Source organism: Mycobacteriales bacterium (genome assembly GCA_035995165.1).
Classification (GTDB): domain Bacteria; phylum Actinomycetota; class Actinomycetes; order Mycobacteriales; family CADCTP01; genus CADCTP01.
The window spans coordinates 1-85,947 of sequence record DASYKU010000050.1; the positions used below are offsets into that span (position 1 = coordinate 1).

An 85,947-nucleotide genomic window follows, 5' to 3' on the forward strand; every position below is an offset into this window, starting at 1 on the left:
GGCATCGAGGGCCTGGTGCACATCTCCGAGCTGGCCGAGCGGCACGTGGAGATCCCGGAGCAGGTCGTGCAGGTCGGCCAGGAGATCCTGGTCAAGGTCATCGACATCGACCTGGACCGGCGCCGGATCAGCCTCTCGCTCAAGCAGGCCAACGAGGGTGCCGGCACCGGCGGCGAGCCCGGCGAGTTCGACCCGGCGCAGTACGGGATGGACGCGCAGTACGACACCGAGGGCAACTACATCTACCCGGAGGGCTTCGACTCGGAGTCCGGGGAGTGGCTCGAGGGGTACGAGTCGCAGCGCGAGACCTGGGAGAAGCAGTACGCGGAGGCCCAGACGCGCTACGAGGCCCACGTCAAGCAGGTCCAGCAGGCCCAGGCCGCGGAGGCCGAGGCGACCGGCGAGACCTCGTACACGTCCGACACCGTGGACTCCGGGGGCACGCTGGCCTCGGACGAGGCGCTCGCGGCGCTGCGTGAGAAGCTGGCCGGCGGTCGCGCCTAGTCAGTAGTACGTCAGAGCCCCGCCCGGTTCGCCGGGCGGGGCTCTGCTTGTCCTCGCTCCGCGAGGGCGCTGAAAGGCGGCGTCCTCCCTCCGCGCCGCGCGGCGACTTCGTCGGCGCGTCGCTGCGGTCCGGACGCCGCCGCGCCCTCCTCCGCTACGGGGGTGCAGAGCGCTAGCGTGCTCGCATGACGATGCGCTGGGTCGTCCCGCGGGTCCTGCTCGGGACGCTGGCCGGTCTGGTGGTGGCCGGCTGCACGTCCGGCGGCGACCAGCCGCAGGCCGCGGCGACCACGACCGCCGCCCCGACGTCCGCCGCCGACTCGTCCTCGGCACCGACGCCCACGCCGACCCCGGACCTGCCGATCGGCTGCGACGAGATCCTCCCGTTCACCGACCTGGACCAGGCCCTGGGCCGCCCGCTGTTCGGCGAGACCCGGTACGTGGTGGGCGTGGCCCAGCCCTCCATCGGCCGGACCGGCCGGATCACCTGCCAGTGGGGCCTGGCCAAGGGCGGCCGCGGACCCGTCCCGGTCGAGGTCGGCGCCTCCACCTACACCGACGCCAAGGCGGCCACCGACCGCGTCGCGGCGACCGTCGCCGACCTGCGGTCGGGCGCGACCTCACAGTCGGAGGCCACCGTCGCCGGCCGGGCCACCACGGTGATCGGCAATCGCACCGGCTTCACCGCGGTCGTCGCGCAGGGGAACCGTACGGTCGCGGTGACCGTGCTCCGGTCCACCCGCGGGCAGCCCGACCGCGCGGTCGTGAGCATCGCGACCAAGGTGCTGGCCAACTGGGGCCAGTGAGCCGGCTAGAGCGAGGCGATCAGCGCGAAGGCCGGACGCGGGCGGGCGCCGCTGCGGGTCAGCGCGATCTCGGTGTGACGGCCACGCCAGCGCAGCGCCGACCAGAGCGGCGGCCGGGTCTCACGGATCCGCAACATGACGGATTCGTGGCTGCGGCAGTGCAGCAGCCCGGGGGTGCCGAACCGGTGGCGTCCCACGGTAGGTGGGCGCCGGTGCTTGGCCATGATGCGACCACCTTTCGGGCTGGGGAAGCCGTCGCGGCGCGGAGCCTACGGGCTCCGCGGTGCCGATCTTGTGCGGCGCGCCGCAGCGTCATCGGCCTGTCTCGGTGGATGTCCGGCCAGGTCGTAGGGTCGGCGCCGTGCAGATCGGGTTGACCGGCGGGATCGGGTCCGGGAAGTCGTCCGCGGCGCGCCGGTTCGGCGAGCTCGGCGCGTTGGTGATCGACGCCGACCTGGTCGCCCGCGAGGTCGTCGAGCCGGGTACGGACGGGCTGCGGGCGGTCGCGGCCGAGTTCGGCGACCGGGTGCTGGACGGCGAGGGCCGGCTCGACCGGCCCGCGCTGGCCGCGGTCGTGTTCGCCGACGAGGGCGCCCGGGCGCGGCTGAACGGGGTCCTGCACCCGCGGATCCGGGCCCGGGTGGCGGAGCGGATCGCCGCCGCGCCGGCCGGCACGGTCGTCGTGCAGGACATCCCGCTGCTGACCGAGACCGGGCAGGCGGGCTCGTTCGACCTGGTCGTGGTGGTGGAGGCGCCGCCGGCGCTGCGGGTGGAGCGGTTGACCCGCGACCGCGGCATGCCGGCCGAGCAGGCCCGGGCCCGGATGGCGAGCCAGGCCACCGACGAGCAGCGCCGGGCGATCGCCGACGTGGTGCTCGTCAACGACGGCAGCGTCGAGGACCTGCGGGCCCAGGTCGACCGGGTCTGGGCCGAGCGCGTCGCATCCCAGCCCTGATCGTTCGCCGACGGCGGGTCAGCCGGTCCCGGCGTCGTCCTCGTCCGTGTCCAGCAGCCGTACGGCGAGGATGAGGTGGCCGTCGCCGAGCAGGGCGCCGACCTCGAGCTCGGGGTGCACGCGGGCCTCGGCCGCGGCCAGCGTGGCCAGCTCGGCCCGGACGGTCGGGTGGTCGGCGTAGAGGGAGTAGCTGGCGTCGTCGCCCGGGTGCACCGAGAGCAGGGCGCGCTGGTTCAGCGCGGACCACCGGGCCTCGCGCTCGGCCTCGTCCGGGTGCGGCCCGGCGTCCGGCGGCAGCGACAGCTCCGGCAGCAGGTCCTCGGCCTCGGTCACGGCCGGGATCGTAACGTCGGGCGGTGCGCCGCGAACCAGGCCCGGCGCCGCTCGATCGTCTCGCCCGCGCCCTCGTCCCACATCCGGGCCCAGCCGCCGCCGAGCGTCCGGGCGTTGTGCCGCATCGACAGCCAGCTGCGCCGCCACATCGGGTCGGCCAGCTCCAGCAGCTCCGCCCGCTCCGCCGCCGGCAGCCCGTATGCGTCGAGGAAGGCGGCCAGCCGGGCCGGGACGTCCACGTCCACCTGCGCCGGCGCGCGGTCGATCGGGTCCTGCAGCGGCACCCACCACATCGCCGTGTTGAGCACGTCGGCGACCCGCCGCGTCGGCCGGGCCAGGTCGAAGTCGACGAGCGCGACCGGCCGCCCGTTCCGGAAGACGACGTTCTGCGGGGTCACGTCGCAGTGCGCGACCAGCTCGGGCGGCCCGGGCAGCGCGGCCAGCTCCGGCGAGACGCCCGCGACCACCCGGTCCCGCCCGAACCAGCGCAGCTCCGGCGCCGGCGTCCAGCCCGCGGACGCCTCGTGCAGCTCACGCAGCAGCGTGCCGACGCCGGTGACGACCTCGTCGGTGCAGGCCCACGGCTCCGGCGGCGCGCCCGGCACGTCCCCCGGCACGAAGTCGAGCACGTCGCGGCCGCGGTGGTCGACACCGCGGAAGCGGGGTGCGCCGGCGAACCCGACCGCGGCCAGGTGGTCCAGGTAGCCGGCGACGAACGGGGACTGCTCCTGGCGCGGCCGCCGGACCGTGTCGCCGATGCGGACCACGCCCTCGGTCACGTCGCCCTTCGGCAGCGCGATCTCCGGCCCGTCCCCGAACTCGTCCATACCTGGATACCTTGCCAGGCCGGGATAGGGTCCGGCCGTGCATGTCCGGCCGGAGCCCCGGCGCGGCGGCCGCCTGCGGACGGGCCTCACCGCCGCCCTCGCGGTCGTCCTCGTCGTGACCGGGCTGGTGCTGGCCGCCCACGGGGTCCGATCGGCGGCCCGCCCGACCGCCGGACCGGCGGCCGGGCCGACTCCGGTCTCGGCCCCGGCGACCCAGCCGGCCGCGACCCTGCCGGCCGCGACCCTGCCGGCCGCGACCGAGACGCCGGCGGCCCGGATCACGCTCGCCTTCGCCGGCGACGTGCACTTCGCCGGACGGACGGCGACCCGGCTGGACGCCGATCCCGCGACCACGTTCGCCGAGGCCGCGTCGGCGTTGCGCGGCGCCGACCTGACCATGGTCAACCTGGAGACCGCGATCACGTCGCGCGGGGCGGCGGAGCCGAAGGAGTTCCACTTCCGGGCGCCGGCGACCGCGTTCACCGCGCTGCGGGCGGCCGGGGTGGACCTGGTCACGCTGGCCAACAACCACGCCGCCGACTACGGCGCGACCGGCCTGGCCGACACGCTGGCCGCGATCCGCACCTTCCCCTCGATCGGGATCGGGCCGACGGCGACCCAGGCGTACGCGCCGTACTACACCGAGATCAAGGGCCACCGGGTCGCGCTGCTCGCGGCCAGCCAGATCCGGGACCACACGCTCGCGGCCTGGTCGGCGGGGGAGAGCAGCCCCGGGATCGCCTCCGCGTACGACGACCGGCTGGTCGCGTCCGTCCGGGCGGCCCGCAGCCGGGCCGAGGTCGTGGTCGTCTACCTGCACTGGGGCGTCGAGGGGCAGGGCTGCCCGAGCGCCGACCAGCGCGCGCTGGCGGCCCGGCTCGCGGCCGCCGGTGCGGACGCGGTCGTCGGCACGCACGCGCACCAGCTGCTCGGCGCCGGCTACCTCGGGACCACGTACGTCGCGTACGGGCTGGGCAACTACCTCTGGTGGCGGGACGCCGCCTTCTCCAACGACACCGGCGTGCTCCGGCTCGCGTTCGCCGGCCGGCGGGTGGTGCGGGCCGACTTCGAGCCGGCCCGCATCGACGGGCGCGGGGTGCCGGTGCCGGCGACCGGGCAGACCGCGGCCCGGATCATGCGCAAGTGGACCGGCCTCGTCGCCTGCACCGGCCTGTCCGGCGCGCCGGGCTGAGGAGTGGTGGGCCGGGGCAGGTGGCGGGCCGGGGCTAGGTGGTGGGCCGGGCCAGGCGCTCGGAGAGGAAGCGCATCGCCAGCGGGTACCGGTACTCGATCATCGGGTGACCGGCGTCGAAGAGCTCGAAGACGTCCGGCGTCACGCCGACCTTCGCCAGCTCGTCGACGAACGCCTGCGCGCCCAGGTCGAGGAAGTACTCGTCGTGGGTGCCGGCGTCGATCCAGATCGCCCGCAGCGATCGCAGCGCCTCGGCGTACTTCGGGACCATCCGGACCGGGTCCCAGTCCAGCCAGCGCTGCCAGACCTCCGGGATCAGCCGCCCGGTCCCGACCTCGAACGGCAGCTGCACGGTCCCGTCGTCGTTCGCCGAGAACGCCGCCGCCACCCCGTACACGCTGCAGAGGTTCCCGTCGCCCGGCTTCGTCATCGGAACCCGCGAGCGGAAGTCGGCCCAGAAGTTCTCGAACGACCCGTCGTACTGGTCCCGCAGCGTCCGGGCCGCCTCGCCGAAGTCCTTGATGTAGCAGAGCTCGTAGAGGGTGTCGCCGGCGTGGCTGGCGAACGCGCCGAACAGGTCCGGCCGCAGCATCGGCGTGATCAGCGAGCCGAACCCGCCGCTGGACTTGCCGGTGATCGCCCGCGACTCCCGGTCGGCGATCGTCCGCCAGCGCCCGTCCACGAACGGCACGACCTCGTCGCAGAGGTACGTGTGGTAGTTCCCGGTGCCGGGGGAGTCGACGAACTGGCTCCCGCCGTACGCGGTCCAGGCGTCGACGCCGACCACCAGCGCCGGCGGCGTGTCCGTCCTCGCGAACACGTCGTCGATCAGCTCCAGCACCGTCGGCCGGAACGGCGACCGGTTGCCCCACATGCCGATCGTGCCGGTGTAGCCCTGGATCAGGTAGATCACCGGGAAGCGGGCGGCCGGGTCCGCGTCGTACGCCGGGGGCAGGTAGACCCAGAGCGGGCGGCGCCACTCGTCGCCCAGCGGGTTGCCCTGCAGCGCCTCGGACTCGATCGTCCCGTGCTCGTACCGGCCGACGAAGTCGGACTGCCACGGCCTCATGCCGCCATCCTGCCCTGCGGCGCGCCCCGCCGCGGTACCGGTTTGAAGCCGTGTTCCACGATCGGATACAGTCTTGTACGCGCTGCGGACGTGGCTCAGTTGGTAGAGCATCACCTTGCCAAGGTGAGGGTCGCGGGTTCGAATCCCGTCGTCCGCTCGGAGATGCCTTCGGGCGTCCTGCCGTTCCGGGGAACCTTCCCGGCTTCGGCGGAGTGGCCGAGTGGCTTAGGCAAGGGCCTGCAAAGCCCTGTACGCGGGTTCGATTCCCGCCTCCGCCTCGGGCGCTTAGCTCAGCGGGAGAGCGCTTCCCTGACACGGAAGAGGTCACAGGTTCAATCCCTGTAGCGCCCACGTCGACCCGACCCCACCTGCTTCGCGGGTGGGGTCGTCGTCATTCATCCCGGGGGGCCGGACCCCCGGACCCCCGGGGGTTGGTCGGCTTCGCCATCCCGTCCCACGCCTGGGGCTTCGCCCCTTGCCCCCACTCCTGGGGCTTCGCCTGGGGCTTCGCCCCTTGGCCCCACGCCTGGGGCTTCGCCCCTTGCCCCCATTCCTGGGGCTTCGCCCCTTGCCCCCACGGCCACTCCTGGGGCTTTGCCCCTTCCCGGCCCCGGACGGCCGGGTGCCTCGCCGACTTCCCTTGTTGGTGACTGTGCGTTTCAAGTGTGGCGCTTGGTGACAGGTGTTGGGGCATGGCCAAACTTGCTTCATCAGCGTCCATGTCGTTGGACGGGTACATCGCCAAGGACGACAACTCGATCGGACGACTGTTCGACTGGCTCCAGAACGGGGAAGTGGAGATCGACACGGCGATTCCGTCGATGAAGGTCCACCTGAGCCCGCCGAGCGCCGAGCACTGGCGGCAGTGGGCGGGCGGCCTCGGTTCGCTGATCTGTGGACGGACGCTCTTCGACGTCGCCGGCGGGTGGGGCGGGACCCACAACATGGGCGTGCCGGTCGTCGTCATGACCCACGAGGTGCCCACCGACTGGGTCGAGGAGCATCCGGATGCGCCGTTCCACTTCGTCACGGACGGGGTCGAGGCGGCCGCCGCGAAAGCTCGGGAACTCGCCGGCGATCGCGTCGTCTGCGTCAGCGCCGGCACCGTGGCCCGGCAGTGCCTGGATGCCGGCGTACTCGATGAGGTGACCGTCGACCTTGTCCCCGTCGTGATGGGGAAGGGGCGCCCGTACTTCGGGAGCCTCGGCATGGAGGACGCCCCGCTCGGTGACCCGGACTATTGCGTCCAGGGAGACCGCGTCACCCATCTCAAGTTCCCGGTGATCCGGGGGTGAGGGCGTTTCGATCGGGCGGCGTAGTGGATACATGACCGGCATGGGAAAGGTCACCGCGTCGTCGTCGATGTCACTCGACGGCTGCATCGCCAAGGACGACAACACGATCGGCCGGCTCTTCGACTGGTACTTCAACGGGACCGTCGAGATCAAGACGGCGACGGACGGACTGGTGTTTCACCTGAGCCCGCAGAGCGCCGAGTACTGGCGGGAGCTGGTCGGCAGCTTCGGTGTGCTGATCTGCGGGCGGACGCTGTTCGACACCACCGACGGATGGGGCGGCATCCACACCCTGGACGTTCCGGTCGTCGTCCTTACCCACGAGGTGCCGACCGAGTGGGTCGAGCGGTACCCGGACGCGCCGTTCCATTTCGTCACGGACGGAATTGACGCGGCCGTGGCGAAGGGTCAGGAGATCGCCGGGGACAAGGTCGTGTCGGTCGCCGCCGGCACGATCACCCGGCAGTGCCTGGAGGCCGGGTTGCTCGACGAGGTCGTGGTCGACCTGGTTCCCGTCGTGATGGGGAAAGGACGTCCGTATTTTGGCGGCATGTCCCTGACGGACGTCCCGCTCGGCGACCCGACGCTCTGCATTCAGGGCGACCGGGTGACGCACCTGAGATTTCCGGTGACTAAGTGAGTTCCGGGCGTCCGTAGGCCGCCTGGAATGTGGTGAGGGCGGTATCCACGCGAGAGCGGACCTCGGTGGGGGAGAGCGGGTCCATCGCGACGAACATCGAGCGCAGCAGCGGGTCGGCGATCAGGAGCCACATCAGCTGCGACGCCGCCTCGTGGGGGTCGGGACAGTGCAGGCCGGGGGTGGCGGCCAGGCGGTCGGCGAGTTCGTCGATGGTCTTGTCGGGGCCTTGCGCGTGCCAGGCCGCGGCCAGTTCCGGGAAGCGGCTCGCCTCGGCCGCGATCATCCGGCGCAGCCGGACCACGTCCGGGGCGAGGACCTGCGTCACCAGCGCGGTCCCGTACGCGTGGAGATCCGTTCCGGCCTCGCTCGCCGCGGACCGCAGGGCGGCGTGCATGGGCTCGCTGGTGGCTCGCATGACCCTCTCGAAGAGGGTCTTCTTGTCGGCGAAGTGCTTGTAGACGGTCTGCTTCGAGACGGCGGCGGTGCGGGCGACCTCGTCCATGCTGGTGCCCGCGTATCCGTGCTCCAGGAAGACGCGGGTCGCCGCCGCCACGATCGCGCTGTTCTTGCGGTCCGAGCGGGTCTCGGTCACGCCGGCCGGTACCGGCTGATCAGCACGCCGGTGGTCGTCGGCACGCACTCGGTCAGCCGCAGCGGACCCTCCTGACTGCTGAACAGCCGCCGGCCCCGGCCGAGCAGCACCGGCGCGACCAGCAGCAGGTACTCGTCGACCAGGCCGGCCTCGCTCAGCGAGCGGGCCAGCTCGCCGCTGCCGAGCACGGTCAGGTCCGCGTCGATCTCCGGCAGCTCCTTCACCGGATCGCGCAGCAGCACCGAGTTCTGCCAGGGGAGCGGCTCGGTCAGCGTGGTCGAGGCGACGTACTTCAGGTTCGCGTCGAGCGCGGGTGTGAACGGGTTGTCCGGCTGCTTCGGCCAGTACCCGTGGAAGTCCTCGTACGTCCGCCGCCCCAGCAGCAGCCCACCGCGGCCGGGGCCGCCCGCGAGGCTGCCGAGATAGCGCCCCAGCACCCCGTCGTTGTACGGCTGGAACCAGCCGCCCCGATCGAACCCGTCCCGGGTGTCCTCGTCGGCCCGCCCCGGGCCCTGCATCACGCCGTCCAGGCTGAGGTTCTCCATCACCACGATCCGGGCCATCGGTCTCCTCCTCCGTACGGGAACTGGACTGTCCAGTACCATACGCAAACTAGACTGGACCGTCTAGTTCTGAGGCCAGACCAGCGTGTAGCGCCAGAACAGCCGCCGCCGGATCCGCGCGCCCGGCAGCACCGCCCGCGCCGCGGCCCGGATCTCGGCCAGTGGCTCGGCCGCCGCCGCGACCGGCGCCGACATGCCGGCCGGCGCCGTGCCGGTGGACGTGAGCAGCCCGACTATCAGGTTCGCCGGGATCGCGACCAGGTCCACGGCCCGGTCGGCCCGGGTCGCCGTGCGGTAGCAGCCGACGATCACCAGCCGTCCGCCCGGCCGGACCAGCGCCTTCAGCCGTTCCAGCGCCGGGACCAACGGCAGGTGGTGCACGACCGCGACGGCGGTGACCAGGTCGTACGCGGGCTCGGGCGGGAGGTCGAGCAGGTCGAGGATCCGGGCGTCGGCCAGCGCCGCGACGCGCGGGTCGCGGTCGATGCCCTCGGCCGCCGGGACCACGCGGGCCAGCGCCCGCAGCAGCGTCCCGGTGCCGCAACCGACGTCGAGGGCGCGCCGGGCGCCGGGCGGCACCTGCCGCAGCACCCAGGGCAGGTAGTGGGCGTTGTGACTCCACGGGTGTGCCCGGTTGACCGCGTCGATCCGGCGCCGCAGGCCGTTCACGGGCGGTGGGTCCGGAACCACCCGGCGGCGAAGTCGACGAGCGGGACGACCGGCAGCAGGAGGCTGTCGGCGAGGCCGACCCGGGCCGCGGTGACGGGGCCGGGGTACGCCGCGCCGACGGCCGGGAAGTCGGAGTCGTCCCAGTCCAGCGTCGGGAATCGAACCCACCCGCGCTGTCCGTCCACGAGCACCGGCGACCCACCGAGCATCTCCCGGCCCCGCCCGGACCGGTGCTCGGCCAGGTGCAGCGTGGTGTTGTTGCCGTGGCCGACACCGAGCAGCAGCACGTGGCCGCCCGCCTCGTACAGGCGGCTGAGCGGAGAGCCCTCGCCGACCCCGTACGGCAGCGGGTGCGGGTCCAGCAGCCACTGTGCCCGCGGCCCACGGGCGGCGAACGAGTCGGTCGGGTGCGCGCTGCGCAACACCCCGGCGCAGGACCGGAAGCACTCCGGTACGGCGCCCATCCCGCGGGTCGGCGTCGCCCGCGGGTCGTACGCGGGCATCCCGGCGCGGATCTCGTCCCACCACTCCGGCGGCACCGGTGGCCGCTGCCAGGTCGCCGGGTCGGTCAGCCCACCGGACTGCGTCGGCATCATCAGTGTCCCGTCCGGGCCGAGCGCGAGGGTCAGGGCCTCGACCACGGCCTGCGCCCCGCCGACCACGAACCCCAGCCGGGACATCGCCGAGTGCACGAGCACGATCCCGCCGGCCGGCGACTCGGCCGCCCGCAGCTGCGCGGCCAGCGTCACCGCGGTCAGCGGCCGGGACGAGCGCGCGATGACCTCCGCCTCCACCGTGCTGTTCTAGCACCAACTACGGTCCTGAGGATGCGGACGATTTCCGTCAATGGCGACGGGCTCGCACTCGACGACGTGGTGGACGTGGCCCGGCGGCGGGCCCGGGCCGAGCTCGGTCCCGAGGTCGCGGCCCGGATGGCGCCGAGCCGGGCCGTGGTCGCCGACGCGGTCGAGCGGGGCGCGGTCGTGTACGGCGTGAGCACCGGCTTCGGCGCGCTGGCCGACGTCTCGGTCGCCCGCGAGGACCTGGAGACCATGCAGCTGGCGCTGGTCCGCTCGCACGCGGCCGGCACCGGCGTCCCGCTGCCGCCCGAGGCGGTCCGGGCGCTGCTCCTGCTGCGGGCCCGCACGATCGCGGCCGGCGCGTCCGGCTGCCGGCCCGAGCTGCCGGCCCGGCTGCTGGACCTGCTGGAGCTGGACCTGCTGCCGGTGGTGCCGTCCAAGGGTTCGGTCGGCGCGTCCGGCGACCTGGCCCAGCTGGCCGCGGTCGCGCTGCCACTGGTCGGCGAGGGCCGGCTCAACGGCCGTCCCGCGGCCGAGGTGCTGGCCGAGGCCGGGCTGGAGCCGCTGATCCTGGCGGCCAAGGAGGGGCTGACCCTCATCAACGGCACCGAGCCGATGCAGGCGCTGCTCGCGCTGGCCGTCGCCGACGCCGAGGGGCTGAGCAGGGCCGCCGACGTGGCCTGCGCGCTGTCGGTCGAGGCGCTGCTCGGCACGGACCGCGCGTACGACGACCGGGTGATCCGGATCCGTCCGCATGCCGGGCAGCTGGCCAGCGCGGCCAACCTGCGGCGGCTGCTGGCCGGCAGCCCGTTGCTGGCGTCGCACCGGCACTCGAACCACGCCGTACAGGACCCGTACTCGTTGCGGTGTGCGCCGCAGGTGCACGGTGCCTCCCGGGACGCCCTGGCGTACTGCCGCGGGGTGGTGGAGGTGGAGCTCTCGTCGATCGTCGACAACCCGGTCGTGGTGCCGGAGGTCGACGGCGACGGGTACGAGGTCATGTCGACCGGCAACTTCCACGGGCAGCCGCTGGCGTTCGCGGGCGACATGCTCGCGATGGCCGCGGCCGAGCTCGGGAGCATCAGCGAGCGGCGGGTCTACCGGCTGCTGGATCCGGCGACGTCGCGCGGGCTGCCGCCGTTCCTGGCCGCGAACCCGGGCACGAACTCGGGCTTCATGCTGGCCCAGTACACCGCCGCGTCGCTGGTGGCCGAGGACAAGGTGCTGGCCCACCCGGCGAGCGTGGACAGCATCCCGACCAGCGGCAACCAGGAGGACCACGTCTCGATGGGCTGGCACGCCGCCCGCAAGGCCGGCGAGGTCATCGGCAACGTGGCCACGATCCTGGCCGTCGAGCTGCTTTGCGCGGCCCAGGCGATCGACTTGCGGTCGGCGACGGCCGCTCCCGGTCCGGCCGCCGCGGCGGTGCACGCGCTGATCCGCGAGCACGTCCCGCCGATGTACGTCGACCGCGAGGTCACGCCGCAGATCGAGGCCGTCCGCGACCTGCTGCCGGCCGTGGTGGCGGCCGCCGAAGCGGTCACCGGCGAGCTCCGGTAGAAGGGATACGGTCGGATCCATGCAGGGAGCGAGAGTGGTGCGGGCCCCCCGCGGCCCGGTCCGTACGGCCCGCAGCTGGGGCGCCGAGGCGGCGCTGCGGATGCTGCAGAACAACCTCGACCCGGAGGTGGCCGAGCGCCCGGACGACCTCGTCGTCTACGGCGGTTCCGGCCGCGCCGCCCGGGACTGGCGGTCGTTCGACGCGATCGTCGAGTCGCTGCGCACGATGGCGCCGGACGACACGCTGCTGGTTCAGTCGGGCAAGCCGGTCGGCATCGTGCGTACGACCGAGCAGGCGCCGCGCGTTCTCATCGCGAACTCGCTGATCGTCCCCAAGTGGGCCACCCCCGAGCACTTCCGCGAACTCGAGGACGCCGGCCTGACCATGTACGGGCAGATGACCGCGGGCTCGTGGATCTACATCGGCACCCAGGGCATCCTGCAGGGGACGTACGCGACCTTCGCCGAGGTGGCGGACCAGCACTTCGGCGGCACCCTGGCCGGCACCGCGACGCTGACCGCCGGACTCGGCGGCATGGGCGGCGCCCAGCCGCTCGCGGTGACCGGCAACGGCGGCGCGGTGCTCTGCATCGAGGTCGACCCGTCGCGGGCGCAGCGGCGGCTGGACGGCGGCTTCCTCGACGTGATCGCGGGCTCGCTGGAGGAGGGGCTGGCGCTGGTGCTGGCCGCCAGGCAGGAGCGCCGGGCGCTGTCGGTCGGCGTGATCGCGAACGCGGCCGAGGTCTTCCCGCAGCTGCAGGCGACCTGTCCGGACATCGACATCGTCACCGACCAGACCTCCGCCCACGACGCCCTGCACGGCTACGTCCCGGCCGGGATGCCGCTGGCCGACGCGCTGGAGCTGCGCCGGACCAAGCCCGAGGAGTACGTGCGCCGGGCTCAGCAGTCGATGCTCGAGCACTGCGCCGCGATGGTCGCGTTCGCCCGCGACGGGCGGGTCGTCTTCGACTATGGCAACGGGCTGCGCGGGCAGGCCCAGGACGCCGGGCTCGCGGACGCGTTCTCCTATCCCGGCTTCGTGCTCGCGTACGTCCGGCCGCTGTTCGCCCGCGGTTCCGGGCCGTTCCGCTGGGCCTGCCTGTCCGGCGACCCGGCCGACCTGGCCGCGACCGACAAGGCCGTGCTGGACGCGTTCCCGGACGACGACGGGTTGCAGCGCTGGGTCCGCTTCGCCCAGGCCCGCGTCAAGGGGCAGGGCCTGCCGTCCCGGATCTGCTGGATCGGGTACGGCGAGCGGCACGTCGCCGGGACCGCGTTCGACGACCTGGTCGCCCGCGGGGTGATCTCGGCGCCGGTGGTGATCGGGCGCGACCACCTCGACTCGGGCTCGGTCGCCTCGCCGGAGCGGGAGACCGAGGGGATGCGCGACGGGTCGGACGCGATCGCCGACTGGCCGATCCTCAACGCGCTGGTCAACACGGCGTCCGGGGCGTCCTGGGTGTCGGTGCACCACGGCGGCGGGGTCGGCATCGGCAAGTCGATCCACGCCGGGCTCGTGGTCGTGGCGGAGGGGACGCCGGCCTCGCGGGAGCGGGTCGAGCGGGTGCTCACCAACGACCCCGGCACCGGGGTGCTCCGGCACGCCGACGCCGGCTACGAGATCGCCGAGTCCACCGCCCGCGACGTCGGCATCCGCATCCCCCTCCAGCCGGGCACCCACGCCCCTTCCTGGCAGACCCCGGATCCGGCGGCCGGCGTACCGGACGCCGCGGGCGGCTCGGGTAGCGCCAGCTCACCGTCCGGCGGATCCGGCCGGGCGGCCGGCTCGGGTGCGGCGGCCGGGACGGGTGGGGCGGCCGGGACGGGTGCGGCCGCCGGGACGGGTGCGGCGGCCGGCTCGGGGGCCGGGGGACCGGGCGGCGACCGCCCGGGGGCGGAGTAGTGCCTCCGGCGGGCGACGTGCTGATCCGGCGGGCGGGCCGGGTGGTGACCAACAACGGTGACCCGCTCGACGGCCCGGCCGCCGTCTCCGTACGCAACGGCGTCGTCGCCTGGGTCGGTCCCGACGACCGCGTCCCCTGGACGATCACCGACGCCCCCGAGCTCGACGCCGGCGGCGCCTGCGTGCTGCCCGGCTTCGTCGACCCGCACACGCACGCCCTGTGGGCCGGCTCCCGCCGGGACGAGTACGCGGCCCGTCTGGCCGGCGAGCGCTACGACGGCGGCGGCATCGCCTCGACCGTCGCCGCCACCACCGCCGCCACCGACGACGAGCTGCTGGAGCTGGCCGCGGCCCGGCTCGCCCGGATGGCCGCGAACGGCACCACCACGGTCGAGGTGAAGACCGGCTACGGCCTGGACCCCGCGGCCGAGCTGCGCCTGCTCGGCCTGGTCCGGCGGCTGGCCGAGCGCACCCCGCTGCGGGTCGAGCCGACCCTGCTCGCGCACGTGGTCCCGCCGGGGGTCGACCGGGCCGCGCACGTCGCCGCCCTCGCGGCCGCCCTGCCGGCGGCGAAGGCAGCCGGCGCCCGCTGGATCGACGTGTTCTGCGACCGCGGCGCGTTCACCGTCGAGGAGGCCCGGACCCTGCTCGCGGCCGGGACGAGCGCCGGGCTCGGCGGCCGCCTGCACGCCGAGCAGCTCACCCGCACCGGCGCCGCCGCGCTGGCCGCCGAGTGCGGCTGCGCTTCCGCCGACCACCTGGAGCACGTCGACGAACCCGGCGCCAAGGCGATGGCGGCGGCCGGCGTGACCGGCGTCCTGCTGCCGACCGCGACCCTGTCCACCGGCGGGTCCTGGGACAACGCCCGGATCCTGCGCGACGCCGGCGTCACCCTCGCCCTCGGCACCGACTGCAACCCCGGTACGTCCTGGTGCGAGTCCGTTCCGTACGCGCTGCAGCTCGCCGCTCCGCTGCTCGGCCTTTCGGTGTCCGAGGCGATCCGGGCCGCGACCGTCGGGGGAGCGGCCGCGCTGCGACGGCCCGACCTCGGAGTGCTCAAGCTCAACGCCCCCGGTGACCTGGTCGTACTGGAGGCCGAGCACGAGGCTGACCTGCTCGCGCACCTCGGCGCGCCGGCTGTCCGGACCACGATCGTGGGCGGTGTCCCGGTCTCCGGAGCCCGGACCATCCACTGACGCACCCGGGCAGGCCTACTGTGGTCGGTCGGGGTCCGGGTCGGGTGGGAGGGAACGGGATGCGAACGCTGCCCGTGACGGGTATGGGGGACAAGCTGCGGTTGGCCGGGTTCTTCGGCCGGCTCGCGGTGAAGGAGCACCTGGCGCCACGGCTGCACGTCCGGCCGCTGGTCGCCGAGCTGTTCCTCACCGACAACTGCAATCTGAAGTGTGTGAGCTGCGCCTGCTGGCGGACCGTGACGCGCTCGGAGCTGGACGGCGCCGAGTGGCGGGACGCGATCGATCAGATCGCCGGACTCGGCATCGTGAAGGCGAACTTCACCGGCGGTGAGCCGTTGCTGCGGCGCGACGCCCCGGAGCTGATGGCGTACGCGCGGGATGCGGGGATCCGTTCCCTGCACCTGAACACCAACGCGATCCTGCTCGACGACCGCCGGCTCAACGCCGTGCTGGACGCCGGGATCCGCAGCGTCAACGTCTCCGTCGACGGCCCGGACGCCGCGCAGCACGACAAGATCCGCGGCAAGGAGGGGGCGTTCGACAAGACGATCGACGCGCTGGAGCGGCTGATCGCGCACCGGGACGAGCTGAACCTCCGGGTCCGGATGAACTACACAGTGATGCGATCGACCGTCGCCGCGTTGCCGGAGATCATGCGGCTCGCGCAGCGGCTGCGAGTGCAGCTGTATCTCAACCTCGCGACCGATCACACGTTCCTGTTCCGGGACGGGCAGGTCTCGATCGAGTCCCGGGTCGACCGGCAGGCGGTCGACACCGCGCTGGCCGAGGTCGAGGGGGTGCTGCGGGCCGACCACCGGTTCGTGCCGCGCTACTCGGAGCTGTCCTACATGCGCGGGCACTTCGACGACCTGCTGCAGCGGCCGCTGCCGTGCGCGGAATCGCAGCTCAAGCTGATGGTGCACTCGACCGGGCAGGTCGGCGGCTGCTGGGGCCACGACGCGAAGGACAACGTGCGGACGACGCCGCTGGCCGAGATCGTGGCGAGCACGCAGTACAGGGACGAGCACGAGCGGTTCTTCCGCAAGGAGTGCGTCGGCTGCGGCAGCAACTACGCGCTGAACCTGGCCTGGCGTCCTCGGACGTACGCGGCCGACGTGCTGTGGCGGGCCGGCCGCCGGTCGCTGGCGGCATGAGGCCGAGCGCGCCGCTCTACGACGCGCTGGCCGCGGACTACGACGCGCACTTCGCCGTGCCGCACCGGCGGGCGTACGACGACCTGGCCTGGGAGGCGTGCGCGGCGCTGGTCCCGCGGGCGGCGACCGTGGTCGACGTCGGCTGCGGGGTCGGCCGCTGGGCCGCCCGGCTGGTCGCGGCCGGCCACCGGGTGATCGGTGTGGAACCCGCGCCGGGCATGGCGGCGCACGCCCGGGCGCGGCTGGCCGGGACGGACTTCGCCCTGCTGGAGACGGGCGTCGAGCAGGCGCAGCTGCCGGCCGGCGGCGCCGACGTGGTCCTCGCGATGGGCTCCCTGCAGTACGCCGCGGATCCGGTCGCGGCGATCGCGCGGTGCGCGGAGTGGGTCCGGCCCGGCGGCGCGGTCTGTGTGCTGGTCGACTCCCGCCAGGCGCTCGTGCTGGAACTGCTTGCCGCCGGTCGGCCGGACGAGGCCCTGCAGCGACTGCACACCAGGCGCGGCCGCTGGCAGGTCGACGGGTACGCGGCCGACATGCACCTGCTCGACGCGGCCGAACTGGCCGCAGCCGCCCACGCCGCCGGCCTGATGGTCGACCGGGTCGCCGGCCTGCTCGTCGGCGCGTCCGTGCACGGTCGCCGCGACCTGCAGACCCGCCTCCAACGCGACTACGCCGCCCAGCTCACCCACGAGCGCCGCCTCGCCGCCGAACCGTCCCTCGCCGACCTCGGCAAGCAACTCCTCCTCACTGCCCACCGCCCCACCTGAGCGGACGGCCGCCCGTCCGTGGTCAGCGTCGGGCGGTGGCCAGGGCGGTGAGCACGGCGGTGGTGACGCGGTCGGCTTGCAGGGGTGAGATCTCCGAGGACATCGGCAGGGCGAGCGCCTCGCGACCGAGCTGGTCGGACACCGGCAGCGGCCCGGCCGTCTCCGCGTATCCGCGCCAGTCGTGCCAGTGCAGCGGGGGAGCGTAGTACGGCTTCGTGGCCACCCCGAGCCGCAGCAGTTCGGCCGCCAGCCGGTCCCGGTCGACGTCGCCGAACCGGGCCACCCAGTGCACCCAGGCGTGCTCGTCCCCGTCCGCGGCCCGGTGCGGCACGACCCCGAGAGCGGTGCCGATCTCCGCGTACCGAGCCGCCACGTCCCGGCGCCGCGCGACGAGCAGGTCGAGGTCGGCGAGCAGGTCCAGCGCCGCGATCGCCGCGGTCTCCACCATCGGCACCGAGCGGAGCCAGTCCATCGGCGTCCGCAGCCGCTCGACCGCCTCCCGCGGCAGCACCAGCGCACCGCCGCCCCCGCCGGCCGAGAGCACCTTGGCGAAACTCAACGAGTACGAATGCGCAGCGGCCTGCGTCGCGACCGGACGGCCCTGATGGCTGGCGCCGAGCGCCGCGGCGGAGTCCGCGACCAGCGGCACCCCGGCGTCGGCGCAGACCTTGGTCAGCGCGGCGTAGTCGGCCGGCGCGCCCAGCGTGTCCACCGCGACCACGACGCTCACGTCGCCGGGCTCCAGCGCGGTCGCGAGCGAGGCCGGGTCCATCGTCCAGGTGTCCGGCCGCACGTCGCAGAACCGCAGCGTGTAGCCGAGCTGCGCGAGCATCTCGCCGGTCGCCGCGAACGTGAACGACGGCAGCACGGCCACGTCCCCGAACCCGACCGGCCCGGCGATCGCCTGCACGGCCAGCCGCAGCGCGGCCGAGCCCGAGGCCGTGACCAGCAGCGCCGACTCGGGCGGCAGGTCCAGCGCCTCCCGCAGCCCCTCGGTCAGCGCCGACGCCCACGGGCCGCCCTTGACGCTGCCGGTCTCCAGACAGGCCTGGGTCCGGTACGCCACCTCGTCCGGCCGGCGCGGCCTCGGCGGCAGCACCACCGGCAGCGCCGGCGCGAACGCCGGCAGCTCCTCGTCGGCCAGCCGGCCCACGAACGACCGCAGCTCCCGCTCCAGCCGGGCCGCCCCGTCGCCGGCCCCGAGCCGCCGCACGAACTCCGCGGTGTCGATCCGCCCGCAGACGTCGACGGTCGGCGGCGGCGCGATCGCCACCGGCGCATCCAGCCCGAGCGTGTCCAGCACCAGGCCGGCCAGCTCCACCAGCGGCAGCACCGCGAGCCCGGCGTCGAGCGTCCCGGCGCCGCCGTCGAGCACCACTCGCGCCAGGTCGTCCACCGGCAGGAACGTCCGGACGGCGTCGGTGACGGCCAGCGGCAGCCCCGCCAGCGCGCGCCGGCTCAGCTGGGCCACGACCCGGTCCTGCCCCGGTCCGAACAGGTTCGCCGCCCGCAGCACGCTCAGCCGGTCGGGCGGGACCACCGTGCGGACGAGCAGCTCCTGGGCCCGTTTGGCCAACCCGTAGACCCAGCGGCCGGTCGGGTCGGCCGCGGCCAGCTCGCGGCAGAGCTCCGCCACCTGCCAGGGCGGACACGGCCGCCGGGCCAGCACGCGCAGCTCGTCGCACCAGGCCCCGATCGCGGCGTCGTCCAGCGGGAGCCCGTCCTGGGCCGCGCCGTACACCTCGACGGACGAGATGAGAACCACCTCGCGACCGGCCAGCGCCGGCAGCAGCCGGGCGGTGGTCACCACGTTGTCCAGCACGAGCCGCCACGGGTCGCCCGCGCGCGGATCGCTGCCTCCGGATGCCAGCACGACCAGGCCGTCAGGCAGCTCCATCGGATCGATGAGCAGATCGACACCACGCTGGTCCACCGTCGCCGGTAGGCGTGGCGACACCGCCCGGAGACGATCCATCGACGTCACCGGTCGTCCTGCGACCGCGGCCCGGCGCCCCACCGCCGAGCCCAGGAATCCGGCGCCGCCCACGACGGTCACCGCCCCGCACTCCATCCCCCGCACCTCCCCAGGTCCCGACCCCCGGGAGACAACCTAACCGGTGGCCAGGCGTACGGGACCTATTTGTTACATACCTGCACGCCCCGGCGGAGATCCACCTAGTGTGTCCCGGTGCGTCGCATCCTGCTGGTCTCCTCCAGTGGCGGGGTCCTGCCCGACCTGCTGGCCCTGGAGCCGTGGTGGGGCCGGTACGACGTGAGCTGGGTTGCCGTGGACGCGCCCGACACGCGCGAGCTGCTGGCCGGCTATCCGGTCCGCTGGCTCGACGAGCTGAGCCCGAGCCGCCCGGACCGTGTCCTGGCCGCCGTCCCGACCGCCCGGGCCCACCTCCGAGCCGGTCGCGTCGACGTGGTCGTCTCTGCAGGCAGCGGGATTGCGGTGCCCTGGTTCCTCGCCGCCCGCGCCACCGGCGTACGGGCCGTTTGGGTGGAGACGTTCAACATCGTTGATCGGGCCGGGCTGGCGGCGCGGCTCTGCGCCCGGCTCGCGGACCAGGTCGTCGTCCAGCGCGCGCAGCTGCTGACCCGGCACCGAGCCGCGGTCAACGTCGGGGAGCTGTGGTGAGCTCGGTCTTCGTCACCGTCGGCATGGGCCCGTGGCCGTTCGACCGGCTGGTCGCGGCGGTCGCCCCGCTCTGCGCCGAGCACGACGTCTTCGTGCAGACCGGTACGTCCTCCGTCATCCCGCCGTGCCCGCACCAGCCGTACCTCGGGCCGGCCGAGACACTGCGCCGGATCACCGAGGCCGATGTCGTGATCACGCACGGCGGAAACACCGTGCGGCTGGCCCAGCGCGCCGGAAAGGTTCCGATCGCGGTGGCACGGGAGGCCGCACGGGGGGAGATGCGCAACGACCACCAGGTCGCGTACCTCACCAGCGAGCGGTCCGGCGGCCGCGTCCGGGTCCGGGCCGGCGACGACCTGTCTCTCCCCGCGGCGGTCGCCGGCCACGCCGACACCGAGCGGCGGATGCTGGCCACGGCGCCGCCGCTGCCGGCCCGCACCGACCCGGGCAGGCTGGGCGAGCTGCTGGACAGCGCGGTCGCGCCGCCGGCCGGCCCGTTCGAGCGGCATCCGCTGGCCCGCTACCGCTGGGCCTGGGGGCAGCTCGCCGCCCGCACCGGCCGCCACCTGGACCTCGGCGTCGGCGACGGGGACTTCACCCGGGCGCTGCACCGCGAGACCAAGCTCGAGGTCGTCGCCGTCGACGCGCACCCCGACTACCTGCGCGTACTCCGCAGCTCCGACCCCGAGCTGGCACTGGCCCGGGTCGCGACCGCGCTGCCGTTCGCGGACGGCGCGTTCGGCTCGGTCAGCGCTCTGGACGTGCTGGAGCACGTCGCCGACGAGCCGGGCACGCTGGCCGAGCTGCACCGGGTGCTGCGGCCGGGCGGGTTGCTCGTGCTCACCGTCCCGGCCCGGCACGCGTTCTCGGTGCTGGACCCGGACGACGCCAAGCTGACCCGGCCACGCCTGCACCGCGCCGTCTACCAGCGCCGCTTCGGCCGGGCCGAGTACGAGCGCCGCTTCGTCGACGCTGCCGACGGGCTGCGCGGCGACATGGCCTGGACCCGGTCCGAGCACACCAACTACCGCGCCGAGGACCTGTTCGGCGCGCTCGCGACCGCCGGGTTCGTCCCGGCCGCGCGCGACGGCGCCGGGTTCTACTGGCGCTTGCTGCAGGTGCCCGCGCTGCTGCTGCCCGCGCGGCTGGCGAAGGTCCTGGATGCGCCCCAGCGCCTGGACGCCCGCCTGTTCCGCCGGGCCAACCTGTTCCTCACCGCGACCCGCCCCTGACCCCACCGTCAGGCGGGTCCGCGACTCAGCTCAGGTCGTCGTGCAGCAGCATGTCCAGCTCGGCGTCGAGATCCAGGTGCTCCGGCTCGGCCCCCGGCGGCACCAGCGCATGGCAGCGGGCGACGAAGTCGGCCAGCACCGGACGCGGCACCGCGAACAGCGCCCGGCCGGACGGTGAGCACAGCTCGACGTACACCGGCCCGGCCAGGTCCTCCGGCGACGGCCAGATGCGGACATCCCCGTCGCCCGCGGGCACGCTCAGGCCGTCGGACACGAGCGATCGTGCAAAGATCCACTCGATCGGGTCGCGCCCGGGAGAAGTAGGAAAGGAGAGGTGCACTGCGTACGGATCGTCCCGGTCGTACCGGAGGGACGCGTCCAGCAGGACGTCGGCTCTCGGAACTACGAGACGCAACGTCACCGCCGTACGGACTTCTGGCACTCGACCGGCCATTTCTGTTCCCCCCGTGTGCATGACTTCTTACCACGCGTGACTACCTTCGCAACGAGCGTCGCTCCGAATGGGTAATGTGTCGCTCGACGAAGACATCAAATAGGTGAACCGGATTCACCCGGCTCACGAAGACTCCCTGTGAGGACAGCCGTCATGGAGAGGCCGCCTGCACCCCGGCCCGAGGCAGATGCCTCGGACGGCGTGCTCGTGCAGCGCCTCGCCGACGGCGACAACAGCGCGCTCGAGGCCCTCTACGACAGATACGTGCGGCCCGCGTTCGCCCTGGCCCGCCGCATCACGGGTGATCAGGTCTTCGCCGAGGAGGTCGTGCAGGAGGTCTTCCTGGCCCTCTGGCGGGACCCGGCCAAGTACGACCCGCTGCGCGGCGGGTTCCCGAGCTGGCTGCTCGCGGCGACCCACCACAAGGCGGTCGACGCGGTCCGGCGGGAGCAGACGGTCCGGTCCCGGCGGGCGACGCTGGCCGAGGAGGCCGACTACTTCACCGCCGCCGGCGTGTCGGACTCACCGCCGGTGGAGGACGCCGCGTGGGCGGGCCTGCGCGGTGAACGCGTACGCAAAGCACTGTCCACATTGCCGCCGCCGCAGCGGGAAGCGCTCGTGCTGGCCTACTACGCCGGGTACACGCAGTCGGAGATCGCCGCGCGTACAGGCACTCCGCTCGGCACAGTCAAGACGCGCATGCTGGCTGGCATGCGCCGGCTCCGTCTGCTCCTCGACGAGGTCACCGACGGTTCGTTCCCGGACGAGGCCCCGGACGGGGGCCGGCCATGAGCGAGCCGATGGACCCCCGCGAGCAGTACGGGGAGCACGGTGAATGGGATGCGCTCGCCGTGGGCTGGGCGCTGTCCGCGCTCGACCCGGAGGACGAGGAGCGCTTCGCCGCGCACCTGCCTGGCTGCGACCGGTGCACCGAGAGCGTCAAGGATGCGCTGCACACGGTGGCGGACCTGGCGTACGCGCTGCCGGACGAGGCGCCGCCGCCGTCGCTGAAGACGCGGCTGATGGCGGCGGTCTCGGCCGAGCCGCGGGAGTCGGGCGCTGTCCCGCCGCTGCTCGCCGAGGGCGAGTGGCCGGCGCAGGAGGCTTTGTCCGGCCACGACTGGTTCATCCGGGAGGAGGCCGAGGAGGCGCCGAACGGGGTGGCCGGGGACTTCTACCAGGCTCCGGAGGCCACGCCGCCGTCGGTGGACCCGATCGTGCGGCGTCCCGACGACCGGGCGGACGAGCGCCGGGCCGACGGTCTGCCGCCGTCCGAGTTCGCCAGCGCACGGCCGCCGGTCCAGTGGAGTTCCGACGAGGGGCCGGTCCGGCCCGGCATCGGCGGCCGGCAGGCCTCCGATGCGGACGAGTCGGATGTCGTCGTGCCGTTCGAGCGGCCGCGGCGGCGTCGGCGCTTCGCGGTCAGCGCCGCGGCGGCCGCGGTGGTCGCACTGGTCGCCGGCCTCGCCGTCTGGAACGTGCAGCTGCGCTCCAGTCGAGATGACCTCCGCCAGGTCGTCGCGCAACGGGAGGCTGCCATCCAGCAGCTGACCGCGAACGGCCCGGCCCGCGTCGCGGCGATGACCTCTGACGGCAAGCCGTCCGAGAGTCGGCGGGCGACCCTGGTCGTCCGCGGGAACCAGGTCGAGATCATCGTCGAGACCCTGGGTCCCACCAGCGCCAACCAGACGTACTGGCTCTGGACGCTGAACTGCGACACCACGACACCGAGCAACTTGAAACCCATCCAGGGGTTCACCGTTACTCAGTCTGACTTCAGTGTTCGCGACATAGGATCCGAACCTGGCGTCTCCACCGCGACCTGCTTCGCGCTCAGCTCCGAGGTCGGGACGGCGACGCCGACGGCCCCTCGCCTAGTCGTAGCGGTGGGTCAGCCGAAGTAGCCGAGCCGCAACCCGGGAGGACACCCTGCCCACCGACCAGGACCGTCGCGAGGACGACGAGCCCGGCCTGCTGGACGAGGTGGCCGACCGGCTCGGCTTCCGCGCGCGGCTCAAGCGGAACCCCGCCCTCGCCCTGGCGTACCGGATCGGCGTCGGGGTCGTCGGCACCCTCATCGTCGTGCTCGGCCTGGCGCTGGTGCCGCTGCCCGGCCCCGGCTGGCTGATCGTGTTCGTCGGCCTCGGCATCCTCGCCACTGAGTTCGCGTGGGCCGAACGCGTGCTCGACTTCGCCCGCCGGACGCTCAAGTCATGGCTGCGCTGGCTCGGCCGGCAGCACCTCGCCGTCCGCGGCCTGATCTCGCTGGTCACCGTCTGCTTCGTGCTCGGGGTGGTCGCACTGACGCTGCATCTCTCGGTGGGGCTGCCGTTCGTCAGCAGCTGATCCGGTATGCTTTCCCGGGTTCCCGGGCGATTGGCTCAGCGGGAGAGCGCCTCGTTCACACCGAGGAGGTCACTGGTTCGATCCCAGTATCGCCCACGCACGTCCTAGGCCCCTGTCCGCGGAGAGCGCGGGCCAGGGGCCGCGCTTCTTGTTGGCCGCGGGGGCGACTCCGGCGGGCCCGCGTTCCGTTCGGTTCCGGTTCGGAAGGTGAACCCGGGTCGATGATCTCCGGTTGCGAGCAGTGGTTACGGGTTCGGCGGTATCTCGTGCGGGAGCGGTATTCGCTCGCTGTCCGGGCGTTCGGCGATGCTGCGTCGCTCGCTGGAGATGCGCCGCTGCTGATTCGGCCGGAGTGGCTTCCTACCGAGCCGATCCCGCTCGATTCTGTCCGGCTCGAATACGTCGCTGACGCACCGTACGGCGGTGTGAGCGGCGACCAGACCGTCCTGCCTCACCGGGCCGATGGCCAGCCCTACCGGCGGTACTCCGACGCGATCGTGGCGCTCTCTGCGTCGGCCCACCTCCGCGATCTCCCGACCTACCGGCTGCTGTCGGCATCGCTGCGCGATGGTCCGCGGCTGGTCTTCGGACCGGGCACGTACTTCGACGGCCTGGACACCGGGGAAGCCGCCGCGCACGAGTACGCCGGTGCTGTTCTGGGGGAGTTGGACACCCAGCCGCTGCGCGAGGCGATCGGGGATCCCACCGAGCTGCGCCGGCGGCCGGCCAACCTCGCCCTCAGCGCGCTGACGCTCCGGCACGACCGGGCCACCGGTGCGGTCACGATGCCGCTGCATCGGCGGGACCCGGCGAAGGTCGGGCACGCCGGCGGGATGATCCAGGTGATCCCGGTCGGCGTCTTCCAGCCGCTCGCGCCCGCCACGGTCGCCGCGGACCTCTCACTCTGGCGCAGCATGCTCCGCGAGTACGCCGAGGAGCTGCTGGGCGCGGCCGAGGACTACGCGGTCCCCTTCGACTACGACGCCTGGCCGTTCGGAGCACGGATGAACGCGGGCGTCCGCGCCGGGCACGTCCGCGCGCGGGTGCTCGGCCTGGGCGTGGACCCGCTCACGTTCGCCACCGACCTGCTGGTCACGGTCGTCTTCGACGCGCCGACGTACGACGACCTCTTCGCCGAGGCGGTCGCGGTGAACGCCGAAGGTTCCGTCCTGCCCGCCGTCCCCTTCACCGACTCTTCGGTCGACCACTACGCCGCCCACCAACCCACCCAAGCCGCCGGCGCCGCCCTCCTCCGTCTCGCCCACCACCACCGCGCCACGCTTCTAGCCTGATCGGGCAGGCGGGGTAGTCAGCCTGCCGCGCCGAAATGCTGAGCAAGTTCGGCGAAGCCTCCATCCCGGCGCCTGGAGCTACGTTCGAGCAGACTGGTCATCAACGACCTGCCGAGAGGTTGCCGCGCCGACCACAAAGGCGCTGTCTCGCGGGCTTTCGTCAGATGGGCAAGACCTTCGCGGTTGTGCCGCAACTCGATTGCCGCGCGAGCCAGGTGCAGATGATGTCCGGACTCCCAGAACCTCGGCACGGTGCGATCGGTCGCTGACAGGTGCTTCGCCAGTGCGAGAGCGGCTGCCGGCTCGCCCATGCGCACCGCCGCTTCGACCGTCTGGAGACCGACAACGCGAGGACCGAAGATGGCGGCCTCGTTCGCACGGCCGTGCTGGCCAAATCGCACAGCGGCAGCGCGGGCAACCCTGAGGTAGTCGCGCGCGCGGTCGCCGTGTCCAGAGGCGATCGCCGCTGACGCTGCATTGAAGAGGAGGTTGCCGAACACACCCGCTCGGTCCTCGTCCCTGTCCAGGATCCGCGGTTCGATCGCCTGCGCGGCGCGGATCGCGAGCTCCTCCGCCTCCAGCGTCCGGCCTTGACGTACGAGCACCCAGACGAGATATCTCAGCGAGACTGCCGTCTCCAACTCCGGCGCGCGCGAACGTCTGGACGCCGACAAGGCCCGCTCCGCGCTGATCCAGGCAAGGTCGTTCAACCCGACGCGGCCGGCGAGGCCGGCTCCGAGCCGATAGGCAAGCGTGAGAACACCGTGAGCGTCTGCATTCGCATCGCCGGTCGTCGTGTGGGCCAGCTTGCGGGCGTCTGACAGAAGAGGCGGCAGCTCGATCAGAAGGTCTTCCGTACGGCCTGCGACGTACGAGACCCAAGCTCGGCGGCCTGAGCTTGAGAGTTGGCCGATGGAGCGCAGGTCCTGGTCTTCGGCGGGGTCCAGGACATCATCGATGTCATCCAGAGCTGCGATCCCTCGGCGAAGGAGGCCGGCGTCAATAGCGCTCGCTGTCCTCGTGGCCGCGCCGAGCAGTTCCAACGGTGTCGTGCCGAGCGCCCGCGCCAGTCGAGCGAGCGTCTCCGGCCGGACGTTTCGACGAATCCCGCGTTCGATCCGTCCTATGGTGTCGACCCCGACCAGCGTCGCTTCGGCCAACTGCTCCTGGGAGAGATTTCGCGCCTTACGAAGCCGAGCCACGTTGTCCGGCAGTGCGAAACCGTCGACCACAACAACCATCCTATGCGGATGGTGTGTCAACATCGACTACTCGACCGGCTGACCTGCCTCGCACAGGGTGATGGTTCCGCGCTCGACGGAGAGCAGCGCCGCTGTGATCCTGCCCGCCAGGGTCGGCTTGACCAACCTGGCGATGTCCTCAGTCGTGCAGAACTTGATCGAGAGAATCTCCGGGTCGGTCAGCGAGATACCGTCGACTTCTTCGTCGGTGAGGATGCCCCCGTCCCAGAGGAACGCCATACCCTCGGGCATCGGGCTGTCCGTTGGAATGTAGTCGATTGCGAGCAGCCGTCCGAGCGGCCTGTCGAGCCCCAGCTCTTCCCGGACCTCACGGCGCGCTGTCCGCCAAGGCGCCTCGTCGGCTTCGACCGCTCCACCGGGTATGTCCCACTCGGCCTTATAGCTCGTCTCGACGAGTAGCACCCTTCGCCGATCGTCCCGGTAGACCACACCAGCGGCCACGCGCTTGCGGTTCAAGCTGCGGGCGTACTCGTCGAAGGGCAGCAGGTCCACGGCGACGAGGCTACCGAGCGGGCACGGTTCCTGCCTCGGAGGCCGGATCGGCTCGGCGGGGTCCGGCGAACCCTGCCTGCCAGGCCGTGTTCCATCCGATTCGACATCGCGACGCTCAGGACACCACCGCGAAAGCTCGCAGGACGACGTGGAATGAGCGAGGGAAGTCGACATGCCTACGCCTTCAGTTTCTCGGCTCCGCGAACTGCGGCTGGGCCGGGGTTGGACCCAGCAAGAGGTCGCCGATCGGATCTTGCAGCTTGCTTGGGACCGCAAGGACCGGCAGGTCGGCGTCACGGCGGACGCGATCGCGAAGTGGGAACGCGGCGCCAAGGGTGTCAGCGCACGGTATCGAGAGCTTCTCGCCAGCGTATTCGGTGTGCCGGTAGAGGAGCTCGGTCTGCCGGGACTGGCACGAGCTCGGGTCGTCCTCCGCTCGGAGTCACTGGAGATCGTCGAGCAGGTCAGGGTGACCACCGATCTCCTTGTCGGCGAGCCGTCGTCGATGGAGCGGAAGCGACTGCTCCGGCACCGCGCCGGCCTCGCGATCCTGGCGGGCCGGTTGCTTCAAGACCGCAGAGACACGATCGCCGCTCGCGGGTACTACGGCTTGGCCATCGACGATGCATACGAACTCGGCGACGAGCAGCTGGCGGCTCGAGCCCATGGCCTGGTTGCCCGGCTCGTTGCTGCGGAGGGCCGAAGGGCCGCTGCAGCACGACACCTGGGTGCCGTCGCACGCCTGATCTCTGCTGGCGTGCCCGCGGAGGATCGTCGCTGGCAGTGGCGGTGAGAGCGGAGCGCCGGTAGCTGGCGTGACTATTCGGCGATCAGAGTCAGGCCGTGGTGGTCGGCGGCTGGGCGGAAGTCCTTCACGTTGCGGGTCACAAGGGGGAGGCCTTGGCTCAGGCAGCAGGCAGCAGGCAGCAGGCCGCCGGGTGGCGGGACCGGTCGAGGTCGGCGAGGAACGCTTCGCTCTTCACTATCTCATCGTTCGTACGGTCCCGGCTCGTGAGTCAGCGCCGGCCGGGGGTGTGGGCGGTGAGGGCGTCGTCGGGGCCGGTGAGGAGCCAATCGAGGGTGCCGTTGAGGGCGTGGGCCAAAGACCAGAGGCGCCAGGCGTCCAGGCCCTGGGCGCCGCGTTCGATGGCGGAGACGAAGTTGCGGGAGATGCCGGCCTTGTCGGCGACCTCCTGCTGGCTCAGCCGGAGCCAGACCCGGCGCATGTACGCCCGCCGGCCGACCTGGGCCCGCAGCGCCGCCTCCGTCGGCGGCCGCAGGTCGGGTGTCATCGGCCCACCGCCCACGTCGGGATCGTGGCTCCGGCCTGACCAGCGACGGGCGCGTCGGCCGATCTGACGCCGCGAGCCGCGGTTGGGCCGTGGTCGACCAGGGCGTCAGCGGCCGGGCCGTGTGCAGGTCCGACGGGCTCGAGCGCGTCGTGCGCAGCCAGGAGGTGGGCCGGGTGAGTCGGGGGTTGGAGGGTGGGGTGGCCGGTGCGGGGGTGGCGGGACACGCGGGGGCCGGGGCGGCGGGGGTCGACGCGGTGGCGGCCGGCGGGGATCACCTCGGGGGTGAAGATGCGCAGGTCCGTGTCGCCGGGGATGCGGCGCTCCAACGGCGGATCGGGTTCGGGCAGCAGGGGGACCACCCACCTTTCTGAGGAAGCTGGACTCATCCGACCGGAATCGGTTTCCGGGCAGGAGGTCTCGGATCTAGTCCGCCGGGGGATCCCGACAACGGTGACACTGTCAGGCGCGATCAGGCCGGGTCCATGTGCTGACACCAATGGTGTCGCGCCAACTCGGGAGAAGCCGACCGGGGAGAAGCCGACCGGGGAGAATGGGCCCGGTGGTGGTCTGGATCGGGGGAGCGCCGGGCGCCGGCAAGTCGACCGTGGCGCGGGCGCTCGCGCGCCGGCACGGGCTGCGGCTCTACGGCTCGGACACGCGCACGTGGGTGCACCGCGATCGGGCGCTGCGGGCGGGCAACCTGCACGCGATCCGGTGGGAGGAGCTGACCCCGAAGGAGCGCTGGGCTCGTGCCACCGACGAGCTGCTGGCGATGTCGCTGCACGACGAACGCGGGCGGATGGTGCTCGACGATCTCGCCGCGCTCCCGGACACGCCGCTGGTCGTCGCCGAGGGCACCAGCCTGCCCGCGGCGGCGGCCGGCGTGGACAATGCGGTCTGGCTACTTCCGACCCGGGACTTCCAGCGGGACCAGCTCGACCGCCGGTCCACCGCTCCGGGTCAGGTCCGGCTCTACACCGCCCTGCGTGAGGTCATCGCCGACGAGGCCCGGAAGTACAGCCTGCCGACGCTCACCATCGACGACCACGCCGACACCCTCCGCGCCGTCGAGGCGATGCTGGACGTCCCGTTGCGCCAGGGTCCGCACGCGGGGGGCGAGCGGGAACGGCAGGAACTGCTGCGGGAGCAGAACCAGGCGCTCATCGAGCAGGTGCAGGGTTTCTACGCCCGGCCCTGGGCCGTCGGCGACCCGGAGGAGTCCACAGTGGACTTCGTCTGCGAGTGCGGGAATCCCTGGTGCGACAAGGAGATCCGGGCCCGCGTGCGGGACTACCGCTCACCGTGCCGCGCGGAACGGTGACGCCAGCAGCACCAGCCCCGCCAGCGCCACGCCGCCGGCGGAAACGCCGAGCGCGAGCCGGTAGCCGGCCGAGTCCGCGAGCAGCCCACCGAGCGGGGCGCCGACCACCACCGCGGCGCGGTTCAGCGAGCGCATCGTCGCGTTCATCCGTGCCTGCAGGCGATCGGGCGTGATGCCTTGCCGGTACGACAGCTCCAGGGGGCTCGACAGGCCCAGCCCGAACCCGTTCACGAGGTTGCCGGCGCCCGCGACGACGAGGCCGCCGACCGGAGTCACCGCGAGGATGGCGATTCCGGCGGCCTGCAGCAGCCAGGCGAGCGGGATCGTCAGCCCGGGCCGGCCGAACCGTTCGGACAGACCGGAGCCGACCAGGCCGCCGATCCCGGCGAAGGCGAGCGTGACGCCGACGCCGAGTGAGCTGAAACCCAGCCGCAGCAGGCCGTACGGGACGTAGACAGCGCCGAGCACCGCGTAGAACACGAACCAGCCGTGCGAGCAGAGCGAGAGTGGGCGCAGCATCCGGTTCCCGTAGACCCAGCGCAGGCCCTCCTTGATCTCCGTCCATAGTGGACCTCGTTGCGGGGCAGCCGGTTCCGGCACGGCGAGCCGGGCGGTGAGCAGCGCCGAGACCAGGTACGACACCGCGTCCACGAGCACCGCGGCCGGCGCGCCGAGCCCGGCGATCAGGCCGCCGGCCACGGCCGGGCCGGACGTGTCAGCGGCGGCCGAGCTCTGCAGCAGGCGCGCGTTGGCCCGGGTGAGCGACTCCCGCGGCACCAGCCGGGGCAGGAACGACTGGTGCGCGGAGTCGTTCACCAGCGACAGCAGGCCGAACACGACCATCAGGCCCGCCAGCACCGGCACGGACAGGCTGCCGGTCCAGGCCAGGATCGGCACCGCGCACAGCAGCACGGCGCGGCCGAGGTCGGTGCCGACCAGCAGCGGCTTGCGCCGGACCCGGTCGGCCAGCGCGCCGACGACGACCCCGACGGCCAGGTACGGCAGCCAGCGGGCGGCGTTGACCAACCCGACGTCCGCGGCCGAGCCGGCCAGCGTGGTGACGATGAGGACCTGGATCGCCAGCGTGGTGATCTGGCTGCCGAAGCCGGACACGGTCGAGGCGGTCCAGAACAACCTGAAGTCGGCGTGGGTCCGCAGGCGCATCGTGCCGCCAGCGTACGGGGGCATGATCTGGCGGCATGAAGCTGTTCCCGGGCGAACCCGCGGCGGGACCCCGGCGGGTCGAGCCGATCGCGACCGTGCTCGGCCGCGTCCGGTCGTCGCTGCCGCCCGGCCCGCCCACGGGTCCGGCCGACCAGACCCAGCGGACACGGGTCCGGCCGGGACCGGCGGTGGGACGGTGATCGTGGCGGTGGATGGGCGGAGTGCGGGTGGGAAGACGACGACGGCGGGGCGGATCGCGGCGACCGTCCCGGGCGCGACCGTCGTGCACACCGACGACGTCGCCTGGTACGAGTCGTTCTTCGGCTGGGCCCACCTGCTGCGGGACGGCGTGCTCGACCCGGCCCGTCGCGGGGTGGAGCGGGACGGCGACGACGAGGCCGGGGTGGCGTTCCGGGAGGAGTGGGACGCGCAGGAGGTCCCGTTCCTGGCCGCGGACCGGCCCTGGGAGCGGGCGGCCGGCGGCGCCGCCCTGCCGTACGACCCGGCTGCCGAGCGGGTGGTCGCCGACCGGATGATGAGCCGGTGACGCTGCCGGCCACCGATCCGAGACTGGCGGACGCGCTGAGCACGGACGGCCCGGTGCTCGTCGACGTCGGCTGCGGCGACGGGCGGCACACCGTGCGCTGGGCCGAGCGCCGGCCGGACGCGCTGGTGGTCGGGCTGGACGCGGAGACCACCCGGCTGGACCGCGCGCTGGTCACGGCCCGCAAGCGCAGGCTGCGGGTGCTGTTCGTGGCGGCGGCCGCGGAACACCCGCCCGAGGCGCTGGTCGGGCGGGCCGCGGAGATCGCGGTGGTGATGCCGTGGGGCTCGCTGCTGGACGGGATCCTCGGCGCCGACCGGGCGCTGCTGGCCGCGGTGCTGGGCCTGGGTGCGCCCGGGGCGACGCTCGACGCGGTCGTCAACGTCCGGCCCTGGGACGCGCCCGAGTCGATCGACCGCAAGCTGGCCGCGACCCCGGAGCCGACGCCGGAGCACCTCACCGAGCTGATCGGCGCGTACGCGGAGCTGGGCTGGGCGCTGCAGCCGATCGGCCGGCTGACCGACGGGGAGGCGCGGGCGCTCGGCTCGACCTGGGCGTCGCGGGTGGTCGCGGCCCGCGCCAGCCAGCTCCTCCGCCTCCGCGCAAACCGCCGCCAGGTGAGCTAGCGCCAGCCCCGGCCCGGCCGGGACGGGCGCCCCGGCGGCCGGCCCGGAGAGCCGTCCCCGCGGTCCGGCCCGGCGCGGGGGATCATGGCGGCGTGACCGTCCCGGCCGTACGTCTGACTGCTCGCGGGCATCCGGACGTCACCGGCCGGCACGACAAGACGCTGGAGCTGACCGCCGGGGACGCGATCACCGCCCGCGCGACCTGCATCCTCGGGGTCGCCGCCGGCCCGCTGCCCGGCGACCTGCCGACCCTGCGCGGGCGGGTCCGGCTGACGATCCGGGCGGGGGAGCACGACGCCGAGGTCGAGGGCGACGCCAACCCCGGGTACGCCTCGGCCGACCGCCTGGTGGTCCGTCGCAGTGACCGGGCCGACCCGGACACGTTCCTGCTCAACGCCACCGCCGCGGCCGCCGACCTGCCGCCCGGCCTCCTGGCCGCGCTGACGAAGGACGCGCCGGTCGAGATCACCGCGGAGGAGATCGGTACGCCCGCCCGGGTGGTCCTCGTCCTCACCCACGGCCCCGTGCCCGAGGAGATCGCCCGCCTCGCCGCCCAGGCCGACCTCGTCGTCGACCTCACCGGCCGCGGCGCGCCGCCCCCGCCGATCACGCTGACCGGCCCCCGGGTGCACGCGATCCCACCCGGCCGGGCAAGGACAACCGTGGTGCTCACCGAGGACCCGGGGCAGGCGAGGGAGCTCACCAAAGGAAGCAGGGTCGTCCTCTGGCCCCCGGTCCCGGGCGCGGACCTGCTTCTGTCCGCCGGCCGCCGGCCGTACCCGCTGCTGCAGGCAGGCCGCCACCCGGACACGAAGTCCGGCCGGAGGGACCTTGCCCGGCTGCTCGCCGCCAGCCCGGCACCGGTGGCTGTCGACCAGCCGATGGAGATCCCGCCGACGCACACGGTCATCGGACCGGACCCGGAGATCGGCTGGGGAGTGGCCGCGGGAGACGGGAGAAGGGGCACGGTCGTGCTCATCCCGCCGGACCGGGATCAGGTGACCGTCGACCCGGCCGAGCTCGCCCGGCTCCTGCGGCAGACCGGCTCCGGCCGGGACGCGGCCGCCGTGCTGACCGGTCTCGGCGTACCCCGGAAGGAGGCATATCGGCTCGCTGCCGATTCGGCTCGCGGGCCTCGATAGCATCGACGTACCAACCCGGACCACCTGGAGGAACCGTGTCGTCGCAGCCGTCCCTGTCCGCCGTCCCCGCCAGCGTGGCGGTCGCGGCCGGCACGACGGCAGCCGACGCGCTCGCCGCCGCCGGGATCCCGCTCACCGGCCCCTCGGCCGCCGTCGTCGTGCGCGAGCGAAGCACCGGCGCGCTGAAGGACCTGGCCTGGGCGCCGGAGGCGGACGCCGAGGTCGAGCCGGTGCCGATGGACTCCGGCGACGGCCGCGCGGTGCTGCGGCACTCCGCCGCGCACGTGCTGGCCCAGGCCGTGCAGGACGTGTTCCCCGGGACCCGGCTCGGCATCGGCCCGCCGATCGAGAACGGCTTCTATTACGACTTCCTGCCCGAGCGCCCGTTCACCCCGGACGACCTGTCCAGGCTCGAGAAGCGGATGCAGGAGATCGTCAAGGCCGGGCAGCGGTTCGCCCGCCGGCCGATCTCCGACGACGACGCCCGGGCCGAGCTGGCCGACGAGCCGTTCAAGATCGAGCTGATCGGGCTCAAGGGCGCCGCCGAGGACACCGAGGGCGCCTCGGCCGAGGTCGGCGCCGGCCAGCTGACCATGTACGACAACCTGGACAGGAACAGCGGCGAGCGGATCTGGACCGACCTCTGCCGGGGCCCGCACCTGCCCACCACCCGGGTCATCCCGGCGTTCAGGCTCATGCGCACCGCGGCGGCGTACTGGCGGGGTTCGGAGAAGAACCCGCAGCTGCAGCGGATCTACGGCACCGCCTGGGAGTCGCGGGACGCGCTCAAGGAGCACCTGCGGCTGCTGGAGGAGGCCGAGAAGCGCGACCACCGCCGCCTCGGCACCGAGCTCGACCTGTTCAGCTTCCCCGAGGAGCTGGGCTCCGGCCTGCCCGTCTTCCACCCCAAGGGCGGCATCATCCGCCGCGAGATGGAGAACTACAGCCGGCTGCAGCACGAGCGTGCGGGCTACGACTTCGTCAACACCCCGCACATCACCAAGGGCCACCTGTACGAGGTCTCCGGTCACCTCGACTGGTACGCGGACGGCATGTTCCCGCCCATGCAGCTCGAGGGCGCGGAGTACTACCTCAAGCCGATGAACTGCCCCATGCACGACCTGATCTTCCGGTCCCGCGGGCGGTCGTACCGGGAGCTGCCGCTGCGGATGTTCGAGTTCGGCACCGTCTACCGGTACGAGAAGTCCGGCGTCGTGCACGGCCTGACCCGGGTGCGCGGCATGACCCAGGACGACGCGCACATCTTCTGCACCCAGGAGCAGGTCGCCGGCGAGCTGGCCTCGCTGCTGACCTTCGTGCTGCAGCTGCTCGCCGACTACGGGCTGGACGACTTCTACCTCGAGCTGTCCACCCGCAACCCGGAGAAGTCGGTCGGCTCGGACGAGATCTGGGAGATCGCGACCGACACCCTGCGCCAGGTCGGCGAGGACTCCGGGCTGGAGCTCGTACCGGACCCGGGCGGTGCCGCCTTCTACGGTCCGAAGATCTCCGTGCAGGCCCGGGACGCGATCGGGCGGACCTGGCAGATGTCGACCATCCAGCTGGACTTCAACCTGCCGGAGCGGTTCGAGCTGGAGTACCAGGCCGCGGACGGCACCCGGAAGCGGCCGGTGATGATCCACCGGGCCCTGTTCGGCTCGATCGAGCGGTTCTTCGGCGTGCTCACCGAGCACTACGCGGGCGCGTTCCCGGCCTGGCTGGCGCCGGTGCAGGCGGTCGGCATCCCGGTCACCGACGCCCACGCGCCGTACCTGGAGGCGTTCGCGGACCGGCTGCGGGAGCACGCGATCCGCGTCGACGTCGACAACTCCGACGACCGGATGCAGAAGAAGATCCGGACCTGGACCAAGCAGAAGGTGCCGTTCCTGCTCATCGCGGGGGACGACGACGTCGCGGCCGGGACCGTGTCCTTCCGGTACCGGGACGGCTCGCAGCGCAACGGCGTCCCGCTGGACCGCGCGGTCGAGGAGGTCGTGGCGACCGTCTCGGCCCGGGTCAACGCCGGCCCGTCGGCGGCGCTGTTCGCCGAGGCCGACGCGGCGGCGGTCCGGGCCGGAGCCGAGGCCGACGGGGCGGCGGTCCGGTCCGGAGCCGAGGCGGCCGGCGCCGAGGAGGGGCCGGCGGGCCCATGACCGGCGCGGCGGGCGGCCCGGAGCTGACCGAACAGGACGGCGTGGGGCAGCCGGACGCGTTCGAGCGGCTGTGGACGCCGCACCGGATGGCGTACATCAAGGGCGAGGGCAAGCCGGCGTCCGACGACGACTGCCCGTTCTGCCGGGCGCCGACGCTCTCGGACGAGGACGGGCTGGTGCTGGCCCGCGGTTCGCTGGTGTACGCGGTGCTCAACCTCTACCCGTACAACTCCGGGCACCTGATGACCGTGCCGTACCGGCACGTGGCCGACTACACGTCGCTGTCCACCGAGGAGTGCGCCGAGCTGGCGCTGTTCACGCAGCGGTCGATGACGGCGATCCGGGTCGCCAGCGGGGCGCACGGGTTCAACATCGGGATGAACCAGGGCACCGTCGCCGGGGCCGGGATCGCCGCCCACCTGCACCAGCACGTGGTGCCGCGCTGGGGCGGCGACACCAACTTCATGCCGGTGGTCGGGCAGACCCGGGTGCTGCCGCAGCTGCTCGGCGACACCCGCAAGATGATCGCGGCGGCCTGGCCGGAGAACTGAGCCGCTGGCTCAGTGCGAGACGGCTCAGTGTGAGAGGTCCACGACGAGGCGGTCCGGTCCGGTCAGCGTGAACGCCCGGAAGCCGGTCCGGGTCTGCTGCCCGATCCCGTACGTCAGGGTGGCCTCGAACTCGCCGGCGCCGGTGACCTGACGCAGCGCCGGGAAGCCGGGGCTCACCGAGATCTGCGCGGACGGGTGCGCGAGCCAGTCGGTGCCGTGCACGACGACCTGGAGGTCGGCCGCGCCGAGCAGCGGCACCGGCGCGCCGGACCCGTCGCGGGTCACCTGGGGCACGTAGCGGACGTCCCAGGACGGGATCCCGGTGCTCGCGGTGAACACGACCCGGTCGAAGTCGGGGTGCCGGCCGACCGTGACCGACGTGATCGTGACGGGACCGGCCGAGCCGGCGGCCGGCGCGGTGCCGAAGCCGGGCAGTGCGGCGGCCGGCCCGGCGGTGAGCGTGAGGACGCTGACCGCGGCGACCGCGACGGTGGCCAGCGCGACGGCGAGACGACGGCGGACGGACATGAGGACCCCCTCGGCGGCCCGGTCGGTACGCACCGCCGGGATGCACCAGGGACGCCCACCCCGCCCAGCCGGTTGACCCGCGCCCGCAGACCTGCTCCGAAGGGCAGCCCCCTGGCTCAGTCGGGCATGGCGGGGACGGCCTTGCGGGCCTCGTGCTCCGGCATCGGGTCGTGCCGGACGTAGCGCCGGGTGAACCGGCCCGTCCCCGCGGTGATCGAGCGCAGGTCCACCGCGTACCGCAGCAGCTCCAGCTCGGGGACCTCGGCCGAGACCACCGACCGCTCGCCGCCGACCGACTCGGTGCCGGTGACCCGGCCGCGCCGTCCGGACAGGTCGCTCATGACCGCGCCGACGTACTCGTCGGGCACGGTGACGGCGACGGCCTGCACCGGCTCCAGCAGCGACACGGTGCACGCCTTGGCCGCCTCCCGCAGCGCCAGCGCGCCCGCGACCTGGAACGCCGCGTCCGAGGAGTCGACGCTGTGCGCCTTCCCGTCGATCAGCGTGACCCTGAAGTCGACCACCGGGAAGCCGGCCGCGACGCCGCGCTCCATCTGGGTCCGGACGCCCTTCTCCACCGACGAGTGGAACTGCACCGGCACCGAGCCGCCGACGATCTTGACCGCGAACTCGAACCCGCTGCCGGTCGGCAGCGGCTCCACCTCGATGTCGCAGATCGCGAACTGCCCGTGCCCACCGGACTGCTTGACGTGCCGGCCCTTGGCCACGGCCTTGCCGCCGAACGTCTCCCGCAGCGGCACGACCACCGGCACGGTCTCCAGCTCGACGCCCTGCTCCCGCAGCCGGTCCAGCAGCACGTCCGCATGCGCCTCGCCCATGCACCAGAGCACCAGCTGGTGGGTCTCGGCGTTGCGCTCCAGCCGCAGCGTCGGGTCCCCGGCGGTGAGCTTGGTCAGGCCTTTGGCCAGGGAGTCCTCGTCCGAACGGGTCTTGGCCTGGACCGCGATCGGCAGCAGCGGCTCGGGCATGTCCCAGGGCGCGACCAGCAGCGGCTCCTCCCGGGCCGAGATGGTGTCGCCGGTCTCGGCGCTGGTCAGCTTCGTCACCGCGGCGACGTCGCCGGCGACCGCGTACTCCACCGGGCGCAGGGTCGCGCCCAGCGGCGAGAACAGGTGGCCGATCCGCTCGTCCACGTCGTGGTCGGAGTGCCCGCGCGCGGCCATGCCGTGCCCGGACACGTGCAGGGGCACGTCGGCCCTGAGCGTCCCGGAGAAGACCCGCAGCAGCGACACCCGTCCCACGTACGGGTCGACGGTCGTCTTGACCACCTCGGCCACCAGCGGGCCGCCCGGGTCGCAGGTCAGCGGCGCGTGCGGGCCGCCCTCCACGGTGGTCACGGCCGGCAGGTCGTGCTCGCACGGGGTCGGGAACGCGCTGGTGAGGACCTCGAGGATCGAGTCCATACCGAGCCCGGAGGGGCCGCAGGCGGCGAGCACCGGGTGGAACGAGCCGCGCGCGACCGCGGTCTCCAGATCGTCGGTGAGCGTCTCGAGCGCGATGTCCTCGCCGCCGAGGTAGCGGTCCATCAGCGACTCGTCCTCGGACTCGGCGATGATCCCCTCGATCAGCTCGTTGCGCGGTGCCTCGATGAGCTCCCGGTGCTCGGGGTCGGCCGGTCGTTCGACCAGGCTGCCGCCGGAGTAGTCCTGGACCGTCCGGGACAGCAGCCCGATCAGGCCCGCCACGCCGCCGTCGTCGCCGTGCAGCGGCAGGTAGAGCGGCAGCACGTTCTCGCCGAAGACCCGGCGGCAGACCGCGACCGACTCCTCGAAGTCGGCCCGCTGGTGGTCCAGCCGGGTCACCACGACCGCGCGCGGCATGCCGACCGCGGCGCACTCCTCCCACAGCGCGATCGTGGTCGCGTCCACGCCGTCGACGGCGGAGACCACGAACAGGGCCGCGTCGGCGGCCCGCAGGCCCGCCCGCAGCTCGCCGACGAAGTCTGCGTACCCGGGGGTGTCGAGCAGGTTGACCTTGATCCCGCGGTGCTCGAACGGCGCCACCGAGAGCGAGACCGAACGCTGCTGCTTCACCTCGGCCGGGTCCGAGTCGGACACGGTGGTGCCGTCCGGGACGGAGCCGGCCCGCGGGATCGTTCCCGTGGCCAGCAGCAGTCCCTCGACGAGGGTGGTCTTGCCGGAGCCGGAGTGGCCCACGACCGCGACGTTGCGGATTGCCTCCGGGCGGTCGGCCGACGCCGCTTCGGCGACCGCCCCGCGCTCCGCTCCCTTGGTGGACCCTTTCGACGCCATCGGCCGCCTCCAGTCGTCCCGCTGGTGCCCCCGTCCTGCGATTCGACACCCTCCGCGCAGTCACCGACAAGACTTCCGGCCGACTTGCCCGCGAAACACTGTCGTACCGCTGGAGCGGGCCGACGGCTCGTGTGGCGCCCCCACTAAGGTGGGCCCACCATGACCGGTCTCTTCTCCCGCGGCCTGTTCTCCCGCAGCGGCTGGGGACGGGTGTTCGCGCCGCTGGTGCGCTGGCTCGTCAAGCACGGGGTCACCGCGAACACCGTGACGGTCATCGGCACGCTCGGCGCGATGATCGGCGCGCTGGGCTTCTTCACCCGCGGCGACTTCTTCGTCGGCACGCTGATCATCTGGGGCTTCACGATGCTCGACAGCGTCGACGGCGCGGTCGCGCGGGCCCGGGGCGGCGCGACCGTGTTCGGCGCCGTGCTCGACTCCAGCCTGGACCGGGTCGTGGACGCGGCCGTCTTCGGTGCGCTGCTGTGGTGGTTCGCCGGGCCGGGGGACTCCCGGGGGCTGGTGCTGGCCTGCCTGCTCTGCCTGGTGTTCGGCTCGGTGGTCAGCTACATCAAGGCCCGGGCCGAGGGCGCCGGGCTGACCTGCAACGTCGGGCTGATCGAACGGCCGCAGCGGCTGACCACCGCGCTGGCCGGCACCGGCCTGGACGGCCTCGGCGTGCCGTACGTGCAGGCGATCGCGCTGTGGGCGCTGGTCGTGCTGTCCGCGGTCACCGCCGGGCAGCGGCTGGTCGAGGTCCGCCGGCAGGCCCGGGCGGCGACCCCGGGCCCCGCGTGAACGGCATCCGGTGAGCCTGCGGGAACGGGCGGTGGACGCCGGTTTCGCGGCCGGCTGGGCCGCCGTCCGCGCGCTGCCGCACCCGGTGGCCGCGTTCTCCTTCGCCGCCGCCGGCACGCTGGCCGCCCGCCGCGACACCCGGGGCGTCCGGCGGCTGCGGTCCAACCTGGCCCGGGTCGTCGGCCCCGACGCCGACCTGGACCCGCTCGTCGAGAAGGCCATGCGCTCGTACGCGCGGTACTGGCGGGAGACCTTCCGGCTGTCCCGGATCACCCCCCGTACGGTCTGGGAGAACACCGACGCCATCGGCACGGACGTCCTGGACAAGGCGCTGACCAGCGGCCGCGGCGTGCTCCTGACCCTGCCGCACTCCGGTAACTGGGAGTCCGCCGGGGTCTGGCTGCTCGAGCACGGCGTCCCGTTCAGCACCGTCGCCGAGCGCCTCAAGCCCGAGTCCCTGTACGAGCGGTTCGTCGCCTACCGCGAGGGCCTCGGCATGGAGGTGCTGCCGCTGACCGGCGGCGCGCGCCCGCCCGCCGACGTGCTCAAGGACCGGCTGAAGGCCGGCCGGGTGGTCTGCCTGCTCGGCGACCGCGACCTCACCGCCCGCGGCATCGACGTGGACTTCTTCGGCGCGACCGCGCGGATGCCGGCCGGGCCGGCGCTGCTGGCCGCGACCACCGGGGCCGCGCTGCTGCCGGCCGGGCTCTGGTTCACCGAGGACGGCTGGGGGATCAAGATCCACCCCGAGGTGCCGGTCGTGGAGGGCGTCCGGCTGCGGGACAAGGTCACCACCGCGACCCAGGAGGTCGCGGACCGCTTCGCCGCCGACATCGCGCTGCGCCCGTACGACTGGCACATGCTGCAACGGCTCTGGCTCGACGACCTCCCGGCCGATCCGGCCCGCGAACCGGGCGGGTGAGCAGCGGATGCGCGTCGGCCTGGTCTGCCCGTACTCCTGGGACATCCCCGGGGGAGTGCAGGCGCACGTGCGGGACCTGGCCGAGGCGCTGATCGCCCTCGGGCACCACGTCTCCGTCCTGGCGCCGGCCGACGACGACCTCCCGCTCCCGCCGTACGTGGTCGGGGCCGGGCGGGCGGTCCCGATCCGCTACAACGGCTCGGTGGCCCGGGTCCAGATGGGACCGGTGTCGGCCGCCCGGGTGCGGCGCTGGCTGCGGGACGGGCGGTTCGACGTGCTGCACATCCACGAGCCGATCGCGCCGAGCCTCTCGTTCCTGGCGCTGGTGCTGGCCCGCGGGCCGATCGTGGCGACCTTCCACACCTCGACCGCCCGGTCCCGGTCGCTGTCGGCCGCGGGCGGCGTCGTGCAGCCGTTCCTGGAGAAGATCAGCGGCCGCATCGCGGTGTCCGCGGCGGCCCGGCAGGTGCAGGTCGAGCACCTCGGCGGGGACGCGGTCGAGATCCCGAACGGGGTGGCGATCGCGCACTACGCGGGCGCGCCGCCGCTGCCCGGCTACCCGCGCGAGGGCGGCACCGTCGGCTACATCGGCCGGTACGACGAGCCCCGCAAGGGCCTGCCGGTGCTGCTGGAGGGGCTGGCCGCGCTCGCCCCGCGGCGGCCCGGGCTGCGGCTGCTGGTCGCCGGCCGGGGCGACGCCGAGGACCTGCTGAAGGAGCTGCCGCCGCCGCTGGCCGGCCGGGTCGACCTGCTCGGACAGGTCAGCGAGGCCGACAAGGCCCGGATGCTGCGCTCGGTCGACGTCTACTGCGCGCCCAATCTCGGCGGCGAGAGCTTCGGGATCATCCTGCTGGAGGCGATGGCCGCGGGCGCGCCGATCCTGGCCAGCGACCTGGAGCCGTTCAAGCGGGTGCTCGACGACGGCCGGGCCGGCACGATGTTCCGCACCGGCGACGCGACCGCGCTGGCCACCGCGCTGGACCGGCTGCTGGACGACCCGGGCCGGCGGGCCCGGCTGGTCGCCGTCGGCACCGAGGTCGTGGCCGCGTACGACTGGCCGGTGGTCGCCCGCTACATCGTGACCGTGTACGAGACGGTGATCGCGGAGAAGCCCGTACCGGTGACTCCCGACACGTCCGCCACCCCCGGTCTCGTCGGAGAGTGATCGGAGCGCCTACTCTGATCACCCGTGGAGGTGATTCTCGCGGCAGCGGCCGTGACCGTGCTCCTCTTCGTCTGGGTGAGCTGGACCGCCACCCGGGTGGACCGGCTGCACGACCGGACCTCGCTCGCCCGCACGTCGCTGGACGCCCAGCTGGTGCGCCGGGCGGCGGCCCTGCAGGCGCTCGCCTCCGACTCCGCCGCCGAGCTCGGCCCGCAGCGGGAGCAGCGGCTGCTGGCCCTGGCCACGGCCTCACTGGACGCGAACGAGAGCACCCGGGAAGCCGTCGAGAACGACCTGTCCCGGGCGCTGCGGGCGACCCCGGCCGGCGCCGACCCGGCCCTGCTGGCCGACCTGACCGACGCGGCCCGGCGGGTGGCGCTGGCCCGGCGGTTCTACAACGACGCGGTCCGCGACACCCGCTCGCTGCGGCGGCGCCGGCTGCCCCGGCTGTTCCGGCTCGGCGGGGCCCAGCCGCTGCCCGCCTTCTTCGAGATCGACGACACGCTGCCCGTCCCGGCCCGCCAGGAGACCCAGCGGTAGCCGGTGGGTAGGGTCGCCGCGCTCCGGGAGGTGCGTGTGCGACGGGTCTGTCTGGTTCTCATCGCGGTGGCGCTGGCCGCCGGCTGCTCGTCCGGCGCCCCGGCGGCGGTCCCGTCGCCGACCCCGAGCCGCACCCCCTCGCCGACGCCGGCCCCGACGACCCCGGTGCCGAAGCCCGCGCCGAAGCCGGTCGCGCCCGCGGTCAACCCGCTGACCGGCGTCGGCGCCGTCCCGAGGCGGCCGGTCATCGCGGTCAAGATCGACGACACCGCTGACGGCCGGCCCCAGCTCGGCCTGGAGTACGCCGACCTCGTCTACGTCGAGCAGGTCGAGGCCGGCGTGACCCGGCTGGTCGCGGTGTTCGCCGGCCGTCAGCCCGCGGTGGTCGGCCCGGTCCGGTCGGTGCGCAACTCCGACCCCGAGCTGCTGGCCGCGTACGGCCGGCCCGCGCTGGCGTACTCCGGCGGCGCCGGGGCCCCGGTGGCCCGGCTGCGGCACTCGACCGTGGTCGACGCCGGGCCGCAGCGGCAGGGCGGGGTCTACCGGCGGCTCGGCAGCCGGGTGGCGCCGTACAACCTGGTGGTGAACACGGCGGCGCTCGCGGCCCGGCTGCACGGCGTCTCCGGGCCGCACGACATCGGGCTGCGCTGGGCCCACACCGACCCGCGGCTGGCCAGGGCCCGCAAGGTCGGCGCGGTGTCGGTCACCGTCGGCAAGACCCGGGTCGACTTCCGCTGGGACGCCCCGACCCGCCGCTGGCTGCTGCTCAACCGGGACGGCACCCTCCGGCGGGCCGCGTCCGGCCGGCCGATCTCGACGCCGAACCTGGTCGTACCGGTCAGCCGGGCCCGCATCGACCCGACCGACGTCGACGTGCTCGGCACCCCGTCGGTCTACACGTCCACGGTCGGGACCGGCCGGCTGCTGGTGTTCCGGGACGGCCGGGTGCTGACCGGCAGCTGGGCCCGGGCCCGCCCGGCCGGCCGGACCTCCTACCTGGACGCGGACCGCAAACCGATCACGCTCGACCCCGGCGGGGCCTGGGTCCTGCTGGCCGCGACCGGCGCGCCGGTGTCGTACCGCTGAGCCCACGTAGAATCGCGGTCATGTCCGAGTACTCCGACGCCCCCGTCACCGCCACCCCCAGGACCGGCACCGCGCGCGTCAAGCGCGGCATGGCCGAGATGCTCAAGGGCGGTGTGATCATGGACGTGGTCACGCCCGAGCAGGCGAAGATCGCCGAGGACGCGGGCGCGGTCGCGGTGATGGCCCTGGAGCGGGTGCCGGCCGACATCCGCGCGCAGGGCGGCGTCGCCCGCATGTCCGACCCGGACATGGTCGAGGGCATCATCGACACGGTCTCGATCCCGGTCATGGCCAAGGCCCGGATCGGGCACTTCGTCGAGGCCCAGGTGCTGCAGTCGCTCGGCGTCGACTACGTGGACGAGTCCGAGGTGCTCACCCCGGCCGACGAGGCGTACCACATCGACAAGTGGGCGTTCACGGTCCCGTTCGTCTGCGGTGCGACCGACCTGGGGGAGGCGCTGCGGCGGATCTCCGAGGGCGCGGCGATGATCCGCTCCAAGGGCGAGGCCGGCACCGGCAACGTGGTCGAGGCGACCCGGCACATGCGCTCGATCCGGGCCGGCATCCGGGCGCTGTCCGGCATGTCCCCCGAGGAGCTGTACGGCGCGGCCAAGGAGCTGCGCGCGCCGTACGAGCTGGTCGCCGACGTGGCCGCGGCGGGCAGGCTGCCGGTCGTGCTGTTCACCGCCGGCGGCATCGCGACCCCGGCCGACGCGGCGATGATGATGCAGCTCGGCGCCGAGGGCGTGTTCGTCGGCTCCGGCATCTTCAAGTCCGGCGACCCGGCCCGCCGCGCCGAGGCGATCGTCAAGGCGACCACGTTCCACGACGACCCCGACGTGATCGCGAAGGTCTCCCGCGGGCTCGGCGAGCCGATGGTCGGGATCGGGCTGGACGAGCTCAAGCCCGAGCAGCGCTACGCCGGCCGCGGCTGGTGAGGATCGGGGTCCTCGCCCTCCAGGGTGACGTGCGCGAACACCTGCGGGCGCTCTCGGACTCCGGCGCTTCGGCCATCACGGTCCGGCGGGCCACCGAGCTGGAGTCGGTCGACGGGCTGGTGATCCCGGGCGGCGAGTCGACCACGATCATCAAGCTCGCCGTCGCCTTCGACCTGCTCGAACCGCTGCGCAAGCGGATCGCCGGCGGCATGCCCGCGTACGGGTCGTGCGCCGGGATGATCCTGCTGGCCGACCGCGTTCTCGACGGCGTGGAGGGTCAGCAGACCCTCGGCGGGCTGGACGTGACCGTCCGGCGCAACGCCTTCGGTCGGCAGGTCGACTCGTTCGAGGAGTCCATCCCGCTCACCGGCGTGCCGGGCGGGCCGTTCCACGCGGTGTTCATCCGCGCGCCCTGGGTCGAGTCGGTCGGTCCGGACGTCGAGGTGCTGGGGAGCGCCGTCGGCGCCGCCGACAAGGGGCCGACAGGGCGCGGGCTTTCCGCCGGTAGGATCGTGGCGGTGCGACAGGGCGGCCTGCTGGCCACCTCGTTCCATCCGGAGCTGGCCGGCGACGCGCGGCTGCACGCGCTGTTCGTGGAGATCGTGAAGGAGCAAGTCCTATGAGCGGCCACTCCAAGTGGGCGACGACGAAGCACAAGAAGGCCGTGATCGATGCCAAGCGCGGCAAGCTGTTCGCCAAGCTGGTGAAGAACATCGAGGTCGCGGCGCGGACCGGCGGCGGTGACCCGGCCGGCAACCCGACGCTGTTCGACGCCATCCAGAAGGCGAAGCGCACCTCCGTCCCCATCGACAACATCGACCGCGCGGTCAAGCGCGGGTCCGGGATCGAGGGCGCCGGCGTCGACTACCAGTCGATCACGTACGAGGGGTACGGGCCGGGCGGCGTCGCGGTGCTGGTGGAGTGCCTGACCGACAACCGCAACCGGGCCGCCTCGGACGTGCGGACGGCGATGACCCGCAACGGCGGCAACATGGCCGACCCGGGCTCGGTGGCGTACCTGTTCAACCGCAAGGGCGTCGTGCTCGTACCCAAGGAGGGCACGACCGAGGACGACGTGTTCGCCGCGGTGCTCGATGCCGGCGCGGAGGAGGTCACCGACGACGGCGAGTCGTTCGAGGTCGTGAGCGAGCCGACCGACCTGGTCGCGGTACGGACGGCGCTGCAGGGCGCGGGCATCGAGTACGACTCGGCCGAGGCCCAGTTCGTGCCGAGCGTGACGGTGCCGCTGGACGAGGACGGCGCCCGCAAGGTGTTCCGCCTGGTCGAGGCGCTCGAGGAGCTCGACGACGTCCAGGAGGTCTACGCCAACTTCGACGTCTCCGACGAGGTCCTGGCCCTGGTCGACTGAGTCGCTGTCGGGGGCGGCCCCGTAACCCCCGGGCGGTGCCTCGTCTGCACTGGCGGGTCTCGACCGACCTCGTCCAACGAGCCCCGCCGGTCGCGGAGGACCCGATCACCGTCAACCCGCCGCGCGGGTCGGACTTGTGCCTCTCCGGGCGCCCGCCCCGGTCGCCAGGCGGTCAGACGGGGCCGAGGCGGCCGGTTTCGTAGCCACGGGCTACTGCTGCCATGACGGCGTGGACGTCGGTTTCCCAGGGGGAGAACGGGCCCGGGCGCCAGCCCGGTGAGCTCGTGTTGCGCTGCACGGACTCGCAGGCGGCCCAGTCCTGCCGGTTGACCAGATCCCAGAAGTCGGCCGCGTACGCCGGGTCGAAGCCGGGGCGCTCCCAGGCCTCGGGCGGGAAGTACCAGGTGCACTCGACCCGGGTCCGGGCGGCCGCGAGCGGCTCCAGCCGGTGCGTCATGAGGTAGTCCGGGTGCGCGCTGATCAGCAGGCCCGGCAGCAGCGCCGCGTACCCGACCACGCGGGCCTTCGCCGCCGGCAGCCCCGGGATCGGCACGCCGAGGCTGCGCCCGTCCAGCGACATCGTCTGCACGCCCTCGCGCAGCGCCAGCGGCCCCCCGGTCCAGGCCCCGACCGGCGACACCGGGTAGCCCAGGCCGGACTCGGGCGGGGTGACCTCGCAGAGCTCCGGGTGGATCGGCGCGCAGTGGTAGCACTCCAGGTAGTTCTCGACGATGACCTTCCAGTTGGCCGCGACCTCGTACTCGTGCCGGGTGCCGAGCCGCAGCCGCGACACGTCGTAGCCGTCGACGACCATGGCCGCGTTCCCGAGGTGCTCGGCCAGCGGCGGGGCCTCCCCGGAGACGTTCGCGAACACCCAGCCCTGCCACTGCTCGACCCGTGCTGCGACCAGCCCGAACGCGCTGCGGTCGATGCCGTCGTCGGAGTCCTTGCCGAAGCGGGGCATGGCCCGGCACTCGCCGCCCAGCCCGTAGACCCAGCCGTGGTACGGGCAGCGGATCGCCCGGCCCTTGCGGCTGCTGCCCGGTTCCAGCAGCTCGTGCCCGCGGTGCCGGCAGACGTTGAACCAGCCCCGCAGGACGCCGTCGTTGTCCCGGACCAGCAGCAGCGAGCTGCCGCCGACGGTGACCGCGCGCTGGTCGCCCGGCGCCGCGAGCGCGTCGGCCCGCCCGGCGCAGACCCAGCCGCCGGCGAAGAAGTGTGCCTGCTCCCAGTCGAAGACCTCCGGCGACCCGTACGCCGCCCCCGGCAGCGTGCGGGCCGCGGCCAGCGGGCGGACGACCGCGTCCAGCGCGGCCGGGTCGAGGGGGGCGCGATCCACGGGCCCAGTGTCCACCGCGTGTCCGGCCGGTCGCGACGATCGGTCGCGGCTACGGTGGCGAACGACTGTTCGATCGGCTCGGGAGGTCAGCGGTGCGGGTGCTGGGCGTCGACCCGGGGCTGACCCGGTGCGGCGTCGGCGTCGTCGAGGGGTCGGCGGGGCGGCCGATGCGGCTGGTCCACGTCTCGGTCCTGCGTACCCCGGCCGACGCCGAGCTGGCCGACCGGCTGCTCGCCCTCGCCGCCGGCCTGGACGCGGCCGTGGCGGCGCACCGGCCGGACGTGGTGGCGGTCGAGCGCGTCTTCAGCCAGCACAACGTCCGTACGGTCATGGGTACGGCGCAGGCGGCCGCGCTGGCGGTGCTCGCCGCGGCCCGGGCCGGCGTCCCGGTCGCGTTGCACACCCCCAGCGAGGTCAAGGCCGCGGTCACCGGCTCCGGCCGGGCCGACAAGGCGCAGGTCGGGATCATGGTGACCCGGCTGCTCAAGCTCACCGAGCAGCCCAAGCCGGCCGACGCCGCCGACGCGCTCGCCCTCGCGATCTGCCAGCTCTGGCGCGGCCCGGCCCAGACCCGACTGGCCGCCGCAGTGGCGAAGGAGCGGGCGTGATCGCGAGCGTGCACGGGCAGGTCGCGGCGGTCAGCGCGGCCGGCGCCGTGGTCGAGGTCGGGGGAGTGGGCCTGGCCGTCTCCTGCACCCCCGGCACGCTGGCCCGGCTCCGCGTCGGCCAGCCCGCCCGGCTGTCCACCAGCCTGGTCGTCCGCGAGGACTCCCTGACCCTGTACGGCTTCTCCGACGACGACGAGCGCTCGATCTTCGAGCTGCTGCTGACCGCCAGCGGCGTCGGCCCCCGGCTGGCCCAGGCCGTCCTGAGCGTGCTGCCGCCGACCGAGGTCCGCCGCGCGGTCGCCACCGCGGACGTGCCCGCGCTGACCCGGGTGCCCGGCATCGGCAAGAAGGGCGCCGAGCGGCTGGTCCTGGAGCTGCGGGACAAGATCGGCGCGATCGAGGCCGGGGACCAGGCCGGGCCGGGCGGGACGACGGCCACCGCGCCCTGGCGGGACCAGGTCGGCCAGGCCCTGGTGAGCCTCGGCTGGACCGCGAAGGAGGCCGACGAGGCCGTCACCGTGGTCGCGCCCGAGGCCGACGGCACCCCGGACGTCCCGGCCCTGCTGCGGGCCGCGCTACGGGTGCTGAGCCCGCGATGACACCGGCCTACACCTCCGTACCCCGCCTTGCACCGATGAGTGGGTGACGGTGGCTGAACCGGACGTCGCCAGCCCGTACGCGGAGGGGGACGAGCGTGAGGTCGAGGCCGCCCTCCGGCCGCGCAAGCTGGAGGACTTCGTCGGCCAGCCCAAGGTCCGCGAGCAGCTCGGCCTGGTCCTCACCAGCGCGCTGCGCCGTGGCCGCCCGCCCGACCACATCCTGTTCTCCGGCGCGCCCGGCCTGGGCAAGACCAGCCTGGCTCTGATCGTCGCGGCCGAGCTGGGGGCCGGGATCCGGGTCACCAGCGGCCCGGCGATCGAACGGGCCGGCGACCTGGCCGCGATCCTCACCGCGCTCGGCGACGGCGACGTGCTGTTCGTGGACGAGATCCACCGCATCGCCCGGCCGGCCGAGGAGCTCCTCTACATCGCGATGGAGGACTTCCGGGTCGACGTCATCGTCGGCAAGGGCCCGGGCGCGACCGCGATCCCGCTCGAGGTCGCGCCGTTCACGCTGGTCGGTGCGACCACCCGGGCCGGCCTGCTGACCGGCCCGCTGCGGGACCGCTTCGGCTTCGTCGGCCACATGGACTTCTACGAGCCGGACGAGCTGGAGCAGGTGCTGGTCCGCTCGGCCGGTCTGCTCGGGGTCCGGCTGGAGCCCGACGGCGCGGACGAGATCGCCGGCCGGTCCCGCGGCACCCCGCGGATCGCCAACCGGCTGCTGCGCCGGGTCCGCGACTACGCCGAGGTCCGGGCCGACGGCGTGATCGACCGGGAGATCGCCCGCGCCGGCCTGACCGTGTACGACGTCGACGACCTCGGCCTGGACCGGCTGGACCGGGCGGTGCTCGACGCGCTCGTGCGGCGCTTCGGCGGCGGTCCGGTCGGCGTGTCCACGCTCGCGGTCGCGGTCGGGGAGGAGCAGCGGACCGTCGAGGAGGTCGCCGAGCCGTACCTGGTCCGGGCCGGCCTGCTGGCCCGGACCCCGCGCGGCCGGGTGGCCACGCCGGCGGCCTGGACGCACCTCGGCCTCACCCCACCGGGGCCGGGATCGGCACTACTGTTCGAGTGAGTCCGGAACCGGCATCGAGCCTGACACGTTGCGCCAAGCAGCAAGGCACGCTGTGTATAGACTGCCGCGATTGCCGACCGGCCGCCCGCCGAACGGGCGGACGATCGTGAGCTGGAGGAGATCGACCCGTCATGTCTGAGCTAGTCCCGCTGTTGTTCATCGCGATCGCGGTGGTGTTCCTGCTGGTCCTGCCGATGCGCCAGCGCAACCGCGCGGTGCAGCGGGCCCAGCAGCTGCAGGCCGGCCTGTTGCCCGGAACCGAGGTGATGACGACCTCGGGGCTCCATGCAACGGTCGTGTCCCTCGGCGACGACACCGTCGACCTGGAGATCTCGCCCGGGGTGACGGTCCGCTGGGCCAAGGCCGCCATCGCCGAGGTGAGGTCGCCGGTCGTCGCGCCCGAGCCGGCCGAGGCCGACAGCACCGAGCCCGACGTGCGCTAGCCGTACCCCAGCACACCAAGACAGAACGTGGGCCGGGTCATACTGGCCTGGAACGTTGACCCCGCCGCGGCGGGACCCGCACCGAGGAGAGATGACACCCCGTGGCCGCACCGTCCGGATCGCTGCCCATCGGCCGCTACCTCGGCGCTCTCGCCGGCATCTTGGTCGTGCTGTACGCGCTGGTCTTCTTCACCGGCAGCTCTGCCACCCCCAAGCTCGGCCTGGACCTCGAGGGCGGCACCCAGGTGACGCTGCAGGCGAAGACCACCAACAACCAGCCGCCGAGCAGCGACGCGCTGAACCAGGCCCGGCAGATCATCGAACGCCGGGTCAACGGCCTCGGTGTGGCCGAGGCCGAGGTGGTCACCCAGGGCCGGGACCGGATCATCATCTCGGTGCCGGGCGCGAACGGTGACCAGGCCAAGACCGTCGGCCAGACCGCGCAGCTGCGGTTCCGCCCGCTGATCACCAGCGCGGCCGCCGCCCCGGCCCCGGCCGGCACGGCCACCCCGTCCGGCACCGCCAGCCCGGCCGCGAGCGGCTCGGCCGCCCCCTCGGCCTCGGCCAGCGGCTCGGCCTCGCCGCAGGGCTTCGCGCCCGCGCCGGCGGCGACCACGCCGGCCGCGAGCGCGCCGGCGGCGCCCGCCGCGACCGCGCCGGCCGGGACCGACACGACGATCCCGGCCACCCCGCCCGCCGGCGTCGACCCGGCGCAGTACCAGCAGGCCGTGCTCGCGTACCAGAAGCTGACCTGCTCGGCCGACTCCGGCGCCGCCGCCTCTGTCGACAAGCCGACCGACGTGATCCCGTCCTGCGACCAGAACGGCGCCACCAAGTACCTGCTGGCCCCGGCGATCATCGAGGGCACCGACATCTCCGGCGCCTCCGCGGTCGCGCCGACCTCGACCAGCCCGCAGTGGACGGTCTCGCTCGACTTCAAGAGCAAGGGCCAGTCGACCTGGGCCCAGTACACCTCGGCGCACAACGTGACCGCGACCCCGAACGACCCGGCCAACAACGTCGCGTTCGTGCTCGACGGCAAGACGATCTCGGCCCCGGCGATCCAGGGCACGATCAACGGCCAGACGCAGATCACCGGCAGCTTCACCCAGAGCGACTCCCAGGACCTGGCCAACGTGCTCAAGTACGGCGCGCTGCCGCTGACCTTCCAGCAGCAGGAGGCGCTGACCGTCTCGCCGACGCTCGGCACCGACCAGCTCAAGGCGGGCCTGCTCGCCGGCGGCATCGGCGTCGCGCTGGTCTTCATCTACAGCCTGCTCTACTACCGGGCCCTGGGCCTGGTCATGATCGCCAGCCTGCTCCTGTCCGGCATCGTGGTGTACGCGGCGCTGGTCATCCTCGGCCGCCAGATCGGCTTCACCCTGACCCTGGCCGGCGTCGCGGGCTTCATCGTCGCGATCGGTATCACCGCGGACTCGTTCGTCGTGTTCTTCGAACGATTGAAGGACGAGATCCGGGACGGCCGATCACCACGCTCGGCGGTGCCCCGGGCCTGGGTCCGGGCCCGGCGGACGATCCTGTCCGCGGACGCGGTCTCGTTCCTGGCCGCCGCGATCCTCTATTACCTCGCCGCCGGCACGGTGAAGGGCTTCGCCTTCACCCTCGGCATGTCGACGATCCTCGACCTGGTGATCGTCTTCCTCTTCACACACCCGCTCGTCACGCTCTTCGCCCGCAACAAGGCGTTCATGTCGCCGCGGGTGTCCGGGCTGGGCTCGGTGCAGAAGATCGCCGCCCAGCGGGCCGCCGCCGAGCGCGCAGCCGCCCCGGCCCGTACCCCCGCCCGTTCCGCCGCCGGCCGTCGCGGCCGCGTGTCGGCGAAGGAGTCCTGAGCATGCTCACGCTGTTCCGCCGGCTGAACGCGGGCGAGGCCGTCTTCGACTTCATCGGCAAGCGCAAGCGGTGGTATTGGGTCTCCGCGGTCCTCCTGCTGCTGTGTGTCGGCAGCTTCGTCTTCCGCGGCTTCAACCTGGGCATCGAGTTCTCCGGCGGCACCTCGTTCCAGTTCAACGCCTCGACCGCGCAGCCGGCCGAGGTGCAACAGGTGGCCGAGCAGGCCGGCGCCCAGGTCGAGAGCACCCCGCAGATCGTCGGCGCGGGTGGCCAGCGGCAGGTCCTGCTCAAGGCCGGTGAGCTCAGCCCGGCCCAGCAGACGAGCGTGAAGAACGCGCTGCAGACCCGGTTCGGCCAGGAGGTGACCGTCCAGGCGGTCAGCTCGTCCTGGGGCAGCGACATCACCACGGCCGCGGTCCGCGGTCTGGTGATCTTCCTGATCGCGGTCTGCATCTTCATCGCGGTCCGGTTCGAGTGGAAGATGGCCGTCGGCGCGATCGCGGCGTTGTTCCACGACCTCTTGCTCACCGCCGGCATCTATTCGATCGTCGGCTTCGAGGTCACCCCGTCCACCATCGTCGGGCTGCTGACCATCCTCGGTTTCTCCCTGTACGACACCGTCGTCGTCTTCGACAAGGTCGACGAGAACGCGCGCGGCATCCTCGGCGGATCTCGCATCACGTACTCGGGGGCCGCGAACCTGGCGGTCAACCAGACGCTGATGCGCTCGATCAACACCTCGCTGATCGCGCTGCTGCCGGTGGGCGGCCTGCTGTTCGTCGGCGCCGGGCTGCTCGGCGTCGGCACCATCAAGGACCTCGCGCTGGTGCTGTTCGTCGGCCTGGCCTCGGGGGCGTACTCGTCGATCTTCCTGGCCACGCCGATCGTCTGCGAGCTCAAGGAGCGCGAGCCGAAGTACGCGGCGCTGGCCAAGCGGGTCGCCACCCGGCGGGCGCAGGAGAGCAAGGGCGAGGTCACCACCGGGACCCCGCGCCGGCAGAAGGCGGTCGCCGCGGCCGGTCCGGCCACGGCCACGGCCACGGCCACCAAGTCCCGCCGGGCCAAGGCGCCGGCGGACGAGGACGTCGCCGACCCGGAGCTCGCCGAGGACGAGGACATCGTCGAGGCGGAGCTGGCCGGCGACGAGACGCCCGAGCCGGCCGCCCGCACCGGGGCCGGCTCCAGCACGCCTCGACCGGGCGCCCGCCCGCAGAAGCGCCCGTCGCAGAAGCGTGGGGGCGGTGGCCGGCCCTCGGCCAAGAAGCGCCGGTGAGCGGACGGTCGGGCGCGGCGGCGTCCGGACCGGAGCGCCGCACCGTGACCGACCTGGGGGAGCGGGTTGCTGCTCGGCTGCGGGACGTTCCTGACTTCCCCAAGCCGGGGATCGTGTTCAAGGACCTGACCCCGCTGCTGGCCGACGGCCCCCTGTTCGCCGAGGTCGCCCGCGCGATCGCGGCCGAGCACGCCGGCGCCGGCTTCGACGTCGTGGCCGGTGTGGAGGCCCGCGGCTTCCTGTTCGCGGCCGCGATCGCGATCGAGACCGGCCTCGGCGTGGTCCCGGTCCGCAAGGCCGGCAAGCTGCCCTGGCGCACGGTCTCCGCCGCGTACCAGCTGGAGTACGGCGAGGCCGAGGTCGAGGTGCACGAGGACGCGTTCGCCGGCCACCGCCGGGTGCTGCTGGTCGACGACGTGCTGGCCACCGGCGGGACGCTGGCCGCGGCCGCCGACCTGGTCGGCCGGGCCGGGGGAGAACTGACCGGAGTGTCCGTCGTGGTCGAGTTGACCGCTCTCGGGGGTCGCGACCGATTGGCCCAGCTCGACGTGCACAGCGTGTTAGCGGCCTAGCCGCCGGACGTCGCGAGGGTGCGCCGATCGGGCGACACCAGCGTGGTCTGCGCCGCGTGTCCCCAGGCCCACGTACACTCGGTGAGGTCAGCTCCGCGACGAAAGGGGAGCGGCCCTGAGCTCGGACCTCGCGCCGGCGGCGGCACTGACCGGTTCTGACCCGGACCGGACGGCCGCGGATGAGGCGCGTCCGGAGCAGGCCACCACCGCCCCTGAGGCCCCGCTCGACGCGGACGTCGAGGTCAGCGAGGAGGCCGAGTTCGAGGCCGACCCGTACCCGACCCAGCCGCTGCCCGGTCTCCCGCTCGTCCTGGACGACGAGGACGACGAGGACGAGGACATTCCGGAGGCGGTTCCGGACGAGATCGACCCGACGACGTACCGGCGCCGGGTCCGGGCCCGGCTGGCCCGCCGGCTGGCATCCGGGGGGCAGCGCCCGTCCGGCATCCAGGCCGTGCTGGAGCCGCTGGTCGCCACCCACCGTGCCGCCCACCCCAAGGCCGACCTGAAGATCCTGCAGCGGGCGTACGACATCGCGGAGGAGCGCCACCGCGGCCAGCTGCGCAAGTCCGGCGACCCGTTCATCACCCACCCGCTCGCGGTGGCCACGATCCTGGCCGAGCTCGGCATGGACACCACCACGCTGGTGTCCGCGCTGCTGCACGACACGGTCGAGGACACGACGTACGGGCTGGAGGACGTCAAGCGCGACTTCGACGCCGAGGTCGCGCACCTCGTCGACGGCGTCACCAAGCTCGACAAGGTCAAGTACGGCGACGCCGCCGAGGCCGAGACGATCCGCAAGATGATCGTCGCGATGGCCCGCGACCCGCGCGTGCTGGTCATCAAGCTGGCCGACCGGCTGCACAACATGCGCACGCTGCGCTTCCTCAAGCCCGACAAGCAGGAGCGCATCGCCCGGCAGACGCTGGAGGTGCTCGCCCCGCTGGCGCACCGGCTCGGCATGAACACCGTGAAGTGGGAGCTGGAGGACCTGGCCTTCGCCACCCTCTACCCGAAGCGGTACGACGAGATCGTCCGGCTGGTGGCCGAGCGCGCCCCGTCCCGGGACACCTACCTGGCCCGGGTGGTCGAGCGGGTCTCCGCCGACCTGCGCGCGGCCCGGGTGAAGGCGACCGTGACCGGCCGGCCGAAGCACTACTACTCGATCTACCAGAAGATGATCGTCCGCGGCCGCGACTTCACCGACATCTACGACCTGGTCGGCATCCGGATCCTGGTCGACTCGGTGCGCGACTGCTACGCGACGCTCGGCGTGGTGCACGCGACCTGGCAGCCGGTCCCGGGCCGGTTCAAGGACTACATCGCGATGCCGAAGTTCAACATGTACCAGTCGCTGCACACGACGGTCATCGGCCCCGAGGGCAAGCCGGTCGAGCTGCAGATCCGGGACCTGGCCATGCACCGGACCGCGGAGTACGGCATCGCGGCGCACTGGAAGTACAAGGAGACCAACAAGCCCGAGGTGCTCACCCCGGGCACGCCCGGCGGCGAGGACCTGCTCTGGCTGCGGCAGCTGCTGGACTGGCAGCGCGAGACCCAGGAGCCGGGGGAGTTCCTGGAGTCGCTGCGCTTCGACCTGGGCTCCCGCGAGGTCTTCGTCTTCACGCCCAAGGGCGACGTGATCGCGCTGCCGTCCGGCTCCACCCCGGTCGACTTCGCGTACGCGGTGCACACCGAGGTCGGCCACCGCTGCATCGGCGCCCGGGTCAACGGCCGGCTGGTGGCGCTGGAGTCGCCGCTGGAGAACGGCGACACGGTCGAGGTCTTCACCTCCAAGTCCGAGGGCGCCGGCCCGTCGCGGGACTGGCTGTCGTTCGTGGCCTCGCCGCGGGCGAAGACGAAGATCCGGCAGTGGTTCGCCAAGGAGCGCCGCGAGGACGCGATCGAGTCCGGCAAGGACGCGATCAGCCGGGCCATGCGCAAGGCCGGCCTGCCGCTGCAGCGGCTGTTCGGCGGCGACGCGCTGAAGACCATGGCCAGCGACCTGCGCTACACCGACATCACCGCGCTCTACGCGGCCGTCGGCGAGGGCCACGTCAGCGCCACCTCGGTGGTGCAGAAGCTGGTCGCCTCGCTCGGCGGGTCCGAGGGCGCGGCCGAGGACATCGCCGAGACCGCCGTACCGGCCCGGACCGGGCGGCGGCGGCCGACCGGCGACCCGGGGGTCGTGGTCAAGGGCGCCTCGGACGTCTGGGTCAAGCTGGCCAAGTGCTGCACGCCGGTGCCGGGCGACGAGATCATCGGCTTCGTCACCCGTGGCGGCGGCGTGTCCGTGCACCGCAAGTCCTGCACCAACGCCTCCGACCTGCTCTCGGAGCCGGAGCGGATCGTCGAGGTCGAGTGGGCGCCGTCCACCGACTCGGTCTTCCTGGTCGCGATCCAGGTCGAGGCGCTCGACCGGCACCGGCTGCTGTCCGACGTCACCCGGGTCCTGTCCGACGAGCGGATCAGCATCCTGTCCGCGTCGGTGACGACCTCCCGGGACCGCGTCGCGGTCAGCCGGTTCACCTTCGAGCTCGGTGATCCGAAGCACCTCGGTCACCTTCTGAAGGCGATCCGGTCGGTCGAGGGTGTGTACGACGTGTACCGCCTCACGTCGGGTACGTGACCGAACGGCGCTGACGCGCCGATTCCGACGCCTTCGCTCACTGAGCGTGCTTGTCGGGTGGAGTCCGGTCCCACTTTCTGTCACGCTCCGTCGTGATGACTCAACGTGGTGTGGAGCCGGAATTTGCTTACTCACAGCATTTATAACGGCACTCAAAGTCGTTATTGCATTGACTCGCGATTGATGTCTGAATAAACCTGCCCGGAGCGGGTCGAAGCACCGTGCCCGCGCGGGGAAGTCCACCGACGCACCGGAGAGGGAGCGCAATGTCCGCGGGCCGACGGATCGCCTGGTCGTCGACCGACCGCTACAGCCCGGTCCAGGACCGGGCCGGGGTCTTCGACCCGGCCGACGACGAGCTCCCGCCCGTGTCCCTGCGGGTCAACCAGAACCCCTCGCCGTACTGGCCGGGGTGGCTGGACGAGCGCGAGATCCTCCGGGTCACCTACCAGGGTGACGATCGCTGCAATTTGCGCTGCCCGGGGTGCTACACGGGCGAGCGGCTCGACCGGCCCTCGATCGCGCCCACCGCGGCCAACGAGCGACTGCGCGTGCCGTGGGAGGACTTCACCGGTCACCTGCGCGGACTCGGCGCGGGGCTGCAGGATTTCTACCTCCTCGGGGCCGAGCCGACGATGGACCCGGAGGGGTCGGCGGCCAAGCTGGAGCACGCGGCCGCGGTCGGCCTGGCCACCATGTCGATCACCAACGGGGCGACCTCGCCGGCCCGGTTCGACCGGACCTTCGGGCCCGCGCTGGAGGCCGGTGACCTCTACAAGGTCATCGTCAGCCTGGACTCGATCGACCCGGCCGTGAACGACGCGCTGCGCGGCTCGGCCGGCGCGTTCCGCAAGACCATCGCCACGATCGAACGGGCAGTTGCACAGGGCGTACCGGTCAAGGTTCAAGTCACTGTTTGGCCGCGCAATTACTTGACCGTTCTGGAAACAGTACGTGCACTGTGGGAGATGGGAGTGCGCGGTTTTGCTTTCCACAGCGGTTCGGTGGAAGGCACGTCCGACTTCTTGGCCAAGGGGCTGGATCACCTCGATCCGCTCGCGTGGCGCACGCTCTGTGAGCGGCTGTACGAGTTCCGGGACACGCACCGTGACGAGCTGGTCCATTTCAACTTCCCGCTCATCTACTTCACCGAGCGTGAGCTGCGCGGCCGGGTCATCGGCGACGACGAGCTCGCGGACGCGTACCTGACCCACGTCGCGGCGGTCGAGGAGGGCGTGGACTCGACCAAGCCGTTCCACGCCTGCCCAGCCATGGACGTCCCCCAGGTGTACGTCTACGCCAACGACGGGCCGGCCGGGCGCGGCTCCGTCTCGCTCTGCAACGTGCACAGCCCGGATTCGGACGCGGCCTTCGCCGACTACGACCCGGACAGCGGCCGCTGGCGGATCGTCGAGGACCCGGCCCGCAACCAGATGCAGCGGATGGCCGACTCGCCGCACCTGTGCCCGGCGATGCCGTTCGCGACCGGCGGGCGTAGCTCGGACCGGGTCGTCACCGAGGCCGGCGCGCTCTACCACGCCTGCCGCTACCTGGGCTGCAACCAGATCGCGACCGACCAGGGCCAGTTCGGGTGGACGGCCTGGGAGCGGTCGGTGGAGTTCTACCGGGCCGTCGAGGTGCTGCGGGCGGTCTCCGTACGGTCCGGGGCGGAGGCGGTCGAGCCGCACCTGGCCCGGGTCCGGCGGCTCGGCACCGGCGTCCCGACCCTGCGGGACCGGACGATCGCGGTGCTGCGGGAGGCGGCCTCGCTCGGCGCGGTCGAGCTGGACGCGTTCCCGGCCGAGGTCGTGGCCGCGGTCGGGACGTCCCGGCGCTCGTCCACCGTCCCGCTCGGGCTCCCGGTCTTCGTGCTCGGGGCACCCGGCGGGGAGACCGACGGGGCCGGCGCCGCGACGCCGTGCGGGAGCTGCCGGTGAGCGGGGAACCGCGGTCCGCGGACCCCGCCCAAGCCGGCCCCGTGACGCGGGCCGGTCTCGCCCCCTCGCCCGACCCGCGCCGCGAAGACGCCTCGCCGACCCGCCCCACCGACCGCGCCCTCGCCCCACCCGCCACCCCGCCCGCGCCGCCGGCCCGGCCGGCGGTAGGCGGCGCCACCACGCCCGCGGCCCGGCCCGCGGCAGCGGCTCCGGCGGGCGGCGCCACCCTGCCCGCGGCTCGGCCCGCGGCAGCGGCTCCGGCGGGCGGCGCCACCCTGCCGGCGCCGCCGGCCCGGCCGGCGGTAGCGGCCCCGGCGGGGGACGACGCGCCCGCCCCGGCCGAGCCCGCCCAGCCGCCGCCGGCCAAGCCCGCCCAGCCGCCGCCGGCGGAGGCCGCCCAGTCGGCAGCGGCGGCCGCCCTGCCGGCGGCGCTGCCGGGCGAGGCGACCGGACCAGCCGCCGGGGGAGAGGCGCACGCGCCGTTCCATCGGCGGGTGCGGGGGATGCTGGGGGGCTGGGTCGGGGCCGGGCATCGCGGCCCGGCGTCGGGCGGTGCACTCGGCCCGCTGGTGAGCGCGCACGTCGAGCAGCACCCGGAGGCCGACGTCGTCACCCTGGAGCGGGCGTACACGGTCGCCGAGGAGATGCACCGGGGCCAGCGCCGCAAGTCCGGCGAGCCGTTCATCACGCACCCGCTCGCGGTCGCCACGATCCTGGCCGACCTCGGCCTGGACACCACCACGCTGGTCGCCGCGCTGCTGCACGACACCGTCGAGGACACCCGCTACACGCTGACCCGGACCCAGCAGGACTTCGGCCTCGAGGTCGCGCACCTGGTCGACGGCGTGACCAAGCTGGACAAGGTCCGCTTCGGCGCGGACGCCGAGGCCGAGACGCTGCGCAAGATGATCGTCGCCGGCGGCCGGGACCTGCGCGTCCTGGTGATCAAGCTGGCCGACCGGCTGCACAACATGCGGACCCTGCGCTTCCAGCCGATCCACAAGCAGGAGCGGATCGCCCGGGCCACCCAGGACGTGCTCGTCCCGCTGGCCGACCGGCTGGGCATCCACGTGCTCAAGCGCGAGCTGGAGGGCCTCTGCTTCCCGGTGCTGCAGCCGGCCGAGGCGGCGCTGGCGACCGAGCTGGACCGCAAGCGCCGCCAGCACCGGGCCGCGATCGCCGCCGCCGTCGCCCGCGAGCTCGGGCCGGACCTGCGCGACGCCCGGATCGCGGCCACCGTCACCGAGCGCCCGCGGCACCTCTACTCGGCGTACCGGACCAGCCGGGAGCGCGGCGGCTCCGGCGCCGAGCTGCTCGACGCGGCCCGCATCCTGGTCCTGGTGCCCGACGGTGACCCCGGCGACCCGTACGCGGCGCTGGGGCTCGTGCACGGGCGGTGGCGGCCGGTGCCGGGCCGGTTCAAGGACCTCATCGCGGTGCCGAAGTTCAACCTCTACCAATCGCTGCACACGACCGTGATCGGCCCGGGCGGCGAGCCGGTCGACGTGCTCATCCGGACCGAGTCCATGCACCGGGTCGCCGAGCACGGCGTGGCCGCGCACCTGCAGGACGCGGACCGGCCGGGCCAGGTCGGCGTGTCCAGCGGCCGGGACATGGACTGGCTGCGCCGGCTGCTGGCCTGGCAGCGCGAGGTCGCCGACGCGGGGGAGTTCATCCGGACCCTGCGCGACGATCTCGGCGACGGCCGCGAGATCACGATCATCACCACGGACGGCGAGACGGTGCCGCTGCCGGCCGGGTGCACCCCGGTCGACCTGGCGTACTCGTTGAGCGGCTCGATCGGCCACCGTACGGTCGGGGCCCGGGTCAACGGCCGGCACGTCCGGCTCTCCAGCCCGCTCGGCGACGGCGACCTGGTCGAGATCCTCACCTCCGAGTCGGAGAACCCGGGGCCGTCCCGGGACTGGCTGTCCTCGGTCCGGACGCCGAACGCGGCCGTCCGGATCCAGCAGTGGTTCACCGAGCAGAGCCGGGACGTGGTGATCGAGCGCGGCCGGCACGCGCTGGAGGTCGCGTTCACGGCCGCCGGCGGGACGAGCCTGGAAGCCGCGGTCGAGGACGGCTCCCTGCTGGTGACCACGCTGGAGCTGGGCCACCGCCACCTCGAGGAGCTGTACGCGGCGGTGGCCGACCGCCGGGTCGAGGCCGAGCACGTCGTCGCCCGCAGCGCCGTCCACGCGCCGCCCGCCTGACCGGGCTCAGCGCGGCGGCGACAGCCGGTAGACCGTGCCGGACTGGTCGTCGGTGACGAGCAGCGACCCGCTCGCGTCCGCGGCCACGTCGACCGGCCGGCCCCAGACGTCCTGCCCGTCCGCGCTGACCCAGCCGGTGACGAGGTCCCGCTGGGTGCCGGGCCGGCCGCCGCCCGCGGTGCCCTGCCAGTCGAACCAGACGACCTTGTAGCCGGTGCGCCGGGTCCGGTTCCAGGAGCCGTGCAGCGCGACCGCCGCGCCGGTCCGCAGGCCCGCCGGGACCGCCGTCCGCTGCAGGAACGTCAGCCCGAGCGGGGCCGAGTGGGCCTGGATGCCGAGGTCGATCCTCGTCGCGGCGGCGCAGTTCACGTGCCCGTCGGCGTTGGTCTCGGCGTCGGCCTCCAGCGGCATGTCCCGGCTGCCCGCGGCGGTGTCCTGGGTGCCGTTGCAGAACGGCCAGCCGTAGAACGCGCCGGTCCGCACCTGCACGAACGGCTCCATCGGGTGGTCGTCGACGTAGGCCGGCACGACCGCGCCGTAGTCGTCCTTGCCGTCGCCGGTGATGTCCCCGTGCCGCGGGTACGCGATCTGGTCCCGGTTGTTGGTCACCGCCCAGAGCGCGCCGGTGCCGGGCACCTCGGCCAGCCCCTCGGCGTTGCGCAGGCCGGTCGCGACCAGGGTGCCGGTGCCGCCGGTGAGCGGGTAGCGGTAGATCGCCGCCCGCTGCGGGGTCGAGGTGGTGTCCGAGGCGCAGACGTTGCAGCTGGAGCCGATCGAGACGTAGAGCGCGCCGCCGACGACCGCGATGTTCTTCAGCGCGTGCCCGCCGTCGGGCAGCCCGGTGACGACGACCTGTCCCGGGCCGGCCGTCGCGGCGCCCGCGGTCCAGGGGTAGCGGGCGACCCGGTCGGACTCGGCCACGTACACCCAGGTCGTGGTGCCGGAGCGGACCGGGACGATGTCGTGCGGGCTGTGCAGGCCGGTCAGCCAGGGCGTGGCCCGGCCGGTGCCGTCGGCCTGGGTCCGGACGAGCTGGACGCTGCCGGTCGAGGGCTGCGAGACCAGCAGGTCGGTGGACCCGCCGGCGTAGGACAGGAACCGGGCGCCGGGGATGCGGGTGTAGACCGAGGCGGTCCAGCCCGCCGGCAGGTTCAGCTTCCGCGGCACGTCGAACGGCGCCTGCCGGAACCCGGCCGGCACCGACACCGTCGCCGGCACCAGCGTCGCCGGCCCCGACACCGCCGCGGCCCGAGCGGTCGGCGGCGCGGGGGAGCCGGCCGCGGCCGGCGTACCGGACGAGCCGGCACACCCGGCCGCGAGCAGCGCGCTGAGGACGGCGACCGGAACGAGAGAACGGCGCATACCCCGACCCTAACTGCGGGACGTAGTCGTTGACTACGAAGAGTTACGACGCGGGCGTGACGGTCTTCAGCGTGATCGCGAGCTTCGGCTTGCCGTCGTCCCCGGTCGCGGCCCCGGCCTTGGCGACCTTGTCGACCACGTCCAGGCCCTTGGTCACGGTGCCGAAGATCGTGTAGTTCGGGTCCAGCTGGGTGTTCTTGTAGACGATGAAGAACTGGCTGCCGTTGGTGTTCGCGCCGCCGTTCGCCATCGCCAGCACGCCCGTCGTGTACTTGCCGGCCGGGTCGAGCTCGTCCTTGAACGTGTAGCCGGGGCCGCCGCTGCCGGTGCCGCCCGGGTCGCCGCACTGCAGCACGCCGAAGGTGGCGCCGGTGGTGACCCGGTGGCAGGGGGTGCCGTCGTAGTACTTGTGCCCGGCCAGGAACACGAAGCTGTTGACCGTGCAGGGCGCCTTGGCCCGGTCCAGCGAGAAGGTCATGTTCCCCTGGGTGGTGACCAGGTTGACGGTGGCCGTGCCGGTGGTGGCGACCTTGCCGTTCGGCGGCTGGCCGGCGTTCTTCGTCGCCGCCGCGCTGCCCTTGGTGTACGTGCAGTCGCCCTTGGTCGCCGTGCTCGCGCTGGCGCTCGCGCTCGGCGCCGCGGCCGGCGTGCTGTCGCTCCCACCGACCTGCGTGACCACCAGGACCACCGCGGCGATGACGACGACCACGCCGAGGCCGGCCGCCATGACGAGGTTGCGTCGCTTGCGTGCGGCGGCCGCCTCCTGGCGGCGCTGGATCTGACGCTCCAGACGCCGGCGAGCGTTCTCGCGGCGCTGCTTCGTGGTGGGCACGGGTGGGCTCCTGCCAAACGGACGGTCCGGGACGTGGCCCGGAGTGTAGGGCGTCACACTGTTCGGTCTGCGTTGGCCGCCCGGCTCTGCCCGAACGCACAGCTGCGCCAGGCTCAGCCGGCTGCCGGTTCCGGCCACGCGGCGTGCATCAGACAACGACGAGGACCGGTTAGGATCCCCGGACGACTTGCTCAAACCGGGAGGAAGCAGAGTGCACCGCCGACTGCGTACGGTAACGGTCGGGGCGGCGCTCGCCGTGGGCCTGACCGCGTGCGGCAGTTCCGGCGGCACCACCGACCTCCCGCCGGGGCCGGCCGGGGCGGCATCCGCGACCGCGGCGCCGGTCAGCGCGAGCCCGACCGTTCCGTCCGGCGAGGTGCTGGCGGCGTACCGGACCTTCTGGGACTCCGTGATCGCCGCGCACAAGGGGTCCGACCCGCAGCTGCCGGCGCTGGCCGCCACCGCCGCCGGGACGGAGCTGGCCAAGGTCCGCAAGGCCGTCGCGCTCAACCGGCAGCAGCAGATCAGCCTGCGCGGCCCGGTCGGGCACAGCGGCGAGGCGGCCAAGGTCACCGGCGCCACCGCGACCGTCGAGGACTGCTACGACATCTCGGCCTGGAACCCGATCGACGTGCGCACCGGCGCCGCGATCGACGTGACCGACTCCGGCGGCACCGGCCGCTACCACGCCCGCTACACGCTCCGCCGGTCCGGCGAGTCCTGGATCGTCACCGACGAAGTCGCGCTCGGAGGCTGCTGACCATGCTGCGTCGTCTGCTCTCGCCCACCCGGGTGGGCCTGCTCATCGCGATGGTGACGGCCGCCGTGCTGGCCGGCATGGTCGCGCCGAGCATCGCCTCGGCCGAGACGCGCTGCACCTGGCAGGCGGTGCGCAACCCGGACGGCTCGATCTCGTACGTGAAGAAGTGCGTCGACGTCGACCCGGGCAGCCCCGGCGGCCCGGGCGGCTCCGGCCCGATCGACACCTGCGACCTGGACAAGCAGCAGGAGATGGCGGGCTACAGCGCGTTCTACTGCGTCGGCAGGGCCGCCTGCACGATCAAGGACAACTGGGTGCCGTACGCGCCGCCGACCGAGACGGCGCCGCCCGGGCACGAGTGGAAGCTGCAGCTGTGCTGGCCCTGCGGCGGCTGCTTCGGGCCACCGGTGCCGACGTACATCCTGGACGGCCCGCCGGCCCGGCCGCTGATCGTGCAGGCCCAGGAGGCGTTCGGCCGGCTCCGCACGCGGACCGGGGTGGTGCAGCACAGCCCGAAGGTGAACGGCATCGTCCGGCTGGACACCTGGTTCTGGATGGACCCGGTGACGTTCAACCGCCTGACCGGCACCTCGGCCGAGGGGCTGGTCGCGGTGGCCGATCCGGACCAGACCGTCTGGGACACCGGTGACGGCGCCACGGTCACCTGCAAGGGCCCGGGCACGGAGTACGCGGAGGGCCGGGCCCCGACCTGCACGCACACCTACACCAAGGCCTCGCCGCAGTACGACGGGAACGTGACCCGGATCTGGGCCGTGCACTACGAGAACGGCGGCGCCCCGATCGACATCCCGGGCGCGCCGGACACGCTCACCGCCGACACGCCCTGGACCCTGGCCGTGGCCGAGGCCCAGGTGCTCAGCGGGCAGACGCCGGGTCGTTAGGCTCGCCGGGTGCTCGTCTCCGGGTTCCCGGCCGGTCCACCCGGCACCAACTGCTTCGTCGTCGCGCCGGGCCCGGGGGAGCGGTGCGTGGTCATCGACCCCGGAATCGACGCCGCCGGCCCGCTGGCCGAGCTGCTGGACCGGCACCGGCTGCGGCCGGCCGCGGTGCTGCTGACCCACGGCCACCTCGACCACACGTACTCGGTGGTGCCGGTGTGCGACGACGCGCAGGTGCCGGCCTGGATCCACCCCGACGACCGCGGTCAGCTCACCGACCCGCTGGGCTGGCTCGGGGCGCCGCCGGGGACGCCGGTGATGGGGCTGACCAGCCTGCCCACGGCCGAGCCGGCCGAGGTCCGGGAGCTGGCCGACGGGGACACGCTGGAGCTGGCCGGGCTCAGCCTCGGCGTTCTGCACACCCCGGGTCACACGCTCGGCTCGGTCGTGTTCACGCTGACCGGGCCGGACGCGCCGCTGCTGTTCGCCGGCGACCTGCTCTTCGCCGGGGCGATCGGCCGGACCGACCTGCCCGGCGGGTCGTACCCGGCGATGCTGGACTCGCTGGCCCGGGTCGTGCTTCCGCTGGACGACGCGACCGTCGTGCATCCGGGTCACGGCCCGGACACCACGATCGCGCGGGAGCGGGCCACCAACCCGTACCTGCGGCTGGTGGCGGGGACGGACTGACGCCCGGGTCCGGGGGTGGGTCCTGCTGGTCAGCGTGTCGATGCCGGGGTTGAGGGCGGGGACCGAGCCGAGCGTGCCGACGTCCGGGCCGAAGACGGTGACGGCGACCGAGCCCGGGGTGTCGATGAAGCCGACGTCCAGGGAGAGCCGGTCGACGGTGGCCGGCACCACGAAGGAGCCGGCGATCGCTCCGGTGAACCGCCGGCTGCCGGACAGCACCGGGGACGTCCGGCGTGCTCGAGCGGCCGGACGGTGATCGAGGGCCACGTAGAATGACGGTCGCCTACTGTGCGTACTCATAACGTCACGCGGTCATGTCGCCGGAACCGGATCGCGCCGGCCCTCGTTGACCGGAGCGATGGAGGAGAACGAGGCGCGCCAGATCACCGACCGGCTGCGGGACCGCGGCGTCGATGCGCACATGGAGCGGGCCGGCATCTACCAGTTCGGCGTACGGATCTCGCTGCCCGACGGGCGGCAGGCGGTCTGGGACTCCGACGGCACGGCCGGGCTCGAGGCCCAGGTGATGAAGGACGGGATGCTCGTCGGCTTCGTGCCCTCGATCGACGGCTCCGAGGACTTCGACGAGGCCCAGACGATCGAGGCCATGCTGCACACCGACTACGACCAGCCGATCGCCCGCCGGCGCAGCACGCCGGTGCCGGCGGCCGCGCCGCTGCCCCGCCAGGGCGGGGTCTTCCGCCGCTTCCTCGGCGGCTTCCGGGAACGCTGAGCGCGCCTCCCGTCCGGACCGCCGAAGCCGCCGCCCGGCCCGCCGCGTGCGCCTCTCCGGACGCCGACGGGGACCGTCGGCGTCCACCTCGGCCTGACCGAGGAGTTCCGGGAGGTCCCTGTACCGCTGCGATCCGACCCGGACCACCGCCGGACCATCGGGCCGCAGAAGTGCCTGGTCCGAGCCTGCGGTCATGTCCCCCCGGGCGGCCGGGGAGGTGTACTCGAGGCAGGAAATGGCCGGATCGTCTTAGGACCATGGTGCACTGGGGCGGCGACCACTACGGCGAACAGACTTCAGGTGTCCGGACCGAGCAGGCATTTGGCCTCACAGGTCCATTGATCCTCAGGGAGTCGTCGTGAACAAGACCGTCCGCTGGGCCGCCGGAGCTGCCACCCTCGTCGCCGCGGCCGGCGTCAGCCTGCTGCCCACCGCGACCGCCTCCGCCGCCGTCCCGGCCCCGCCCGGCTTCACCTGCCCGGCGGGCAGCGACACCTACGACGTCCCCTCCACGATCACCGGCCCGAACCAGCCCGCCCTGGCCGGCACCGTCTGCACCTTCGCCGGCACCACCGCGTTCCGCTCGGTGAGCAAGAACGGCGGCTGGCGCGTCCAGGTCAACTCCGCCTTCGGCTCCAGGACCACCAACGTCATGTTCTACGAGCCCAGCTTCAACAACGCCAAGATCCAGGTCCAGGCCCAGAACGGGCGCGTCGTCATCAAGAAGTAGCCCCGCCCACACCCTGGAGCCCGCGGCGGACCGCGATCAGCCCCGCCCGCGGCGGACCGCGATCAGCCCCGCCCGCGGCGGACCGCGATCAGCCCCGCCCGCGGCCGGCAGCAGACCCGCGCCGAGCGCGCCCTGGTCCTCAATGCCGGACGTGTCCCGCAGCGGCCGGTCGGATGGGAGTGCCGGCACACCGGCGTGCTGGACAGCGACGGCCCGCAGATCCTGCTCCTGCTCAGACGTCCTCGGCGGGCATCGGCTGTCCTGGCCGGTACATCTGGGCCGGCTTGGTGCCGGCCGCCTGGCCGCCGTCGATCGGGATGACGGCGCCGGTGACGAAGGAGGACCGGTCCGAGCAGAGCCAGAGGACGACGTCCGCGACCTCCTCCGACCGTCCGATCCGGCGCATCGGGGTCGCCTGGCCGGCCCGGCGCTGGGCCTCCTGGCCGGCGGCCTCCAGATGGTGGGTGAGGATGGGACCCGGCGCCACGACGTTGACCCGGATCCCCTGGTCCGCGTAGTCCAGCGCGGCGACCTTGGTCAGCCCGATGATGCCGGCCTTGCCGGCGACGTACCCGGCGAGGTTGGCGACGCCGTAGAGGCCGGCGCCCGAGGCCATGTTGACGATCGTGCCGCCGCCGCCGAGCATCGCCCGGATCTGGTACTTCATGCCGAGGAACGTGCCGCGGATGTTCGTCGCGATCGCCCGGTCGAACTCCGCCGGGTCGAGGTCGGCCAACGGCGCCGGCGGCGGCCCGTCGGTGGCGTTGTTGAACGCGGCGTCCAGGCGGCCGAAGGTCTCCACCGCCTGCCGGACCAGGTTCTCGGCCGAGGCCGGGTCTGCGACGTCCGTCCGTACGGCGAGCGCCCGCCCACCGGACTCCCGGATCTCTGCAGCCACCGTCTGCAGCGCCTCCTCGTCGCGAGCACCGAGCACGACCGCGGCCCCGGCCCCGGCGAAGGCCCGCGCGGTCGTCGCGCCGATACCGCGACTGGCCCCGGCGACCAGCGCCACCTTCCCGGCGAACGGCGGTGGGACGGGGACGGGCTGCGCGCTGGACATCGAAGCTCCCTGGGTCGGCCGTGCTGTCGGCGGCGATCACCGCCACCGGTCCGATCGTCGCGCGCCCCCGGACCCCGCGTCGTCAGCCGACGAACGGCCTTCCGCTACGCCGCCCGACGTAGACGGTCCGGCCGTCGTACGACGGCCGCCGTAGGCCCGGAGAGAGGATTCGATGCGCGACGGGGTAGCCGGCTCGACCCACTGCACCCGCCGCGACCTCAGACCGATCCCTGGATCCGCCGACCGTCGTTGGCGGCCCGGCCTCTTCCAGGACATCGGCGTCGAGCCCTCGCGCCCGACGCGCCTAGACCTGGACTGTCGTGCGGCCCGCGGCGGCGGCCTTGCGGACCGAGCGGCGGCGCAGGTAGCGCTGCGCTCTCCGCGCATAGAACGGCAGCAGCTCGGGACCGCTCGCCAGCCGTGCGACCCGCACGGCCCACGGGGTCACCTGCTTCTGCACTGCGAACCCGTTCGGTCCGATCCAGTACCGGTCCGCGTCCAGCACACCGATGTCCGGCCCCCGCATGGTGCGCTTCTGCAGATGGATCAGCAGCGCGGTCCGCCGGCTGACGATGCCGCGTTCGACGCGGTACTCGCAGAGCTCGCCGTCCTCCCAGGCGTACCGGCGCGGGTCGCGGCCGGGCGGGGACTCGGCGCGGGTGCGGTACCGGCGGAAGGACAGGTCGAAGATCACGTCCTGCTGCCAGGACCGTACGCCGAGATCCCCGACGATGTAGTAGATCCCCGCCCACTCGTCGAAGTGCATCGCCTCGGGCCGGGTCAGCGCGTCCCGGTAGCTGACCTTGCCCACCTCGTGGCGGTACCAGCCGGCTACTTGCGGGGTGTTGCGGTACAGCTGGAAGTTGCCGTGGAAGAGGATCTTGTCGGCCTCGTACGCGGCCGCCGGCAGGTGGTCGCGGATCCGTCCGAAGATCAGGTCCAGGTCGCAGTAGCCCCAGAAGTCGTACCCGGCCAGGTCGTCGGCGAGGATCTCGCCGAACGCCGGCCTGAAGTCGCACACCTTGTACGGCCGCTCCAGCGAGACCGGGAAGTCGAAGTGGCTCCGGATCCGCGTCACCAGGTCCTCGAATCGGCACACCCGCACGGCGACGTTCGGCGGCGCATCCGGCACCGGCTGGTCGGTCAGCAGCAGCCAGGAGACGTCGGGGTTGCCGGCCATGCTGCGCAACGTCAGTGGGAAGTACGCCGGCAGGCCGCCGAAATGCGTGGCCACCAGCCGGATGGACGGCTCGATCATGGTCGAGACGCTAATACCTCGCATGATCCGGCCAGGACGAGCGGGAGATCGGCCGGCGGATCCGGCCGGCCCTGTCGGCCGGCCGGATCCCTGCCACCGGAGTGTTACTCGAGCACGAAGGTCACCAGCAGGTTGACCTTGTAGCCGGTGATGGAGCCTCCGTCCGCCACCTGGACCTCCTGTTCCTTCACCCAGGCCGATCGCACACCCCGCAGCGACTGGGTCGCCCGCTCCAGGCCGATCTTGATCGCGTCCTCGAAGCTGGTGTCGGACGTCGCGCTGATCTCGGTCACCCGGGCGACTGTTCCGGCCATGACATTCCTCCTCGCGTCGGCGGTGACGTGCAGACACGAGGCCTACCCGTGATGGCCGTGGACAGTCGAGCGTCATTCGCCGGCGCGCCTGACCGTGCGCCCGCGAGTGGGAGCGGTGCCTGTCTTCCACACCTCGATCCCGGCGGCGGAGGTGTCTCCGCGCCGGGCGCGGGTAGCCCGCAGGCAGGCGCACCGGCGTGTCGCCGACGTTTCCGACGGTGCCGGCGCGGACCGGTCTTCGGCGCTGCAGACCGCGTGGCGCCGGAGGGTCCCCGCCGGGCGGAGTCCCCGGTGCAGCAGCCGTGCCGGGCCGACCTGCCCGGGTAGGCGGTCGTGGTGCCGGGCTGTCAGCGGCTTCGGGCCCCGGCCCGGAGCCGGTGGGGATCGACATCGCGCTGCGGTCGCCGGTCACGGTATTCGGCCTCGAGCTCGGCCATGCGCCGGGTGTGCTGGGCCAGTGCGTCGTCCGAGCCGTGCAGGAACGTGTCGTTGCGGGTCTGATGCAGGCTGGTCAGCTCCCGCAGCAGGGCCTCGTCGGACAGATCGGTCGCTGGGGCGCGGGAATGGTCGGTCATGCCTGCCTCCTCGGGATCCGCAGATCTCTGAGTCTCGTCCGCAACCGGGCCTTGCGGTCTGTCGATGACCGGATACCCGGGACTGGGCAGGCTGAACGTCTGGTGAGGAACACTCCGCCGGCGTCGTCCGCGGAAGGAGTCTCCCTGCTGATGCACCCGGCCCTGTCCACGACCGCGACGAGTTCAGCCCGCTGGTCGCCGACCTCCGGGCGACACCCGCTACGCCACCGTCACCTCAGGTCCGAGGCCGGTTCCGGCACGAGCCGCACGCCGACCGCCTCTGGACGCCGTGCAGGCGCGGTCGGACCGGAGAAGAAGCGCGCCATCCAGATCTCCCGGAGCACGGAGGCCGGCGTGGCTCCGGCGGAGTCGTCCACCTCGAGCTGGCTCGGCAGAACGGACAACATCCCCTCGAGCATCGCCCGGGTGTAGTCCCGGCCGCGCCGCCCGCGGCTGTCCTTGTCGACGCGGACACCCCTCCGGGCGAGGATCGCCGCCGTGGCCACCGCGAGCTCGGCGGCGCTGAGGACGCTGCTGCCGCGGCGCACGGCCCGGTGATGCCCGGTGGCCCGGACGATCGCCGCGGCATCCCGCACCACGGCCGCAGCCAGCTCGGGCGGCAACCGGTCGACGATGTCCGGGGCTGGCCGGACCGGTCCACCGGGCCGGCCGCTTCGGTGCCCGTTCATGCTGGGACCTCCTCGCAGTGCGGCATACCCGGGTATCCGGCGTTTCTCACCCGATCAGCCACCGCCCGAGGCGCTGGCACCGAGGTGGGCCAGCACCCCGGTGAGCGAGCCCGGATCCCCGCCGAGTCGCCGCCGGTCGTCACCCGGGCTCGCCCCGCCGCTTCCGGTTCACGATCACGGCGAGGTCGAGCAGCGCGACCACTGCCAGGACCGCGAACACCCACCCGGCGACGGCGAGGCCGGCCGCGAAGGACAACGCCGCCGCCCCGGCGCAGACCACCAGACCGAACACGGCGAGCACGGCGCGCAGGGTCAGCGCACTGCGCGCGGGCGGCGCGCCGGCCAGACCGGCCGTCGGGTCGTGGTAGTCCTCGAGCCCCTGTTCGTACTCGTCGCGGCTGCGCCGCCGTCCCCTGGCCATGGCGGTCGGTATGCCCGCGCCGCAGGCGTCCATGCCCGCCGGCGGCGCAACGCCTGTCGAGCGCCGATCGACCACGCGGACGACGCGGACCGACCGCCGCGCGGCACTGTCCCACCGCCGACGGGGCGGCACCGGAGATCCGGCGCCGCCCCGTCGTACGTCAGACGCGGGCTAGATGGATGGCACCATCCACGAGAGCACCGCGGTCGACTGCAGGAAGACGATCGCGACCATCACCGCGAGCAGCAGGATGCTCCAGCCGATCACCTTGCGGAACAGCTCGCCCTCGCGCCCGGCCATCCCCACCGCGGCGGCGGCGATCGCCAGGTTCTGCGGCGAGACCATCTTGCCGAGCACGCCGCCGGAGCTGTTGCCGGCCGCCATGAGGAGCGGATCCAGCCCGGCCTTGCCGGCCGCGCTCACCTGCAGAGCGCCGAACAGCGAGTTGGACGACGTGTCCGATCCGGTCACCGCAACGCCGAGCCAGCCGAGGATCGGTGACAACAGCGCGAACGCCCCGCCGGCTCCGGCCAGCCAGTTGCCCAGCGTCGCGGTCTGACCGGACGTGTTCATCACGTACGCGAGCGCGAGCACGGCCATGACCGTCACGATCGCGGTCCACAGCTGCTTGTACGTGTTGACGTAGGCGACCAGCGCCCGGCTGGCCGAGATCTTCAGCACCGGGATCGTGATCAGGCCGGCGATGAGCAGCAGCGTGCCGCTCGCGGCCAGCCAGTTGAACGTGAAGTTCGGGATCGTCGAGACCTTGCCGTTGGCACTGATGATGTGCAGCCCCGGCCAGTGGAAGATCCTCGTGGTCTTGGCGATCTGCGGCTTGATGCCCGGCAGCTGGGCGATGACGAAGACCGCGATGATGATCAGGTACGGCGAGTAGGCCCGCCAGATCTCCTTGGGGGTGTCGGGGATGCCGGAGCCGGCGTTGGCGGGCGGGATCTCGCCGATCGGCTCGTCGATGCGGGGACGCCGGCGACCGCCGGTCGTGGTGGTGGTCATGGTGTCGCCCGACTCGCGCTCGGCGGTGGCGGTGGCCGTACGGGTGCCGCGGCCGGTCGCGACGACCTCGTCCTCGTCGGTGTCGACGAACGTGCCGGCCGGCTGCCAGACCCGGACCAGCAGCACGACGGCGCCCGCGGACAGCAGCGACGCGAAGATGTCGGCCAGCGGGACGGAGATGAAGTTCGAGGCGAGGTACTGGAACAGGCCGAACACGACGCCGCAGAGCAGGGCGGCGGGCCAGACGTCCCGGAGGCCGCGCTTGCGGTCGACGATGAAGACCAGGCACAGCGGCACGAAGATGGAGACGATCGGGGTCTGCCGGCCGACCATCGAGCCGAGGTTGTCCTGGCTGATGCCGGTGACCGTGGACAGCGTGGTGATCGGCACCGCCAGCGCGCCGAACGCGACCGGCGCGGTGTTCGCGACCAGCGCGACCGTGGCGGCCTTCAGCGGCTTGAAGCCCAGCGCGATCAGCATGACCGAGGTGATCGCCACCGGCGTGCCGAAGCCGGCCAGCGCCTCCAGCAGCGCGCCGAAGCAGAACGTGATCAGCACGGCCTGGATCCGCATGTCGTCGCTGATCGTCGCGAACGACCGGCGCAACACGTCGAAGTGACCGGTCTCGACGGTCATGTTGTAGATCCAGATCGCGTTGACGACGATCCAGAGGATGGGGAAGAACCCGTAGACGGCGCCTTCTGTGCCGGCCAGCAGGGACTGACCCAACGGCATCGGGTATACGAACACCGCGACGATGATCGCGACGAGCAGGGACAGCAGAGCGGCGATCCAGGCCCGCATCCGCAGCACACCGAGCAGCACGAACAGTGCCACCAAGGGTAAGACCGCGAAAAGCGAGCTCCAGCCGAGCGAATCGGCTACCGGATCAAGGACCTGGCGGTACATCGGCGTCCACCTTCCAGCGACGGTCCCCCCGTGTCGGGCACATACGCGTTACGGGCTGATACGTGTCCCGGGTCACCCCGGTTCGATCACAAAACCTGGACTGTCAGCGTTTTCACGGGCAGCCCGCGCAGGGACGCGTCGAGGACCTCGACGGTGTGCGCGAGCGCGATGCTGGCGTCGCGACGGCGCAACGCAGCGGCCACCTGCATGAGGCAGCCCGGGTTGGCGGTGACGAGGAGTTCGGCACCGGTGGCGAGCACGTTGGCGGCCTTGCGGTCGCCGAGCTGCGCGGCCGGCTCGGGATTCAGCAGGTTGTAGACACCGGCGGAGCCACAGCACAGCTCCGCCTCGGCGATCTCCTTCAGTTCCAGTCCGGGAATCCCCGTGAGCAGCTGACGGGGCTGGGTCCGCACGCCCTGGGCATTGGAGAGGTGACAGGCGTCGTGGTAGGCGATGGTCACCGGCAGCGGGTGCCGCTCCGCGGCCGGGCCGAGCTCGGTCAGCAGCTCGGTGACGTCCCGGACCTTGGCCGCGAACGCCTTCGCGCGCTCGGCGTAGGCCGGGTCGTCGGCGAGCAGGTCCGCGTACTCCTTCATGGAGGAGCCGCAGCCGGCCGCATTCACCACGATCCGCTCGACCCCGGCGTCGGTGAACGCGTCGATCAGCTTGCGGGCGAAGCCCTGCGCCTCCGGCTCGCGTCCGTTGTGGACGGACAGGGCGCCGCAGCAGCCCTGCTTGCGCGGGATGACGACGTCACAGCCCTCCAGCGCCAGCACCCGCGCGGTGGCCGCGTTGACGCCCGGGAAGAACGCGCCCTGCACGCAGCCGACGAGCATGCCGACCGTCATCCGCCTGGTCCCGCGCGCGGTGACCAGTTCGGGCAGCTTCGTGGCGCGGGTGATCCGCGGCGCGATGTCCTCCATCGTGGCCAGCATCGGCGCCAGCCGCTGCAGCAACCCGCTGCGGCGCACCAGACCCTGGACCCCCGAGCGCTGGTAGGCCGCCAGCGGCCCGCGCAGCAGCCGCAGCCGCTTCGGGTACGGGAACAGCGCGAAGATCGCCTCCCGCAGGGCCCGGTCCTTGGGGGAGCGGTGGTGGTTGCGCTCGACCTGGGCCCGGGTCGCCTCGATGAGCTTGTCGTACTGCACGCCGGACGGGCAGGCCGGGACGCAGGCCATGCAGCCGAGGCAGGCGTCGAAGTGGCCGACCATCGAGTCCGACAGCGGCTCGCCGGACAGAGCTTCGTTCATCAGGTAGATCCGGCCGCGGGGGGAGTCCATCTCTTCGCCCCACAGCGCGTACGTCGGGCAGGTCGGCAGGCAGAATCCGCAGTGCACGCAGTCCGCGACCAGCGCCGGGTCCGGCGGCCGGTGCGCGTCGAAGGCGGGCATGCCCAGCGCGACCGGCTCGCCCTGACTGGACCCGGGCGCGTCCCCGGTGCCGTGGGTGGCGTCGACCGACACGTCAGATCCCTCCCACGAAGCGGCCGGGCGCGAGCAGCGCGTCCGGGTCGAAGCGGTCCTTCACCTTGCGCATCAGCTCCAGCCCGGCCACCGGACCCCAACTGTCCACTTCGGACCGTACTTCCGGCGGGGCGGTCAGCATGACCACGCTGCCCTGCCAGGACGGGGCCGCGTCCCGCAACGCCAGGACGAACCCGGCCGCGTCGGGCGCGGCGACGGAGGCGTAGAGCACGCCGACGCCGGCCGAGCCGCGGACGGCGGCCGGGGCGGCCTTCTCGATCCCGTCCAGCAGCCGGCCCGTGCCGGTCAGCTCGGTGGTCACCTTGACCAGCACGTCGCCGGCCGGCAGCGCACCCCACCAGCCCGGCTGCGGTCCCTCGGCCGCGCCGTCACCGAGGGCCTCGACCGCCTGCGCGGTCCGCGCGGTCACGCCGGCCTCGGTCCCCTCCAGCAGCACGGCGATCTCCACCGGGCCGCCGGGCTCGGGCCGGTCCAGCTCCACCGCGGTCGGCACGAACTGCCCGTGCAGCATCCGCTGCACCGCCGCGTACGCCGCCGCGGCGTCCGGGACCCGGGCGGTCACGTACGCGGCCGCGGGCGGGATCGGGTGCAACCGGAAGTTGGCCTCGGTGACCAGCCCGAGCGTCCCGTACGCCCCGCAGACGAGCTTGGACAGGTCGTACCCGGCGACGTTCTTGACGACCTTGCCGCCGGCCTTGGCGACCACGCCGTCGGCGCGGACCAGGGTGACGCCGAGGACCAGGTCCCGGACGGCGCCGGCCAGCATCCGGCGCGGCCCGGACAGCCCGGTCGCGAGCATCCCGCCGACCGTCGTGCCCGGCACCACCTCGTCCACCGCGAGCCGCTGCCCGGCCTCGGCCAGCTGCTCGCCCAGCGTCCGCAGCGGGACGCCCGCCTGCGCGATGACGACGAGGTCGCCGGCCGCGTGCTCGATCACCCGGTCCAGCCGGCCGATGTCGACGATCAGGTCGAGGCGGCGCGGGGGAGTGCCCCAGTCCAGCTTGGTGCCGGCGCCGCGGGCCGCGACGGCGAGCCCCTCGGCCGCGGCCGTCCGCAGCACGGCGGCGGCCTCCTCGGTCGAGCCCGGGGCCGCGACCCACTTGGCCGGCACGCCCCCGGCGACGTCGGCCTCGCCCGCCACGGCGGCGTGCCCGCCGGTCGCGCGCTGCAGGGCGTCGAGCACGTCGGTCATCGGACCGTCCCCGGGCTCGCCGGATTCGCCGGGTTCGCCGGCCGAGCGGTCAGCGCGGCCGGGCCGGGCGTGGTGGGACGGCTCATCAGAACTGCTCCGCCAGACCGGCCTCGACCAGCGGATGCGCCCCGCGGTGCCGGCCCGGCACCTCGCCGCACAGCCGCGGCGTCGGGAACACCTTGCCCGGGTTGGACAGGCCGTTCGGGTCGAACGCGCACCGCACCAGCTGCATCGTGTCCAGGTCGTCGGCGGTGAACATGTCCGGCATGTGCTTGGCCTTGTCCGCGCCGACGCCGTGCTCGCCGGTGATCGAGCCGCCGTGCTGCAGGCAGAGGTCGAGGATCTGGCCGGAGACCTTCTCGGCCGCCTCGGCCGCGCCGTCGACCGCGTCGTCGAAGAGCACCAGCGGGTGCAGGTTGCCGTCGCCGGCGTGGAAGACGTTGGCCACCCGGACCCCGGACTGGCCCGACAGGTCCGCGATCGCCCGCAGCACCTCCGGCAGCGCGGTCCGCGGGATCACCCCGTCCTGGACGATGTAGTCCGGGCTGATCCGGCCGACCGCGGCGAACGCGGACTTCCGGCCGCGCCAGATCAGCGCCCGCTCGGCGTCGTCGGCGGCGACCCGCAGCTCGAACGCCCCGGCCTGGTCGCACAGCCGCTTCACGTCTGCGAACTGGGCGTCCACTTCGGACGCCGGCCCGTCCAGCTCGACCACCAGCACGGCGCCCGCGCCCTCGGGGTATCCACAGTGGACGGCCTCCTCGGCCGCCTCGATCGCCAGCGCGTCCATCATCTCGACCGCGGCCGGGATGACCCCGGCGGCGATGATGGCCGAGACCGCCTGGCCGGCCGCGTCGGTGTCGTCGAAGCCGGCCAGCAGCGTCTCCACCGACTCCGGCGCCCGGGTCAGCTTCACGGTGACCCGGGTGGCGATGCCGAGCGTGCCCTCAGAACCGACGATCGTGCCGAGCAGGTCGTAGCCGGGGGAGTCCGGCGCCTTGCCGCCGATCTCGATCACGTTTCCGCTCGGGTCGACGAACTCGACGCCGAGCACGTGGTTGGTGGTGAAACCGTACTTCAGGCAGTGCGCGCCGCCGGAGTTCTCCGCGACGTTGCCGCCGATCGAGCAGACCTGCTGGCTCGACGGGTCCGGTGCGTAGTAGTAGCCGCCGGCCGCGGCCGCCCTGGTCACCTGCAGGTTGATCACGCCCGGCTCGACCACGGCCCGCTGGCCGTCCCGGTCGATCTCCAGGATCTCCCGCATCTGGGACATCACGATGAGGATGCCGTCGGCGTGCGGCAGCGCGCCGCCGGACAGCCCGGTGCCCGAGCCCCGGGCCACGAACGGCACCCCGGCGTCGTTGCAGGCCCGGACCGCCGCGGCGACGTCCGCGGTGGACCGGGCCAGCACGACCAGGCCCGGCACCACCTTGTAGTGGGCGAGCCCGTCGCACTCGTACGTACGCAGCTCCTGCCGGTCGTCGATCACCTTCTCGGTGCCCAGCTCCGTCCGCAGACGGCTCGCGAGCTCGGACAGACCGGCCATGGCAGCGCTCCCTACGGCATCCGCTCGTACGCGGGCAGGGTCAGGAATTCGGAGAAGTCGTCCGACAGCGCCATCTCGGAGAACAGCGCCGTCGCCTCGTCCCAGTTCCGCCCCGGTCCCTCGGTACGGACCTTGGCCAGCTCCTCGTCGATGAGCCGCTCGACCAGCTCGCGGGTCACGACCTGGCCGTCGGCGAGGGTGACGTCGTTGTGCAGCCACTGCCAGACCTGGGAGCGGGCGATCTCCGCGGTGGCCGCGTCCTCCATGAGGTTGAAGATCGCGACCGCGCCGCCGCCGCGCAGCCAGGACTCGAGGTACTGGATGCCGACGCTGATGTCGTTGCGCAGCCCGGCCTCGGTCACCTCGCCCGGGGTCGCGGCCACGTCCAGCAGCTGCTCGGCCGCGACGTGCACGTCCTCGCGCCGGCGGTCGAGCTGGTTCGGCTTGTCGCCGAGCACGGAGTCGAAGACCTCCTTGCACAGCGGCACCAGGTCCGGGTGCGCGACCCAGGAGCCGTCGAAGCCGTCGGTGGCCTCGCGGGTCTTGTCCTCCCGGACCTTGGTCATCGCGACGTCGTTGACCTCGGCGTCGCGGCGGCTCGGGATGAACGCGGCCATGCCGCCGATCGCGTGCGCCCCGCGCTGGTGGCAGGTGCTGACCAGCAGCTCGGTGTAGGCCCGCATGAACGGCGCGGTCATCGTCACCGAGTTGCGGTCCGGCAGCAGGAAGTCGCGGCCGCGGGTGCGGAACTTCTTGATCACCGAGAACAGGTAGTCCCAGCGGCCGGCGTTGAGCCCGGCGGAGTGGTCGCGCAGCTCGTAGAGGATCTCGCTCATCTCGAACGCGGCCGGGTAGGTCTCGATGAGCACCGTGGCCCGGATCGTGCCCGGCGGGATGCCGAGGAAGTCCTGGGCGGCGACGAAGACCTCGTTCCAGAGCCGGGCCTCGAGGTGGCTCTCCATCTTCGGCAGGTAGAAGTACGGACCCTTGCCGGCGTCGAGCAGCGCCTGCCCGTTGTGCGTCAGGTGCAGGGCGAAGTCGACCAGGCTGCCGGAGGTCTGCTCGCCGTCGACCAGGATGTGCTTCTCCGGCAGGTGCCAGCCACGGGGCCGGACCACGATCGTCGTGGACAGGTCGCGGACCTTGTAGTCCTTGCCCTCCGGCGAGGTGAAGTCCAGCGTCCCGGCCAGCGCGTCGCCGAGGTTCAGCGGACCATGCACGACGTTGCCCCAGTGCGGCGTGTTGGCGTCCTCCTGATCGGCCAGCCACACCTTCGCGCCCGAGTTCAGCGCGTTGATCGTCATCTTCTTCTCGGTCGGGCCGGTGATCTCCACCCGGCGGTCGACCAGGCCGGGCGCGGGCGGCGCCACCTGCCAGGTCGGGTCCTCCCGGATGTCCTTGGTCTCGGCCAGGAAGCCCAGGGTGGCGCCCCCCGCCAGCTGCGCGTACCGCTCCTGGCGGGCGTCCAGCAGCTGCCGGCGGCGGGCGTCGTAGCTGCGGTGGAGCAGGGCGACCAGGGCCAGCGCCCGATCGGTCAGCACCTCGCCGTACCGCTCGCCGGCTGGGCCGTCGACGACGACGCCGTCCGCGCTGCCGAGTGCCTGGGTCATGCGCCCTCCGGTTCCACTGTCTATGTCACGGACGTTAAGCATCCGCGGTTGCCGGGTCAACGAGTCGCGCGGCCAGGTGCGGTCCTGGTGCGCTCAGCGGAGCCTGGCCAGCTGGTCAGCGGTCAGCTCCAGCTCGGCGGCGGCCGCCGAGTCCCGGATCGTCTCCGGCCGGGACGACCCCGGGATCGGGATCACCGCCGGGGACTTCGCCATCATCCACGCCAGCGCCACCTGCTGCGGGCTGACATCCTGCTCGGCGGCGACCTCGGTGAACGCGCTGCCGGCGGACTCGCCCGCCTTGCCGGCCCCGCCGAGCGGGCCCCAGGGCAGGAACGCCAGCCCGAGCTCGCCGCAGAGGACCAGCTCGGGCTCGCCGGAGCGGAAGTTCGGCGCGTACTGGTTCTGGACGCTCACCAGGGCGTCGCCGCAGATGTCCAGGGCCTGCCGGATCTGGGCCTCGTCGGCGTTGCTGATACCGAGCATCCGGACCTTGCCGGCGTCGTGCAGCTCCTTCAGCGTCCCGATGGTGTCCGCGTACGGGACCGCCGGGTCGGGGCGGTGGTGCTGGTAGAGGTCGATCACGTCCACGCCGAGCGCGGTGAGGCTCGCGTCACAGGCCTGGCGCAGGTACGCCGGAGCGCCGTCGGTGAGCCAGGCACCCTTGAGGTCCCGGACGTGGCCGCCCTTGGTCGCGACCAGCACGTGCTCGGTGTCCCCGTACGCCTTCAGCGCCGTGGCGGTCAGCCGCTCGCCGTGACCCATCTCCGAGCCGTCCGCGCAGTACGCGTCGGCGGTGTCGATGAGCGTCACGCCGGCGTCGAGAGCCGCATGGATGGTACGGATCGCCTGGTCCTCGTCCGGCCGGTCGGCCAGCGAGAGCTGCATCTCGCCCAGGCCGATCGCGCTGACCTGGACCGGTCCGATGCTGCGGGTCCGCACACGTTCCTCCCGAAACTGGCTGTATACCGACGTTCGCGGTCGGCTCACCCCCTACCCTCTGCAGGTCGCGGCTACGCGGCTGCTCGGCTCCAGCGCCGGACGGGAGACCATGCGGGACGAGGACGGCTTTGCGGACTTCGCCTCGGCACGCTCCGAGGCGCTGCACAGGCAGGCGTACCTGCTGACCGGGTCGGCCGAGCGGGCCGCCAAGGTGACCGAGCGGGCGCTGGCCGACACCGGGCGGCGGTGGGACAAGCTCGGCGGCGCGGTCGCGGCCGAGGAGCACGCCCGCCGGGCGGTCGCGGCCGGGGCGGTGCGCTCGCGCGGGTCCGCGCCCGCGGTCGGGCAGACCGCGCTGGGCACGGCGCTGCCGACCGACGACGCCGGCGAGGCGGTCTGGCGGGCGCTGGCCGGGTTGCCGCCGCGGCGCCGCGCCGTGCTCGTCCTCCGGTACGACGAGGGGCTGGACGACGCCGCCGCCGGGGCCCGGCTGGGCGTGCCGGCCGCGACGGCGGCGGCCGAGGCGGAGGCCGGGCTCGCCGCCCTGCGCAGTCTCCTGCGCCGGCGCGGTCGGCCCGAGGACCTCCTCCCCGCCGCCCTCGCCGACCCCGCCCGGAACTGGCCCGGCGCCGCTGCCGCTGCGCCGGCCGAGGCGAGCGCCGCGGGCGGCGCCCGCACCCTGGCGGCCGAGGGCCTCCGGCAGGCCGAGGGCGTCCGGCAAACGGATGGCGTCCGGCAGGCCGATGGCGCCCGGCAGGCCGAGGGCGTCCGGCAAGCGGAGGGCGTCCGGCAAGCGGAGGGCGTCCGGCAGGCCGAGGGCGTCCGGCAAACGGAGGCCGCCGGACAAACGGCCGGCCGGCAGGCGGAGGCCGGGCGCGCCGTGCCGGGCGCGCCCGGCGCCGAGGTCCCCGCTGCCGACGGCGCGGGGGTCGCCGGCGCCGATGACGCCCGGGCGGCGCGGCCGGTCGCGGCGGTGGCGCCGAGCCGGCGGCGACGGCTGCTGCTCGCGGGCGGCGGGCTGGTCGCGGTGGTGGCGATCGGGGCGGCGGTGCTGATCCCGGTGCTGCACGACGACCCGGTGGCGGCGGCGCCGGGGCCGGTCCCGGCGACCACGGCCGACGGCGCCGGGCAGCTGGCCTGGGCCGCGCGCGGCCCGCTGACCGGGGATCAGGAGCTGCTGCGCACGGCGCTGCGGACCTGGCGCGACGGCGTACCGGCCCGGCAGAGCCCGGCGACCGCCGCGGTGCTCTACGCCGGCGCCCCCGACGGTGCCCGGACCGTGCTGCTGCAGGGGACCGACCCGGCCGGGCAGAGCTGGGTCGCCGAGGTGACCGAGGACGGCGGCGCACTGACGCTGCGCGGCACCGAGCCGCTGGGCCGGGCCGTGCCGCTGTTCGCGCTGACCAGCCGCGACCGGATCCGGCTGCTCGCCCCGCCGCCGGCCGGCGGCGCCACGACCGGGCTGGTCGCGGTCGACGGCACCACCGCCCGGTCGCTGGCGGTGGACCAGGACGGGCTGAGCGAGGCGGTCACGCCGCCCGCGGCCGGGCTGCGGGTCGTCGTCGCGGCCGGCGGTGTCGTGGCGTCCAGCGGCACCGTGCTGGCCGGCCGGCTCTCGCCGGTCACCGGTGCCGTCGAGCTCGACCGGCAGACCCTCGACCTGGGCCTGCCCACCGCCGTCGACCCGGCCTGGTACGCCGACGGCGCCCTGATCGGCAGCCGCCTGGCCGGCCCGGTCTCGGTCGCCGCGCTCGGGCCGGAGCGGACCACCGCGATCCGGGTCAACGGCCGGGCCCGCCGGGTGGACGCCCGCGCGTACGAGGCGGTCCGGGGCGGCACCCGCTACCTGGCCACCGTGGTCCGCATCGACGGGACGCCGACCTGCGTGGACACCGGCGAGACCGGTCCGGCCGAGGCCACGTCGACGCGGCCGCCGGTGCTGGTCAGCCGGTGCGTGCCGGCCAAGGCGGCGGAGGGGCTGGTGCTGGCGGTCGCCGGCGGCGGGGTCCGTACGGTCCGGGTCCGGTTGGCGGCGGCATCCCCGGCCCGGCCGGCCGCGCCGGGGATGCCCGCGACGCCGGCCCGGGCGGCGCGGGTGCTGACCGTGAGCGGCAACAGCGGCTCGGGCCTGGTCGGCCTGGCCAAGGTGCCGGGGCTGACCGCCGCCGCGGTCCCGGTCGAGGCCCGCACCGGCTCCGGCCGGGTCGTCGCCCGCTACACCCTGCCCGCCTACCGCGGCCCCAAGGCCTGACCCGCCAGCCGCGCCGGCAGGAGCCGCCGACCGGCCCCTCAGGGACGCCCGCCAACCCGGTCGGGAACCCCCGCCGAGCGGCCGCGTCGGGGGAGCCGTCGACAGCCGCGTCGGTGGGTCCGACGGCCAGGCCGCAGCCGGGGGAGGGCTGGGCGGGAGATCAGTCGCGGGTGCGGGCGATCGTGCCGTCGGCGGTGATGCGGAGCTCGTCGTCGGCGCCCTCGGCGCGGTGCCGGCCGGCGGTCTCGAGCTCCCGCCGAGGCGCCGGCACGACGCCGCCCTCGCGTACCCCGATCCGGGCGTGCAACCGGCGCAGCGGCCCCGGCGCCCACCAGTTCAGGTCGCCGAGCAGCGTCATCGTGGCCGGCACCAGCAGGCAGCGCACCAGCGTCGCGTCCACCACGACCGCCACCGCCAGCGCGAAGCCCATCTCCTTGATCCCGAGCATCCGCCCGGCCGCGAACCCGCAGAACACGATCACGATCAGCAGCGCGGCCGAGGTGATGATCCGCCCGCTGCGCTGCAGCCCGACCCGGACCGCCTCGTCGTTGCGGAGGCCGGCGTCGTACAGCTCCTTGATCCGGGCCAGCAGGAAGACCTCGTAGTCCATCGAGACGCCGAAGGCGAAGGCGAACACGATCACCGGCACCCAGGTCTCGATCGCCCCGGGTGAGGTGAACCCGAGCAGCCCCTCCAGGTGCCCCTGCTGGAACACCCAGACCAGCGACCCGAACGTCGCCCCGAGCGAGATCGTGTTCATCACCAGCGCCTTGAGCGGCACCAGCACCGAGCCGGTCATGAGGAACAGCAGCACGAACAACGCGATCGCGATCACCCCGAACGCCCACGGCAGCCGGTCCCACAGCGCCCCGGAGAAGTCGATCAGCACGGCCGCGTCCCCGGTCACCCAGCTCTGGAACGGCGGCCGGTCCGCCCGCAGCTGGTGGACCAGCCGGGTGGCCGCGTCCCCCTGGGAGGTGCCGGTCGGGGTGATGTCCACCGACGAGTACGCCGACCCGCCCAGCCGCGAGGCCGTCCCGACCCCGGCCACGTCGGCCCGGTCGACCCGCCCGGCCAGCCCGGCCACGTACGCGTCGAGCTGCTGCGGCGTCGCCCGCGCCAGCACGGTGACCGGGCTGGTCCCCATCCCGGGGAACCGTACGGTCAGGTTCTGCTCGACCTGCACGCTCTCGAACGAGTCCGGCAGCAGCGCACCGCCGCCGTTCTCCAGCCGCAGCGAGAGCAGCGGCGTCCCGGCCACCAGCAGCAGCGCGGCCACCCCGATCGCGACCGGCCAGGCCCGCCGCTGCACCCCGCCGGCCAGCCGGGAGAAGAACCCGTGCTCGGGCGCGGTCCCGCGGGCGACCGAGATCCGGCCGCCGACCAGCGAGAGCAGCGCCGGCACCAGCGTCAGCGCCGCGAGCAGCGCGACCACCACGACCGCCGACCCGGCCGCCCCGATGGCCCGGAAGGTCGGGTCGTCGAACACCATCAGCGCGGCCAGCGAGACCGCGACGGTCAGCGCCGAGAACGCGATCGTCCGGCCGGCCGTGGCCGTGGTCCGCTCGATCGCGGCCGGCACGGACAGGCCGCCGCCCCGCTCCTCGCGGAACCGGCTGACGATCAGCAGCGCGTAGTCGATCGAGATGCCGAGCCCGAGCAGCGTCGTCACCGGCACGGTGTTCGGGTCCAGTGTGAGGAACGCGGAGAACCCGAGCAGGCACAGGAACGCGCCGCCGATCGCCGCGACCGCCCCGATCAGCGGCAGCAGCGCAGCCAGCAGCCCGGCGAAGATCACCACCATCACGATCAGCGTGATCGGCAGCGAGACCACCTCGGCCTGCCGGGTGTCGGCCGCGACCTGCTGGTTGATCTCCCGGTCGAGCAGCGGGTCGCCGCCCATCTTCACGCTCGCGCCGGGCAGCTGCCGGGTCAGCTCCCGCAGCCGGACGGAGGCCGCGTCGATCGCCGAGTCCCGGTCGGACCGGGGGAGGTCCCGGTCCAGGTCGACCACGACGACGGCCCCGCGCCCGTCGGTGGCGACCAGCCCCGGGACCGCGTACGGGTCGACGACGCGGCCCACGTGCGGCTGCGTGGCGACGTCCCGGGCGGCCGCGGTGATCGCAGCCCGCACCTGCGGGTCGGCGACGGGCACGTCGTCGACCAGCCCGACCACCCGCCCGCCGTACGTCGCGTTGTCGCTGATCAGGTGGAACGCCTGGACCGACTCGAGCCGGTCGCTGGCCTGGGTGGTCCGCAACCCGGCGAAGACCGGGCCGCTGGCCAGCCCGCCCGCGGCGACCAGCACCACCCATCCCAGGAGCACCAGCCACCGCCGCCGCACGCAGAAGCGGCCGATCGCACCGAACACGTCCCCCAGCATCCCGGACGGGACGTACAGGGCGGGTGAGACGCGGCGGTACCGTCGTGCCGTGACGCTGTTCGACGCCGCGGCGGAGGAGGCCACGGCCGCGACCGCGCCGCTGGCCGTCCGGATGCGCCCGCGCACGCTGGACGAGATCGTCGGCCAGCGCCACCTGCTCGGGCCGGGTACGCCGCTGCGCCGGCTCGTCGAGGGCGACGCCCCGATGTCGCTGATCCTCTGGGGCCCGCCCGGCACCGGCAAGACCACGATCGCGCACGTCGTCTCGCAGGCGACCCGGCGCAGGTTCGTGCCGCTCTCCGCGCTGAACGCCGGGGTCAAGGAGGTCCGCGAGGTCATCGCCGGGGCCAAGCGGGACCTCGGCATGTCCGGCGCGCAGACCGTGCTGTTCATCGACGAGGTGCACCGCTTCTCCAAGACCCAGCAGGACTCGCTGCTCGGCGCGGTGGAGGACCGGGTGGTCACGCTGGTCGCGGCGACGACCGAGAACCCGTTCTTCTCGATCGTGTCGCCGCTGCTGTCCCGCTCGTTGCTGCTCACCCTGGAGCCACTGACCGACGAGGACCTCAAGGTCCTGATCCGCCGGGCGCTGGCCGAGGAGCGCGGTCTCGGCGGGACGCTGGCCCTGGACGCGGACGCCGGCGACCACCTGCTGCGGATCGCGGGGGGCGACGCCCGGCGGGCGCTGACCGCGCTGGAGGCGGGCGCGGGCGCGGCCCAGGCCAAGGGCGAGGACCGGATCACGCTGGAGACGCTGGAGACGGCGGTCGACCGGGCCGCGGTCCGCTACGACCGGGACGGCGACCAGCACTACGACGTGGCCAGCGCGTTCATCAAGTCGATGCGCGGCTCGGACGTCGACGCGGCGCTGCACTACCTGGCCCGGATGATCGAGGCGGGGGAGGACGCGCGCTTCATCGCCCGCCGGATCATGATCCTGGCCAGCGAGGACATCGGCGAGGCCGACCCGACCGCGCTGCCGCTGGCCGTCGCCGCGGCCCAGGCGACCCAGCTGGTCGGGCTGCCCGAGGCCGGCATCATCCTGTCCCAGGCGGTGATCCACTGCGCGCTGGCGCCGAAGTCGAACGCGGTGGTGGCGGCGCTCGGCGCGGCCCAGGCCGACGTACGGGCAGGCCTGGCCGGGCCGGTGCCGGGCCACCTGCGGGACGCGCACTACGCCGGGGCGAAGAAGATCGACCACGGCAAGGGCTACCGGTACGCGCACGACTTCCCCGGCGGCGTCGCCCAGCAGCAGTACGCGCCGGACACGATCGCGGGCCGGGACTACTACGCCCCGACCGACCACGGCGCCGAGCGTGGCGCCGGCGAACGCCTCGCTCACCTGCGCGCCACCCTGCGCGGGACGCGAGCGGAGACCACCGACGGTCGCGGAACCGATCCCGCAACCGGCGACGGTTCGTGACCGCCTTGCGGCCGACCGGGTGAACCCTTCAGCTGAATACGACCGAACGGCCGCAGAGTTCCCCGATCTGCTGGCGGGCAGGCAAAGAGTCCGCTAAGTAGTCGAGCACGGCGTCCGTGCGGTTCCCCAAATCCGCACCCGTCGGCCGCGGCCCACCCGGTCCGCGGCGCCGACTCCACGTCCTGGGGGCTCACCGGCCCCGTTCGGGGCGTGCTGTCACCGGTCCCGTACGGAAGGACGACCGTTGGCTTCCTCACTTCTCCGGCGGCGGACACAGCTGTCCGCCTTGCTCGGTGCGGCCGCTCTGGTCGCCGGGCTGGCCTCGGCCCAGGTGGCCCAGGCCGCCCCGGCCCCGGCCGCGGCCCAGACCAAGGCCACCTACCTCGTCCAGCTGGCCGACGCGCCGGCCGCCGGTTACACCGGCGGCGTCGCGGGCTACGCCGGGACCAAGCCGGCCGTCGGCACCAAGATCGACGCCGCCGCGCCCGCCGTCGCCCGCTACCGCGGCTACCTCAAGGGCCGCCAGGACGGCGTGCTCAGGGCCGCCCGCAGCGCGACCGCCCTGCACCGCTACTCCGTCACGTTCAACGGCTTCGCCGCCAGCATGACCACCGGCGACGCGGCCACGCTGGCCCGCACGCCCGGCGTCAAGGCCGTGATCAAGGACGAGAAGCGCAAGCTCGACACCACCCGGACGCCGGAGTTCCTCGGGCTGACCAAGAAGGGCGGCATCTGGGACCAGCTCGGCGGCCCGAAGCGGGACGCGGGCGCCGGTGTCGTGGTCGCCGACCTCGACTCGGGCCTCTGGCCGGAGAACCCGTCGGTCAAGCCGCTGGTCCGGCCCAAGGCGGTGCCCCAGTTCTCCGGCACCTGCCAGACCGGTGAGCAGTGGGACGCCTCCGACTGCACGACCAAGGTGATCGGCGCGCGGTTCTACACCGCCGGCGCGAACGCCGCCCTGGGTGACATCAAGACCGTCTTCCCGTACGAGTACCTCTCGGCCCGGGACGCGGACGGCCACGGCACCCACACCGCCACCACCGCCGCGGGCAACTTCAACGTGCCGGTGACCGTCGCGGGCGCGCCGTTCGGCAACGCCAGCGGCATGGCCCCGAACGCGCGGCTGGCCGTCTACAAGATCTGCTGGGGCCGCGGCGAGCCGGAGGCCGGCTGCTACACCTCCGACAGCGTGCAGGCGATCGAGGACGCGACCACCGACGGCGCGGACGTGATCAACTACTCCATCTCCGGCAGCACGAACAGCTCGGTCGACGCGGTCGAGCTCGCGTTCTTCGGCGCGGCCCAGGCGGGCGTGTTCGTGTCCACCTCGGCCGGCAACGAGGGTCCGGGCGCCTCCTCGGTCGCGCACAACACC

At 73.5% G+C, this 85,947-nt stretch carries 82 protein-coding genes, 4 tRNA genes and 1 pseudogene; 55 read left to right on the plus strand and 32 right to left on the minus strand.

The window, feature by feature from the left end; genetic code table 11:
• On the plus strand, positions 1-504 hold a 504-nt coding region (locus VGP36_08385), incomplete at its 5' end, for a S1 RNA-binding domain-containing protein (GenBank protein HEV7654740.1).
• Positions 505-689: 185 nt separating this feature from the next.
• Complete coding sequence (locus VGP36_08390; GenBank protein ID HEV7654741.1) at positions 690-1,310, plus strand: hypothetical protein; 621 nt, start codon at positions 690-692, stop codon at positions 1,308-1,310.
• A 5-nt stretch (positions 1,311-1,315) separates the two neighbouring features.
• On the opposite strand, the gene VGP36_08395 is transcribed toward VGP36_08390, so the two are convergent.
• Positions 1,316-1,447, minus strand: a complete 132-nt coding sequence (locus VGP36_08395; GenBank protein ID HEV7654742.1) for a hypothetical protein — start codon at positions 1,445-1,447, stop codon at positions 1,316-1,318.
• Positions 1,448-1,671: 224 nt separating this feature from the next.
• Here VGP36_08395 and coaE point away from each other — a divergent pair, with 224 nt between their 5' ends.
• Positions 1,672-2,265, plus strand: coding sequence for a dephospho-CoA kinase (coaE, locus tag VGP36_08400; protein HEV7654743.1), 594 nt, complete (start codon positions 1,672-1,674; stop codon positions 2,263-2,265).
• A gap of 18 nt (positions 2,266-2,283) precedes the next feature.
• Here the strand turns inward: coaE and VGP36_08405 are convergent, their stop codons facing one another.
• Positions 2,284-2,598, minus strand: a complete 315-nt coding sequence (locus VGP36_08405) for a hypothetical protein (GenBank protein HEV7654744.1) — start codon at positions 2,596-2,598, stop codon at positions 2,284-2,286.
• A complete protein-coding gene (locus VGP36_08410; protein ID HEV7654745.1) occupies positions 2,595-3,425 on the minus strand; it encodes a phosphotransferase in 831 nt (276 codons plus the stop codon). The genes VGP36_08405 and VGP36_08410 overlap by 4 nt, the downstream gene beginning before the upstream one ends.
• A 37-nt stretch (positions 3,426-3,462) precedes the next feature.
• On the opposite strand from VGP36_08410, the gene VGP36_08415 reads away from it, so the two are divergent.
• Positions 3,463-4,617, plus strand: a complete 1,155-nt coding sequence (locus tag VGP36_08415) for a CapA family protein (protein HEV7654746.1) — start codon at positions 3,463-3,465, stop codon at positions 4,615-4,617.
• 34 nt (positions 4,618-4,651) lie between these two features.
• On the opposite strand, the gene VGP36_08420 is transcribed toward VGP36_08415, so the two are convergent.
• On the minus strand, positions 4,652-5,686 hold the full coding sequence (locus tag VGP36_08420; protein ID HEV7654747.1) for an alpha/beta hydrolase-fold protein: 1,035 nt from the start codon (positions 5,684-5,686) through the stop codon (positions 4,652-4,654).
• A gap of 84 nt (positions 5,687-5,770) precedes the next feature.
• On the opposite strand from VGP36_08420, the gene VGP36_08425 reads away from it, so the two are divergent.
• The 5 genes from VGP36_08425 to VGP36_08445 all read left to right on the plus strand — a co-directional run bounded on the left by VGP36_08425 (position 5,771) and on the right by VGP36_08445 (position 7,621).
• Positions 5,771-5,843, plus strand: a tRNA-Gly gene (locus VGP36_08425).
• 49 nt (positions 5,844-5,892) lie between these two features.
• Positions 5,893-5,964: transfer RNA gene (locus VGP36_08430), tRNA-Cys, on the plus strand.
• Position 5,965: 1 nt separating this feature from the next.
• Positions 5,966-6,037 (plus strand) — tRNA-Val (locus VGP36_08435).
• Positions 6,038-6,480: 443 nt separating this feature from the next.
• The gene (locus VGP36_08440) at positions 6,481-6,981 is read left to right on the plus strand and encodes a dihydrofolate reductase family protein (protein ID HEV7654748.1); all 501 of its coding nucleotides are present in this window, start codon (positions 6,481-6,483) and stop codon (positions 6,979-6,981) included.
• A 31-nt stretch (positions 6,982-7,012) separates the two neighbouring features.
• The gene (locus VGP36_08445) at positions 7,013-7,621 is read left to right on the plus strand and encodes a dihydrofolate reductase family protein (GenBank protein HEV7654749.1); all 609 of its coding nucleotides are present in this window, start codon (positions 7,013-7,015) and stop codon (positions 7,619-7,621) included.
• On the opposite strand, the gene VGP36_08450 is transcribed toward VGP36_08445, so the two are convergent.
• The 4 genes from VGP36_08450 to VGP36_08465 all read right to left on the minus strand — a co-directional run bounded on the left by VGP36_08450 (position 7,614) and on the right by VGP36_08465 (position 10,239).
• Positions 7,614-8,213, minus strand: coding sequence for a TetR/AcrR family transcriptional regulator (locus VGP36_08450; GenBank protein ID HEV7654750.1), 600 nt, complete (start codon positions 8,211-8,213; stop codon positions 7,614-7,616). The genes VGP36_08445 and VGP36_08450 overlap by 8 nt on opposite strands.
• Positions 8,210-8,776: a dihydrofolate reductase family protein gene (locus VGP36_08455; protein HEV7654751.1), complete on the minus strand. Its 567-nt coding sequence runs from the start codon at positions 8,774-8,776 to the stop codon at positions 8,210-8,212. Before VGP36_08455 ends, VGP36_08450 begins: the two co-directional genes overlap by 4 nt.
• Before the next feature lie 63 nt (positions 8,777-8,839).
• Entirely contained in the window at positions 8,840-9,445 is a 606-nt protein-coding gene (locus VGP36_08460) for a class I SAM-dependent methyltransferase (protein ID HEV7654752.1), read from the minus strand.
• The gene (locus VGP36_08465; protein HEV7654753.1) at positions 9,442-10,239 is read right to left on the minus strand and encodes an AAC(3) family N-acetyltransferase; all 798 of its coding nucleotides are present in this window, start codon (positions 10,237-10,239) and stop codon (positions 9,442-9,444) included. Before VGP36_08465 ends, VGP36_08460 begins: the two co-directional genes overlap by 4 nt.
• A gap of 33 nt (positions 10,240-10,272) precedes the next feature.
• On the opposite strand from VGP36_08465, the gene hutH reads away from it, so the two are divergent.
• The 5 genes and pseudogenes from hutH to VGP36_08490 all read left to right on the plus strand — a co-directional run bounded on the left by hutH (position 10,273) and on the right by VGP36_08490 (position 16,825).
• Positions 10,273-11,805 carry a histidine ammonia-lyase gene (hutH, locus tag VGP36_08470; protein ID HEV7654754.1) on the plus strand — a complete coding sequence of 511 codons (1,533 nt, stop codon included), beginning with the start codon at positions 10,273-10,275 and terminating at the stop codon, positions 11,803-11,805.
• 19 nt (positions 11,806-11,824) lie between these two features.
• A pseudogene (hutU, locus tag VGP36_08475) lies at positions 11,825-13,480 on the plus strand (urocanate hydratase).
• Positions 13,481-13,725: 245 nt separating this feature from the next.
• Complete coding sequence (hutI, locus tag VGP36_08480) at positions 13,726-14,904, plus strand: imidazolonepropionase (protein HEV7654755.1); 1,179 nt, start codon at positions 13,726-13,728, stop codon at positions 14,902-14,904.
• 59 nt (positions 14,905-14,963) lie between these two features.
• Entirely contained in the window at positions 14,964-16,058 is a 1,095-nt protein-coding gene (locus VGP36_08485) for a radical SAM protein (protein ID HEV7654756.1), read from the plus strand.
• A complete protein-coding gene (locus VGP36_08490) occupies positions 16,055-16,825 on the plus strand; it encodes a class I SAM-dependent methyltransferase (GenBank protein ID HEV7654757.1) in 771 nt (256 codons plus the stop codon). Before VGP36_08485 ends, VGP36_08490 begins: the two co-directional genes overlap by 4 nt.
• A 22-nt stretch (positions 16,826-16,847) precedes the next feature.
• On the opposite strand, the gene VGP36_08495 is transcribed toward VGP36_08490, so the two are convergent.
• On the minus strand, positions 16,848-18,896 hold the full coding sequence (locus tag VGP36_08495) for a DegT/DnrJ/EryC1/StrS family aminotransferase (protein HEV7654758.1): 2,049 nt from the start codon (positions 18,894-18,896) through the stop codon (positions 16,848-16,850).
• 117 nt (positions 18,897-19,013) lie between these two features.
• On the opposite strand from VGP36_08495, the gene VGP36_08500 reads away from it, so the two are divergent.
• Positions 19,014-19,466, plus strand: a complete 453-nt coding sequence (locus VGP36_08500; protein ID HEV7654759.1) for a hypothetical protein — start codon at positions 19,014-19,016, stop codon at positions 19,464-19,466.
• Positions 19,463-20,698 (plus strand): methyltransferase domain-containing protein, encoded by a 1,236-nt coding sequence (locus tag VGP36_08505; protein ID HEV7654760.1) that lies wholly within the window; start codon positions 19,463-19,465, stop codon positions 20,696-20,698. Before VGP36_08500 ends, VGP36_08505 begins: the two co-directional genes overlap by 4 nt.
• A gap of 25 nt (positions 20,699-20,723) precedes the next feature.
• On the opposite strand, the gene VGP36_08510 is transcribed toward VGP36_08505, so the two are convergent.
• On the minus strand, positions 20,724-21,119 hold the full coding sequence (locus VGP36_08510; protein ID HEV7654761.1) for an SsgA family sporulation/cell division regulator: 396 nt from the start codon (positions 21,117-21,119) through the stop codon (positions 20,724-20,726).
• A gap of 186 nt (positions 21,120-21,305) precedes the next feature.
• On the opposite strand from VGP36_08510, the gene VGP36_08515 reads away from it, so the two are divergent.
• The 5 genes from VGP36_08515 to VGP36_08535 all read left to right on the plus strand — a co-directional run bounded on the left by VGP36_08515 (position 21,306) and on the right by VGP36_08535 (position 24,790).
• Positions 21,306-21,944, plus strand: a complete 639-nt coding sequence (locus VGP36_08515; GenBank protein ID HEV7654762.1) for a sigma-70 family RNA polymerase sigma factor — start codon at positions 21,306-21,308, stop codon at positions 21,942-21,944.
• Positions 21,941-23,056, plus strand: a complete 1,116-nt coding sequence (locus VGP36_08520; protein ID HEV7654763.1) for an anti-sigma factor — start codon at positions 21,941-21,943, stop codon at positions 23,054-23,056. Before VGP36_08515 ends, VGP36_08520 begins: the two co-directional genes overlap by 4 nt.
• Before the next feature lie 79 nt (positions 23,057-23,135).
• Complete coding sequence (locus VGP36_08525) at positions 23,136-23,498, plus strand: TIGR02611 family protein (protein HEV7654764.1); 363 nt, start codon at positions 23,136-23,138, stop codon at positions 23,496-23,498.
• A gap of 24 nt (positions 23,499-23,522) precedes the next feature.
• A tRNA-Val gene (locus VGP36_08530) sits at positions 23,523-23,594 on the plus strand.
• Positions 23,595-23,923: 329 nt separating this feature from the next.
• Positions 23,924-24,790, plus strand: coding sequence for a hypothetical protein (locus tag VGP36_08535; GenBank protein ID HEV7654765.1), 867 nt, complete (start codon positions 23,924-23,926; stop codon positions 24,788-24,790).
• A 17-nt stretch (positions 24,791-24,807) separates the two neighbouring features.
• Here VGP36_08535 and VGP36_08540 read toward each other — a convergent pair whose 3' ends face one another.
• Positions 24,808-26,022, minus strand: coding sequence for a helix-turn-helix transcriptional regulator (locus VGP36_08540; GenBank protein HEV7654766.1), 1,215 nt, complete (start codon positions 26,020-26,022; stop codon positions 24,808-24,810).
• A gap of 36 nt (positions 26,023-26,058) precedes the next feature.
• Positions 26,059-26,544 (minus strand): NUDIX hydrolase, encoded by a 486-nt coding sequence (locus VGP36_08545; protein ID HEV7654767.1) that lies wholly within the window; start codon positions 26,542-26,544, stop codon positions 26,059-26,061.
• Positions 26,545-26,716: 172 nt separating this feature from the next.
• On the opposite strand from VGP36_08545, the gene VGP36_08550 reads away from it, so the two are divergent.
• Complete coding sequence (locus VGP36_08550) at positions 26,717-27,337, plus strand: helix-turn-helix transcriptional regulator (GenBank protein HEV7654768.1); 621 nt, start codon at positions 26,717-26,719, stop codon at positions 27,335-27,337.
• A 223-nt stretch (positions 27,338-27,560) separates the two neighbouring features.
• On the opposite strand, the gene VGP36_08555 is transcribed toward VGP36_08550, so the two are convergent.
• The gene (locus VGP36_08555) at positions 27,561-27,836 is read right to left on the minus strand and encodes a helix-turn-helix transcriptional regulator (GenBank protein HEV7654769.1); all 276 of its coding nucleotides are present in this window, start codon (positions 27,834-27,836) and stop codon (positions 27,561-27,563) included.
• A 559-nt stretch (positions 27,837-28,395) separates the two neighbouring features.
• On the opposite strand from VGP36_08555, the gene VGP36_08560 reads away from it, so the two are divergent.
• Positions 28,396-29,157, plus strand: a complete 762-nt coding sequence (locus tag VGP36_08560) for an AAA family ATPase (protein HEV7654770.1) — start codon at positions 28,396-28,398, stop codon at positions 29,155-29,157.
• Here the strand turns inward: VGP36_08560 and VGP36_08565 are convergent.
• Complete coding sequence (locus VGP36_08565; protein ID HEV7654771.1) at positions 29,134-30,321, minus strand: MFS transporter; 1,188 nt, start codon at positions 30,319-30,321, stop codon at positions 29,134-29,136. The genes VGP36_08560 and VGP36_08565 overlap by 24 nt on opposite strands.
• 35 nt (positions 30,322-30,356) lie before the next feature.
• On the opposite strand from VGP36_08565, the gene VGP36_08570 reads away from it, so the two are divergent.
• The 6 genes from VGP36_08570 to VGP36_08595 all read left to right on the plus strand — a co-directional run bounded on the left by VGP36_08570 (position 30,357) and on the right by VGP36_08595 (position 35,337).
• Complete coding sequence (locus VGP36_08570) at positions 30,357-30,521, plus strand: hypothetical protein (GenBank protein HEV7654772.1); 165 nt, start codon at positions 30,357-30,359, stop codon at positions 30,519-30,521.
• Between the two features lie 8 nt (positions 30,522-30,529).
• Complete coding sequence (locus VGP36_08575; protein ID HEV7654773.1) at positions 30,530-30,868, plus strand: hypothetical protein; 339 nt, start codon at positions 30,530-30,532, stop codon at positions 30,866-30,868.
• A complete protein-coding gene (locus VGP36_08580) occupies positions 30,865-31,491 on the plus strand; it encodes a methyltransferase domain-containing protein (protein HEV7654774.1) in 627 nt (208 codons plus the stop codon). The genes VGP36_08575 and VGP36_08580 overlap by 4 nt, the downstream gene beginning before the upstream one ends.
• 92 nt (positions 31,492-31,583) lie before the next feature.
• Entirely contained in the window at positions 31,584-32,633 is a 1,050-nt protein-coding gene (locus tag VGP36_08585) for a DUF371 domain-containing protein (protein ID HEV7654775.1), read from the plus strand.
• 35 nt (positions 32,634-32,668) lie between these two features.
• Positions 32,669-34,786 (plus strand): threonine--tRNA ligase, encoded by a 2,118-nt coding sequence (gene thrS / locus VGP36_08590; GenBank protein HEV7654776.1) that lies wholly within the window; start codon positions 32,669-32,671, stop codon positions 34,784-34,786.
• Complete coding sequence (locus VGP36_08595; GenBank protein ID HEV7654777.1) at positions 34,783-35,337, plus strand: HIT domain-containing protein; 555 nt, start codon at positions 34,783-34,785, stop codon at positions 35,335-35,337. Before thrS ends, VGP36_08595 begins: the two co-directional genes overlap by 4 nt.
• A 24-nt stretch (positions 35,338-35,361) precedes the next feature.
• On the opposite strand, the gene VGP36_08600 is transcribed toward VGP36_08595, so the two are convergent.
• Entirely contained in the window at positions 35,362-35,898 is a 537-nt protein-coding gene (locus VGP36_08600; GenBank protein HEV7654778.1) for a hypothetical protein, read from the minus strand.
• 83 nt (positions 35,899-35,981) lie between these two features.
• A complete protein-coding gene (locus tag VGP36_08605) occupies positions 35,982-38,138 on the minus strand; it encodes an elongation factor G-like protein EF-G2 (protein ID HEV7654779.1) in 2,157 nt (718 codons plus the stop codon).
• A gap of 159 nt (positions 38,139-38,297) precedes the next feature.
• Between VGP36_08605 and VGP36_08610 the strand changes: the two genes are divergently transcribed.
• From VGP36_08610 to VGP36_08645, 8 genes are read left to right on the plus strand one after another with little or no spacing between them, the layout of a single operon-like run.
• Complete coding sequence (locus VGP36_08610) at positions 38,298-38,933, plus strand: CDP-alcohol phosphatidyltransferase family protein (GenBank protein ID HEV7654780.1); 636 nt, start codon at positions 38,298-38,300, stop codon at positions 38,931-38,933.
• A gap of 10 nt (positions 38,934-38,943) precedes the next feature.
• Entirely contained in the window at positions 38,944-39,855 is a 912-nt protein-coding gene (locus VGP36_08615; protein ID HEV7654781.1) for a phosphatidylinositol mannoside acyltransferase, read from the plus strand.
• A gap of 7 nt (positions 39,856-39,862) precedes the next feature.
• The gene (locus VGP36_08620; GenBank protein HEV7654782.1) at positions 39,863-41,020 is read left to right on the plus strand and encodes a glycosyltransferase family 4 protein; all 1,158 of its coding nucleotides are present in this window, start codon (positions 39,863-39,865) and stop codon (positions 41,018-41,020) included.
• A 24-nt stretch (positions 41,021-41,044) separates the two neighbouring features.
• Positions 41,045-41,560, plus strand: coding sequence for a hypothetical protein (locus VGP36_08625; protein ID HEV7654783.1), 516 nt, complete (start codon positions 41,045-41,047; stop codon positions 41,558-41,560).
• Between the two features lie 36 nt (positions 41,561-41,596).
• Positions 41,597-42,646 (plus strand): DUF3048 domain-containing protein, encoded by a 1,050-nt coding sequence (locus VGP36_08630; protein ID HEV7654784.1) that lies wholly within the window; start codon positions 41,597-41,599, stop codon positions 42,644-42,646.
• 20 nt (positions 42,647-42,666) lie between these two features.
• Positions 42,667-43,584, plus strand: a complete 918-nt coding sequence (gene pdxS, locus VGP36_08635) for a pyridoxal 5'-phosphate synthase lyase subunit PdxS (protein HEV7654785.1) — start codon at positions 42,667-42,669, stop codon at positions 43,582-43,584.
• The gene (pdxT, locus tag VGP36_08640) at positions 43,581-44,207 is read left to right on the plus strand and encodes a pyridoxal 5'-phosphate synthase glutaminase subunit PdxT (GenBank protein ID HEV7654786.1); all 627 of its coding nucleotides are present in this window, start codon (positions 43,581-43,583) and stop codon (positions 44,205-44,207) included. Before pdxS ends, pdxT begins: the two co-directional genes overlap by 4 nt.
• On the plus strand, positions 44,204-44,953 hold the full coding sequence (locus tag VGP36_08645) for a YebC/PmpR family DNA-binding transcriptional regulator (GenBank protein ID HEV7654787.1): 750 nt from the start codon (positions 44,204-44,206) through the stop codon (positions 44,951-44,953). Before pdxT ends, VGP36_08645 begins: the two co-directional genes overlap by 4 nt.
• A 172-nt stretch (positions 44,954-45,125) precedes the next feature.
• On the opposite strand, the gene VGP36_08650 is transcribed toward VGP36_08645, so the two are convergent.
• Positions 45,126-46,292 (minus strand): aromatic ring-hydroxylating dioxygenase subunit alpha, encoded by a 1,167-nt coding sequence (locus VGP36_08650; protein HEV7654788.1) that lies wholly within the window; start codon positions 46,290-46,292, stop codon positions 45,126-45,128.
• 92 nt (positions 46,293-46,384) lie between these two features.
• Between VGP36_08650 and ruvC the strand changes: the two genes are divergently transcribed.
• The 10 genes from ruvC to VGP36_08700 all read left to right on the plus strand — a co-directional run bounded on the left by ruvC (position 46,385) and on the right by VGP36_08700 (position 59,498).
• Positions 46,385-46,900: a crossover junction endodeoxyribonuclease RuvC gene (ruvC, locus tag VGP36_08655; GenBank protein HEV7654789.1), complete on the plus strand. Its 516-nt coding sequence runs from the start codon at positions 46,385-46,387 to the stop codon at positions 46,898-46,900.
• Positions 46,897-47,499, plus strand: a complete 603-nt coding sequence (ruvA, locus tag VGP36_08660; GenBank protein ID HEV7654790.1) for a Holliday junction branch migration protein RuvA — start codon at positions 46,897-46,899, stop codon at positions 47,497-47,499. Before ruvC ends, ruvA begins: the two co-directional genes overlap by 4 nt.
• 43 nt (positions 47,500-47,542) lie before the next feature.
• Positions 47,543-48,574 carry a Holliday junction branch migration DNA helicase RuvB gene (gene ruvB, locus VGP36_08665; protein HEV7654791.1) on the plus strand — a complete coding sequence of 344 codons (1,032 nt, stop codon included), beginning with the start codon at positions 47,543-47,545 and terminating at the stop codon, positions 48,572-48,574.
• A gap of 131 nt (positions 48,575-48,705) precedes the next feature.
• Entirely contained in the window at positions 48,706-49,017 is a 312-nt protein-coding gene (yajC, locus tag VGP36_08670; protein ID HEV7654792.1) for a preprotein translocase subunit YajC, read from the plus strand.
• A 101-nt stretch (positions 49,018-49,118) separates the two neighbouring features.
• Positions 49,119-50,870, plus strand: coding sequence for a protein translocase subunit SecD (gene secD, locus VGP36_08675; GenBank protein ID HEV7654793.1), 1,752 nt, complete (start codon positions 49,119-49,121; stop codon positions 50,868-50,870).
• A 2-nt stretch (positions 50,871-50,872) separates the two neighbouring features.
• Entirely contained in the window at positions 50,873-52,144 is a 1,272-nt protein-coding gene (secF, locus tag VGP36_08680) for a protein translocase subunit SecF (GenBank protein ID HEV7654794.1), read from the plus strand.
• A complete protein-coding gene (locus VGP36_08685; GenBank protein HEV7654795.1) occupies positions 52,141-52,716 on the plus strand; it encodes an adenine phosphoribosyltransferase in 576 nt (191 codons plus the stop codon). The genes secF and VGP36_08685 overlap by 4 nt, the downstream gene beginning before the upstream one ends.
• A gap of 340 nt (positions 52,717-53,056) precedes the next feature.
• Entirely contained in the window at positions 53,057-55,348 is a 2,292-nt protein-coding gene (locus VGP36_08690) for a bifunctional (p)ppGpp synthetase/guanosine-3',5'-bis(diphosphate) 3'-pyrophosphohydrolase (GenBank protein ID HEV7654796.1), read from the plus strand.
• 266 nt (positions 55,349-55,614) lie between these two features.
• Positions 55,615-57,285, plus strand: coding sequence for a radical SAM protein (locus VGP36_08695; GenBank protein ID HEV7654797.1), 1,671 nt, complete (start codon positions 55,615-55,617; stop codon positions 57,283-57,285).
• A gap of 41 nt (positions 57,286-57,326) precedes the next feature.
• Positions 57,327-59,498, plus strand: coding sequence for a RelA/SpoT family protein (locus VGP36_08700; protein ID HEV7654798.1), 2,172 nt, complete (start codon positions 57,327-57,329; stop codon positions 59,496-59,498).
• A 6-nt stretch (positions 59,499-59,504) separates the two neighbouring features.
• On the opposite strand, the gene VGP36_08705 is transcribed toward VGP36_08700, so the two are convergent.
• Both VGP36_08705 and VGP36_08710 read right to left on the minus strand, forming a co-directional pair.
• Positions 59,505-60,860 (minus strand): gluconolaconase, encoded by a 1,356-nt coding sequence (locus VGP36_08705; GenBank protein HEV7654799.1) that lies wholly within the window; start codon positions 60,858-60,860, stop codon positions 59,505-59,507.
• Between the two features lie 43 nt (positions 60,861-60,903).
• The gene (locus VGP36_08710; protein ID HEV7654800.1) at positions 60,904-61,692 is read right to left on the minus strand and encodes a peptidylprolyl isomerase; all 789 of its coding nucleotides are present in this window, start codon (positions 61,690-61,692) and stop codon (positions 60,904-60,906) included.
• Positions 61,693-61,948: 256 nt separating this feature from the next.
• Between VGP36_08710 and VGP36_08715 the strand changes: the two genes are divergently transcribed.
• The 5 genes from VGP36_08715 (at position 61,949) to VGP36_08735 (ending at position 65,504) form a co-directional block, all read left to right on the plus strand.
• The gene (locus VGP36_08715; protein HEV7654801.1) at positions 61,949-62,452 is read left to right on the plus strand and encodes a hypothetical protein; all 504 of its coding nucleotides are present in this window, start codon (positions 61,949-61,951) and stop codon (positions 62,450-62,452) included.
• A 2-nt stretch (positions 62,453-62,454) separates the two neighbouring features.
• On the plus strand, positions 62,455-63,354 hold the full coding sequence (locus tag VGP36_08720; protein HEV7654802.1) for a hypothetical protein: 900 nt from the start codon (positions 62,455-62,457) through the stop codon (positions 63,352-63,354).
• Positions 63,355-63,363: 9 nt separating this feature from the next.
• Positions 63,364-64,041, plus strand: a complete 678-nt coding sequence (locus tag VGP36_08725) for an MBL fold metallo-hydrolase (protein HEV7654803.1) — start codon at positions 63,364-63,366, stop codon at positions 64,039-64,041.
• A gap of 358 nt (positions 64,042-64,399) precedes the next feature.
• Positions 64,400-64,774, plus strand: coding sequence for a hypothetical protein (locus VGP36_08730; protein ID HEV7654804.1), 375 nt, complete (start codon positions 64,400-64,402; stop codon positions 64,772-64,774).
• Between the two features lie 358 nt (positions 64,775-65,132).
• Positions 65,133-65,504: a hypothetical protein gene (locus VGP36_08735; protein ID HEV7654805.1), complete on the plus strand. Its 372-nt coding sequence runs from the start codon at positions 65,133-65,135 to the stop codon at positions 65,502-65,504.
• 232 nt (positions 65,505-65,736) lie between these two features.
• Here VGP36_08735 and VGP36_08740 read toward each other — a convergent pair whose 3' ends face one another.
• The 12 genes from VGP36_08740 to VGP36_08795 all read right to left on the minus strand — a co-directional run bounded on the left by VGP36_08740 (position 65,737) and on the right by VGP36_08795 (position 78,515).
• A complete protein-coding gene (locus VGP36_08740; GenBank protein ID HEV7654806.1) occupies positions 65,737-66,564 on the minus strand; it encodes an SDR family NAD(P)-dependent oxidoreductase in 828 nt (275 codons plus the stop codon).
• 304 nt (positions 66,565-66,868) lie between these two features.
• Positions 66,869-67,822: a DUF6625 family protein gene (locus VGP36_08745; GenBank protein ID HEV7654807.1), complete on the minus strand. Its 954-nt coding sequence runs from the start codon at positions 67,820-67,822 to the stop codon at positions 66,869-66,871.
• Positions 67,823-67,926: 104 nt separating this feature from the next.
• A complete protein-coding gene (locus VGP36_08750) occupies positions 67,927-68,136 on the minus strand; it encodes a dodecin family protein (protein HEV7654808.1) in 210 nt (69 codons plus the stop codon).
• Between the two features lie 347 nt (positions 68,137-68,483).
• Positions 68,484-68,711 (minus strand): DUF6158 family protein, encoded by a 228-nt coding sequence (locus VGP36_08755; protein ID HEV7654809.1) that lies wholly within the window; start codon positions 68,709-68,711, stop codon positions 68,484-68,486.
• A gap of 230 nt (positions 68,712-68,941) precedes the next feature.
• Positions 68,942-69,400 carry a hypothetical protein gene (locus tag VGP36_08760; protein HEV7654810.1) on the minus strand — a complete coding sequence of 153 codons (459 nt, stop codon included), beginning with the start codon at positions 69,398-69,400 and terminating at the stop codon, positions 68,942-68,944.
• A gap of 139 nt (positions 69,401-69,539) precedes the next feature.
• The gene (locus tag VGP36_08765; GenBank protein ID HEV7654811.1) at positions 69,540-69,821 is read right to left on the minus strand and encodes a DUF6343 family protein; all 282 of its coding nucleotides are present in this window, start codon (positions 69,819-69,821) and stop codon (positions 69,540-69,542) included.
• A gap of 171 nt (positions 69,822-69,992) precedes the next feature.
• Positions 69,993-71,744: an L-lactate permease gene (locus VGP36_08770; GenBank protein HEV7654812.1), complete on the minus strand. Its 1,752-nt coding sequence runs from the start codon at positions 71,742-71,744 to the stop codon at positions 69,993-69,995.
• An 86-nt stretch (positions 71,745-71,830) separates the two neighbouring features.
• On the minus strand, positions 71,831-73,207 hold the full coding sequence (locus VGP36_08775) for a heterodisulfide reductase-related iron-sulfur binding cluster (GenBank protein HEV7654813.1): 1,377 nt from the start codon (positions 73,205-73,207) through the stop codon (positions 71,831-71,833).
• A gap of 1 nt (position 73,208) precedes the next feature.
• A complete protein-coding gene (locus VGP36_08780; protein HEV7654814.1) occupies positions 73,209-74,420 on the minus strand; it encodes an FAD-binding oxidoreductase in 1,212 nt (403 codons plus the stop codon).
• A gap of 85 nt (positions 74,421-74,505) precedes the next feature.
• Positions 74,506-75,966: an FAD-linked oxidase C-terminal domain-containing protein gene (locus tag VGP36_08785; GenBank protein ID HEV7654815.1), complete on the minus strand. Its 1,461-nt coding sequence runs from the start codon at positions 75,964-75,966 to the stop codon at positions 74,506-74,508.
• An 11-nt stretch (positions 75,967-75,977) separates the two neighbouring features.
• Positions 75,978-77,576 (minus strand): malate synthase A, encoded by a 1,599-nt coding sequence (gene aceB / locus VGP36_08790; protein ID HEV7654816.1) that lies wholly within the window; start codon positions 77,574-77,576, stop codon positions 75,978-75,980.
• Between the two features lie 93 nt (positions 77,577-77,669).
• Complete coding sequence (locus VGP36_08795; GenBank protein ID HEV7654817.1) at positions 77,670-78,515, minus strand: aldo/keto reductase; 846 nt, start codon at positions 78,513-78,515, stop codon at positions 77,670-77,672.
• Between the two features lie 109 nt (positions 78,516-78,624).
• Here VGP36_08795 and VGP36_08800 point away from each other — a divergent pair, with 109 nt between their 5' ends.
• Positions 78,625-80,766 (plus strand): sigma factor-like helix-turn-helix DNA-binding protein, encoded by a 2,142-nt coding sequence (locus tag VGP36_08800; protein ID HEV7654818.1) that lies wholly within the window; start codon positions 78,625-78,627, stop codon positions 80,764-80,766.
• A gap of 160 nt (positions 80,767-80,926) precedes the next feature.
• Here VGP36_08800 and VGP36_08805 read toward each other — a convergent pair whose 3' ends face one another.
• Positions 80,927-83,137: an MMPL family transporter gene (locus VGP36_08805; GenBank protein HEV7654819.1), complete on the minus strand. Its 2,211-nt coding sequence runs from the start codon at positions 83,135-83,137 to the stop codon at positions 80,927-80,929.
• A 61-nt stretch (positions 83,138-83,198) separates the two neighbouring features.
• Here VGP36_08805 and VGP36_08810 point away from each other — a divergent pair, with 61 nt between their 5' ends.
• Complete coding sequence (locus VGP36_08810) at positions 83,199-84,572, plus strand: replication-associated recombination protein A (GenBank protein HEV7654820.1); 1,374 nt, start codon at positions 83,199-83,201, stop codon at positions 84,570-84,572.
• A 244-nt stretch (positions 84,573-84,816) separates the two neighbouring features.
• Positions 84,817-85,947, plus strand: a 1,131-nt coding sequence (locus VGP36_08815; GenBank protein HEV7654821.1) for a S8 family serine peptidase, incomplete at its 3' end; no start/stop codon positions are given.

Bases quoted from the DNA above. Each gene is read 5' to 3' on its own strand.
- VGP36_08445 (HEV7654749.1), top strand. From the start codon at position 7,013: ATGACCGGCATGGGAAAGGTCACCGCGTCGTCGTCGATGTCACTCGAC.
- VGP36_08550 (HEV7654768.1), top strand. From the start codon at position 26,717: ATGCCTACGCCTTCAGTTTCTCGGCTCCGCGAACTGCGGCTGGGCCGG.
- VGP36_08770 (HEV7654812.1), bottom strand. From the start codon at position 71,744: ATGTACCGCCAGGTCCTTGATCCGGTAGCCGATTCGCTCGGCTGGAGC.
- VGP36_08730 (HEV7654804.1), top strand. From the start codon at position 64,400: ATGGAGGAGAACGAGGCGCGCCAGATCACCGACCGGCTGCGGGACCGC.
- VGP36_08455 (HEV7654751.1), bottom strand. From the start codon at position 8,776: ATGGCCCGGATCGTGGTGATGGAGAACCTCAGCCTGGACGGCGTGATG.
- VGP36_08605 (HEV7654779.1), bottom strand. From the start codon at position 38,138: ATGGCGTCGAAAGGGTCCACCAAGGGAGCGGAGCGCGGGGCGGTCGCC.
- yajC (HEV7654792.1), top strand. From the start codon at position 48,706: ATGTCTGAGCTAGTCCCGCTGTTGTTCATCGCGATCGCGGTGGTGTTC.
- VGP36_08745 (HEV7654807.1), bottom strand. From the start codon at position 67,822: ATGATCGAGCCGTCCATCCGGCTGGTGGCCACGCATTTCGGCGGCCTG.
- VGP36_08410 (HEV7654745.1), bottom strand. From the start codon at position 3,425: ATGGACGAGTTCGGGGACGGGCCGGAGATCGCGCTGCCGAAGGGCGAC.
- VGP36_08785 (HEV7654815.1), bottom strand. From the start codon at position 75,966: ATGGCCGGTCTGTCCGAGCTCGCGAGCCGTCTGCGGACGGAGCTGGGC.
- VGP36_08395 (HEV7654742.1), bottom strand. From the start codon at position 1,447: ATGTTGCGGATCCGTGAGACCCGGCCGCCGCTCTGGTCGGCGCTGCGC.
- VGP36_08620 (HEV7654782.1), top strand. From the start codon at position 39,863: ATGCGCGTCGGCCTGGTCTGCCCGTACTCCTGGGACATCCCCGGGGGA.
- aceB (HEV7654816.1), bottom strand. From the start codon at position 77,576: ATGACCCAGGCACTCGGCAGCGCGGACGGCGTCGTCGTCGACGGCCCA.
- VGP36_08755 (HEV7654809.1), bottom strand. From the start codon at position 68,711: ATGACCGACCATTCCCGCGCCCCAGCGACCGATCTGTCCGACGAGGCC.
- VGP36_08765 (HEV7654811.1), bottom strand. From the start codon at position 69,821: ATGGCCAGGGGACGGCGGCGCAGCCGCGACGAGTACGAACAGGGGCTC.
- VGP36_08555 (HEV7654769.1), bottom strand. From the start codon at position 27,836: ATGACACCCGACCTGCGGCCGCCGACGGAGGCGGCGCTGCGGGCCCAG.
- VGP36_08645 (HEV7654787.1), top strand. From the start codon at position 44,204: ATGAGCGGCCACTCCAAGTGGGCGACGACGAAGCACAAGAAGGCCGTG.
- VGP36_08490 (HEV7654757.1), top strand. From the start codon at position 16,055: ATGAGGCCGAGCGCGCCGCTCTACGACGCGCTGGCCGCGGACTACGAC.
- VGP36_08515 (HEV7654762.1), top strand. From the start codon at position 21,306: ATGGAGAGGCCGCCTGCACCCCGGCCCGAGGCAGATGCCTCGGACGGC.
- VGP36_08420 (HEV7654747.1), bottom strand. From the start codon at position 5,686: ATGAGGCCGTGGCAGTCCGACTTCGTCGGCCGGTACGAGCACGGGACG.
- VGP36_08705 (HEV7654799.1), bottom strand. From the start codon at position 60,860: ATGCGCCGTTCTCTCGTTCCGGTCGCCGTCCTCAGCGCGCTGCTCGCG.
- VGP36_08720 (HEV7654802.1), top strand. From the start codon at position 62,455: ATGCTGCGTCGTCTGCTCTCGCCCACCCGGGTGGGCCTGCTCATCGCG.
- pdxS (HEV7654785.1), top strand. From the start codon at position 42,667: ATGTCCGAGTACTCCGACGCCCCCGTCACCGCCACCCCCAGGACCGGC.
- VGP36_08390 (HEV7654741.1), top strand. From the start codon at position 690: ATGACGATGCGCTGGGTCGTCCCGCGGGTCCTGCTCGGGACGCTGGCC.
- VGP36_08760 (HEV7654810.1), bottom strand. From the start codon at position 69,400: ATGAACGGGCACCGAAGCGGCCGGCCCGGTGGACCGGTCCGGCCAGCC.
- VGP36_08780 (HEV7654814.1), bottom strand. From the start codon at position 74,420: ATGACCGACGTGCTCGACGCCCTGCAGCGCGCGACCGGCGGGCACGCC.
- VGP36_08800 (HEV7654818.1), top strand. From the start codon at position 78,625: ATGCGGGACGAGGACGGCTTTGCGGACTTCGCCTCGGCACGCTCCGAG.
- VGP36_08610 (HEV7654780.1), top strand. From the start codon at position 38,298: ATGACCGGTCTCTTCTCCCGCGGCCTGTTCTCCCGCAGCGGCTGGGGA.
- VGP36_08595 (HEV7654777.1), top strand. From the start codon at position 34,783: ATGACCGGCGCGGCGGGCGGCCCGGAGCTGACCGAACAGGACGGCGTG.
- hutH (HEV7654754.1), top strand. From the start codon at position 10,273: ATGCGGACGATTTCCGTCAATGGCGACGGGCTCGCACTCGACGACGTG.
- VGP36_08740 (HEV7654806.1), bottom strand. From the start codon at position 66,564: ATGTCCAGCGCGCAGCCCGTCCCCGTCCCACCGCCGTTCGCCGGGAAG.
- VGP36_08695 (HEV7654797.1), top strand. From the start codon at position 55,615: ATGTCCGCGGGCCGACGGATCGCCTGGTCGTCGACCGACCGCTACAGC.
- VGP36_08520 (HEV7654763.1), top strand. From the start codon at position 21,941: ATGAGCGAGCCGATGGACCCCCGCGAGCAGTACGGGGAGCACGGTGAA.
- VGP36_08750 (HEV7654808.1), bottom strand. From the start codon at position 68,136: ATGGCCGGAACAGTCGCCCGGGTGACCGAGATCAGCGCGACGTCCGAC.
- secF (HEV7654794.1), top strand. From the start codon at position 50,873: ATGCTCACGCTGTTCCGCCGGCTGAACGCGGGCGAGGCCGTCTTCGAC.
- VGP36_08565 (HEV7654771.1), bottom strand. From the start codon at position 30,321: ATGCGCCTGCGGACCCACGCCGACTTCAGGTTGTTCTGGACCGCCTCG.
- VGP36_08495 (HEV7654758.1), bottom strand. From the start codon at position 18,896: ATGGAGTGCGGGGCGGTGACCGTCGTGGGCGGCGCCGGATTCCTGGGC.
- VGP36_08485 (HEV7654756.1), top strand. From the start codon at position 14,964: ATGCGAACGCTGCCCGTGACGGGTATGGGGGACAAGCTGCGGTTGGCC.
- VGP36_08570 (HEV7654772.1), top strand. From the start codon at position 30,357: ATGAAGCTGTTCCCGGGCGAACCCGCGGCGGGACCCCGGCGGGTCGAG.